At 71.0% G+C, this 112,340-nt stretch carries 104 protein-coding genes, 3 tRNA genes and 11 pseudogenes (2 of these 118 running past the window's edge); 60 read left to right on the forward strand and 58 right to left on the reverse strand.

All coding sequences use genetic code 11. From position 1 onward, the window contains the following. The 6 genes from CCZ36_RS08740 to CCZ36_RS08765 all read left to right on the forward strand — a co-directional run. Positions 1 to 438, forward strand: partial view of an SLC13 family permease gene (locus CCZ36_RS08740; RefSeq protein WP_128817399.1) — the 3' portion only. It extends 1,008 nt beyond the left edge of the window; only the last 438 of its 1,446 coding nucleotides appear in the window; the start codon falls outside the window, past its left edge; the stop codon is at positions 436 to 438. Then, entirely contained in the window at positions 435 to 1,646 is a 1,212-nt protein-coding gene (locus CCZ36_RS08745) for a glycerate kinase family protein (protein WP_128817400.1), read from the forward strand. The genes CCZ36_RS08740 and CCZ36_RS08745 overlap by 4 nt, the downstream gene beginning before the upstream one ends. Before the next feature lie 79 nt (positions 1,647 to 1,725). Continuing rightward, positions 1,726 to 2,538 carry a serine hydrolase domain-containing protein gene (locus CCZ36_RS08750; RefSeq protein ID WP_069738526.1) on the forward strand — a complete coding sequence of 271 codons (813 nt, stop codon included), beginning with the start codon at positions 1,726 to 1,728 and terminating at the stop codon, positions 2,536 to 2,538. 276 nt (positions 2,539 to 2,814) lie between these two features. Beyond that, positions 2,815 to 4,242, forward strand: a complete 1,428-nt coding sequence (locus CCZ36_RS08755; protein ID WP_107474832.1) for an MFS transporter — start codon at positions 2,815 to 2,817, stop codon at positions 4,240 to 4,242. A gap of 31 nt (positions 4,243 to 4,273) precedes the next feature. Then, positions 4,274 to 4,690: a hypothetical protein gene (locus CCZ36_RS08760; RefSeq protein ID WP_069738527.1), complete on the forward strand. Its 417-nt coding sequence runs from the start codon at positions 4,274 to 4,276 to the stop codon at positions 4,688 to 4,690. A gap of 111 nt (positions 4,691 to 4,801) precedes the next feature. Continuing rightward, entirely contained in the window at positions 4,802 to 5,509 is a 708-nt protein-coding gene (locus CCZ36_RS08765) for a DinB family protein (protein ID WP_069738528.1), read from the forward strand. A 9-nt stretch (positions 5,510 to 5,518) separates the two neighbouring features. Here the strand turns inward: CCZ36_RS08765 and CCZ36_RS08770 are convergent, their stop codons facing one another. Continuing rightward, complete coding sequence (locus CCZ36_RS08770) at positions 5,519 to 6,178, reverse strand: pirin family protein (RefSeq protein ID WP_069738540.1); 660 nt, start codon at positions 6,176 to 6,178, stop codon at positions 5,519 to 5,521. 178 nt (positions 6,179 to 6,356) lie between these two features. On the opposite strand from CCZ36_RS08770, the gene CCZ36_RS08775 reads away from it, so the two are divergent. From CCZ36_RS08775 to fabF, 5 genes are all read left to right on the forward strand, one after another. Beyond that, entirely contained in the window at positions 6,357 to 7,556 is a 1,200-nt protein-coding gene (locus CCZ36_RS08775) for a PucR family transcriptional regulator (protein WP_069738529.1), read from the forward strand. Between the two features lie 89 nt (positions 7,557 to 7,645). Beyond that, positions 7,646 to 8,563: an ACP S-malonyltransferase gene (locus tag CCZ36_RS08780; protein WP_069738530.1), complete on the forward strand. Its 918-nt coding sequence runs from the start codon at positions 7,646 to 7,648 to the stop codon at positions 8,561 to 8,563. Positions 8,564 to 8,572: 9 nt separating this feature from the next. Continuing rightward, complete coding sequence (locus CCZ36_RS08785; protein ID WP_065490878.1) at positions 8,573 to 9,604, forward strand: ketoacyl-ACP synthase III; 1,032 nt, start codon at positions 8,573 to 8,575, stop codon at positions 9,602 to 9,604. A gap of 63 nt (positions 9,605 to 9,667) precedes the next feature. Beyond that, on the forward strand, positions 9,668 to 9,916 hold the full coding sequence (locus CCZ36_RS08790; RefSeq protein WP_006124218.1) for an acyl carrier protein: 249 nt from the start codon (positions 9,668 to 9,670) through the stop codon (positions 9,914 to 9,916). Between the two features lie 76 nt (positions 9,917 to 9,992). Next, the gene (gene fabF, locus CCZ36_RS08795; protein ID WP_069738531.1) at positions 9,993 to 11,255 is read left to right on the forward strand and encodes a beta-ketoacyl-ACP synthase II; all 1,263 of its coding nucleotides are present in this window, start codon (positions 9,993 to 9,995) and stop codon (positions 11,253 to 11,255) included. A gap of 108 nt (positions 11,256 to 11,363) precedes the next feature. Here fabF and CCZ36_RS08800 read toward each other — a convergent pair whose 3' ends face one another. Beyond that, positions 11,364 to 11,858, reverse strand: a complete 495-nt coding sequence (locus tag CCZ36_RS08800) for a DUF3145 domain-containing protein (protein WP_032761950.1) — start codon at positions 11,856 to 11,858, stop codon at positions 11,364 to 11,366. Positions 11,859 to 12,258: 400 nt separating this feature from the next. Here CCZ36_RS08800 and CCZ36_RS08805 point away from each other — a divergent pair, with 400 nt between their 5' ends. Both CCZ36_RS08805 and CCZ36_RS08810 read left to right on the forward strand, forming a co-directional pair. Continuing rightward, positions 12,259 to 13,158 (forward strand): SGNH/GDSL hydrolase family protein, encoded by a 900-nt coding sequence (locus tag CCZ36_RS08805; protein WP_176735276.1) that lies wholly within the window; start codon positions 12,259 to 12,261, stop codon positions 13,156 to 13,158. Positions 13,159 to 13,163: 5 nt separating this feature from the next. Next, positions 13,164 to 14,183 (forward strand): aldose epimerase family protein, encoded by a 1,020-nt coding sequence (locus CCZ36_RS08810; protein ID WP_069738533.1) that lies wholly within the window; start codon positions 13,164 to 13,166, stop codon positions 14,181 to 14,183. Positions 14,184 to 14,208: 25 nt separating this feature from the next. Here the strand turns inward: CCZ36_RS08810 and CCZ36_RS08815 are convergent, their stop codons facing one another. The 4 genes from CCZ36_RS08815 to CCZ36_RS08830 form a co-directional block, all read right to left on the reverse strand. After that, entirely contained in the window at positions 14,209 to 14,817 is a 609-nt protein-coding gene (locus tag CCZ36_RS08815) for a LysE family transporter (protein WP_069738541.1), read from the reverse strand. Next, a complete protein-coding gene (locus CCZ36_RS08820; RefSeq protein WP_069738534.1) occupies positions 14,814 to 15,635 on the reverse strand; it encodes an EI24 domain-containing protein in 822 nt (273 codons plus the stop codon). Before CCZ36_RS08820 ends, CCZ36_RS08815 begins: the two co-directional genes overlap by 4 nt. Before the next feature lie 85 nt (positions 15,636 to 15,720). Next, positions 15,721 to 16,149, reverse strand: coding sequence for an organic hydroperoxide resistance protein (locus CCZ36_RS08825; RefSeq protein WP_069738535.1), 429 nt, complete (start codon positions 16,147 to 16,149; stop codon positions 15,721 to 15,723). Between the two features lie 108 nt (positions 16,150 to 16,257). Next, on the reverse strand, positions 16,258 to 17,277 hold the full coding sequence (locus CCZ36_RS08830) for an NADP-dependent oxidoreductase (protein WP_069738536.1): 1,020 nt from the start codon (positions 17,275 to 17,277) through the stop codon (positions 16,258 to 16,260). Between the two features lie 130 nt (positions 17,278 to 17,407). Between CCZ36_RS08830 and CCZ36_RS08835 the strand changes: the two genes are divergently transcribed. Continuing rightward, a complete protein-coding gene (locus CCZ36_RS08835; protein ID WP_069738537.1) occupies positions 17,408 to 17,839 on the forward strand; it encodes a MarR family winged helix-turn-helix transcriptional regulator in 432 nt (143 codons plus the stop codon). A 16-nt stretch (positions 17,840 to 17,855) separates the two neighbouring features. On the opposite strand, the gene CCZ36_RS08840 is transcribed toward CCZ36_RS08835, so the two are convergent. After that, positions 17,856 to 18,800 (reverse strand): SCO2400 family protein, encoded by a 945-nt coding sequence (locus tag CCZ36_RS08840; protein ID WP_128817401.1) that lies wholly within the window; start codon positions 18,798 to 18,800, stop codon positions 17,856 to 17,858. 124 nt (positions 18,801 to 18,924) lie between these two features. Between CCZ36_RS08840 and CCZ36_RS08845 the strand changes: the two genes are divergently transcribed. The 3 genes from CCZ36_RS08845 to CCZ36_RS08855 all read left to right on the forward strand — a co-directional run bounded on the left by CCZ36_RS08845 (position 18,925) and on the right by CCZ36_RS08855 (position 22,209). Then, positions 18,925 to 19,494, forward strand: coding sequence for a hypothetical protein (locus CCZ36_RS08845; protein WP_128817402.1), 570 nt, complete (start codon positions 18,925 to 18,927; stop codon positions 19,492 to 19,494). Positions 19,495 to 19,630: 136 nt separating this feature from the next. Then, positions 19,631 to 20,668 carry a rod shape-determining protein gene (locus CCZ36_RS08850; RefSeq protein ID WP_069742372.1) on the forward strand — a complete coding sequence of 346 codons (1,038 nt, stop codon included), beginning with the start codon at positions 19,631 to 19,633 and terminating at the stop codon, positions 20,666 to 20,668. 149 nt (positions 20,669 to 20,817) lie between these two features. Next, a complete protein-coding gene (locus CCZ36_RS08855; protein WP_206515798.1) occupies positions 20,818 to 22,209 on the forward strand; it encodes a sensor histidine kinase in 1,392 nt (463 codons plus the stop codon). A 91-nt stretch (positions 22,210 to 22,300) separates the two neighbouring features. Here the strand turns inward: CCZ36_RS08855 and CCZ36_RS08860 are convergent, their stop codons facing one another. After that, positions 22,301 to 22,732, reverse strand: coding sequence for an Lrp/AsnC family transcriptional regulator (locus tag CCZ36_RS08860; RefSeq protein ID WP_006124231.1), 432 nt, complete (start codon positions 22,730 to 22,732; stop codon positions 22,301 to 22,303). A 117-nt stretch (positions 22,733 to 22,849) separates the two neighbouring features. Between CCZ36_RS08860 and CCZ36_RS08865 the strand changes: the two genes are divergently transcribed. The 3 genes from CCZ36_RS08865 (at position 22,850) to CCZ36_RS08880 (ending at position 27,435) form a co-directional block, all read left to right on the forward strand. Continuing rightward, positions 22,850 to 24,082 carry a nitrate/nitrite transporter gene (locus CCZ36_RS08865; protein ID WP_128817403.1) on the forward strand — a complete coding sequence of 411 codons (1,233 nt, stop codon included), beginning with the start codon at positions 22,850 to 22,852 and terminating at the stop codon, positions 24,080 to 24,082. Between the two features lie 319 nt (positions 24,083 to 24,401). Beyond that, positions 24,402 to 25,895, forward strand: coding sequence for an acyl-CoA synthetase (locus CCZ36_RS08875; protein WP_069736641.1), 1,494 nt, complete (start codon positions 24,402 to 24,404; stop codon positions 25,893 to 25,895). Next, positions 25,888 to 27,435 (forward strand): carboxyl transferase domain-containing protein, encoded by a 1,548-nt coding sequence (locus CCZ36_RS08880; protein WP_128817404.1) that lies wholly within the window; start codon positions 25,888 to 25,890, stop codon positions 27,433 to 27,435. The genes CCZ36_RS08875 and CCZ36_RS08880 overlap by 8 nt, the downstream gene beginning before the upstream one ends. A gap of 18 nt (positions 27,436 to 27,453) precedes the next feature. Here CCZ36_RS08880 and CCZ36_RS08885 read toward each other — a convergent pair whose 3' ends face one another. Continuing rightward, entirely contained in the window at positions 27,454 to 28,074 is a 621-nt protein-coding gene (locus CCZ36_RS08885; RefSeq protein ID WP_128817405.1) for a TetR/AcrR family transcriptional regulator, read from the reverse strand. A gap of 103 nt (positions 28,075 to 28,177) precedes the next feature. On the opposite strand from CCZ36_RS08885, the gene CCZ36_RS08890 reads away from it, so the two are divergent. Continuing rightward, positions 28,178 to 28,918: an SDR family NAD(P)-dependent oxidoreductase gene (locus CCZ36_RS08890; RefSeq protein ID WP_069736638.1), complete on the forward strand. Its 741-nt coding sequence runs from the start codon at positions 28,178 to 28,180 to the stop codon at positions 28,916 to 28,918. 15 nt (positions 28,919 to 28,933) lie between these two features. Here the strand turns inward: CCZ36_RS08890 and CCZ36_RS08895 are convergent, their stop codons facing one another. From CCZ36_RS08895 to CCZ36_RS08915, 5 genes and pseudogenes are all read right to left on the reverse strand, one after another. Next, entirely contained in the window at positions 28,934 to 30,199 is a 1,266-nt protein-coding gene (locus tag CCZ36_RS08895) for an MFS transporter (RefSeq protein ID WP_128817406.1), read from the reverse strand. A gap of 134 nt (positions 30,200 to 30,333) precedes the next feature. Next, positions 30,334 to 30,564 (reverse strand): annotated as a pseudogene (locus tag CCZ36_RS08900) (VapC toxin family PIN domain ribonuclease); the annotation flags it as partial. Next, a pseudogene (locus tag CCZ36_RS08905) lies at positions 30,515 to 30,973 on the reverse strand (GNAT family N-acetyltransferase); the annotation flags it as partial. The pseudogenes CCZ36_RS08905 and CCZ36_RS08900, both read right to left, overlap by 50 nt. Positions 30,974 to 31,109: 136 nt before the next feature. Beyond that, positions 31,110 to 31,238 (reverse strand): annotated as a pseudogene (locus CCZ36_RS36895) (IS256 family transposase); the annotation flags it as partial. A 161-nt stretch (positions 31,239 to 31,399) separates the two neighbouring features. Further along, positions 31,400 to 31,786 carry a hypothetical protein gene (locus CCZ36_RS08915; RefSeq protein WP_128817408.1) on the reverse strand — a complete coding sequence of 129 codons (387 nt, stop codon included), beginning with the start codon at positions 31,784 to 31,786 and terminating at the stop codon, positions 31,400 to 31,402. A gap of 154 nt (positions 31,787 to 31,940) precedes the next feature. Here CCZ36_RS08915 and CCZ36_RS08920 point away from each other — a divergent pair, with 154 nt between their 5' ends. Then, a complete protein-coding gene (locus tag CCZ36_RS08920) occupies positions 31,941 to 32,648 on the forward strand; it encodes a DedA family protein (RefSeq protein ID WP_069736633.1) in 708 nt (235 codons plus the stop codon). A gap of 161 nt (positions 32,649 to 32,809) precedes the next feature. Here the strand turns inward: CCZ36_RS08920 and CCZ36_RS08925 are convergent, their stop codons facing one another. Next, positions 32,810 to 33,718: an ion transporter gene (locus CCZ36_RS08925; RefSeq protein ID WP_128817409.1), complete on the reverse strand. Its 909-nt coding sequence runs from the start codon at positions 33,716 to 33,718 to the stop codon at positions 32,810 to 32,812. Positions 33,719 to 33,868: 150 nt separating this feature from the next. On the opposite strand from CCZ36_RS08925, the gene CCZ36_RS08930 reads away from it, so the two are divergent. The 4 genes and pseudogenes from CCZ36_RS08930 (at position 33,869) to CCZ36_RS35620 (ending at position 35,876) form a co-directional block, all read left to right on the forward strand. Next, entirely contained in the window at positions 33,869 to 34,090 is a 222-nt protein-coding gene (locus CCZ36_RS08930; protein WP_069736631.1) for a hypothetical protein, read from the forward strand. An 87-nt stretch (positions 34,091 to 34,177) separates the two neighbouring features. After that, positions 34,178 to 35,194 carry a sporulation protein gene (locus tag CCZ36_RS08935; protein WP_128817410.1) on the forward strand — a complete coding sequence of 339 codons (1,017 nt, stop codon included), beginning with the start codon at positions 34,178 to 34,180 and terminating at the stop codon, positions 35,192 to 35,194. 161 nt (positions 35,195 to 35,355) lie between these two features. After that, positions 35,356 to 35,663: pseudogene (locus tag CCZ36_RS35070) on the forward strand (tellurite resistance TerB family protein); the annotation flags it as partial. Next, positions 35,646 to 35,876: a GlsB/YeaQ/YmgE family stress response membrane protein gene (locus tag CCZ36_RS35620; protein ID WP_237302829.1), complete on the forward strand. Its 231-nt coding sequence runs from the start codon at positions 35,646 to 35,648 to the stop codon at positions 35,874 to 35,876. The pseudogene CCZ36_RS35070 and the gene CCZ36_RS35620, both read left to right, overlap by 18 nt. Before the next feature lie 81 nt (positions 35,877 to 35,957). Here the strand turns inward: CCZ36_RS35620 and CCZ36_RS08945 are convergent, their stop codons facing one another. The 3 genes and pseudogenes from CCZ36_RS08945 to CCZ36_RS08955 form a co-directional block, all read right to left on the reverse strand. Beyond that, a complete protein-coding gene (locus tag CCZ36_RS08945) occupies positions 35,958 to 37,367 on the reverse strand; it encodes an LCP family protein (RefSeq protein WP_443069796.1) in 1,410 nt (469 codons plus the stop codon). Positions 37,368 to 37,477: 110 nt separating this feature from the next. Next, a pseudogene (locus CCZ36_RS08950) lies at positions 37,478 to 38,410 on the reverse strand (M56 family metallopeptidase). Between the two features lie 3 nt (positions 38,411 to 38,413). Beyond that, entirely contained in the window at positions 38,414 to 38,815 is a 402-nt protein-coding gene (locus tag CCZ36_RS08955) for a BlaI/MecI/CopY family transcriptional regulator (protein ID WP_128817411.1), read from the reverse strand. A 317-nt stretch (positions 38,816 to 39,132) separates the two neighbouring features. Here CCZ36_RS08955 and CCZ36_RS36900 point away from each other — a divergent pair. The 3 genes and pseudogenes from CCZ36_RS36900 to CCZ36_RS08965 form a co-directional block, all read left to right on the forward strand. Further along, positions 39,133 to 39,255: pseudogene (locus CCZ36_RS36900) on the forward strand (TerD family protein); the annotation flags it as partial. Between the two features lie 49 nt (positions 39,256 to 39,304). Then, positions 39,305 to 39,595, forward strand: a pseudogene (locus tag CCZ36_RS36905) (TerD family protein); the annotation flags it as partial. A gap of 214 nt (positions 39,596 to 39,809) precedes the next feature. Beyond that, a complete protein-coding gene (locus tag CCZ36_RS08965; protein WP_069736655.1) occupies positions 39,810 to 40,841 on the forward strand; it encodes a sodium:calcium antiporter in 1,032 nt (343 codons plus the stop codon). 897 nt (positions 40,842 to 41,738) lie between these two features. Here CCZ36_RS08965 and CCZ36_RS08970 read toward each other — a convergent pair. Continuing rightward, complete coding sequence (locus tag CCZ36_RS08970) at positions 41,739 to 42,740, reverse strand: TauD/TfdA family dioxygenase (protein ID WP_128817412.1); 1,002 nt, start codon at positions 42,738 to 42,740, stop codon at positions 41,739 to 41,741. A 908-nt stretch (positions 42,741 to 43,648) separates the two neighbouring features. Between CCZ36_RS08970 and CCZ36_RS08980 the strand changes: the two genes are divergently transcribed. From CCZ36_RS08980 to CCZ36_RS09015, 8 genes and pseudogenes are all read left to right on the forward strand, one after another. Beyond that, positions 43,649 to 44,026, forward strand: coding sequence for a hypothetical protein (locus CCZ36_RS08980; protein WP_237302611.1), 378 nt, complete (start codon positions 43,649 to 43,651; stop codon positions 44,024 to 44,026). Positions 44,027 to 44,311: 285 nt separating this feature from the next. Next, positions 44,312 to 45,025, forward strand: coding sequence for an urease subunit gamma (locus tag CCZ36_RS08985; RefSeq protein WP_069736627.1), 714 nt, complete (start codon positions 44,312 to 44,314; stop codon positions 45,023 to 45,025). 38 nt (positions 45,026 to 45,063) lie between these two features. Further along, a complete protein-coding gene (locus tag CCZ36_RS08990; protein WP_128819424.1) occupies positions 45,064 to 46,995 on the forward strand; it encodes an urease subunit alpha in 1,932 nt (643 codons plus the stop codon). Between the two features lie 75 nt (positions 46,996 to 47,070). Continuing rightward, complete coding sequence (locus CCZ36_RS08995; RefSeq protein WP_069736626.1) at positions 47,071 to 47,745, forward strand: urease accessory protein UreF; 675 nt, start codon at positions 47,071 to 47,073, stop codon at positions 47,743 to 47,745. Between the two features lie 36 nt (positions 47,746 to 47,781). Then, on the forward strand, positions 47,782 to 48,483 hold the full coding sequence (gene ureG / locus CCZ36_RS09000) for an urease accessory protein UreG (RefSeq protein WP_069736625.1): 702 nt from the start codon (positions 47,782 to 47,784) through the stop codon (positions 48,481 to 48,483). After that, on the forward strand, positions 48,480 to 49,334 hold the full coding sequence (locus CCZ36_RS09005) for an urease accessory protein UreD (RefSeq protein ID WP_128817413.1): 855 nt from the start codon (positions 48,480 to 48,482) through the stop codon (positions 49,332 to 49,334). The genes ureG and CCZ36_RS09005 overlap by 4 nt, the downstream gene beginning before the upstream one ends. 250 nt (positions 49,335 to 49,584) lie before the next feature. Next, positions 49,585 to 49,680: pseudogene (locus CCZ36_RS09010) on the forward strand (IS5/IS1182 family transposase); the annotation flags it as partial. 374 nt (positions 49,681 to 50,054) lie between these two features. Beyond that, complete coding sequence (locus CCZ36_RS09015) at positions 50,055 to 51,500, forward strand: flavin-containing monooxygenase (protein ID WP_237302612.1); 1,446 nt, start codon at positions 50,055 to 50,057, stop codon at positions 51,498 to 51,500. 439 nt (positions 51,501 to 51,939) lie between these two features. Here CCZ36_RS09015 and CCZ36_RS09020 read toward each other — a convergent pair whose 3' ends face one another. The 5 genes from CCZ36_RS09020 to CCZ36_RS09040 form a co-directional block, all read right to left on the reverse strand. Continuing rightward, on the reverse strand, positions 51,940 to 52,386 hold the full coding sequence (locus CCZ36_RS09020) for a hypothetical protein (RefSeq protein WP_128817415.1): 447 nt from the start codon (positions 52,384 to 52,386) through the stop codon (positions 51,940 to 51,942). Beyond that, complete coding sequence (locus CCZ36_RS09025) at positions 52,383 to 52,646, reverse strand: hypothetical protein (RefSeq protein ID WP_033299579.1); 264 nt, start codon at positions 52,644 to 52,646, stop codon at positions 52,383 to 52,385. Before CCZ36_RS09025 ends, CCZ36_RS09020 begins: the two co-directional genes overlap by 4 nt. 289 nt (positions 52,647 to 52,935) lie before the next feature. Then, positions 52,936 to 53,009 (reverse strand) — tRNA-Ile (locus CCZ36_RS09030). A gap of 235 nt (positions 53,010 to 53,244) precedes the next feature. Then, a tRNA-Asn gene (locus CCZ36_RS09035) sits at positions 53,245 to 53,317 on the reverse strand. Positions 53,318 to 53,322: 5 nt separating this feature from the next. Further along, positions 53,323 to 53,395, reverse strand: a tRNA-Asn gene (locus CCZ36_RS09040). A gap of 182 nt (positions 53,396 to 53,577) precedes the next feature. Here CCZ36_RS09040 and CCZ36_RS09045 point away from each other — a divergent pair. The 4 genes from CCZ36_RS09045 to CCZ36_RS09060 all read left to right on the forward strand — a co-directional run bounded on the left by CCZ36_RS09045 (position 53,578) and on the right by CCZ36_RS09060 (position 59,312). Then, positions 53,578 to 53,883 carry a hypothetical protein gene (locus CCZ36_RS09045; RefSeq protein WP_003969335.1) on the forward strand — a complete coding sequence of 102 codons (306 nt, stop codon included), beginning with the start codon at positions 53,578 to 53,580 and terminating at the stop codon, positions 53,881 to 53,883. 59 nt (positions 53,884 to 53,942) lie between these two features. Then, a complete protein-coding gene (locus CCZ36_RS09050) occupies positions 53,943 to 55,394 on the forward strand; it encodes an FGGY family carbohydrate kinase (protein WP_128817416.1) in 1,452 nt (483 codons plus the stop codon). Positions 55,395 to 55,650: 256 nt separating this feature from the next. Continuing rightward, on the forward strand, positions 55,651 to 57,384 hold the full coding sequence (locus CCZ36_RS09055; RefSeq protein ID WP_069736620.1) for an ABC transporter ATP-binding protein: 1,734 nt from the start codon (positions 55,651 to 55,653) through the stop codon (positions 57,382 to 57,384). Further along, positions 57,384 to 59,312, forward strand: coding sequence for an ABC transporter ATP-binding protein (locus CCZ36_RS09060; protein WP_069736619.1), 1,929 nt, complete (start codon positions 57,384 to 57,386; stop codon positions 59,310 to 59,312). The genes CCZ36_RS09055 and CCZ36_RS09060 overlap by 1 nt, the downstream gene beginning before the upstream one ends. 15 nt (positions 59,313 to 59,327) lie before the next feature. On the opposite strand, the gene CCZ36_RS09065 is transcribed toward CCZ36_RS09060, so the two are convergent. The 5 genes from CCZ36_RS09065 to CCZ36_RS09085 form a co-directional block, all read right to left on the reverse strand. Next, entirely contained in the window at positions 59,328 to 60,419 is a 1,092-nt protein-coding gene (locus CCZ36_RS09065; RefSeq protein WP_069736618.1) for an RNA polymerase sigma factor, read from the reverse strand. Positions 60,420 to 60,624: 205 nt separating this feature from the next. Beyond that, complete coding sequence (gene dnaG, locus CCZ36_RS09070; RefSeq protein WP_069736617.1) at positions 60,625 to 62,550, reverse strand: DNA primase; 1,926 nt, start codon at positions 62,548 to 62,550, stop codon at positions 60,625 to 60,627. A 93-nt stretch (positions 62,551 to 62,643) separates the two neighbouring features. Beyond that, positions 62,644 to 63,903 (reverse strand): NAD(P)/FAD-dependent oxidoreductase, encoded by a 1,260-nt coding sequence (locus CCZ36_RS09075; protein ID WP_069736616.1) that lies wholly within the window; start codon positions 63,901 to 63,903, stop codon positions 62,644 to 62,646. A 138-nt stretch (positions 63,904 to 64,041) separates the two neighbouring features. Further along, positions 64,042 to 65,391 (reverse strand): deoxyguanosinetriphosphate triphosphohydrolase, encoded by a 1,350-nt coding sequence (locus CCZ36_RS09080; protein ID WP_069736615.1) that lies wholly within the window; start codon positions 65,389 to 65,391, stop codon positions 64,042 to 64,044. 52 nt (positions 65,392 to 65,443) lie between these two features. Then, positions 65,444 to 66,367, reverse strand: a complete 924-nt coding sequence (locus CCZ36_RS09085) for a sirohydrochlorin chelatase (protein ID WP_069742351.1) — start codon at positions 66,365 to 66,367, stop codon at positions 65,444 to 65,446. Between the two features lie 289 nt (positions 66,368 to 66,656). Between CCZ36_RS09085 and CCZ36_RS09090 the strand changes: the two genes are divergently transcribed. Then, positions 66,657 to 67,442 (forward strand): SanA/YdcF family protein, encoded by a 786-nt coding sequence (locus CCZ36_RS09090; RefSeq protein ID WP_079134097.1) that lies wholly within the window; start codon positions 66,657 to 66,659, stop codon positions 67,440 to 67,442. Between the two features lie 63 nt (positions 67,443 to 67,505). Here CCZ36_RS09090 and CCZ36_RS09095 read toward each other — a convergent pair whose 3' ends face one another. From CCZ36_RS09095 to CCZ36_RS09105, 3 genes and pseudogenes are all read right to left on the reverse strand, one after another. Then, entirely contained in the window at positions 67,506 to 67,991 is a 486-nt protein-coding gene (locus tag CCZ36_RS09095) for a gamma-glutamylcyclotransferase family protein (RefSeq protein WP_128817417.1), read from the reverse strand. Beyond that, positions 67,988 to 68,329: a divalent-cation tolerance protein CutA gene (gene cutA, locus CCZ36_RS09100; RefSeq protein ID WP_069736612.1), complete on the reverse strand. Its 342-nt coding sequence runs from the start codon at positions 68,327 to 68,329 to the stop codon at positions 67,988 to 67,990. The genes CCZ36_RS09095 and cutA overlap by 4 nt, the downstream gene beginning before the upstream one ends. A gap of 85 nt (positions 68,330 to 68,414) precedes the next feature. Continuing rightward, positions 68,415 to 69,040: pseudogene (locus CCZ36_RS09105) on the reverse strand (NADPH-dependent FMN reductase). A gap of 79 nt (positions 69,041 to 69,119) precedes the next feature. Here CCZ36_RS09105 and CCZ36_RS09110 point away from each other — a divergent pair. The 4 genes from CCZ36_RS09110 (at position 69,120) to CCZ36_RS09125 (ending at position 72,147) form a co-directional block, all read left to right on the forward strand. Continuing rightward, on the forward strand, positions 69,120 to 69,923 hold the full coding sequence (locus tag CCZ36_RS09110; protein WP_069736610.1) for an aminotransferase class IV family protein: 804 nt from the start codon (positions 69,120 to 69,122) through the stop codon (positions 69,921 to 69,923). Between the two features lie 68 nt (positions 69,924 to 69,991). Beyond that, positions 69,992 to 70,453, forward strand: a complete 462-nt coding sequence (locus CCZ36_RS09115; RefSeq protein WP_069736609.1) for a DUF5990 family protein — start codon at positions 69,992 to 69,994, stop codon at positions 70,451 to 70,453. Between the two features lie 384 nt (positions 70,454 to 70,837). Next, complete coding sequence (locus CCZ36_RS09120; protein ID WP_069736608.1) at positions 70,838 to 71,383, forward strand: hypothetical protein; 546 nt, start codon at positions 70,838 to 70,840, stop codon at positions 71,381 to 71,383. 131 nt (positions 71,384 to 71,514) lie between these two features. Continuing rightward, a complete protein-coding gene (locus tag CCZ36_RS09125) occupies positions 71,515 to 72,147 on the forward strand; it encodes a class F sortase (RefSeq protein WP_069742346.1) in 633 nt (210 codons plus the stop codon). Positions 72,148 to 72,165: 18 nt separating this feature from the next. On the opposite strand, the gene CCZ36_RS09130 is transcribed toward CCZ36_RS09125, so the two are convergent. Beyond that, positions 72,166 to 72,957: a sulfite exporter TauE/SafE family protein gene (locus tag CCZ36_RS09130; RefSeq protein WP_128817418.1), complete on the reverse strand. Its 792-nt coding sequence runs from the start codon at positions 72,955 to 72,957 to the stop codon at positions 72,166 to 72,168. Positions 72,958 to 73,124: 167 nt separating this feature from the next. On the opposite strand from CCZ36_RS09130, the pseudogene nirB reads away from it, so the two are divergent. The 3 genes and pseudogenes from nirB (at position 73,125) to CCZ36_RS09145 (ending at position 77,428) form a co-directional block, all read left to right on the forward strand. Continuing rightward, positions 73,125 to 75,750, forward strand: a pseudogene (gene nirB / locus CCZ36_RS09135) (nitrite reductase large subunit NirB). Beyond that, a pseudogene (nirD, locus tag CCZ36_RS09140) lies at positions 75,750 to 76,108 on the forward strand (nitrite reductase small subunit NirD). The pseudogenes nirB and nirD overlap by 1 nt, the downstream one beginning before the upstream one ends. Before the next feature lie 153 nt (positions 76,109 to 76,261). Beyond that, positions 76,262 to 77,428, forward strand: a complete 1,167-nt coding sequence (locus CCZ36_RS09145; RefSeq protein ID WP_069736603.1) for an alkaline phosphatase PhoX — start codon at positions 76,262 to 76,264, stop codon at positions 77,426 to 77,428. A 94-nt stretch (positions 77,429 to 77,522) separates the two neighbouring features. On the opposite strand, the gene CCZ36_RS09150 is transcribed toward CCZ36_RS09145, so the two are convergent. The 4 genes from CCZ36_RS09150 to CCZ36_RS09165 form a co-directional block, all read right to left on the reverse strand. Further along, positions 77,523 to 77,933: a VOC family protein gene (locus CCZ36_RS09150; protein ID WP_069742343.1), complete on the reverse strand. Its 411-nt coding sequence runs from the start codon at positions 77,931 to 77,933 to the stop codon at positions 77,523 to 77,525. A 152-nt stretch (positions 77,934 to 78,085) separates the two neighbouring features. Further along, positions 78,086 to 79,123, reverse strand: coding sequence for an ArsR/SmtB family transcription factor (locus tag CCZ36_RS09155; protein ID WP_069736601.1), 1,038 nt, complete (start codon positions 79,121 to 79,123; stop codon positions 78,086 to 78,088). A 505-nt stretch (positions 79,124 to 79,628) separates the two neighbouring features. Further along, entirely contained in the window at positions 79,629 to 80,867 is a 1,239-nt protein-coding gene (locus CCZ36_RS09160) for a tyrosine-type recombinase/integrase (RefSeq protein WP_128817419.1), read from the reverse strand. After that, positions 80,851 to 81,408 carry a helix-turn-helix transcriptional regulator gene (locus tag CCZ36_RS09165; RefSeq protein WP_128817420.1) on the reverse strand — a complete coding sequence of 186 codons (558 nt, stop codon included), beginning with the start codon at positions 81,406 to 81,408 and terminating at the stop codon, positions 80,851 to 80,853. The genes CCZ36_RS09160 and CCZ36_RS09165 overlap by 17 nt, the downstream gene beginning before the upstream one ends. A 121-nt stretch (positions 81,409 to 81,529) precedes the next feature. Here CCZ36_RS09165 and CCZ36_RS09170 point away from each other — a divergent pair, with 121 nt between their 5' ends. The 6 genes from CCZ36_RS09170 to CCZ36_RS35625 all read left to right on the forward strand — a co-directional run bounded on the left by CCZ36_RS09170 (position 81,530) and on the right by CCZ36_RS35625 (position 87,083). Continuing rightward, positions 81,530 to 81,748 carry a DNA-binding protein gene (locus CCZ36_RS09170; RefSeq protein WP_128817421.1) on the forward strand — a complete coding sequence of 73 codons (219 nt, stop codon included), beginning with the start codon at positions 81,530 to 81,532 and terminating at the stop codon, positions 81,746 to 81,748. A gap of 238 nt (positions 81,749 to 81,986) precedes the next feature. Next, positions 81,987 to 82,847: a bifunctional DNA primase/polymerase gene (locus tag CCZ36_RS09175; protein WP_128817422.1), complete on the forward strand. Its 861-nt coding sequence runs from the start codon at positions 81,987 to 81,989 to the stop codon at positions 82,845 to 82,847. Continuing rightward, positions 82,844 to 84,580 (forward strand): DUF927 domain-containing protein, encoded by a 1,737-nt coding sequence (locus CCZ36_RS09180; protein WP_128817423.1) that lies wholly within the window; start codon positions 82,844 to 82,846, stop codon positions 84,578 to 84,580. The genes CCZ36_RS09175 and CCZ36_RS09180 overlap by 4 nt, the downstream gene beginning before the upstream one ends. Positions 84,581 to 84,880: 300 nt before the next feature. Further along, a complete protein-coding gene (locus CCZ36_RS09185) occupies positions 84,881 to 85,552 on the forward strand; it encodes a hypothetical protein (protein WP_128817424.1) in 672 nt (223 codons plus the stop codon). Beyond that, positions 85,552 to 86,385, forward strand: a complete 834-nt coding sequence (locus CCZ36_RS09190) for a hypothetical protein (protein ID WP_128817425.1) — start codon at positions 85,552 to 85,554, stop codon at positions 86,383 to 86,385. Before CCZ36_RS09185 ends, CCZ36_RS09190 begins: the two co-directional genes overlap by 1 nt. 260 nt (positions 86,386 to 86,645) lie before the next feature. Continuing rightward, entirely contained in the window at positions 86,646 to 87,083 is a 438-nt protein-coding gene (locus CCZ36_RS35625) for a hypothetical protein (protein ID WP_237302613.1), read from the forward strand. A 668-nt stretch (positions 87,084 to 87,751) separates the two neighbouring features. Here the strand turns inward: CCZ36_RS35625 and CCZ36_RS09200 are convergent. The 10 genes from CCZ36_RS09200 to CCZ36_RS09245 form a co-directional block, all read right to left on the reverse strand. Then, positions 87,752 to 87,937 carry a DUF397 domain-containing protein gene (locus CCZ36_RS09200; protein WP_128817427.1) on the reverse strand — a complete coding sequence of 62 codons (186 nt, stop codon included), beginning with the start codon at positions 87,935 to 87,937 and terminating at the stop codon, positions 87,752 to 87,754. Further along, the gene (locus CCZ36_RS09205) at positions 87,930 to 88,526 is read right to left on the reverse strand and encodes a DUF5753 domain-containing protein (protein WP_128817428.1); all 597 of its coding nucleotides are present in this window, start codon (positions 88,524 to 88,526) and stop codon (positions 87,930 to 87,932) included. Before CCZ36_RS09205 ends, CCZ36_RS09200 begins: the two co-directional genes overlap by 8 nt. 187 nt (positions 88,527 to 88,713) lie before the next feature. Further along, on the reverse strand, positions 88,714 to 90,855 hold the full coding sequence (locus tag CCZ36_RS09210; protein ID WP_128817429.1) for a cell division protein FtsK: 2,142 nt from the start codon (positions 90,853 to 90,855) through the stop codon (positions 88,714 to 88,716). 86 nt (positions 90,856 to 90,941) lie between these two features. Beyond that, complete coding sequence (locus CCZ36_RS09215; protein WP_128817430.1) at positions 90,942 to 91,265, reverse strand: hypothetical protein; 324 nt, start codon at positions 91,263 to 91,265, stop codon at positions 90,942 to 90,944. 16 nt (positions 91,266 to 91,281) lie between these two features. Beyond that, on the reverse strand, positions 91,282 to 91,488 hold the full coding sequence (locus tag CCZ36_RS09220; protein ID WP_128817431.1) for a hypothetical protein: 207 nt from the start codon (positions 91,486 to 91,488) through the stop codon (positions 91,282 to 91,284). An 80-nt stretch (positions 91,489 to 91,568) separates the two neighbouring features. Beyond that, a complete protein-coding gene (locus tag CCZ36_RS09225) occupies positions 91,569 to 91,874 on the reverse strand; it encodes a hypothetical protein (RefSeq protein WP_128817432.1) in 306 nt (101 codons plus the stop codon). After that, positions 91,871 to 92,926 carry a conjugal transfer protein gene (locus tag CCZ36_RS09230; RefSeq protein ID WP_128817433.1) on the reverse strand — a complete coding sequence of 352 codons (1,056 nt, stop codon included), beginning with the start codon at positions 92,924 to 92,926 and terminating at the stop codon, positions 91,871 to 91,873. The genes CCZ36_RS09225 and CCZ36_RS09230 overlap by 4 nt, the downstream gene beginning before the upstream one ends. Further along, on the reverse strand, positions 92,926 to 93,144 hold the full coding sequence (locus tag CCZ36_RS09235) for a hypothetical protein (protein ID WP_128817434.1): 219 nt from the start codon (positions 93,142 to 93,144) through the stop codon (positions 92,926 to 92,928). Before CCZ36_RS09235 ends, CCZ36_RS09230 begins: the two co-directional genes overlap by 1 nt. Next, positions 93,141 to 93,557 (reverse strand): DUF6907 domain-containing protein, encoded by a 417-nt coding sequence (locus tag CCZ36_RS09240; RefSeq protein WP_128817435.1) that lies wholly within the window; start codon positions 93,555 to 93,557, stop codon positions 93,141 to 93,143. Before CCZ36_RS09240 ends, CCZ36_RS09235 begins: the two co-directional genes overlap by 4 nt. After that, entirely contained in the window at positions 93,554 to 94,351 is a 798-nt protein-coding gene (locus CCZ36_RS09245; RefSeq protein WP_128817436.1) for a DUF6907 domain-containing protein, read from the reverse strand. Before CCZ36_RS09245 ends, CCZ36_RS09240 begins: the two co-directional genes overlap by 4 nt. Positions 94,352 to 94,553: 202 nt before the next feature. On the opposite strand from CCZ36_RS09245, the gene CCZ36_RS09250 reads away from it, so the two are divergent. After that, a complete protein-coding gene (locus tag CCZ36_RS09250) occupies positions 94,554 to 94,796 on the forward strand; it encodes a helix-turn-helix domain-containing protein (protein ID WP_128817437.1) in 243 nt (80 codons plus the stop codon). Positions 94,797 to 95,094: 298 nt separating this feature from the next. Here CCZ36_RS09250 and ppdK read toward each other — a convergent pair whose 3' ends face one another. The 6 genes from ppdK to CCZ36_RS09280 form a co-directional block, all read right to left on the reverse strand. Beyond that, positions 95,095 to 97,806, reverse strand: coding sequence for a pyruvate, phosphate dikinase (gene ppdK, locus CCZ36_RS09255; protein WP_069736600.1), 2,712 nt, complete (start codon positions 97,804 to 97,806; stop codon positions 95,095 to 95,097). A 391-nt stretch (positions 97,807 to 98,197) separates the two neighbouring features. Next, complete coding sequence (locus CCZ36_RS09260) at positions 98,198 to 98,854, reverse strand: HAD family hydrolase (RefSeq protein ID WP_237302614.1); 657 nt, start codon at positions 98,852 to 98,854, stop codon at positions 98,198 to 98,200. Continuing rightward, positions 98,851 to 100,107 (reverse strand): ABC transporter ATP-binding protein, encoded by a 1,257-nt coding sequence (locus tag CCZ36_RS09265; protein ID WP_237302615.1) that lies wholly within the window; start codon positions 100,105 to 100,107, stop codon positions 98,851 to 98,853. The genes CCZ36_RS09260 and CCZ36_RS09265 overlap by 4 nt, the downstream gene beginning before the upstream one ends. A gap of 6 nt (positions 100,108 to 100,113) precedes the next feature. Further along, entirely contained in the window at positions 100,114 to 101,091 is a 978-nt protein-coding gene (locus tag CCZ36_RS09270; protein WP_128817438.1) for an ABC transporter permease, read from the reverse strand. Next, a complete protein-coding gene (locus CCZ36_RS09275; protein WP_128817439.1) occupies positions 101,079 to 101,993 on the reverse strand; it encodes an ABC transporter permease in 915 nt (304 codons plus the stop codon). Before CCZ36_RS09275 ends, CCZ36_RS09270 begins: the two co-directional genes overlap by 13 nt. Next, positions 101,993 to 103,171: an ABC transporter substrate-binding protein gene (locus CCZ36_RS09280; protein ID WP_069736596.1), complete on the reverse strand. Its 1,179-nt coding sequence runs from the start codon at positions 103,169 to 103,171 to the stop codon at positions 101,993 to 101,995. The genes CCZ36_RS09275 and CCZ36_RS09280 overlap by 1 nt, the downstream gene beginning before the upstream one ends. Positions 103,172 to 103,516: 345 nt before the next feature. Between CCZ36_RS09280 and CCZ36_RS09285 the strand changes: the two genes are divergently transcribed. After that, positions 103,517 to 104,272: a GntR family transcriptional regulator gene (locus CCZ36_RS09285; RefSeq protein WP_069736595.1), complete on the forward strand. Its 756-nt coding sequence runs from the start codon at positions 103,517 to 103,519 to the stop codon at positions 104,270 to 104,272. 16 nt (positions 104,273 to 104,288) lie between these two features. Here the strand turns inward: CCZ36_RS09285 and dusB are convergent, their stop codons facing one another. Further along, complete coding sequence (dusB, locus tag CCZ36_RS09290) at positions 104,289 to 105,437, reverse strand: tRNA dihydrouridine synthase DusB (protein WP_069736594.1); 1,149 nt, start codon at positions 105,435 to 105,437, stop codon at positions 104,289 to 104,291. 329 nt (positions 105,438 to 105,766) lie between these two features. On the opposite strand from dusB, the gene CCZ36_RS09295 reads away from it, so the two are divergent. Together CCZ36_RS09295 and CCZ36_RS09300 are read left to right on the forward strand one after the other, a co-directional pair. Beyond that, positions 105,767 to 106,135 (forward strand): hypothetical protein, encoded by a 369-nt coding sequence (locus tag CCZ36_RS09295; RefSeq protein WP_069736593.1) that lies wholly within the window; start codon positions 105,767 to 105,769, stop codon positions 106,133 to 106,135. A gap of 152 nt (positions 106,136 to 106,287) precedes the next feature. Further along, a complete protein-coding gene (locus tag CCZ36_RS09300; RefSeq protein ID WP_069736592.1) occupies positions 106,288 to 107,025 on the forward strand; it encodes a class I SAM-dependent methyltransferase in 738 nt (245 codons plus the stop codon). Positions 107,026 to 107,087: 62 nt separating this feature from the next. On the opposite strand, the gene CCZ36_RS09305 is transcribed toward CCZ36_RS09300, so the two are convergent. Together CCZ36_RS09305 and CCZ36_RS09310 are read right to left on the reverse strand one after the other, a co-directional pair. Further along, positions 107,088 to 108,059 carry a glutaminase gene (locus CCZ36_RS09305; RefSeq protein WP_069736591.1) on the reverse strand — a complete coding sequence of 324 codons (972 nt, stop codon included), beginning with the start codon at positions 108,057 to 108,059 and terminating at the stop codon, positions 107,088 to 107,090. 275 nt (positions 108,060 to 108,334) lie between these two features. Then, positions 108,335 to 108,607, reverse strand: a complete 273-nt coding sequence (locus tag CCZ36_RS09310; protein WP_069736590.1) for a hypothetical protein — start codon at positions 108,605 to 108,607, stop codon at positions 108,335 to 108,337. Positions 108,608 to 108,746: 139 nt separating this feature from the next. Here CCZ36_RS09310 and CCZ36_RS09315 point away from each other — a divergent pair, with 139 nt between their 5' ends. Further along, positions 108,747 to 109,436 (forward strand): nucleotidyltransferase domain-containing protein, encoded by a 690-nt coding sequence (locus tag CCZ36_RS09315; RefSeq protein WP_128817440.1) that lies wholly within the window; start codon positions 108,747 to 108,749, stop codon positions 109,434 to 109,436. Between the two features lie 32 nt (positions 109,437 to 109,468). Here the strand turns inward: CCZ36_RS09315 and rph are convergent, their stop codons facing one another. Together rph and CCZ36_RS09325 are read right to left on the reverse strand one after the other, a co-directional pair. After that, the gene (gene rph, locus CCZ36_RS09320) at positions 109,469 to 112,147 is read right to left on the reverse strand and encodes a rifamycin-inactivating phosphotransferase (protein WP_443069797.1); all 2,679 of its coding nucleotides are present in this window, start codon (positions 112,145 to 112,147) and stop codon (positions 109,469 to 109,471) included. A gap of 155 nt (positions 112,148 to 112,302) precedes the next feature. After that, positions 112,303 to 112,340, reverse strand: the end of a protein-coding gene (locus CCZ36_RS09325) for a dioxygenase family protein (RefSeq protein ID WP_069736587.1). 937 nt of this gene lie beyond the right edge of the window; only the last 38 of its 975 coding nucleotides appear in the window; its start codon lies off the right edge, out of view — the gene reads right to left on this strand; the stop codon is at positions 112,303 to 112,305.

Consider the following 112,340-nt stretch of genomic DNA (forward strand, 5'->3'; position numbering starts at 1 on the left):
GCCGACTCGGGCGCGGCCGCCTGGCTGGTCGGCTGGATACCGCTCGGGGCGTCCACACCCCCGTGGCTCTTCCTGGCCGGCGTGGTCGTCGTCAGCACGGCCGCCCACCTCGCGCTCCAGTCGCGCTCCGCCCGGTCCTCCGTCCTCGTCCCGCTGGTGGTCGCGGCGGCGGTCGGGGCCGGGGTCAACCCGGTCACGGCGGCGCTGGCGTCGACGGCCGCCGCCGGCTTCTGCCACACCCTGCCGTCCTCGGCCAAGCCGGTCGCGCTCTTCGCGGACGTGCCCGGCACACCGACGTACACCCCGCGCGACCTGCTGCGGCTGTCCGCCTTCCTCGCGCCGCTCACGGCGGCCCTCGTCCTCGCCTTCGCCCTCCTCGTCTGGCCGTTGCTCGGCGTACCCGTCCTTCTCGATCCGAACGAAAGGCCCCAGCCATGACCCATCGCATCGCCATCGCCCCCAGCGGTTTCAAGGAGTCCCTGTCCGCCGCCCGGGTCGCGGAGGCCATCGCCGCCGGGGTACGCCGGGTGGCCCCCGACGCCGAACTGGACCTCATCCCCCTCGTGGACGGCGGCGAGGGCACGGCGGAGGCGCTGGCCCTGGCGGGTGGCGGCCGCCTGGTCCCGGTCACCGCGACGGGCCCGGTGGGCGACCCGGTCGCCTCGCACTTCGCCCTGCTGGGCGGGCCCGGCCCGCTGACCGCGGTCGTGGAGATGGCTGCCGTCGCGGGCCTCGCCCTGGTCCCGCCGGACCGCCGCCACCCGGGCGCGACGACGACGTACGGCGTCGGCGAGCTGATCCGGGCCGCCCTGGACGCCGGGGCGCGGCGGATCCTCGTCGGCTGCGGCGACTCCGGTACGTCGGACGGGGGCGCGGGTGCGCTCCAGGCGCTCGGGGCCCGGCTGACCGACCGGCACGGCCGCGAACTCCGCCCGGGCGGCGGGTCGTTGCACGAGCTGGAGCACATCGACGCGTCCGGCCTGGACCCGAGGCTGGCCGACGCCGACCTGCTCGTGGCCTGCAACCCGTACAACGTGCTGTGCGGTAAGCGCGGCGTGGCCCGGGTGTTCGGGCCGCAGAAGGGCGCGACCCCGGCGGAGGTGGAGCTGCTCTCGGCGGGCCTGGAGCGGCTGGCCGCCGTCCTCACCCGGGACCTGGCCCCGGCGCTCGCCCCGCCGTCCGGCGACCCGGTCGACCTGCGGACGGCCCCCGGCACGGGTGCGTCGGGCGGCCTCGGGGCAGGGCTGGCGTCCGTCGGAGCCCGCCTCCTCCCCCGTTACGACGTCCTGCTCGACGGCCTCGACCTGGACGCCCGCCTGGCCCGAGCCGACTTCGTGATCACGGCGGAGGGCGCGCTGGACCACCAGACCGTACGCGGAAAGATCCCGGCGGAGGTGGCGCGCCGGGCCCGGGCCGCGGGGGTCCCTGTCCTGGTGCTGGCCGGGACGATCGGGCCGGGCGCGCAGGACGTACGGGCGGTGGGCGTGGACGCGTTCAGCGCGATCCTGCCCGCGCCGATGACGCTGGGAGAAGCGATCGGCCGGAGCGGCGAATTCCTGGCGGACGCGACGGAGCGGGCGATGCGGATCATGGCACTGGGAACCCGACTGGCTCCGGTGACGCCGGGGGTCCGGGCCGCCGCGTGAGGCCTTCGGGGCGGGCGGCGGGCGCGGCCTTCCCGGGGCCCGGGGCAGGCCGCCGGGCACGGCCGTTAGGCTCGGACGCATGGAGAGCCTGCGCATCATCGACACCTGGCCGGTCACGACCGCGGCAGCCGCCGTCGTACGGGCGGACGGCACGGTCCTCGGCACGCACGGGCCGACCGGCCACCGGTTCCCCCTCGCTTCGGTCACCAAGCCGCTCGCGGCCTACGCGGCGCTGGTGGCGTACGAGGAGGGGGCCGTCGAACTGGACGAGCCGGCCGGGCCCGAGGGCTCCACGGTGCGCCACCTGCTCGCCCACACGAGCGGCCTCGCCTTCGACGAGCACCGGGTGACGGCCCCGCCCGGCAACCGCCGCCTGTACTCCAACGCGGGTTTCGAGGTGCTGGGCGACCACATCGCGAAGGCGTCCGGCATCCCGTTCGCGGAGTACCTGCGCCAGGCGGTCCTGGAACCCCTGTCCATGACGTCCACGACCCTGGACGGCTCCCCGGCCCGCGACGGCGTCTCCACGGTCGACGACCTGATCCGCTTCGCCGCCGAGGTCCAGGCCCCGCGCCTGCTCGACCCGCGTACGGTCCTGGAGGCCCAGAGCGTCGTGCACCCGGGCCTCAAGGGTGTCCTGCCGGGCTACGGCCACCAGAGCCCGAACGACTGGGGCCTCGGCTTCGAGATCCGCGACTCCAAGTCCCCGCACTGGACGGGCAGCTCGTCCTCACCGGCGACCTTCGGGCACTTCGGCCAGTCGGGCACGTTCCTGTGGGTCGACCCGGTCGCGGGCGTCGCCTGCGTCACGCTGACGGACCGCGCTTTCGGCCCGTGGGCGGCGGAGGCGTGGACCCCGTTCACGGACGCGGTTCTGGCCGAGCTGTCCTGAATGGGCTGCCGCCCGGAGCGCTTGGACGCAGCGCTGGGCACGGTGGTGTGTCCGCCGGCGGTGCAGTCGGCGAGGAACTGCGGGCGCCCGCGGTGAGCGGCCCTCCTGGCGTCCGGCTGATCGAGCCCGACGCGTCGAGCCCCGACTCACCGCCCCCCGTGCCGAGTTCGCGCCAATATCCGGTTGCCCGCGCTTCGGCCCTGACATAGCTTCTCGGCTGGCTCCAGGTGGTCCAGACCAAGCCTCGGGGTGTCGAGCCACGTCAACGGGATGTCGATGACTGCGGAACAGACCGTCCACCCCTCGTCGAGCGACATCGAGGAGGCCCCGCCGGGCATCTTCTCCCGGCAGCACGCGGCGGCCACGCTGACCTTCGCCACGGTGATGTTCCTGACCGGGTTCGCCGCCCTGGCCGTGGTGCCCACCCTTCCGACGGCGGCCGAGGATCTCGACGGGGTGGCCCTCTTCCCGCTGGTGGCGGGCTGTTTCGTCGCCGCGAGTCTGCTCGGCGGGGTGCTGGGCGGGCACTGGGCGGACCGCTCCGGGGCCCGTCGCCCGCTGGCCCTCGGCATGATCCTCTCCGTGGTGACGCTGCTGGTGTCGGCGTCCAGCGTGTCCGTCTGGCAGTTGGTGATCGGCCGCTTCGTCGACGGGCTGGCGGCCGGGATGGTCGCGGTGTCCGTGACGACCGCCATCGGGCAGTCGTATCCGGAGTACCTGCGGCCCAGGATGCTCGCGATGATGAGCGCGAGCTGGATCATCCCGTCGCTGATCGGGCCGCCGATCGCCGGGGTGGTCGCCGAGGCGTGGTCCTGGCGGGTGGTCTTCTACGGACTGGCCGCGCTGACGGCGTTGCCCGCGATCGCCCTGGTGGCGGTCCTGCGCCGGGCTCCCGCGAACGGTGCGACGGACGGCGTGGCTCCGCCCGATGACCTGCCGGCCACCGAGGAACGCGCCTCCCGGCCACCGCTGTTGGTCGCCGCGATGCTGAGTCTGGGAGCGGCGCTCGGCCAGTACGGGGTCTCCGGGTGGGACACGCGTCATCTGCTGTTCGTCGTCGCCGGCGTCGCGCTCCTCGTGGTGTTCGCACCCCGGCTGCTGCCCGCCGGCACCTGGCGCAGCGCCCGCGGGCTGCCCACCGCGGTGCTGTTGCGCGGGCTGACCTCGGGTACGTACTTCACGGTCGAGGCGCTGGTTCCCCTGATGCTGATCACCGAGCGGCGGGTGGCCGCGGTGACGGTGGGTGTGGCGTTCACGGCGTCCGCGGTGCTGTGGGCGGGTGCGTCGTGGGTGCAGGGGAAGCTTCTGCAGGACGTCGCCCGGCACCGGCTCGTCACGGCCGGGGCGCTGATCATGGCGGTGTCCGTGGCCTTCGCCGTCGCGGGCAGTCTCTCCGGGGTGTCCCCGCTCCTCGCGATGGCGGCCATGCCGCTGGCGGCGATCGGGATGGGCATGCTCGACCCGTGCGTCACGGTGCTCTCGCTCTCGCACAGTTCACCGGGCCGGCTGGGCCACACCACCAGCGCCATGCAGACCAACATGAACCTCGGGCAGGTCGTGGTCCTCGCGTTCGCCACCGCCGTGCTCAACGCCGGGCTGGCGGCCGGGGCGAGCCGGCTCGGCGGTTACGCGATCGCCTTCTCGCTCCTGCTCGTACCGACTCTGCTGGTCGCCGCCCTGGCTGTCCGAGCCCGGAAGGACTGAGCCACGGCGTGCGCTGCTAGATTCGTCCGCCATGCGATCACGAGACTACGACCTCGAATTCCGGGACCGGGCCGCCCGCATACGTACCTGGGGCGTCGGCCTGTTGGTCGTGGCGGGGCTGCTCTGGAGCTGGTGCGCCGTTCTGCTGATGACCGAGTACGAGGTCGAGACGCGCGCCGGCAGCACGAGGGAGTGCGCGGCACGGCTGTTCACGGACGGCGGCACCGCCAACGACGGTGCGGGGGCCGGGGATTACTGCGCGGCCGAGCGCGACTGGCCCGAGGCGCTGGCCGTCCTCGGGCTCTCGATCCCCGTGGCGCTCGTGGGAACGGCGCTGTTCACGACCGGCAGTGTGAGCCGGCGGATGAGCGCGCACGCCCAGGCGATGCGTGAGCTGGACCGGCTGACGGAGAAGCGTGAGAAGGAGGCCGAGCAGCCCAAGGGGTGACCGGAGGCCCGGCGGACCTTCCGTAAATTCGGTCGCGCCCCACGGGGTGAGCCGTTAGCTTCCCCCCGGACGCCGGGGACTGCCCGACGCTCTACGACGAGGGAGCTCCGGATGAGCGGCCAGGGTCCACGGACCGACCGACTGGGCATTCTGCTCGAACAGTTCGATCAGGCACGGGAGATGGCCGAGGTCCGGCTGCAGGGGCTCGGCGACGAGGAGTACCTCTGGGAGCCGGCTTCCGACTGCTGGTCGATCAGGCGCCGCGAGGAGGCGGCGACGCCCCGGGCGTACGGTCCCGGCGCCTGGGTCATCGACAAGGGGGCGCCGGAGATCCCGGCGAGCGAGTACGCGGAGGTCGCCCGGCAGGCGGCGGGCGGGATGTCCGTCGCGAAGATCGCCGAGGACTGGAGCGTGAGCGTCGAACGGGTCGAGGAGGTCCTCGCGTTCACCGGTGAGCCGGAGCCCGACGTCGTACCGATCACCACCATCGCGTGGCGGCTCGGGCATCTGCACTCCGACTTCGCGGGCCGCTGGGAGTGGACCTTCGGCGAGCGGCGGCAGGACCCGCATCTGCTGGTCGACTTCACCCCGTCCGCATCGCTCGCGCTGGAGCGGTTCTGGGCGGCCCTCGACCGGCACCGCGCGAGCATCGGCGCGCTCACCGAGGAGCAGCTCGACACGGTCGGCCTCTCGCAGTACCCGTACGGCTCCGATCCCGACGACGCGTACATCGGCACGCTGGCCAACGGCAATCTGGAGCTCATCCACCACATGGCCGAGATCGCGCTGCTGCGTGACCTGTGGCGGGCCCGCCGGTAGCGGAAAGCCTCAGCCCGCCAGCTCCCAGAGCAGCAGCTCCGCCGGACCCGTCACCGCGACCGCCGTCAGGCTCCGGGCGTCGGTGATCCGGGCGGCGTCGCCGGGGCCCAGCTCCTCGCCGCCGAGGCCGACGCGTCCCCGCACCACGTGCGCGTACAGGCGCACCGCGTCCGGGACCGCCGTGCGTTCGCCCTCGGTCAGGCGGCGGACGTGGAGCATCGCGCCCGCGCCGGGCAGGGCGTACGGGGTGGAGTCGGCGATGCCGGGCACCACCGTGTACGAGGGTTCGCCACCCGGCTCCAGGGGGGCCAGCCACATCTGGAGGAAGGTCAACGGGTCGGTGCCGTCGTTGCGTTCGACGTGGCGGACCCCGGAGGCGGCGCTCAGGTGGGCCACGTCCCCGGCCCGGACGACGGTGGAGTGCCCGGCCGAATCGCGGTGGGTCAGCTCGCCCTCGACGACCCAGGTGACGATCTCCGTATGGCTGTGCGGGTGCTCCTCGAACCCCGCGCCGGGGAGGAGGCGTTCCTCGTTGCAGGCCAGGATCGGGCCGAAGCGGAGGTTGTCCGGGTCGTAGAAGGGGCCGAAGGAGAGGGCGTGCCGAGTGTCGATCCCGGCGGCCCCGTCGCCGCCCCGGTAGCGGTCCTCGGACCGGTGCACGGATATCACCCGGCCACGGTAGCCCGGGGGACGCCGATCCGGCTCGGCGCGGGCGAAGACGGGACGCCCGCACGGCTCCGCCCGGCGCGAGCGGGAGTCCCGCACCCCGTGGTCCGCTACCCGCCGGTACGGGGCAGCGTCGCCCCGCCCCACCGATCCACCGGCCCGATAAGGCAGTCTTGTCCTCGTGCCCCGACCCGATCCTGAGCAGCCCCCCGCCCACGACGCCCACCTGCATGCCGCGACCCTGAAACGGCTGGAGCAGTCCTCCGGCCGGCTGGCCGCGAACGCGATTGCCCGCATGGACGAATCGCTGCCGTGGTACCGGGCCATGCCGCCGGAGAACCGTTCCTGGATCGGCCTGGTCGCCCAGGCCGGTATCGCCGCGTTCACCGAGTGGTTCCGGCATCCCGAGACCCCGCAGGCGATCTCGACCGATGTGTTCGGCACCGCCCCGCGCGAACTGACCCGGGCGATCACCCTGCGGCAGACCGTGGAGATGGTGCGGACCACGATCGAGGTCATGGAGGCCGCGATCGAGGAGGTGGCCGCCCCCGGCGACGAGTCGCTGCTGCGGGAGGCGCTGCTCGTCTACGCGCGCGAGATCGCCTTCGCCACCGCCCAGGTCTACGCCCAGGCCGCCGAGGCCCGGGGCGCCTGGGACGCCCGGCTGGAGTCACTGGTGGTGAACGCGGTGCTCTCCGGCGAGGCCGACGAGGGTGCCGTCTCCCGGGCCGCCGCACTCGGCTGGAACTCCCCCGAGCACGTCTGCGTCATCCTCGGCACCGCGCCCGACGGCGACAGCGAGCTGACCGTGGAGGCGATCCGGCGCGCCGCCCGGCACGCCAAGCTCCAGGTCCTCACCGGGGTCCTGGGCAACCGGCTCGTCGTCATCGCGGGCGGCAGCGACAATCCGCTCCAGGTCGCGAAGGGCCTGATCGGGCCGTACGCGGCCGGGCCGGTCGTCGCCGGGCCCGTCGTGCCCGACCTGCTGGCCGCGACCCGGTCCGCGCAGGCGGCGGCGGCCGGGCTGAAGGCGTCCTCGGCGTGGCAGGACGCGCCGCGCCCGGTGCTGGCGGACGATCTCCTCCCGGAGCGCGCGATGGCCGGAGACCCGGCCGCGCGGGACCAGTTGGTGGAGGAGATCTACAGACCGCTGGAGGAGGCCGGTTCGGCTCTTCTGGAAACGCTGAGTGTCTATCTGGAGCAGGCGAGCAGTCTGGAAGGCGCCGCCCGGATGCTCTTCGTCCACCCCAACACCGTGCGCTACCGGCTGCGACGTGTGACCGACGTCACCGGATGGTCACCCTCCGATGTGCGCTCCGCGTTCACGCTGCGGATCGCCCTGATCCTGGGGCGCTTGGCCGCAGCGGATCCTCAGTCCTAGACTTTTGTTGGACTTCAACAATTCCCCCGACGGTTCTTCGTCCCTGTCCCCACGGGCGTACGGAGCCGTCCACAAGAGAGAGTGTGAGGGTGCTCGTACTCGTCGCTCCCGGCCAAGGCGCTCAGACGCCCGGCTTCCTGACTCCCTGGCTCGACCTCCCCGGTGCCGCCGACCGCATCGCGGCCTGGTCCGACGCCATCGGGCTCGACCTTGCCCACTTCGGCACGAAGGCCGACGCGGACGAGATCCGCGACACCGCCGTGGCACAGCCGCTCCTGGTGGCCGCCGGGCTGCTGTCGGCGGCCGCCCTGGACGCCGCGTCGCCCGACGTCGTCGCGGGCCACAGCGTCGGTGAGATCACCGCCGCCGCGCTCGCCGGTGTCATCGAGGACGAGGCCGCCCTGCGCTTCGTCCGGACCCGGGGGCTCGGCATGGCCGAGGCCGCCGGGGTCACCGAGACCGGTATGGCGGCCCTCCTCGGCGGCGACCCCGCCGTCACGATTCCGCACCTGGAGAAGCTCGGGCTGACCCCGGCCAACGTCAACGGCGCCGGTCAGATCGTCGCCGCCGGCACGGCCGCCCAGCTCGCCGCCCTGGAGGCCGACAAGCCCGAGGGCGTGCGCCGGGTCGTCGCGCTGAAGGTGGCCGGCGCGTTCCACACGCACCACATGGCCCCGGCCGTGGAGAAGCTGCGCGCGGCGGTCGGCGACCTCACCGTCTCCGACCCGACCGTGCGCTACGTTTCCAACGCCGACGGCCACACCGTGGCCACCGGCACCGAGGTCATCGCCCGGCTGGTCGGACAGGTCGCCAACCCGGTCCGCTGGGACCTGTGCATGGAGACCTTCCAATCCCTGGGCGTCACCGCACTCGTCGAGCTGAGCCCCGGCGGCACGCTGACCGGGATCGCCAAGCGGGCGCTGCCCGGCGTGCGGACGCTCGCGCTCAAGACCCCCGACGACCTCGACGCGGCCCGCGCGCTCATCTCCGAGCACGCAGGCGTCTAAGGAGCGAGCATGTCGAAGATCAAGCCCAGCAAGGGCGCCCCGTACGCACGGATCCTCGGGGTCGGCGGCTACCGCCCGACCCGGGTCGTGCCGAACGAGGTGATCCTCGAGACGATCGACTCGTCCGACGAGTGGATCCGCTCCCGCTCCGGCATCGTCACCCGCCACTGGGCCTCCGAGGAGGAGACCGTGGCCGCGATGTCGATCGAGGCGTCCGGCAAGGCCATCGCCGACGCGGGCATCGATCCCGAGCAGATCGGCGCGGTCGTCGTCTCGACCGTCTCGCACTTCAAGCAGACCCCGGCCGTCGCCACCGAGATCGCGCACAGGATCGGCGCGGGCAAGCCCGCCGCCTTCGACATCTCGGCCGGCTGCGCGGGCTTCGGCTACGGCCTCACCCTCGCCAAGGGCATGGTCGTCGAGGGCTCGGCGGAGTACGTCCTGGTGATCGGCGTGGAGCGGCTCAGCGACCTGACCGACCTGGAGGACCGTGCGACGGCCTTCCTGTTCGGTGACGGCGCGGGCGCGGTCGTCGTGGGCCCCTCCCAGGAGCCGGCCATCGGCCCGACCGTGTGGGGCTCCGAGGGCGACAAGTCCGAGACCATCAAGCAGACGGTCGGCTGGAACGAGTTCCGCCTCGGCGACGTCTCGCAGCTGCCGCTCGACTCGAAGGGCGAGGTCAAGTTCCCCGCCATCACGCAGGAGGGCCAGGCGGTCTTCCGCTGGGCCGTCTTCGAGATGGCGAAGGTCGCCCAGCAGGCGCTGGACGCGGCCGGGATCGCCCCGGAGGACCTGGACGTCTTCATCCCGCACCAGGCCAACATGCGGATCATCGACTCGATGGTGAAGACCCTGAAGCTGCCGGAGCACGTCACGGTCGCCCGTGACATCGAGTCCACCGGCAACACGTCCGCCGCCTCGATCCCGCTCGCCATGGAGCGGCTCCTGGCGACGGGTCAGGCGAAGAGCGGCGACACCGCGCTCGTCATCGGCTTCGGGGCGGGTCTCGTCTACGCCGCGACGGTCGTTACTCTCCCCTAGGCACACCGGACCTTTGGGTCCGTAGCTACGAACACCGAAGAAACCCACCGAAGGAGCGCCAAGATGGCCGCCACGCAGGAAGAGATCGTCAAGGGTCTCGCCGAGATCGTCAACGAGATCGCCGGTATCCCGGAGGAGGACGTCGAGCTGGGCAAGTCCTTCACCGACGACCTGGACGTCGACTCGCTGTCCATGGTCGAGGTCGTCGTCGCCGCCGAGGAGCGCTTCGACGTGAAGATCCCCGACGAGGACGTCAAGAACCTCAAGACGGTCGGCGACGCCGCCGACTACATCCTGAAGCACCAGGGCTGATCCCAGCCCGGCTGTGTCGCCACCCGGCGGTGGCGCCGCTGATTCACGACCCTCTACACGTGGAGAAGATTTTCCAGTGAACTCGACCAATCGCACCGTGGTCGTCACCGGTATCGGCGCAACCACTCCGCTGGGTGGCGACTCCGCATCGACCTGGGAAGGTCTGATGGCCGGCCGGTCCGGCGTCAAGCCTCTCGAAGGCGAGCGCTTCGCCGACCTGCCCGTCCGGATCGCCGCCCTCGCGGCCGTCGACCCGGGCGAGGTCCTTCCCCGCCCGCTGGCCCGCAAGCTGGACCGCTCGGCGCAGTTCGCGCTGATCGCCGCCCGCGAGGCCTGGGCGGACGCGGGCTTCACCGCCAAGGCGGGCGAGGACGAGGCCATCGCCCCCGAGCGCCTCGGTTCGGTCATCGCCTCCGGCATCGGCGGCGTGATCACCCTGCTCGACCAGTACGACGTACTGAAGGAGAAGGGCGTACGCCGCGTCTCCCCGCACACCGTGCCCATGCTCATGCCCAACGGCCCGGCGGCCAACGTCGGCCTGGAGGTCAACGCCCAGGCCGGTGTCCACACCCCCGTCTCCGCCTGCGCGTCCGGCGCGGAGGCCATCGGGTACGCCGTCGAGATGATCCGTACCGGCCGTGCCGACGTGGTCGTCGCCGGTGGCACCGAGGCGGCGATCCACCCGCTGCCGATCGCCGCGTTCGCCAACATGATGGCGATGTCCAAGAACAACGACGAGCCCGAGAAGGCCTCGCGCCCGTACGACACCGGCCGGGACGGGTTCGTCCTCGGCGAGGGTGCGGGCGTCGTCATCCTGGAGTCCGCCGAGCACGCCGCGAAGCGCGGCGCGAAGGTCTACTGCGAGGTGCTGGGCCAGGGTCTGTCGGCCGACGCCCACCACATCGCGCAGCCCGAGCCCACCGGGCGGGGCATCGCCGCCGCGATGCAGAACCTGCTGGACACCAGCGACCTCAAGCCGTCCGAGGTGGTCCACCTCAACGCGCACGCCACGTCGACGCCCCAGGGTGACATCGCGGAGGTCAAGGCGCTGCGGAAGGTGCTGGGCGACGACCTGGACCATGTCGCGATCTCCGCGACGAAGTCGATGACGGGGCACCTGCTGGGTGGCGCGGGCGGTATCGAGACGGTGGCCACCGTCCTCGCGCTGCACCACCGCACGGCCCCGCCGACCATCAACGTCGACGACCTCGACGAGGCGATCGAGGCGGACATCGTGCGCGGTGAGCCCCGGGCCCTGCCCGAGGGGCCGATCGCGGCGATCAACAACTCGTTCGGGTTCGGTGGGCACAACGTGGTGCTGGCGTTCCGGTCCGTGTGACGCCTTACGCAGTGAAGCCCGCTTCCCGGTTCCCGGGAGGCGGGCTTCCGCATGTCCAAGCCCCACCGGCGATCGAGGAGGGGGATTCGGGGCAGCGCCCCGGGAAGGTCACACGACCTGGTGGAGCCAGCGGACCGGCGCGCCCTCGCCCGCGTGGCGGAAGGACTCCAGCTCGTCGTCCCACGGCTTGCCGAGCAGGGACGCGATCTCGGCCTCCAGGTCGCTCTCGCCGCGCACCGAACGCGCCAGGGCGGCCCGCAGCCGGTCCTCGGGGACCAGGATGTCGCCGTGCATGCCGGTGACGGCGTGGAAGATGCCGAGGCCGGGGGTGGAGCTGTAGCGCTCGCCCTCGGCGGTGGGGCACGGCTCGGCGGTCACCTCGAAGCGCAGCAGATCCCAGCCGCGCAGGGCCGAGGCGAGCTGCGAGGCGGTGCCGGCGCGGCCCTTCCAGGAGAACTCGGACCGCCAGGTGCCGGGCGCGGCCGGCTGTCTGATCCAGTCCAGCTGGACCCGCACACCGAGGACGCCCGCCACGGCCCACTCGACATGTGGGCACAGCGCGCGCGGTGCGGAGTGAACGTACAGGACTCCACGTGTCGTCACCGGAACCTCCCGTGTGGGACGAGGTACGCCTTCCCCAGCGGCCTCGCGTCCGTACCGCCTCTTTCCGGCCAGAGCCCGAGGTTGTCATCAGTAAACAGCATCGGGAGTTAATCTCCTGAAAAGGGACAGTATGTGACGTGACGTAATGTACCGGAGCCGTCCGTGTGTGTGCGGGCGGGCGGAACGCCACTGGTTCGACGGGGAAAAGCTACCGTGCGCCGGGGCCGTCCGTGTGACGTACCGTCGGTCTCAGGCCCCTGGTGCGCCGGGTTTCACCCGGCAGGGCGCGCACGGCCCCGACCTGGGGATCATGTGCTTGCCAGGGGCATGTCCAGAGGCATACGCCACAGGTTGACCGGAGGGGATCCGACCGATGCCGGAGCGTGCGACACGCCCACGGATGCGTACCGCTGCCGCCGCGCTGACGGTGCTCTCGTCGCTCGGCGTCGCCGCGCTGGCCGGATGCTCCGGCGGTGGCCCGGAGGGCGGCGTGTCGCAGAACGCGCCCGCCTCGCGCAGCGCGTCGCCGTCCCCCTCCCCCACCCCGGACTGGAACCCCCGGCCCGGGTCGATCGCGGCGGTCGGGGACTCGATCACCCGGGGCTTCGACGCCTGCTCGGTGCTGGCCGACTGCCCGGAGGTGTCGTGGGCGACCGGCACGGACGACACCGTGCGCAGTCTCGCGGTGCGGCTCCTCGGCCCGTCGAGGGCGGTGGACCGCAGCTGGAACCTCGCGGTGTCGGGGTCGCGGATGGTCCAGTTGCCCGAGCAGATGGCGCGGGCGGCGAAGGAGCGGCCGGAGCTGGTGACGGTGATGACGGGCGCGAACGACGCGTGCCGGGACTCGGTGCGGCTGATGACGCCGGTGGCGGACTTCCGGGCGTCGTTCGAGGCGTCGATGCGGCAGCTGCGGGCGGGGGCGCCGAAGGCGCAGGTGTACGTCTCCAGCGTGCCGGACCTGAAGCGGCTCTGGTCGACGGGGCGGGTGAACGAGCTGGGCAAGAAGATCTGGGACCTCGGGATCTGTCAGTCCATGCTCGCCGACGCGGACGACCTCGGACCCGCCGCCGTGGCCCGGCGGGACGCGGTGCAGGACCGGGTGGTGGCGTACAACGACGTGCTGCGGGACGTGTGCGCGAAGGATCGTCACTGCCGGTACGACGGCGGGGCGGTGTTCGACTTCCGGTTCACCGGGACGCAGCTCAGCCCGTGGGACTGGTTCCACCCGAGCCGCGACGGCCAGGCACGGCTGGCGGAGATCGCCTACCGCAACGTCACGGCGGCGGAGCCGCCCGCGTAGGGTCGATGACCATGACCATCGGCACGGGCACGGACACGGCGGTACAGGCTGAGGACTTCGGCGCGCTCGCGGACGGGACGCCCGTCCGCCGGTGGACGCTGGAGCGGGACGGGGTCCGGGTGCGGGTCCTGACGTACGGCGCGATCGTGCAGTCGGTGGAGACGCCGGGCCGGGACGGCTCCCGGGCCCCGGTGGCGCTGGGGCTGCCGGATGTCGCGGGGTACGAGGAGTTCCCGGGCCCCTACTTCGGCGCGGTCGTCGGGCGGTACGCGAACCGGATCGGAGGCGCGTCCTTCGTCCTGGACGGGCGTACGCACCGGCTGACGGCCAACGAGGGCGACACCCATCTGCACGGCGGGGCCAGGGGCTTCGACAAGCGGGTGTGGGACGCGGTGGCGGTGCCGGGCGGGGTGCGGATGTCCCTGGTCTCGGCGGACGGCGACGAGGGGTATCCGGGGCGGCTCGACTTCTCGGTGACGTACACCCTGGGTCCCGGCGGGGAGTTGGTGCTCGACCACCGGGCGGTGACCGACGCGCCGACCGTGCTGAACCCGACCAGCCATCTGTACTGGAACCTGGCGGGCGCGGGCAGCGGAAGCGCGCTGGGGCAGCAACTGCGGATCGCGGCGGGGCACTTCACCCCGGTGGACGGGGCGTCGGTGCCGACCGGTGAGGTGGCGTCGGTGGCCGGGACCCGGTTCGACTTCCGTCGGACGCGGGCGGTGGGCGCGGGGTACGACCAGAACATGGTGCTGGAGGAGGGGGCGCGGGGCGGGGACGCCGTCGCCGCCGAGCTGTACGACGCCTGGTCCGGGCGGGTGCTGACCGTACGGACCACCGAGCCGGGGCTCCAGCTGTACACGGCCGACCACTTCGACGGGCGGCCGTTCGGGCCGTGCGCCGGGATCGCGCTGGAGACCCAGCACTTCCCCGACTCGCCGAACCGGCCGGAGTTCCCGTCGACGGTGCTCCGGCCGGGCGAGGAGTTCGCCTCGCGCACCGTGTACGCGTTCTCGGTGCGCTGAGGACCCGCTCTCTGCCGCGCTCCGTTCAGCGGGCCAGGCCCAGGGTGACGCCGAGGCCGACCAGGACCGAGCCGATCGAGCGGTTCAGCGCCTTCTGCCGGCGCAGCATCGCGCCGCGCAGCCGGGAGTGCGAGAAGAACAGCGCGACCAGGGCGAACCAGCCGAGGTGGGCGGCGGACATGAACAGTCCGTACCCCGCCTGCTGCCACAGCGCGGTGTCGGGGCCGACGACCTGGGTGAAGGTCGCGACGACGAACAGGGTCGTCTTCGGGTTGAGCGCGTTGGTCAGGAAGCCGCTGCGCAGCGCCCCGGACCGGGAGAGCCCGGGCCGGTCCGACAGGTCGACGTCGAGGTCGGCGCGGGCCAGGAAGGTGCGCACCCCGATGTAGATCAGATAGGCGGCTCCGGCCAGCTTGACCGCGGTGAACAGGGCGGTCGAGGAGGCGATGAGCAGCCCGACGCCGAGCATCGTGTACGTGACGTGGACCAGGACACCCCCGGCGACGCCGGCGGCCGCGAGGACGCCGGTGGTGCGCCCGTACAGATAGCTGTTGCGGACGACCATGGCGAAGTCGGCGCCCGGGGAGACGACCGCGAGGACGGTGATGGCGGCGACCGCCAGCAGCTCGGTCACGCGGACCACGCCCGGGGTGCCGGAGCGTCACCGCTGTCGGCGGTGCCGGGACCGGGGTCCGGCTCCGCGTCCGGAGCCGGATCCGGGTCCACCAGGTCGCGGGCGAGCAGGGTGGCCCCGGCGACGGCCCCCGGCATCAGGAACACCGCGACGAACGGGACGAGGAAGGACAGGACCAGCGGGACGCCGAAGCCGAGCGCCAGCATCCGGCGGCCGCGGAGCAGGACGAGGCGGTCCTTGAGGACCATGCCCCGGCGCTGGAGGGCGACGGCGGTCAGCTCCTCGGACAGGAAGTAGCCGGAGACGCAGAAGCCGATCGCGGGGACCACGGTCTGCCCGACGACCGGGATGAAACCGCAGGCGAAGAGGATGATCCCGTACAGGGCGACGCGCAGCAGGATGCGTACGGAGTCGCGGGCGGAGATCCACAGCTCCCGCCAGAGCGGCAGGCCGGACTCGGGGACCTCGCCGCCCTCGCTGCGGTCGACCTCCTCGGAGAGCGATTCGTAGAAGGGCTGGCCGACCAGGAGGGTCACGGCGGTGAAGGTGATGACCGCGAGGAACAGGCCGAGGACGAAGACGAGCGCGGTCAGCCCGGTGCGCAGGAGGCCCTGCCAGGGCGAGGACCAGTCGTCGGCGAACGGGGTCGCCCAGCCGACGAGGTCGTCGGCCCCGTAGCCGAGTCCGACCAGGGCTCCGGCGTAGACGACGAGGGTGACGAGTCCGGGCAGCAGCCCGAAGCCGAACCACCGTCCGTGCTGGGCAACCCAGCGCTGCCCCTTCATCAAGTAGCCGAATCCTGCCCCGAGATCGCTCATGGGCGTCAGCGTACGACGTGCGGAACGGCCGCGAGGACCGTACCCCTGGCAGGAGTGCGGTCCTCGCGTGTGGAGTCCCTGACGGTCAGGCGACCGAGAGCTCGACCTTGATGTTGCCGCGGGTGGCGTTCGAGTACGGGCAGACCTGGTGGGCCTTCTCGATGAGCGCCTGCGCGGTGGCGGCGTCGACGTTCGGGATGGAGGCGCTGATCGCGACCTCCAGGCCGAAGCCGCCGGCCTCGGTCTTGCCGATGGAGACCGAGGCGGTCACGGTCGAGCCGGATATGTCGGCCTTCTCCTGGCGGGCGACGACGCCCAGCGCGCCCTGGAAGCAGGCGCTGTAGCCCGCCGCGAAGAGCTGCTCGGGGTTGGTGCCCGCGCCGCTGCCGCCCAGGGCCTTCGGCGGGTTCACGACGACGTCGAGCTGACCGTCGTCGGAGGAGACCCGGCCGTCGCGGCCGTTCTCGGCGGTGGCCACGGCGGTGTAGGCGACGTCGATCTTCTGGATGGTCATGGTGTGACGATTCCTCCGGTTGGTGCGCCGCGACTCGCGCCCACGATCGCGACGGCCTGCGGACGAGCCTAACGCGCGGTCGATGCCCGGCGAACGGCAGGAGGCGGGTCAGACCAGGGAGACGATCATCTTGCCGGTGTTCTCGCCGCGCAGCAGGCCGACGAAGGCGTCGTACCCCTTCTCGATGCCCTCGACCTTGGTCTCCTGGAACTTCAGCTCGCCCGAGGCCAGCCAGCCGGCGACCTCCTGGACGAACTGCTCCTGGAGATGGGCGTGGTCGCCGACGAGCATGCCCTGGAGGCGCAGCCGCTTGCCGATGATGAGCGCCATGTTGCTCGGACCGGGGGTCGGCTCGGTGGAGTTGTACTGGGCGATCATGCCGCAGATGGTGGCGCGGCCGTGCACGTTGAGCGAGGAGATCGCGGCTTCGAGGTGCTCGCCGCCGACGTTGTCGAAGTAGACGTCGATGCCGTCGGGGGCGGCCTTCTTGAGCTGGTCGCGGACCGGCCCGTTCTTGTAGTTGAACGCGGCGTCGAAGCCGTACTCCTCGACGAGGAGCTTGACCTTCTCGTCGGAGCCCGCGGAGCCGATGACCCGGGAGGCGCCCTTGAGCTTCGCCAGCTGGCCGACCTGACTGCCGACGGCCCCGGCCGCGCCGGAGACGAAGACCGCGTCGCCCTCCTTGAAGGAGGCGACCTCGAACAGGCCCGCGTAGGCGGTGAGTCCGGGCATGCCGAGCACGCCGAGATAGGCGGAGAGCGGGGCGATGTCGGGGTCGACCTTCACCGCGTGCTTGGCGGGCAGGTCGGCGATCTCGCGCCAGCCGAGACCGTGCAGGACGTGGTCGCCGACGGCGAAGCCCTCGGCGTTCGAGGCGATGACCTCGCCGACCGCGCCGCCGTCCATGGGGTGGTCGAGCTTGAAGGGCGGGGTGTAGGACTTCACGTCGTTCATCCGGCCGCGCATGTACGGGTCGACCGAGAAGTACTTGTTCCGGACGAGGATGCGGCCTTCGGCCGGAGCGGCCACCGCGGCCTCACGCAGCGCGAAGTCCTCGGCCTTGGGCCAGCCGTGCGGGCGGGCGACGAGGTGCCATTCGCGGCTGGACGTGGGAAGTGCTGCAGACATGGGCTCGGGTTCTCCTCAATGTCCTACGGGGGTGAGCCTCCGCGCCGCACGGCACGAAAAGCTTCATGACATGAAACAACCATGCTCCTGAATATTTCAGGATGTCAAGTAAATCGGTACGCTGTCGTCCATGGCCACTCGCACAGACCCCCTGACCCTCGAGGTCGTCGAACTCATCGGCGCCGTCGTGGCGCGCTACCACGAGGAGTACGACCGGGCCGCCGCCGAGCACTCCCTCACGGGCGCGCAGGCGCGGGTGCTCGGGGTGCTCTCGCTGGAGCCCCTGCCGATGCGGAAGATCGCCGTCAGGCTGAAGTGCGAGCCCTCGAACGTCACCGGCATCATCGACCGGCTGGAGGCCCGGGGCCTGGTCGAGCGGCGGCCCGATCCGGCCGACCGGCGGGTGAAGCTGGCCGCCGCGACGGAGCAGGGCAGGCGTACGGCCCGTGAGCTGCGGGACGCGCTGGACTTCGCCCGGGAGCCGCTGGCCGGGCTCTCCGACGACGAGCGCACGGTGCTGCGGGATCTGCTGCGTCGGATGCTGGGAGAGGACAGCCCGTAGGCGCCGCGCTCACTGCTTACGCGCACCACCACAGGAAGCGGGTGCAGGTCGGGGACGGGGTCGGGCTGGGCGTCGGCTCCGCCGGGGGCGGCGGGGGTGCGGGCGCGGTCGTCGGCTCCTCCGGGTCGCCCGGGTCGCCCGGGTCGCCCGGGTCCGGCGGGTCGGCGGGCGGGCTGCCCGGGGCCTCGGACGGGTCCGCCTCGTCGGGGTCCCGAGGGGCGGTGGGCTCGTCCGTGGTGGAGGCGTCGGGGCTCGGCGAACCGGACGGGACCGGGCTCTCGCTGCGGGCGTCCGCCGGTTTCTCGTCCGTGCCGGGGCCGGTGGCGTCCCCGGTCCGGGAGCCGGCCGGGCCGGGCTCGCGGGGTGCGTCGGCGGAGGTCTCCGCGGGCGCGGGCTCGTCCGGGTCGGCCGGCGCGTCGCTGACGTAGTCGGCCGCGGTGTCGTCCCGCCCGGGCTCCAGGGCCAGTTCCGCCAGGCTCAGGGCGCCCGCCGCGAGGAGCAGCCCGAGCACCCCGAGCAGCACGGTCCGGCCGCGCCGCCGGTGGCTGCCGCGGGCCCGCCGCCGGGAGCCGGGGCGGGGCTCACGGGCGGCGTCACGGCGGGGCTCCCGGTCGGGACCGCGAGCGGTGCCGCGCCCGGACACCCGGTCGGAACCGCGGGCGGCGGCTTCGCGCCGGGCGCCCCCGCCGGCCTCGCCCGTCCGGGGCGCCCCGCCGGCCTCGTTCCGGGACGTCCGTCCGGGTTTGCGGGCGGCGTCACCCCGGGACCGCCGGGCGTCCCGCCGGGTGCGGCGGGGAGCGTCGTCCCCGTCGACGGGGACGTCCGCGCCGTGCCGCCCGGCCGGGGCGGGACCGGCGGTCCCGGGCATCGCGTAAGGGCCCAGCGCCTCGGCGGGCGTACCGCACCCGGCGCAGGCCAGGGCTCCGTTGAGATGCCGTCGGCACGGGTGGCAGTAATCCATGGCGCCCGCAGGTTAGGCGGGCGCGGAACAACCGGGGAAGCCACCCAGGTGAGGATCGTGTGAGGAAGCCGGGATTCCGGGGACAGCCGGTCCGATACGCCTGACACGCGGGAGGATGGGCGGCATGAGCACTCCCGACCCCTTCGGCCCGCTCCAGTTCCAGCTCGTCCTGCTGCGCCGGATGGCCGACTTCCAGCCCGGCCTGGTCGAGGACGCCCGGCACGAACTGAGCGCCTCCCTCGCCGACCTGCGGGAGGCCAACCGCCGCTGGCAGGCCATGGTGCGGGCGCCCCGGGGGCGGGGAGCGCTGCGGCGCTACCGCTCGGTCCTCGGCGAACCGGAGCTGATCCTGCCGCGCCGCGTCGGGGACCTGGAGTGCGAGGCGCTGCTGTGGCCGGTGCCGCTCTGGCCCGATCTGCGGTTCGAGGTGATGGCCGGACCGGGCGGCGCCGTCTGGAACGAGTGGCTGGTCCGGGCCCCGGGCGCGGCGGGCCCGGGGCTCACCTCCGTAACGGATCTGCTCCCCTGGTCGTGCACCGTGGACGAGGCGGCCCGCGCCTTTCCTCCGGCCCGGCCGATGGAGGGCAGCGCTCCGACCCGGTGGGCGCTGGCCGTCACGGATCCCGAGTCCGGCCGGGAGCGGGTCGCCGAGTTCACCTGGGGCCTGTTCCAGCGGCTGCTGCCGAGCGGGTGAGCTGAAGAGGCGTCAGCTCCTGCTCCCCTTCCGGCGCATCTCAACGCGCGCGACGGCCCGGTCGGCGTCAGAGTTGTCGAGAGAGATACCGGCTGCCGCCGGTGCCCCCTCCATCCGCGCGCTCGGGAGAATCGCCGTGACCGTCAGCCTTGAGCAGTTGCAGCGTTGCCATGTCGCCGTCGACCTCGGGGCCGCGAGGACCCGGGTGTACGTGAAGGGGCTCGGGCTCGTCGTCGACGAACCGAGCGTCGCCGCCGTCAACACCCGTACCGGCTCCCTCATCGCCGTCGGCGCGCTCGCCGAGCAGATGACCGGCCGCACCCCGGAGTACATCCGGGTGGCCCGCCCGGTCTCCGGCGGGACCGTCGTCGACATCGAGATGGCCCAGCGCATGCTGCGTCATCTGCTGGGCGACAAGCTCCGCCGCCAGTTGCGCCGCAAACCCCGGCTGCGTGCCGCCGCCTGCACCCCGCACGAGGCCGATCCGCTGGCCCAGCGGGCGACGGTGGAGACCCTGGTCGGGCTCGGCGCCCGCCGTGTCGAGCTGGTGGACACTCTGATCGCGGCGGCCGTCGGCTGCGGGCTGCCGGTCGAGCAGCCGACCGCCACCATGATCATGGTGTGCGGGGCCGCCACCACCCAGATCGCGGTGCTCTCGCTCGGCTCGATCGTCACCGCCGTGCGGATCCCGGTGGGCGGCAACGCGATCGACGAGGCGATCATCCAGTACCTGCGTCAGCACCACGAGCTGCTGCTGCCGAGCCAGTCCGTGCGCCCGCTCCAGCTGGCGCTGCACGGCAACGGGCTCCAGCTCACCGGTCCCGCCCTCACCGACATCCACGGCCGCGACGTGGCGACCGGCCTGGCCCGCACGGTGCAGGTCGACACCGCCGCCGTACGGCAGGCCATCAACACCCCGCTCACCGCGGTGCTCGACGGCGTGGGCAAGGTCCTCCGCGACTGCCCGCCGGACCTGGTCGCCGACCTCGCGGACCGCGGGATCATGATGGTCGGCGGCAGCGCGCTGCTCCCGGGCCTCGACCAGATGCTGCGGGACGCGACCGGGATGCCGGTGCACATCGCGGAGCGCCCCGACGTCTGTTCGGTGCTCGGCCTGGGCGCGATGCTGGACGGCAAGATCCAGCCGATGGTCCTCAACCCACTGGCGGGGTGAGCGCGTCGGCACGGACGCCCGGGACCGTGGAGCCGGGACCGGCCGACACCGGACCGGCTCGGTCCGGACCGGCTCGGCCTGAACCCTCTCAGCCCGGACCGGCCGAGTCCGGACCGGCCGAGCCCGATGCCGCCGTCGGGCGGCTGCCGATGCTGCTGGAGGCCGTCCTCAGCGTCGGCAGCGATCTCGATCTGGGCTCCACCCTCCAGCAGATCGTGGAGACCGCGACCGCTCTCACCGAAGCCCGGCACGGCGCGCTCGCGGTGCTGGAACCCGACCGGGACCGGATCGACGCGCTGTACACCACCGGAGCGGCGGAGGTGGAGGTGGAGCGGAGCCTTCTTCGGGAACCGATCCTGGTGCACACCGAGGTGTTCGGCCACCTCTGCGTCGGCGGGAAGCGGCCGGGGCCGTTCACCGACACGGATGCGGGCCTGCTGCGGGTCCTGGCCGCCCAGGCGGGCATCGCGATCGGCAACGCCCGGCTGTACGGGACGGCCCGGCAGCGCGAGCGCTGGATCGCGGGCGCGGCGGCCGTCACCACGGCCCTGCTGACCGGGACCGACGCGGCCGACGCACTGATGACGGTGGCCGAGCAGGCCCGGGTGCTGGCGGATGCGTCGGCCGGGGTGATCCTCCAGCCGACGGAGGAGGGCGGGATGGAGATCGTCACCGCCTCGACGCCGGACGATCCGGCGGGCATCGTCGGCACGGTGATCGAGCCCGGTTCACCGGTGCTCGTCCAGTTGCTCGGCGGCGAACCGGTCTTCATCGACGACTCGGCCACCGACCCCCGGATGACCACCGGCGTACGCTCCCGCTTCGGGCCGAGCATGATGCTGCCGTTGCAGAGCGACGGGCGGCTCATCGGCACCCTCGCCCTGCCCCGGCGGCGCGGCGAGCGCCCCTACACGGATCTGGACCGGCTGCTGGCGACCCAGTTCGCCTCGCAGGCGGCGCTCGCCCTGGTGCTGGCGGACGCGCAGGCCGACCGGGAGCAGCTCGCGGTGTACGAGGACCGCGACCGGATCGCCCGTGACCTGCACGATCTGGTGGTCCAGCGGCTCTTCGCCACCGAGATGATGCTGGAGTCGACCCGGCGGCGCGCGGCTTCGGAGGAGGAGAGCGACGTCCTGCTGGGGCGGGCCGTGGACGAGCTGGACTCCACCATCCAGGAGGTTCGCACCGCCATTTTCGCCCTTCAGCAGCCGCCCACCGCCGCCCCGAGCACCTTCCGGGGCCAAGTGCTGCGGGAGACCGGGGGCGCGGCGGCCCTGCTGGGCTTCCCGCCGTCGGTGCAGTTCACCGGGGCCGTGGACGCGCTGGTGGGAGAGGAGACGGGACGGGAGCTGCTGGCGGCACTGCGCGGGGCGCTGGCCGCCGCGCACCGCAGGCCCGGGGTCTCGGCCATCGAGGTGGAGGTGGACGCCCCGGTCCGGCTGCCGGACGGGCGGAGCGGGGTGCGGCTGGTGGTCGCGGACGACGGGCGCGGCGAGGACGACGGCCGGCCGACGACGGTGACCTGGCAGGCCCCGGTCTGATCCCGCGCCCGGCCGGCGGGCCCCGGTGCTCCGGGGCCGGCCGACCGGAGAGGGGCCCCAGTGCTCCGGGGCCGGCCGGCGGACGAGGGCCTCAGTGCTTCGGGGCCGCCCGCAGCGCGACCCGGGTGTTGGAATGGGCGACGCCCGCCTCCCGTTTCAGCCGGCGCAGCAGGCTGTCCAGCGCCCCCGGGTCGGCGGCGGTGGCCCGCAGCAGGTAGTCGTGGCCGCCGGTCACGTGCACCACCTCCGTGATCCCGGGCAGCATCAGCACCGAGCGTTCGAACTCCTCGTTGGTCGTGTCGAGGCGCAGCGTCACATCAATGAAGACGACCAGGCCCGAACGGGTGTCGGCGGCCGGGTCGACGATAACGGTGAAGCCCCGGATGACCCCGTCGCGGCGCATCCGGCGGACCCGGTCACCTGCCGCGTTGGCGCTGAGCCCCACGCGTACGCCCAGATCCCGGTACGAGATCCGGGCGTCTTCCTGGAGAATGCCGAGGATTTCCCTGTCCAGCCGATCCATAGGGCGATTGTCCCAGCTTGCGGCGATATTGGCTGAGGAAGCCCGGGACGGCCCGCTGTCGCCCGGTCGGCGCAGTCCGACGGGCCGTGCGATGTCCCGAGCCCTTGACTTGCTGGTGTGGACACCTCTGTCAAGCAGTCCCCCGAGCCACCCGCCTCCCCCGCCCCGGCGGCAGCGGCGCCGTCCCCGGCCGCGTACCGGAATCTGGTCCTGGCGACGGTCGGCTTCGCGCTGACCTTCTGGGCGTGGAATCTGATCGCGCCGATGTCCGGGGACTACAAGGACCGGCTCGGGCTCAGCTCGTTCCAGCAGTCGTTCCTGGTGGCCGTGCCCGTGCTGGTCGGGTCGCTGGGCCGGATCCCGGTGGGGGCGCTGACGGACAAGTACGGCGCGAAGCTGATGTTCCCGCTGGTCTCCGCGCTGACGATCGTGCCGGTGCTGCTCCTGATCCCGGCGAAGAACTCGTACGGGGCGATGATCGCGGTCGGCTTCCTGCTGGGGCTCGGCGGGACGACGTTCGCGATCGGCGTTCCGCTGGTCAACGCGTGGTTCCCGCCGCACAAACGAGGCTTCGCGCTGGGCGTGTTCGGGATGGGCATGGGCGGGGTGGCGCTGTCGGGCTACTTCACCCCGCGCATCGCGAAGCACGGCGACAATCTGCCCTTCCTGGTGGTGGCGGGGGCGCTGGTGGTGTTCGCGCTGGTGGCCGCCGTGCTGGTGACCGACCACCCCGGCCGGAAGGTTCCCACGGACACGCTGGCGCACCGGCTCGGCGAGGCCGGGAAGCTGCGGGTTACCTGGGAGCTGTCGGCTCTGTACGCGATCGGCTTCGGCGGCATCGTGGCGTTCGGGGTCTATCTGCCGACGTATCTGAAGACCTGGTACGAGATGTCACCGACCGAGGCGGGCACCAAGGCCGCCGGTTTCGCCCTGGTCACGGTGGTCTTCCGGCCGGTCGGCGGCTGGCTCTCGGACCGGATCCACCCGGCGGTGGTGACGTCGGTGGCGCTGCTGCTGGCCGCGCTGATGGCGATCGTGCAGGCCTTCGAGCCGCCGCTGGACCCGGTCGGCACGATCGCGCTGCTGGCCATGGCGGCCGGACTCGGCACCGCGAGCGGCAGTGTGTTCGCCCTGGTCTCGCAGGTGACGCCGCAGCCGAAGGTGGGCAGTGTGACGGGCATCGTCGGGGCGATGGGCGGGCTCGGCGGGTTCGTGCCGCCGCTGGTCATGGGCGCGATCTACAGCGCGAAGGACAGTTACGCGATCGGTTTCATGCTGCTGTCCGATCTGGCGCTGGCGGGGTGTGTGTACGCGTACGGGCGGATGCGGACTGCCCAGCGCGAGGAGTGAGTCCCACCTGCGGGTGAACGGCCGCGTTCCCGCCGGAACGCGGCCGTTCGCCTGCGGGAAGGAGCGGCCCTCCCGCTGCTCGTGGCACCGGGAGATGGGCTGGTCGCCGCCCATCTCGCCGCCGCTGTGGCGGGATTCGTTCAGGGAGGGGAGTACGTGGACGGTGTCCCGGGAGGTGGAGCGGTAGTTGGACCACTCGTCGGTCCGGCTCCACGTGGCGGAAGGGGCGGACCCCCGGAAGTCCGACCTGGGGTGACGCTGCCCTCATCGGCCTCCGGGTCCTCGGCGAGACCGCCCCCGACGCCCTAGGCTTCCCGGCGTGACCCTCCTTCCCGCGCTCCAGTCCCCCGCCGGCCCGGCAGCCTCCCGGGAGGCCGTCCGTTTCGGTGCCCTCTCCCTGACCTACGGCGAGCTGGCCGCCGCCTCCGCCGCGCTCGCCGCCCGGATCGCGGACGCGGGTCGGGTCGCCGTCTGGGCCGCCCCGACGCCGGAGACGGTGATCGCGGTGGTGGCGGCGCTGCGGGCCGGGGTTCCGGCGGTGCCGCTCAACCCCCGTACGGGCGAAGGCGAGTTGGCGCACATCCTGGCCGACAGCGAGCCCACGGCCGTACTGGCGGGCCCGGACGACGAACTGCCCCCGGCGCTGGAAAAGCTGCGGCGGGTGACGGTGGACGCGGGGGCGGGCGAGACCGACGGCGAGGCGAGCGAGGCGCGCCCCGGTGTCCATGGCATCGGCGAGGCCGGCCCCGAGGACCCCGCCCTGATCGTCTACACCTCCGGCACCACCGGCCCGCCCAAGGGCGCCGTCCTGCCCCGCCGGGCCGTCGCCGCGTCCCTCGACGCGCTGGAGGACGCCTGGGGGTGGACCGGCGACGACGTTCTGGTTCACGCGCTGCCGCTGTTCCACGTCCACGGGCTGATCCTGGGCGTCCTCGGCCCGCTGCGGCGTGGCGGCTCCGTGCGCCACCTGGGGAAGTTCTCGCCCGACGGCGTGGCCCGTGAGCTGAGGTCCGGGGGCACGATGCTGTTCGGCGTACCGACGATGTACCACCGGCTGGCCGAGGTGCTGGACGGCCCGGCGTCCGACGCCGAACGGGACTCCCTGACCCGGGCGTTGAGCGGTGCGCGGCTGCTGGTCTCCGGCTCGGCGGCGCTGCCCGTGCACGACCACGAGCGCATCGCGGCGGCGACCGGGCGGCGGGTGATCGAGCGGTACGGCATGACGGAGACCCTGATGAACACGGGGATCCGGGCGGACGGCGCACCGCGCCCGGGCACGGTGGGACCGCCGCTCGCCGGGGTGGAGCTGCGTCTCGCGGAGGACGACGGCACGGTGCTCGACGCGCCCGGGGCGATCGGTGAGATCCAGGTGCGCGGCCCGAATCTGTTCACCGGCTATCTGAACCGGCCCGACGCCACGGCCGCCGCCCACACGGCGGACGGCTGGTTCCGTACGGGAGACGTGGGCACGGTGGACGCGGACGGGTACGTCACCATCGTCGGGCGCAAGGCCACCGACCTGATCAAGAGCGGCGGCTACAAGATCGGCGCGGGCGAGATCGAGAACGTACTCCTCGCCCACCCCGGGGTCCGGGAAGTGGCCGTGACCGGCGAGGAGGACCCGGACCTCGGCGAGCGTGTCGTGGCCTGGGTGGTCGCGACGGACCCCGACTCCCCGCCCTCCGCAGAAGAGTTGGCGGACCGAGTGTCGGCCCAACTGGCCCCGCACAAGCGCCCGCGCACCGTGCGCTACCTGGACGCGCTGCCCCGCAACGACCTGGGCAAGATCATGAAGAGGTCGCTCCGTGGCTGAGGAGAGCCGCGCCCGCGCGACGGCTCGCGAGGCGATCGCCCTGCTCACCGGTGCTGCGGGCTTCACCGAGCACCGCCCGCCGCCGCACCCCCTGCCGCCGGACGGCCCGCTCGGCTGGGCGGGGTACGACGCGGCGCGGGAACGTGCCTCGGCCCGGACCGGCGAAGAAGAGTCCGTGGTGTACGGCACCGGGGTCGTCGGGGACCGCGCGTGTGTGCTGCTCTCCCTCGAATTCGGCTTCCTGGGCGGCTCGTTGGGCCGGCGGACGGGCGACCGGCTGGCGGCCGCGTACGAGCTGGCCCTGACCCGCCGCCTCCCGCTGCTCGCGCTCGTCGCCACGGGCGGCAGCCGGATGCAGGAGGGCATGGTCGCACTCACCCAGCTCCAGCGGGTGGCCGCCGCCTCCACCCGGCTGCGCGCGGCCGGGCTCCCGCAGATCGCGGTGGTCCGCGACCCGACGACCGGCGGTGGCTGGGCCACGGTGGGGGCGGGCGCGGACGTGGTGCTGGCGCTGCCGGGCGCACAGGTGGGCTTCGCCGGTTCCCGGGTCCGTCCGCCGGGTGCCGACCCGTACGCGTACAGCGCCGAGGGCCAGTTCGCGGCGGGCCAGGTGGACGCGGTGGTCCCGGCCGACGAACTGGCCGCCACGGTGACGCACTGGCTGCGCGCGCTGGGGCCGCACGAGGATCTGCCCGCGGCGCCGGTGCCGCGCGCGCTGTCGGCGTCGGAGGCCGGGCCGACGGCTGGTACGGGGACGGGGACGGCGGTCGGCACGGGGACAGGGAAGGGGACGGGAGCCGGTACGGGAACGGTCGCGGGGTCGCCGTCGGCGGCCGGAGCCGGGTCGGCGGCGGATGCCGGTACGGGATCGGAAGCCGGCGCGGGATCGGCGGCCCCGCTTCCCGGGACCGGGCGGGAGGCGGTGGCGCGGGCGCGGGATCCGCGACGGCCGCGCGCGGAGGCGTATCTGGCGGACTACTTCGCCGTACGGCTCCCGCTCCACGGGGACCGCTCCGGCTCCACGGACCCCGGGCTGCTGTGCGGTCTCGGGCTGCGCGCGGACGGGCGGCCCGTGGCGTACGTCGCCCAGTGCGGTACGCCGACCCGCCCGGCCGGTTACCGGACGGCGGCACGGACGATCCGGCTGGCGGACCGGCTCGGCGTCCCCGTCCTGACCCTGGTCGACACCCCGGGCGCGGCCAACGACGCCGAGGCGGAACGGGCGGGCGCGGGCGCGGCCATCGCGGACACCTTCGCGGCGATCGCGGCGGCCCGGGTCTCGGTGACGACGCTGGTGATCGGCGAGGGCGGTTCGGGCGGGGCGCTGGCGCTCGCGGCACCGGACAACACCCATGTGACGGTGGACAGTTACTTCTCCGTCATCGCCCCGGAACTGGCCGCGGCGATCCTCAAGCGACCGCCGTCGGAGACGGGCGCGACGGCCGACCAGCTGCGGTTGCGCCCGCAGGACCTCGTGGACCTGGGCTTCGCCCGCTCGATCGTCGGCTACCGCCGACGAATCTCCGACTCAGGTCACTAGGCGCGACTCCGGCCCCGCTCATGGCCGCGGGGCCGCCTGTCGTACCAGGGTGTCCCAGAGGCCGACGGCCTGGTCCACGGTGGAGCGGAGCCGCTCCACGGGGACGCCGTCGCGCGCCTCGATCGAGAGCCCGTACAGGATGGTCGCGTAGAAGGAAGCGACGGATCGGACATCGGTCTCCGGCGCCAACTCACCGTCAGTGATGGCTTGTTCCAGCCTGTCCTCCAGCTCGGCGACCGTTCCCCGACGGTGGGCCGCCAGATGCTCGGCGACGCTTCTGTTCTGGTGGGCGCAGTTGGCGGCCGCGAGGACGATCATGCAGCCGCTGGGCGTGCCCGTGTCGGCGAACATGTCGATGTTGCCGCGCAGCATGGCTTCGACGGCGCCCCGGGCCGTCGGCTCCTCGCGCAGCGCGCGGGCGGTCGCCGAGCCGGTGGTGCTGCCGTAGAGCTCGACGGCCTCGCGGAACAACTGCTCCTTCGAACCGAAGGTGTTGTACAGGCTGGCGGAGTTGATGTTCATGGCGCCGGTCAGGTCGGTGAGCTTCGTGCCCTCGTACCCGAGCTCCCAGAACACCTCCATCGCGCCCCGCAGCGCCACCGTGCGGTCGAACGCACGCGGTCGTCCTCTTTCGGCCATATCCGCCTCCTCGTACGGGGGTTCGCACCACCCAGCCTGTCACGTGTGTATTTTTGGATCGTCCGACCTAAAAATAGCTCACACCGACGACGTAAGGAACGAGATGTCTCAACTCGCGGGCAGGGTGGCGTTGGTGACCGGAGGAAGCCGCGGCATAGGCGCCGCGACCGCTCTCCGGCTGGCGGAGGGGGGCGCGGACGTGGCGCTGACCTATGTGAGCGCGGCCGACAGGGCGGCGGAGGTCGTGGCGGCGATCGAGGCGCTGGGCCGCAGGGCGGTGGCCGTCCGGGCCGACAGCGCGGACCCGGCGGCCGTCGTGGACTCCGTCGGGAAGGCCGCGGCCACGTTCGGCCGGCTCGACATCCTGGTGAACAACGCCGGCATCTTCCCCTTCGGACCGATCGAGGACGTGACCCTGGCCGAGATCGACCGCACCCTCGCCGTCCATGTGCGGGCCGTCTACCTCGCGACCCAGGCCGCCCTCCCCCACATGGGCCACGGCGGACGGGTCATCAGCATCGGGAGCTGCTGGGCCACCCACGTACCCGTGCCGAACGTGACGTTGTACGCGATGAGCAAGTCGGCGCTGGTCGGTTTCACCAAGGGGCTGGCGCACGATGTGGCGCCCAAGGGGATCACCGCGAACATCGTGGACCCCGGCCCCACGGTGACCGACATGAACCCGGCGGGTACGGACGTGGCCGAGGCGGAGCGCCTGAGGACGGCCGCGAAGGTCATGGGGGCCGACGTGGACATCGCGAACGCGGTGGCCTTCCTGGCGAGCCCGGACGCCCAGTGGATCACCGGCACCACGCTGGCGGTGGACGGCGGTTACACAGCCTGACGGCTCCTTCGTCCGCTACGGCTGCGGGTCACGGGCGTCGTAGCGGGCGAAGGCGCGCCACTTCAGCGCGAGCAGGGTCACCGCGGTCACGCACAGGACGCCGCCGCCGGTGACGGCGACGGCGGGCGAGGCGAGGTCGGCGACCGAACCGGCCAGGAAGTCGCCGAGGCGGGGCCCGCCCGCGACGACGACGATGAAGACGCCCTGGAGCCGGCCGCGCAGCTCGTCGGGAACGGCCGCCTGCAGCATCGTGTTGCGGAAGACCATGGAGACGGTGTCGGCGCAGCCGGCGAGGGCCAGGAACAGCAGTCCGAGCCAGAGGTTGCGGGTGAGTCCGAAGACGGCGATGGCGATGCCCCAGGAGCCCACGGCCAGCAGGATCGCGAGTCCGTGCCGCCGGATCCGGCCGAGCCAGCCGGAGAACACCCCGCCGAGCAGTGCGCCGAGGGCCGGAGCGGCGACGAGCAGCCCGGTGGTCCGCGCGTCGCCCCCGTACCAGAGGACGGCGACGGCCGGGAAGAGGGCGCGGGGGTGGGCGAGGACCATGGCGCACAGGTCGGTGAAGAAGGTCATCCGCAGGTTCGGCCGGGTCCCGAGGAACCGCAGCCCGTCCAGGACGGAGGCCCGCTTGCCCGCGTCGCCGTCCTTGCGGTCGGGCAGCATCGAGGGCATGCGCCACATCGCGTACAGAGAGGCGGTGAAACAGACGGCATCCACGCTGTACGCGGCCCGGTAGCCCCACCAGCCGACGATCAGCCCGCCCAGCATCGGGCCCACGAGCATGCCCGTCGTGCTGGTGATGGTGGTCAACGCGTTGGCGGCGGGCAGCTGTTCGGCCGGAAGCAGCCGGGCGATCATCGAGGAGCGGGCCGGGGCGTTGAGGGCGAAGCAGACGGCCTGGAGGGCGACGATGGCGTACAGCAGCCCGACATGCTCGACGCCGACGACGGTCGCCGCCACCAGGACGAGGGAGAGCCCGAACGACCCGGCGGCGCTGAACAGTCCGAGCTTGCGCCGGTCGACGGTGTCGGCGACGGCCCCGCCGTAGAGCCCGAAGACGACGAGCGGCACGAGCGAGCAGAACCCGATGAGCCCCACGGAGAACGCGGACCCGGTGATGTCGTAGACCTGGAGCGAGACCGCCAGCGCCGTCATGCCCTGCCCGATCCAGGAGACGGTGTTCCCGAACCAGAGCCGCCGGTAGTCGGGCGAGGTCCGCAGGGGCGTGAGGTCGGCGAGTATGTGGGTGCGTGGTGCACGCGGTTCGGCTGATTCGGTCACAGGGGATGGTAGCCGCGCCCCTTACCGGGGGGGCGAAGGGGGCCTGGGGCGGCCCATGCGTACGAGCCGCGATGGACTCGCCCAGCTATGCGGGCGGCCGGAGGCAGCAGCTCCCGTCGGGTTCCGGCGAAAAATCAGACGCGTACGTCTGGCTGCTGCACTTCCTTGAGGACCGCCGCCACAGCGGTGAAGTCCTTGTCCACGTGAAGCACCGTGTGACCATGATGGACGGCCGTCGCGCACACCAGAAGATCGATGGCTCCGGCGGCGCGGGGCTGCGCTCGCTGGGTGAGCTTGCACTGTGCGGTCTCGACCCAGCGCCACGCGCTCTTGGGGACCGGCGAGAGATGGCAGAGAGCATACAGCCGTCCGCGCCGTTCCATGCTGCTTAACGAGCTGGCGGATCCGTTCTTCGGCCCAGCTCAGCATGGCTGAGCCGATGCCCTGGCCGCGATGCCCGGGCAAGAGGTAGCCCCGGTGCAGGTACAGCCACGTATCGTCCCGCTCTTTCCACCACCGGATCGTCGAGTAGCCGACGACGCTCCCGTCGAGCACCACCAGGCTCTGGTTCTTGGACGGCTCCTCCAACTTGGCAGAAGCTTCGGCGATCTCGGCCGCTGTCCGGAGCCCTTCCACTACCGAATGGACATCGACCCGGTCCCGTTCAACACACCCCAGCCGCACCGCGGCCATGGCGCCGTGGTTTTCGTCGCCGCGATACGGTCGGAACCCGAGGCCGACCGGAAGGTCCTGTCCTGCCGTGCCGTCCAACATGACCGGATGTTCTCGAACTTCGAGGCAGGTCCGCCACCCTATTCACGCCGCGGTCGTCTGCGACCGTTCAACGAGCTGGCCGCGTTCAAAGCGGGCCCCAGCGCGGTCGAGGGCAACGAGGTGGGGTGCATTCACGGTCGCGGATATAGGAAATGCCTTCAGCCTCCAGAGCGGCGGCCGGCATCCGCCTCGAGCCCTCGCGGACGATGTGGTCGGTCAGAGAACCGGTCTCGGTCGTTCCATCGGCATCCACTACGCCCAGCACGGGCGTGCCTCCCAAACAACGGTGCAACGTCGGCCTACGCGATGACCAGAAGTCGATCGCTCGGGAAGGTACGCCCTCCGCGTCCAACCCGATTCCGATCCACAGGTCATGATCATTGCTCGGCTACGGCAGTCGGGGTGCGCTTGGCACCAGAAGGCGGGTCAGGGCGCCGCGGCCGTGAGAGGGCCGGTGGCGTCCGAGCCGAGTCGGTCGACGAGGTCACGGGCGTGGACCCGAGTAGCGGCCTCGACCGGCGTGGCGTAGGCGTCAGTGGCGGTGCGGGTGCGCCGCCAACCGGTCAGAGTCAGGGGGCGGTCGCCTTTGCGGCAGGACACCACCAGATGGTGAGGGGCAGATGGAGCAGGGCCCAGGCGGCTGGCCAGGACCGTGGCTCGGGCGAGGGCCTGGCGGCTGGCGAGGATCTCGACGCTGTTCTCCTTGGGCAGGATCAGCCATATGTGTGGGTAGGCTGCGGCGAAGTCGAGGTGGTGGTCGTGATCCATGCGGACAGCCACCGCATGGATGCGGTCCCCGTCCGCAACGCCCATGTCTGTGGCACCTCCAGTGCGCAGCCTCACCCCGCTTCAGAGAATGCGCACCCCCGCCGAACGCCACTGGAACCGATGACGTCCACGGGGCGTTGATAGTTTGGGGCGGCTATGCAGCCACCACCCGTCGCGCACATAACTGGAGCCCGGACCCTTGAATACGCTTGCGCTCGGCCCGAGCTGGCTGGACCCGGACTATCTGCTCAATACATTCGGACTACCAGGCCTTCTCCTCATCGTCTTCGCCGAGTCCGGACTCCTCATCGGCTTCTTCCTGCCTGGTGACTCGCTGCTGTTCACCACAGGACTGCTGGTGACCACGGGGCAGCTGAAGTACCCGCTCTGGCTCGTCTGCACCCTGATCGCCATCGCCGCCATCCTCGGCGACCAGGTGGGCTATCTCTTCGGCCGCAAGGTCGGCCCGGCCCTCTTCAAACGCCCGGACTCGCGTCTCTTCAAGCAGGAGAACGTGGAGAAGGCGCACGAGTTCTTCGAGAAGCACGGGCCGAAATCGCTGGTCCTGGCTCGGTTCGTGCCCATCGTGCGCACATTCACACCCATTATCGCCGGTGTGAGCAGGATGAACTACCGCTTGTTCATCACGTACAACATCGTCGGCGCGCTCCTGTGGGGCGTCGGTGTCACGGTGCTCGGTGCGCTGCTCGGCAAGATCGCATTCGTGCACCAGCACATCGAGAAGATCCTCATCCTGATCGTGCTCCTCTCCGTGCTGCCGATCGCGGTCGAGGTCCTGAGAGCCCGCAGCCAGTCGACGAAGACCGACGCGGAGGCGCGCGGCAACGCCAGCAGCCCTCCGGCGGGCCCCACCTCCGGCCAACGCCGCCGCCACGCCAAGCACTGACCTCTTCCCGTACGCAGAGAGGCGCCTCTCCCCTCAGTCCTGCGGGGAGAGGCGCCTTCCGTCTCGATGTATGCCTCCGAGTCGCGGTCGCTCATGGTAAAGGGACAGTAAAGCCGGTGCCCGGTGGCGCCGAGCTGGAGTACTTTCTCGCCCCCGGAGCTTCACACCCCTGTCCGCGCCGTCTCCCCGTTGCCCTGGCACGTGCAGGACCCCGATGGCGCCGCCAGGCCGGATTCCACGTCGTCCAGGGCCTGGCGTGCTGCGACGAGCTGCGCCCGCAGAGCTTCTGCCGGGTTGTCTGCTCTCCGCCGTCGGCCCGGCACGCCCCTCCCTCGCTCCTCCTCCAGCTCCCGGGCTTCCTCCAGGGAATTGATGACGACGCCGATGAGGAGGTTGACCAGTACGAACGAGCCGAGCAGGACGAACGAGCCGAAGTAGAAGACGGTCCAGCGGGAGATCTCCAGGCCGCCGCGTACGGCGTCGCCGAGGCCGTCGAGGGTGATGAGGAGGAAGAGCGTGAGGGCCGCGCGGCCGAGTGACCCGTAGTGCTCGGGGTCCTCGTCGGCGAAGAACACCCAGCCGACCATGGCGTACACGTACAGCAGGAGCGCCCCGACGAGGGCGAAACTCAGGGTGCCGGGCAGGCTCTTGCCGACGGCGACGATCACGATCCGCAATTGCGGCAGAAATCGCGCCGCACGCAGTACGCGCGCCAGGCGCAGAAGCCGCAGCACGGTGGCGTTCTCACGGGCGAACGGCATGAAGGCCACGGCTACGACGAGCAGGTCGAACACGTTCCACGGGTCTCGGAAGAAGTCACCGGGGCGATCGGCATGGGCGGCTGCCCGCAGAAGTATCTCCGCGGTGAAGGCGGCGAGGAAGAAGTGCTCCGCGGCCTTGAGCACACCGTGCCACTGATGCACGACACCGCTGTACGTCTCCATTCCGAGCACGACGGCGTTTGCCGCGATGAGACAGAACACGGCGCTCGAGAAGGCGCTGGAGTCCGCGATGCGGCGACTGCGGTGGGCGAGACCGTGCCGCAGATGCGCAACCGTCCGTTCGGACATGGTGCTTCGTTTCCTCACAGACCTGTTTCGGACATTTCCCGCGAGCCGCAGCGGTATGCGGCCGGCGGGGGTGACCGCGCCCTATGCTTCTACATGCGTGTAGATATTGCGAGCCGGACTCGCCAATCATCCACTTCCGAGGAGGACTTCATGGCGTCGATCGACCTGGACAAGGTGCTGGACAAGGCATGGGCGGACAAGAGCCTGCCGGAGATACTCGCTGCCCCCGTCGGCGCCCTGAAGGGTGTCTCGGACCGTGACGGCGAGCTGCTGCAGGAGGCGTTCGGCGTCAAGACCGTGGCCGACCTGGCCAAGCTGAAGTACGTCCGCTGGGCGCAGGCCCTGGCGGCACTGGACGCGGCGGCCACGTAGGCACGACCGGTCGGTTGCCGCGCCTCGGGGGTGCGGTAACCCACTCCCCCCGACACTCCACGTACACCTGAAGGAGAGAACGCCACGATGGTGTTCAAAAGGCTGCTTGGGTCGCTCGGCGTAGGCGGCCCCACCGTTGACACGGTCCTTGACGACGGCCCGGTCCAGCCCGGTGGGACGCTGCACGGACAGCTCCATCTCGTCGGCGGGAAAGCCGACTTCGACATCGAGCAGATCACCCTGGAGCTCGTCGCCCGCGTCGAGGTGGAGCACGAGGACGGCGAAGCCGAAGGTACGGTCCCCTTCGAGCGCTTCACTGTCGGAGGCGGCTTCCGCCTCGCCGAGGGCGAGCATCGGACCGTCCCGTTCGCGGTGACGGTGCCGTGGGAGACCCCGGTCACCGAACTTCACGGCCAGCCGCTCGGCGTCGTGCTGGGCCTGCGAACCGAACTGGCGGTGGCGGGCGGCAAGGACAAGGGCGATCTCGACCCGCTGACCGTCCGGCCACTGCCGGCACAGGAGGCTGTCCTGGAGGCGCTCGGGCAGCTCGGCTTCGGGTTCAAGTCGGCAGACCTGGAGTACGGACACATCAGTGGAACCGGCCAGCAACTGCCCTTCTACCAAGAGGTCGAACTCACACCCGCTCCCCAGTACGCGCCTGTCATGCGGGAGATCGAGGTGACCTTCCTGGCCAACCCCGGCGGCATGGAGGTAGTCCTGGAAGCAGACAAGCCCGGCGGCCTCTTCTCCTCTGGCCACGACGCCGTCAACCGCTTCACCGTCAGCCACCAGGGCATCGAGCAGCGCGACTGGAACGCCGAGGTCGACGGCTGGGTACGCCACCTGGCAGCCGGGCATGGCGTTCATGGGACCCACGGGACACACTCCCCTCACGATTACGGCCACGGCCACGGCCACGGCCACGGCCACGGCGAACATCACCACGACGACAGCCACCATCGCTCCGGACCTGGCATGGGTACCGTGGTCGCTGCCGGCGCGGCAGGGCTGGCCGTCGGTGTCGTCGGCGGCATGGTGGCCGCCGAAGTCGTCGACGAGGTGGGCGACTTCTTCGAAGGGGACGAAGAGGGCGAAGAGGGCTGAATCAACGACAAGTCTCGCGATAACCTCTACGCGACTGTAGAAGAATGCGGGTGTCCGGACCGGCCTCCCTTCCGGCCCGGACGCCTCCTGACGCTTATGAAGTTCGTATGGCCCTGTGGGATCGCTTCAAGGAGTCCGCGTCAACGATGTAGACGCAGCTCATGGCGAAAAAGAACGGTCTCAAGAGCGGCTCCTTCCGCGATGCCGGCATGGGGATATGCGCCCTGGTCGCCGCCGCCGACGGCACCATCGACCCCGCCGAACGGCAGCGGGTGGCCCAGCTCATCGCCACCAACGACGTACTGCAGAACTTCGCTGCGGACGACCTCCAGCGCCGCTTCGACGACAACCTGAACAACTGACCGCCGCCTTCGCCCGTGGCAAGGTCAGCGTCCTGCAGGAGATCGCCAAGGCGAAGAAGAAGCCCTCCGAGGCCCGCGCCGCCGTTCGGATCGGCATCGTCATCGGCGCGCTGGGACGCCTCGTACTGCCGGGCCGGCAGCACACCGGCGTTCTGTGGACCGTCCTCGTCGGTATCGCCGCGGCCTTCCTGGGTACCGCCATCGCGGCCGGGCTGGGTGTCGCGGACTCCAAGGGCATCGACTGGATCGAATGGCTGCTCCAGATCGGCCTCACGGTCGTGGGCATCGCCGCACTCACATGTGTCAAGTCCCGGCGCTGACGCTCCGCACAGGGCGTGAAGAAGGAATGACCTGTGACACCCGGCCACAGGCCCTTTCCGCCTCCTGGCCGACAGATCGCGTCACCGAATGCCGGTGAAGTCCGCGCCCACGATGAGAGTGACGGTGCCGGCCAAGGCACCCGCGTCAGGCTTCATCGCGACACCGGGCAGCCGCGAAGCGAGCACCCCGGCCTGTTCTTCGAGGCCCTCCGGGTGGACGACCGCGGTCTTCTCCGCGGAGCCGGGCGCGTTGCCGGTGCCCGTGATGGTGTAGCCCGCCGTCCTCAGCGTTTCGGCGACCTTCGCGGCCCGGCCGGGCACCCCGCTGCCGTTGAGGACCTGCACGCGAACCGTAGCGGCGTAGACCGGGTTCTTGGCGTCTGCGGCCACCTTCTCCTTGTCGACCTCTTGGTCCTTGGCGAGCGAGGCGAAGAGGTCGGCGGCCTGCGGGTACTGCCACACCACGTTGGCCTTGTCCGAGGGCACGTCCGCCACGCGTCCGTAGTGGGGCACGGTCAAGAAGGTCAGCCGGTCGCTCGGGATGCTCCTGATCTCGTTCGCCAGACCCGTCAGCGGCTTGATACCCGCCAGCCTCTCGTCAGTGGTCAGGGACCTGGTCACCGAGTCCAGGAAGTCGTACAGGACGGCCGGGTTGGTGAGCTTCTGCTGCGCTTTGGCGGCGAGGGCCTTCATGAACTCCTGCTGCCGACCGATGCGCCCGAGGTCCGAGCCGTCCCCGACGCTGTAGCGGGCGCGGACATACCCGAGAGCGTCCTCGCCCTTGACAGTCTGACATCCCGCCTCCAGGTCGAGGTGCGCCTTCTCGTCGCGGATCGCCGTCTCGGGGCAGACCTCGATGCCGTCGAGAGCGTTGACCATGCCTTTGAAGCCCTGGAAGTCGACGGACATGAAGTGGTCGATACGCAGGCCGGTGGACTGCTCCACCGTCTTGGTCGTGCAGGCGGCGGCTCCCGAGACATCACCGCTCGCCCCACCGATGGCGAAGGCCGCATTGATCTTGGAATGGCTCGGTGCGGACAGTGCCCCGTCGCCACGCTCGCAGACCGGAAGGCTCACCCAGGAGTCCCTCGGCAAGGAGACCACCGTGGCCCACTTCCGGTCCGCAGACAGATGCATGACCATCAGGGTGTCCGACTGCATGGTGACCAGGCCCTTGCCGTACTTCGCGTTCTTGCCGTCACGCGAGTCGGAGCCCACCATCAGAATGTTCTTCGAGCCCGGACTCAGGTTGACCGGCCTGTCGTCGCCCAGCTTGTTGTCCACGTCCGCGGCATTGATGTTCCCGTCCAGCCCCTGATAGAACCAGGCCCCCGCCCCGGCTGCCACCAGCACGAGGGCAGCCAGCGCACCACCCACCCACCGTGCTATTCGTCCGCGTCGGGTCAGCCGGGCGGGCCCCTCCTCCGCCTTGCGGCTTCGCCGCGTCGACTGCGCCCGGCGACCGTGCCGCCTCCGGTCCTGCGTACTCACCTGGTGTCCTCCGGTCCTTCGCGCTCACTCATCTGCAACCGCGGATCCGCGCGGCGCGTGAACTCTACAGTTGCGTAGAGAAAGCTCATCCGTGGCGGGGCGTCCCCGGGCTACCCGTAGGTGGCGGACTGCGGAACGAAGAACAAGGCGATCACCGCGTCGAGTACGGACAAGGCCGACGCGGCCGCTCCGACTGCGGCGACGATGGCGGCCATACCCTCCGCAGTCAGTGCCGGCGGCCAGCCGGCGGCCGGCGGAACCGGACCCAGCAGGGCGGCCATGCGTCGCGACACCGGTCCGGCCTCGGCGAAGGCGGCCAAGCCGGGTACTGCCGCGGGCTGGGAGATCAGCGCGGCCTTGCCGACGGCGCGTGCCGTTGTCCGGCGGTCCCCGGTGACCCGGGCGGCTTCCTCGTCGGCCCAGCGCTCCGTGCTGTATCCCACCGCCGCACGGAACGGGCGCAGCAGGGGGTTCGCGCAGCCGGCGAGCCGCACCGTGAGCAGCAGGCGGTGGCGCGGTCCGGCAAGGTGGGCGCGCTCATGGGCGGTCAGCGCGTGGCGCTCTGCCTGGTTCAGGCCGGAGAGCATGCCTGTGGAAACCAGGATCCGGCCCGGAGAGCCCGGCAGCGCGTATGCGTACGGCACCTCGTCGGCAAGTACGGCGACCTGCGAAGAGCCCGGATGCGCGGCCTGCGTGCGATGGGCTCGGGCACGGAAGCCTTAGTGCCGTCTCAGCGCCAGCGTGCACGCCGCGACGACGAGGGCAAGGGTGCCGATGAACGCCTTCCCGGCCATTTCGTCGTACGGAACCGCCTAGCGCACCTCTGGATCGGACCAGCTGTCGGGCAGCGGGTTGCCGGGTAACTGCGCCGTGCCGACCACGACCAGGAGCCCGAGGCGCAGCGTGCTGCATGCGGCGAGGATCGTCCCCACCCAGGCCAGCAACAACGCCGCGACGCGCGGATGCAGATGCTGTTCAGCCTGCCACGCGATGGGCAGTGCGGTCAGCGGCTGGATCAGAGGCAGGAAGACGAAGACGCCCATCGGTCAACGCTCCGGATCGTCAGCTTCATTGAGGAGGGAGCGCAGGAGCTGCTCGTCGTGCGAGGACAAGGACGATACGAAACTGGAGAGCACCGCATCGCGGTCCTGCTGATTGTCGAGCAGCTTGCGCATGCGCATGGCCACCAGACCGGCCCCGTCCGCCACCGGCGTCCACTCGAAGGCCCGGCCGGCCCTGGAGCGGGCCACCGCCTTCTTCGCGTACAGCCTGGTCAGGATCGTGACGACCGTGGTGTACGCCAGATCACCGCTGAGCCGTTCCTGCACCCACGCGGCAGCCACCGGGCCCGGTGCCGAGCCCAGCACCGACAGCACCTGCATCTCAAGTTCGCCCTGGCGCCTGCGACCGCGTCCGTCCGGGCTCGCCTTCTCCGTGCCGGCAACCATGGCGCGGCCTCCTTTCCGTTCCGCCGCCCCGAATCGGTACGAGCGCCGAGGGGGCATCGTACTGGCCACTCCGTGCCGGCCTTTTCCGCGATCAGAACGCCCGTGTGGCCGGAAGCTCCCTCCGGCACAACCCAGTTCACCGACGGATCAATTTCTACATTGCTGTAGATTTTCTATGGTGTCATACGAGGGATCGGAGGGTCTTCCCCGTTACCGGGCGCAGGTCTTGAGAAGGGAAGCGACATGGATGTGAGCTCCGCCAGGGGCGGCAATGTCTCGCTGAGCAAGGAGGCGCCGGGGCTGTCCGCCGTGCTGGTGGGCCTGGGTGGGACGTCCACACCACGACCGGTGCCGACTACGACCTCGACGCGAGCGCACTGACGATCGACGAGGCCGGAAAGGTCATGTCCGACCAGTACTCATCTTCTTCAACAACCTGACCCTGACGGCTCGGTCGAGCACACCGGCGACAACCTCACCGGCGAGGGCGAGGGCGAGGGCGAGGGCGACGACAAGGTGATCAAGGTGAACCTGGCCACCGTCCCCGCCGACGTATCGAAGATCGCCCTTCCGGTCTCCATCCATGAGGCCGAAGCGCGCGGCCACAGCTTCGGCCAGCTCCGCAACGCCTTCATCCGCGTGGTCAACCAGGCCGGTGGCGCCGAGTTCGCCCGCTATGGCCTGAGCGAGGACGCCGCCACCGAGACCGCCAGCTCCCCGAGCTGGCCCGCGACGCCGGCAAAGCGGCACGCATCCTCAAGAGCGCGAACAAGGCCATGAAGGCAGAAAGCCCTGCCGAGCAACAACAGGCCCAGCAGCTCAAGTCAACCGATCTGGCGACACAGAAGCACGTGTAGGCCGACGGGCCCGATCGGACGATCACGCTCACCGACCAGGGCACGTTGAGTACGCGCCGTGTGGAGCGGGTGATCCGTGGAACGAGAGAATCGATCCTCCTGCTACCTCACCCCGGCGAAAGGCGATCATGTCCGCATTGTTGACCGACGTGTGGCCCCTGAGCTGGAGCATCGGGATCTTCCTCCTGGCCACGGCCATCACCGTCGTGAGCAGCATCCGGCTCGCCGGGGTGGGTGACACCCTCGCCGATCGCACAGGCTGGGGAGAAGCCCTCTTCGGTGCGGTGCTGTTCGGCCTGGTGACGTCCCTCTCGGGCATCGTGATGACCGCGGTCAGCGCCGCCGCGGACCAGCCCGACCTCGCATACAGCAACGCTGTCGGCGGCATCGCGGCGCAGACCCTCGCACTCGTCGCAGCCGACACCTTCCTGAGGAGAGTCAACCTCGAGCACGCCGCCGCGTCACTGCCCAACATGCTGTTCGGCTGCCTGCTGATCGGTTTGCTGGGCATCGCCCTGATGGCTGCGTTCAGCCCATCAGTCACTGTGCTGGGCCTGCATCCGGCGTCCGTGGTCATGGTGGCCTTCTACGTCGGCGGTCTACAGCTCATCCGCTCCCGTGGCGAACCCATGTGGCGCGCGGTGCCCACGAGGGAAACAGTTCCCGATGTCGCGAGCGAAGACACCGAGGGACTCGACGGTCACAGGACATCACGGCTGTGGACCGAGTTCGCGGCCGTAGCGGGCCTCGTCATGCTCGGAGGCTGGGCGGTGGCCCGCGCCGCGGAGGGCATCGTGGAGCACACCGGCCTGAGCGCAGGTCTCGTCGGCGCTGTGTTCATGGGCCTTGTCAACGCCCTCCCAGAGGCGGTCACCTCCATCGCAGCCGTCCGGCGTGGAGCCGTCACGCTGGCCATCGCCGCCGTCGTCGGCGGAAACTGCCTGGACGCACTCAACCTCGTCGTCGGCGACATCACCTACCGCGGCGGTTCCCTCTTCCACGCAGCAAACCAGGACGAACTGTTCCTCACGAGCAGTGCGCTGGTCATGACGGCGGTCCTGCTCGGCGGCCTCCTCGTCCGCCAGAAGCGCGGCTGGCTCAAAATCGGCTTCGACGGAATCCTGCTCATCACCATTTACGCGGGCACCGTTGCCGTACTTGCCCTCTGAACCCCACCGCACTGGACGCATCGATCAGGAACCTTGACGACGGCAGCTCGCAGCCGCCTCTTCCTCGCTTCCGTGCTCGCTTCCGCTACGGAAGCCCTGCCTCCGTCCGGTGACGCGGGCGTCGGGCTCCAGGGTTCGGGATCGCAGCCGGCTCCAGGCAGGAGGCCGACGGCCGGAGGCCAAGCCAGTTGCGGAAAGGCGTGCACCGACGGGGTGGTGCGGGGCGGAGCGCCCAGCTCGACAGCCGTGGGACCGCTGTTAACCATCCCGCGGCGCCGAGACCGGAAAGGTCCAGGTCACAGCCACGCAGGAAGCACCTTCGACACGTGAAGACCCTCGTCCGCCACACCACCGTGAGGCGAACACCTCACGCGCGATATGACCGTGAAAAACGCGTTTCCCCAGGCCAGAACGATTCTGCCTGGGGACGCTCGGTGGGGCGGGTGGGACTCGAACCCATAGGAGTGACGCCTCTCACCTGCGACGATACCGAAACAACGGACATAGCCACCCGTTTGCATCCGGCTGCGTCCTCCTTGATCCAGCTCGATCGCAAGCCGTGCAGCGTTCGCTGCACGGCCTTCTCTGCGTCCCTCGCTACCACAGGAACCGTCACGCGACGGGAAGATCCCGCTCTCGCCCTTGCTGATGCCGCCTTGCGTAGCGGTCGGCTTCACCGGTCTCGGCCCGTTCCTACCCACCTCCACGCAATCACGTTCCGTAGGCGATGCATGCGCGACCTCCCCGGAGCAGGGCGGGCCCATCATGGTGCACGGGACCTGTTGAAGACGGGGATCGCCGCCATCGACAGTGGCACGCACGACCGTGGGAGCCCCGAGACCCCGGGGAAGACGTTCACCGTGTAGTGCACATCTCCCCAGGAGGCCTGGGCGCAGGTCAGCGGGCGAGTACGTGGCCGTCGTGGGGGCGGTGGTCGCGGGAGCGGCGCAGGTCGGTGGTGACGTAGGTGCGTTGCAGCCAGCGGTCTGCTCCGTCGTAGCGGGGGTGGAAGGCCGTGCGTCCGTGGACGGTGACGCGGTTGTCGATGATGACCAGGTCGCCGGGGGCCAGGCGCAGGGTACGAGCGGTCGCCTCGCAGGCGCGGCCGAATTCGGACAGCGCCTCGGTGGCCCGCGGTGTGAGCGGGGTGGTGACGAGTTGGGCCATCCGTATGTCGGGGTCCTCGACCGCTCCCGACAACACCGGTCGGGGCTCGACTGCGGGCTTGCTCGCGGCAGCGTCCGAGGTGAAGGAAGGTGGTGGTTTGATGATGAACTCCGGTGCGAACAGGGCCTCACGGCCGGCTGAAGTGAGGAGCGGCAGTGCTTGGCGGATACCGGCCACACGCATGCCGGCGATCCGCTCATGGTCGGCTCGCAGGCAGAGGAAGATCACATAGTCGGGTGGGTGGGGGTGGAAGCCGTTCTCGGTATGGAAGGACAACGGCACCGATCCGGCGTTGCCGTGGAAGCTCTCCTGCCCGGGCACAGGCACGACGTCCTGCACAAGGGCACCGGACTTCTCGGCCCGGTAGGCGAGGGGCTCGCCCAGCCCGCAGGCCACCATGGTGAGCGCGGCCGGGACGGTGGCCCGCCGCTGGACCGAGCCGGGAACGGAAGGTGTGGCGAGCAGGTCTGCCCGATCGACGGGAAGGCCGCCGATCACGAGTGTGCCGTGGGGGCCGGAGTGCCTGCGAAACCGGCGTACGCCACGGCGCAGCAGGAGCGGAAGGTCCTCCCAGGCGTCCCGGGCCCGGGCCACCCATTCGAGGCTGTCGATCTGGTCGTGTCCGCCGGCGGACAGGGCGCGTGCCAGTCGCTCGCACGCGTCGGCGTCCGCAGGGGCAATGGCCCAGTCGGCGGCGGAGCTTCGGAGGGTGGCGGGCGTGGTCTCGGGCATCAGGACTCCTGCGGGAGGCGGGCGGCGGACACACGGACTCAGGAGTGGCGCAGGCCGGCCACGGCGTCGGCGATGTAGTGGTCCCGAATCGGATCAGGGGGGCGTACTGGGCTGCGCGGCGGTGGCGCATGTGCCGTAGTTCAGCGACGGCGTTGTCAGGGCCTTGTGGTTTCTGGGCGATGGAACGGTGCAGATGCACCATCGGGTACGCGAGGGTGACGTGCCGTTCCCCGTCCACGATGTCGGCTTCCAGGAGGGCGCCCCGCGCTTCGGCCAGCTCCGGGGCGCGGGCTGCCAACTGCTTGTAGGAGTCGGGCACGATGGGCAGCAGGTCTTTCATCGCTGCCCGGAAGAGCTTGTATCCGCGATGCTGGCGCCCGCTCAGCGGTACGTCCACCGCCGGCGGTGCCATGGTGTGGCGTATCGCCGCCATGTAGTAGTCGGCCGGGACCGTACTGGCGTGGGGCATGGCTGCCGGGAAGCCCCGCACGTACACCGTCGCATCGGCCAGCCGCAGCAGCGCGGCGTCACCGTCGCCGTTGCCCAGATGGCGGCTGGCGTCGGCCACGGCGACCGCGGCGCAGATGTTGAACAGGACATGGACCTGGTGCCCGATCAGCCACCGAGCGCTCCAGACAGTCTCCAACGGCGCTCCCGCACCAGGCTCGATTCGCGACCGTCCGCGCGGCTCTCCGTGTCCTGACCGCGAACTGCGCGACGACCGGCACAAGAAATGATCTTGCAGTTCGGGGTTTCGTGCGAAGTGTTCCTGGCGAAGTACTTCAACCATCGGCTTATCGCCGGTTGTCGGTCATCCTGCTGTCGCTGTCTTCCGTGAGCCCCGAGGCGCTCGGTCCGCTCCGGCGCTGGGCCCGCGCGTCGATGCTGAGGCGAAACACACCGCGCGCGTGCTGGCAGGGGTGCCGACCCATGCCAGACCTGTCGAGCGGACCGTCGCCCTGGGGCAGGCCGCCGCGGCTGCTGGTGAGTTGGTGGCCGCGCTGTCGGCTCTGGCTCCGGCCGTGGCAGGTGAGGAACTGCCGGCGGACTCGATCAGCCAGTCCTTCTTCCGGGTCCGTGAGGCGGAACTCTCGGATCAGCAGGCCGCCCTGCACGGTGTCCTGGTCGTCCACCGCGCTCTGGAAGACCTGTGTGAGGCTCCGCTGTCGGGTGCCGACCTGGTGCTGGAGGCGGCCGGGCTACGGCAGTCGGTGCTCGACCTCACCGGCACAGCGCCGGGAGCCGACCCTGACTCCGCACCGCCGGTGGCCGTCCCGGCATTCTGAACTTGTCTTACGACACCGTGCGGTGAGTTTCCCGGCGCAGAGCGGATGATCACTCGTTCGGGTGTCAGCCGGGTGAGTTGCAGGGTGGCGCCCGCCGACGTGCTCAAGATGGTTCCGCTTCGGGTTGGGGCCGGACCGCCCGGGATGGGCGGTGTGTTTCGCATCGGCGTCGAGGTGGCGTGCCGTTAGGTTTCACGCTGCCTGCCGACGGCGAGCACGGGACAGTCCGAGCACGTGGGGCCCGGGACAGACGTCCTGGGCAAGGGCGAACGCAGGGATGTAGCTGTGCACCTGACTCCGCATGAGCAGGAACGATTGATGTTGCACGTGGCGGCGGATGTCGCCGAGAAGCGCCGCTCCAGGGGGGTGCGGCTCAACTATCCGGAGGCCATGGCCCTGTTGATCGTGCATGTCCTGGAGGGGGCCCGGGACGGCAGGACCGTTGCCGACCTCATGTCTTCCGGGCGCAAGGTGCTGTCGAGGGAGGAGGTGATGGAAGGTGTCCCGGAGATGATCGAGAACGTGCAGGTGGAGGCTACGTTCCCCGACGGTACGAAGCTGGTCACGGTCCACAGCCCCTTCCCGGAAGCCGGTGGGGACGAGGTGCCGGCGGTCTGGCCGGGGAAGGTGGACTTCTCCACGTGCGAGGGCGACGAGGTGGTCGTCTTCAACGAACACAACCGGCAGGAAGGCCAGGTCACGAAGGTGACGGTCGACAACCCGACCGACCGCCCCGTCCAGGTCGGTTCCCACTACCACTTCGCCGAGGTCAACGACGGGCTGGAGTTCCCTCGCATGGAGGCGTGGGGCAGGCGCCTCAACGTCCCCGCCGGCAGCTCGGTGCGTTTCGAGCCCGGTATCACCGAAGAGGTCGAGCTCGTGCCCATCGAGGGCGAGCGCGTGGTCCACGGGCTTCGCGGCAGGATCAAGGGACTGCCCGAGAAGATCGGGGGCTCACTCGACAACACCCGAGGCGCGTCCGGCAAGGAGAAGGTGTGAATTCCAGGACCGAGTGCCCCGACTGCTCCTGCTGCCAGGTGGCACCCTCGCCTCACGCCCCCCTGCCGCGCGCCGACTACGCCGACCGGTTCGGCCCGACGGTCCGCGACCGGATCCGCCTCGCCGACACAGCGCTGCAGATCAAGATCGAGGACGACTGGTCGGGCGGTCCGGGGCGCAGTGGCAACGAGATGGTCTTCGGCGGCGGCAAGGTCATCCGGGAGTCCATGGGACAGTCCGTCGCCCCGCGTGACCCGGGCAGGGGCAAGAGCACCACCGCTGCCGACGGCAGCGTCGTCCTGCCTCCCGACACGGTGATCACGGGTGCCGTCGTGTTGGACCACTGGGGCATCGTGAAGGCTGATGTCGCCATCCGTGACGGGCACATCACCGCCCTCGGCAAGGCGTACAACCCCGAGACCATGGACCCCCTGCACGAGGACGGGGCCAGCCACAACGGCATCGGCCCCAAGCCCACCGACTTCGTCATCGGCCCCGACACCGAGGTCATCGCGGGCAACGGCAGGATCCTCACCGCCGGTGGGATCGACACCCACGTCCACTTCATCTGCCCCGACCAGATCGATGAGGCGCTGGCCTCGGGTGTCACCACCCTCATCGGCGGCGGCACAGGACCTGCGGAGGGCAGTAAGGCCACCACCGTCACGCCCGGGAGCTGGCATCTCGACCGGATGTTCGAGGCGCTGGACGGTTTCCCCGTGAACATCGGGCTGCTCGGCAAGGGCGCCACCATGTCCAAGGAGTCCATGTACGACCAGGTGGACGCCGGCGTCATCGGGCTCAAGGTCCATGAGGACTGGGGCGCCACCCCCGCCGTCATCGACGCGTGCCTGGAGGTCTGCGAGAAGACCGGTGTACAGCTCGCGCTGCACGCCGACTCGCTGAACGAGGCCGGCTTCGTCCAGGACACCATCAAGGCGATCAAGGGACGGCCCCTTCACATCTTCCATGTGGAAGGCGCCGGAGGCGGTCACGCCCCCGACATGATCAAGATGGTGAGCGAGCCGAACGTGCTGCCCGCCTCCACCAACCCCACCCGCCCGCTGACCGTCAACACGGTCAAGGAGCACTTCGACATGGTGATGGTCTGCCATCACCTCAATCCGGCCGTCACCGAAGACCTTGCCTTCGCTGACTCCCGGATCCGGCCCTCCACGATGGCCGCCGAGGACATCCTCCACGACGTCGGCGCCATCTCGATCATGTCCTCGGACGCCCAGGCCATGGGCCGCATCGGCGAAATGATCATGCGCACCTGGCAGACCGCACACGTCATGAAGACACGCCGAGGCTTCCTGGAAGAAGACCAGCCCGCCGGCCGGCCCGAGAACACGCCGCAGGCCAGGAAAGCGGCACCGGTGGACTCGACGCCGGCAGCCGAACCCCCTCTGGCCGACAACCGGCGCGCCCGGCGTTACGTCGCGAAGTACACCATCAACCCTGCCCTCGCCCAGGGCATCGACACCGTCGTCGGGTCGGTGGAGACCGGCAAGCTGGCCGACCTCGTGCTGTGGGAGCCGAAGTTCTTCGGCGTCAAGCCACACCTGGTCATCAAGGGCGGACAGATCGCCTACGCACAGGTCGGTGACGCCAACGCCTCCATCCCCACCCCCCAGCCGGTCCTGCCGCGCCCCATGTGGGGGGCGACCGGCTCAGCCCCCGGCTCCCTCTCCTTCAACTTCGTCACCGAGCGCGCCCTGAAGAAGGGCCTGGCCAAGGGGCGCACGCTGAACAAGCGCTTCAAGGCCATCCAGGACACACGCTCGGTCAAGAAGGCCGACATGAAGGAGAACAACGCGACCCCCGACGTACGAATCGACCCCGACACCTACGAGGTCATCATCGGCGGGGCCAAGGTCACAGACGTGACCACGTTCGTCAACGGCCAGATCGTCGACCGCGCCTTCGTCTCCGAACTGCCCATGGCCCAGAGGTACTTCCTCTTCTGATCCCTCGCCGCAGCACCTCTCGGTGACGCAGAAGGCACGACAGAGGAAGACCCTACGAAAGGTGGCCCGCACCCTATGAACCGTGCCGCGCTGTTCGTCCTGGCCGACGGCAGGTTCCCCGCCGGAGGACACGCACACTCCGGCGGCGCCGAACCCGCCGTCGCAGCGGGCCGCATCAAGGACGCGGCCTCGCTGGAGGAATTCTGCCGGGGACGGCTGCACACCGCGGGCCTGGTCGCTGCAGCCCTGGCCGCCGCGGCTGCGGCCGGCCACGATCCGCTGGCCCTGGACCAGGCAGCCGACGCCCGCACCCCCGTACAGGCCCTGCGTGCCACCGCCCGGAAACTCGGCCGACAGATGATGCGGGCGGCCCGCGCCACCTGGCCCTCGCCCGAGCTGGACGACCTGGCCGCTGCACGGCCACAGGGCGCCCACCAGCCCATCGTCCTGGGCCTGGCCGCCCGGTCGGCTGGTCTGGCGCCGCTGGACGCCGCCAGTGCCGTGGTGTACGAAACCGTCAGCGGACCGGCCACCGCCACGGTCCGGCTGCTGAGCCTCGACCCGTTCGACGCCACCGCCGTCCTGGCCCGCCTGGCCCCACAGCTCGACCAGATCGCCGCAGCAGCCGCAGAAACCGCACGACGCGTCACCGACGAAGGGGTCGGCGCACTGCCCGCCGCATCAGCTCCCCTGCTGGACATCACCGCCCAGCAACACGCCGCCTGGCCGGTCCGCCTCTTCGCCTCCTGACCACCCACCACGTCAAACACCGCACAAGGAATCCGCATGCACCTCGGTCACGAACTCGACGAGAAGTTCCCCCACCGCCACACCTACAGTGCGGCCGCAACAGACCACCCCGACGGCACGAGGCGCGCCCTGCGGATCGGCCTGGGCGGGCCGGTCGGCTCGGGCAAGACCGCGACCGTCGCCGCCCTGTGCCGGGCCCTGCGGACCGAGCTGTCCATCGCTGTGGTCACCAACGACATCTACACCCGTGAGGACGCCGACTTCCTGCTGCGCGAAGCCGTCCTGCCCCCCGAACGCATCCAGGCCGTCGAAACCGGCGCCTGCCCGCACACCGCGATCCGCGACGACATCTCCGCCAACCTCGAAGCCGTCGAGGACCTGGAATCCGCGGTCGGTCCACTCGACCTGATCCTCGTCGAGTCCGGCGGAGACAACCTCACCGCCACCTTCTCCAAAGGGCTCGTCGACGCACAGATCTTCGTCATCGACGTGGCCGGCGGCGACGACATCCCGCGCAAGGGCGGACCCGGCGTCACCACCGCCGACCTCCTCGTCATCAACAAGACCGACCTCGCCCCCTACGTCGGTTCCGACCTCGACGCGATGGCCCGCGACGCCAAAGCACAGCGAGGTGACCTCCCTGTCGCCTTCACCTCCCTCAAGGAGGAAGGCGGGGTCAAACAGGTCGCCGACTGGGTCCGCGAACGCCTCACCCACTGGACCTCAGGCCCCGCATGATCACCACCGCGGAAGAAGCCGCGCCGGCCGCCCGCCATACAGAGGTCCTGGGCGTGCAGGCCACAGCCCGCATCACAGCAGCCGTCCGAGGCGGGAGCACCACCCTGCCCGTCCTCGACGGCGACGGCCCCTTCGAACTCCGACGCCTGCGCCCACGCGGCACAGAAGCCCGCGTATGCGTGGTCGGCGCCATGAGCGCCCCCCTCGGCGGCGACCGGCTGCACATCGAAACCACCGTCCAGCAAGGCGCGGTCCTCCACGTCACCTCGGCCGCCGCCACCCTCGCCCTGCGCGGCCCGACCCAGGAACCCGCCACCTACGCCGTACACCTAACCGTGGAAGAACACGCGGAACTCCACTGGTCGCCCAAGCCGTTGATCTGCGCGGCCGGCTCCCACCTGCGCCAGACGTGGACCATCGACCTCGCTCCCACCGCACTACTCGTCCTGCGCGAGGAACAGGTACTGGGGCGCACCGGAGAACCGCCCGGCCACGTGACCACACGACTCACCGTCCGGCGCGGCGGAGCCGTGCTCCTCGACCAGGAAGCCGCATACGGCCCGGGGGCACCCGCCTGGGACGGCCCCGCAGTCCTCGCCGACCACCGCGCGACCGGGCAGATCCTCATCGTCGACCCCGCCTTCGAGAACACACCCCCCGAGGCCCGGCTCCACGGCGACACCCCACAGACCGGGTACGCCGCGCTGACACCACTCGCCGGACCCGCAGCTCTCATCACCGCCATCGCCCCGCGCGGACTCCAGCTACGCCAACTCCTCGACACCGCACAAACCTCACTTCACAGGCCCGCACAATCAACGACACACCACCGGTTGTCGCCAGCAGTGTGACCTTCCTCGGCGCGATGACATACGCCGGGGGACGGCTCGCCGCTGCCTCGATGTTCTGCGAACCGCACCACGAACGCCTCTGCTACCTCTCCTTCACCCGTACGACGGACGTCATTTCGCTGTGCCGTGGTGTACGACGACGCTCTTGCTCACGCGGCCGACATCCCCGGCCATCGGAAGGCGTCATTGCTCGCACGCATGTAAGAGATGCCTCATGCCTGGCCCAAGCTTCGCGGGACGGTGTATGCACGACTTCGTTCTTCTCGACGGAACTCTCGCCGAGTGCGACCGTGTCGGCGACAGCCGCGCGGACTACTCCGCCAAGCGCCGTCGGCACGGAGTTCAGGGCGTCCCGGTCGGCCGCTTCACGATTGATCAGCACCCTGAGCGGGTTTCGGCAACGGCCGAAGGGAAGGTCCCGTCCGTGATTCGGCTCGCGAACCGGCCTGGTTCGCGTGGGGGCAGAATTCCGCCCCACCGGATGGGTGACACCGCCGCGTCGTGATCGTTGGCGGTACGTGATCACACCACTCAAGAGGGGCCTGGCCCCGGTTGCCCCGCTGCCCCACGCCGCCGAGGCCCTCACGCCTCAGAACCAGTTGTCCGGTTCCTTCTGCCGAATGGCTCCGCGAGAGCTGCGTGCGGGCTGTTGCCTTGACGCCGGCCGCACAACCGGAACGTCGTGTGATCCCGGCCCAGGGGGCACGGACCGTCAGGCACGTGCGAGCCGTCGTCGTCGGAGCGGGATTCTCCGACATCGATGCCGCCGTCCGGCTTCGGGAGGCAGGATTCGACGACGTCCTCGTTCTGGAACAGAACCCGCAACTGGGCGGCACCTGGAGGGAGAACACCTACCCGGGCTGTTCCTGTGACGTGCCCTCGACGCTGTACAGCTACTCCTTCGCCCCGGATGCCACCTGGAGCAGGCTCTTCGCCGGGCAGCTGGAGATCCTCGCCTATCTGCAGGCCACGGCCGAGCGCTACCGGATCGGTGACGTGCTGCGCTGCGGTGTGCAGGTGCTGGAGGCCTCGTGGGACGGGGCAGCCGGCCGCTGGCTGCTGGAGACCAGCGACGGACCCTACAGCGCGGCGGTACTGGTCCTGGCCACCGGCCCGTGGCACGTCCCACGCCGCCTGGACGTGCCCGGCATCGAGGACTTCGACGGCCCCGTCTTCCACAGCGCCCAATGGGACCACAGCGTCGACCTGACCGGCCGGCGGGTGACCGTGGTGGGCACCGGCGCCTCTTCCGTCCAGATCGTCCCGGCCATCGAAGGGCAGGCCGCGAACGTGAACCTCTTCCAACGCACCCCTCAGTGGGTACTGCCCAAACCCGATCTGCCGGTACCCGCCGCATTCAACCAGCTCATGGACTACGTCCCCGGCGCGCGAGGCGCTCTGCGCGTCGGCCAGTACGCCCTGCAGGAGAGCGTCGGCTACACCCTCCGGCACCCGCAGGCCGCCCACCTCCTCGAAGCCGGCGCCCGCGCACACCTGCGCCTCGCCGTCCCCGGCGTGCAGCTGCGTCGGCACCTGACACCGGACTACCGGCTGGGCTGCAAGCGCCTTCTTACGTCAAGCACCTTCTACCGAGCCCTGTCCCAGCCGCACGTGCGTCTCCATCCCACCGCCGTGAGCGCCGTACAGGGCAACGAGGTCGTCGGCGCCGACGGCACCGTCGTCCCCACCGACGTGCTCATCGAAGCCACCGGCTTCCGCGTCGGCGAGCTGCCGCCGGCCAAGTCCCTCCGCGGCACGGACGGCCGGACACTCCACGAAACCTGGGGCGGTGAACCGCAGGCGTACCTGGGCACCACCGTGAGCGGCTTCCCCAACCTCTTCCTGCTGCTCGGACCCAACCTGCTCGGCGACTCCACCTCGGCGATCACCGTCCTGGAAGCGCAACTGACCTACCTCACCGCCGTCCAGAAGGCGCTCGCGACCACCGTCTACAACACGGGCGGCTGCACCAGCTACTGCTTCGCTCCCACCGGGCAGAACACCTTCGCCTGGCCGTGGTCCACCCGACGCCTCAAGCGCCGCCTGCGCCATTTCGACGCCGCCGCCTACACCTCCGACACACTGGCCCGCCCCCTCCCCCTCCCTGCTCAGGCGAGGCCCCGGCCCGGAGACCGTACGGCAACCACGAACGCAGAGCGTCCCTGATGCGGCGCCCGAGGCCGCAGCCCCAGCCGTTAACCGGACATACCCAGCCGTGGGAGCAACCACCGTCCGCACCGCCCACGAAGCCTCTTGCGATGACGCTTCGGCCGCTGACGACTGAGAACGTGCTCGTGCCCGGCCGCGTAGTCGGCACGCTTTACACCATCCCCGCCGAGATGGCCTACGACGTCTCAGCTCGCCGTCCCTCATACCGGGCGCAGAAGACTGACCGGAGGCGATCCGGCGACGCCGGAGCTGCTCCGCCGCGGGGCGACAGGGAGATTGGGGCGAGTACCGCGAGTTCATACGTGGCCAGAGCTCGGCCCGGGCCACAGACGGCCAGGTCAGCACAGGTCCGTACCGAGCCGAGAACCATAAACAACCCGTACGCGCAGTTGGCCAGCCCGCTGCACCCGAGGGCGGAGGGGGCCGACTCCTGCGTTCAGACTCTTTCCACCCGAATGGGATGGTCCGCCAGGAACTTGTCCATGTCGTCGACATCCGAGGTGAAGACAGTGACCTCGAAGCCGCGTTCCGCCGTCTTGACGGCTACGGCAGCCAAGACGGCATCAATGGCGTACTTGTGCCCGTGCAGCCCAGCAGTCTTCATCATGCTGCGGGCCAGGGAGATCACCTTGTCGTCGGTGTGCTCCACATCGATCCGGGACAACGCCCAGTCCCACAGCCCTTGGCGCCCACCCTGTTGAGGGTTCCACGCCTCCAGCGTGGTGAGCGCGCTCGTGACGACAGCGATGTCCAGGCGCGGCGCTGCCTTGATCAAGGCAGCCATCTGACGGTCACCCTGGACCGCCTTGGACAGCGCCTGGGAGTCGAGGACGAAGGCGCGCCGACGTGCTGATGAGCCACCGGCGAGCTTCGAACGGTTCACGCCGCGGCGCCGGGCGAGCGCTTCTCGTCATGCCAGTCATCGATGGCCGCGATGCGCTCCAGCGCTGCCCGCTCCTCCTCGGCCGTGACCGAGCCGTACTCGTCCTCCAGGCGGTCCCCCAGCTCCCGGAGCCGGTCCATCGCGTCCTGATGGGCCGCGGCTGCCGCGATGTAGGCGGACACCCCCCGGGCATCGACCCGCCCCTTGATCGATTCGACCAGCTCATCCGGCACCGTGATCGTGATCTTCCGAGTCGCCATACTCGAAGTATGCCACGAGCCGCACCCGCACGGGCCTGTAACCACCAGTCGCGTGCGCGCACTTCCGCGCCGGCCGGAGCGAAGGGCGCTCCCGCATCTTCATGCATCGACGGCCGTGGGAGCATCCACCACGCGCCCCACGAAGAAATGACCAAAACACCAGGTCACAGCCCTACGAAAGCTCACAGGCAATCAGAACGCTGCACGTTCGCTGCACCGTTGCGGAGCCCGCCGTTCCCCAGAAAACGCGTTTCCCCAGGTCAGAACGATTCTGCCTGGGGAAGCTCGGTGGGGCGGGTGGGACTCGAACCCACGGCCGACGGATTATGAGTCCGCTGCTCTAACCGGCTGAGCTACCGCCCCGTTTCGGCGTGGCGCGTACACGTGTGCGCACCGTCTGCCGCAGCATAGCCGGTCATACGATCTCTCGCTCCGGTTGACCGACTTCACCTGATCTTGAGGACGTCGCTGCGTGCTGCCCGGTTGCGGGGAAGATCGAGGAGACCCGAAAGAGTCACGCCGAGGCCCCGTCCACCGTCCCGGAGGGGGTGGGGGTGCGCACGCGAAAGAGGACCCCGAAGGGTCCTCTCCCGTTCCGCTCCCCCGACTGGACTCGAACCAGTAACCCTCCGGTTAACAGCCGAATGCTCTGCCAATTGAGCTACAGGGGATCGCGCTCCCCCGACTGGACTCGAACCAGTAACCTGCCGGTTAACAGCCGGCTGCTCTGCCAATTGAGCTACAGGGGATTGCTGCGTTGCCTCGAAATCGTACCTGCCTGGCGGCTGCCGGGCGGCGCGCGTTCGCTGCGACACATACATTAGCGCAAGCAGGGGGGTGCTCCGCCAATCGGTATCGCCCGGGGTGATCTCGGGTGCTCGCGGGTAGGCGGGCTGCACACGTCGCACCAAGCGTAGGAAGGGTGGCAGCCATGCGGTACCGGCTCACGTTCATCGCCGGAGTGGCCCTCGGTTACGTGCTCGGCACGCGAGCCGGGCGCGAGCGTTACGAGCAGTTGAAGAAATCGGCCCGGCAGTTCACGGAGAACCCCGCCGTGCGCAACGCCGCCGAGAGTGCCGCCCACAGCGGGCGGGACATCGCGGGCAAGGCGTACCACTCGGTCAGCGACAAGGTCGGGGACAAGGTGCCCGCGTCGGTCGCCGAGCGGGTCCGGTCGCTGCGGGACCGCAGCAGCCAGAACGGGTTCGAGGACGACTGGGGGACGACCAACACCTAGGGGGCCCGTGGGGCGTCGGTGAGTTACGGGAAAGTCCCGTGGTGCGGCAGAATCTCCGTATGGGCATAGTCGCGGGGCTGGACAGTTCTTCCGCCTTCACTCACATCGTCGTCTGCGATACGGACTCGGGCGCCGTGCTCCGGGAGGGGTACGCCGCCCATCCGGTCGAGGCCAAGGCCGCCGAGGTCGATCCGCAGGCCTGGCTGCTCTCGCTCGGCGAGGCAGCCTCCGGTGGGCTGCTCGAAGGTGTGCAGGCCATCGGGGTCTCCGCGCAGCAGCACGGGCTCGTCCCCCTGGACCAGCAGGGCAATCTCGTACGCCCGGCCCTGCTCGGCAACGACCGGCGGGCGCAGGTCGCCGCGGCCGATCTCGTCGACGGGCTGGGCGGGCGGCAGGCCTGGGCCGAAGCCGTCGGGGCCGTGCCGAGCGCCGCGCAGGCGGTGGCGAAGCTGCGCTGGCTGGCGCGGACCGAGCCGGAGAACGCCCAGCGGGTGGCCACCGTGCTCCAGCCGCACGACTGGCTCGTGTGGCAGTTGCTGGGCCGGCCCGCCCGGCGGACCACGGACCGGGGCGCGGCCTCGGGCACCGGGTACTGGTCGGCCGGGTCCGCCTCCTACCGGCCCGATCTGGTCGAGCTGGCCCTCGGGCACTCCGCCGCGCTGCCCGAGGTGCTCGGGCCCGCGGACTCCGCGGGGATGACCCCGGAAGGGCTGCTGATCTCCGCGGGGACGGGCGAGACCATGGCCGCCGCCTTCGGGCTCGGGGTCGCCGTGGGTGACGCGGTGGTGTCGCTGGGGGCCTCCGGGTCCGTCATGGCCGTCCACCACGAGGCGCTCGCCGATTCGAGCGGGGTGATCACCTCGTTCGCCGACGCCACCGGCATGCATCTGCCAGTGGTGCACCTCTCCAATGCCGTGCGGGCGCTGCGCGGGACCGCCGAGATGCTGGGCGTGGACGGGTTGGAGGAGCTGTCCGCGCTCGCCCTGAAGTCGACGCCCGGCGCCTCGGGGCTCGTTCTGCTCCCCTATCTGGAGGGCGAGCGCACTCCTCAGCTTCCCCACACCGCGGGCACCCTCTGCGGGCTGCGGCGTGAGTCGATGAAGCCGGAGCACCTGGCGCGCGCCTCGTTCGAGGGCATGCTGTGCTCGCTCGCCGACGCCCTGGACGTCCTGCGCGGGCGGGGTGTGGAGGTGCGGCGGGTGTTCCTGCTGGGGGCCGCCGCCGAGCTCCCGGCCGTCCAGGCGCTGGCCCCGGCGGTGTTCGGTACCCAGGTCGTGGTGCCGCAGCCCGCCCAGTACGCGGCGATCGGCGCGGCCCGGCAGGCGGCCTGGGCCCTCGGGGTCTCGCAGGGCTCCCTCGACCCGCGTACCCCCCCGCCCTGGCAGGGCGCCGCCGCCCAGGTGCTGGAGCCCGGCGACGAGCTGGCGGTGGGCGGTGCGGTGCGGCAGCAGTACGCGGCGACCCGGGATCAGATCCATCCCGGGGCCTTCGGTGGCCAGCACCCCGTGTAGGGGCCGTTCCTCGCTCGGCGGCGCCGCACCCGCCCGGTTCTTGCCGGGCGGGTACCGCAGCCACCCGGTTCTCGCTCGGCGGCCCGCACCCGGCACAGTCCTGGACACCGGGGTGCGCCCGGCCGTGAGCCCGGGCTCGTGGGCCTCCCTCGCGCTCCAGGTTTGACCCGGGCTTGAGGAAAACGGTTCGCCCGTGACGTACGGCGTACGCGAAACTGGGTCGGCTTCTGCCTGCCGCCGATTCCGAGAGACGCGCGTGCTCATAAAACTCCTGCGGGCCCATCTGGGCCCGTACAAGAAACCCATCGTGCTGCTGGTCCTCCTCCAGCTGCTCCAGACCTGCGCCACCCTGTATCTGCCCAGTCTGAACGCCGACATCATTGACAACGGTGTCGTCACGGGCGACACCGGCTACATCCTGGAGTTCGGCGGTCTCATGATCGCCGTCAGTGTCCTCCAGGTGCTCTGCAATGTGGGGGCCGTCTTCTACGGGGCGCGTACCGCCTCCGCCCTCGGGCGGGATGTGCGGGCCGCCGTCTTCGACCGGGTGCAGTCCTTCTCGGCCCGGGAGCTGGGGCGCTTCGGGGCGCCCTCGCTGATCACCCGGACCACCAACGACGTCCAGCAGGTCCAGATGCTGGTGCTGCTGGCGTTCACACTGATGGTGTCGGCCCCGATCATGTGCGTCGGCGGGATCATCATGGCGCTCGGCCTGGATGTGCCGCTCTCCGCCGTGCTGCTGGCGGTCGTGCCGGTGCTCGGGGTCTCCGTCGGCCTCATCGTGCGGAGGATGGGACCGCTGTTCCGCACCATGCAGGAGCGGCTGGACGGCGTGAACCGGGTGCTGCGCGAGCAGATCACCGGCAACCGGGTGATCCGGGCGTTCGTCCGGGACGGGTACGAGGAGAAGCGCTTCCGGGGCGCGAACACCGAGCTGACCGATGTGTCGGTGGCGACCGGGCGGCTGATGGCGCTGATGTTCCCGACCGTGATGACGGTGGTGAACCTGTCGTCGATCGCGGTGGTGTGGTTCGGCGCGCACCGCATCGACAGCGGCGGGATGCAGATCGGTGCGCTGACCGCGTTCCTCGCCTATCTGATGCAGATCGTGATGGCCGTGATGATGGCCACCTTCATGTTCATGATGGTGCCGCGCGCCGAGGTGTGTGCCGAGCGCATCGAGGAGGTCCTCGGGACCGAATCGAGTGTCGTGCCGCCCGTCGCGCCCGTCACCGAGCTGCGGCGGCACGGGCATCTGGAGGTGCGGGGCGCGGAGTTCCGGTATCCGGGGGCGGAGGAGCCGGTGCTGCGGAACGTCGATCTGGTGGCCCGGCCCGGCGAGACCACCGCGGTCATCGGGTCGACCGGCAGCGGGAAGTCCACGCTGCTCGGGCTCGTACCCCGGCTGTTCGATGTGACGGACGGCGAGGTGCTGGTCGACGGCGAGGACGTACGGACGCTGGATCCGGCGCTGCTGGCGAGAACGGTGTCCCTGGTGCCGCAGAAGCCGTACCTCTTCTCGGGGACGGTGGCGACGAACCTGCGGTACGGGAATCCGGACGCCACCGACGAAGAGCTGTGGCACGCGTTGGAGGTGGCGCAGGCCAAGGAGTTCGTGGCCGCGCTGGAGCACGGGCTCGACGCGCCGATCGCCCAGGGCGGCACCAATGTGTCCGGCGGGCAGCGGCAGCGGCTCGCCATCGCGCGGACGCTGGTGCAGCGCCCGGAGATCTATCTCTTCGACGACTCGTTCTCGGCGCTGGACTACGCGACCGACGCCGCGCTGCGGGCGGCCCTGGGCCGGGAGACGGCCGGGGCGACCGTGGTGATCGTGGCGCAGCGGGTGGCCACCATCCGTGACGCGGACCGGATCCTGGTGCTGGACGAGGGCCGGCTCGTGGGCACCGGAACCCATCACGAGCTGATGGACGGCAATGAAACGTACCGGGAGATCGTGCTCTCCCAGCTGACGGAAGCGGAGGCCGCGTAATGGCCGGTCCGGGTGGACGGATGATGGCCGGGGGCGCGCCCACCGACCGGTCGATGGATTTCAAGGGGTCGAGCAAGCGGCTGCTGAAGCGGTTCGGCCGGGAGAAGGCCTCGCTGTGGCTGATGCTGGGCGCGGTGGCGGTGAGCGTCGCGCTGTCGGTGGCCGGGCCGAAGATCCTGGGGAAGGCGACCGACCTGGTCTTCGCCGGTGTCGTCGGGCGGGAGATGGCCGCGGGCACGACGAAGGCCCAGGCGATCGAGGCGCTGCGGGAGGAGGGCCGGGGGTCGATGGCCGACATGCTGTCGGGCGTGGACTTCACCCCCGGTGAGGGCATCGACTTCGGCGCGGTGGGGAACGTCCTGCTGGTGGCTCTGGTGATCTACGTCGGAGCCGGGCTGCTGATGCTGGTGGCGACGCGGGTGTCGATCCGGATCATCAACCGGATCGTGTTCCAGCTGCGCGAGGACCTCCAGACGAAGCTGGCGCGGCTGCCGCTGTCGTACTTCGACCGGGCCAAGCGCGGTGAGGTGCTGAGCCGGGCGACGAACGACATCGACAACATCTCGCAGACCCTCCAGCAGACGATGGGCCAGCTCATCAACTCGCTGCTGACGATCGTCGGCGTGCTGGTCATGATGTTCTGGATCTCGCCGCTGCTGGCGCTGGTCGCGCTGGTGACGGTCCCGTTGTCGGTGGTCGTGGCGACGCAGGTCGGCAAGCGGTCGCAGCCGCAGTTCGTGCGGCAGTGGCAGGTGACGGGGAGGCTCAACGCCCACATCGAGGAGATGTACACCGGGCACACCCTGGTGAAGGTCTTCGGCCGGCAGGAGGAGTCCGCGCGGGACTTCGCCGAGCAGAACGACGCGCTGTACGAGGCGGGGTTCAAGGCCCAGTTCGCCAGCGGGCTCATGCAGCCGCTGATGTTCTTCATCTCGAACATCAACTATGTGCTGGTCGCGGTGGTCGGCGGGCTCCGGGTCGCCTCGGGCGCGCTGTCGATCGGTGACGTGCAGGCGTTCATCCAGTACTCGCGGCAGTTCTCGATGCCGCTGACGCAGGTCGCCTCGATGGCCAACCTGGTGCAGTCCGGCATCGCTTCGGCGGAGCGGGTCTTCGAGCTGCTGGACGCCGAGGAGCAGGACGCGGATCCGGAGCACGGAGCGCGCCCGGAGCGGTTGGAGGGCCGGGTCTCGCTGGAGAAGGTGGCCTTCCGCTACGAGCCGGAGAAGCCGCTGATCGAGGATCTGTCGCTGAGCGTGGAGCCGGGGCAGACCGTGGCGATCGTCGGTCCGACCGGTGCCGGCAAGACGACGCTGGTCAACCTGCTGATGCGGTTCTACGAGGTGACCGGCGGGCGGATCGCGCTCGACGGGGTCGACGTGGCGGAGATGTCCCGGGACGATCTGCGGTCCTCGATCGGGATGGTGCTTCAGGACACCTGGCTGTTCGGCGGGACGATCGCGGAGAACATCGCGTACGGCGCTTCGCGCGAGGTCGCCCGGGAGGAGATCGAGGAGGCGGCCCGGGCGGCGCACGCGGACCGGTTCATCCGGACGTTGCCCGACGGGTACGACTCGGTGATCGACGACGAGGGGACCGGGGTCAGCGCGGGCGAGAAGCAGCTGATCACCATCGCGCGGGCGTTCCTGTCCGACCCGGTGATCCTGGTCCTCGACGAGGCGACCAGCTCGGTGGACACCCGGACCGAGGTGCTGATCCAGAAGGCGATGGCGCGCCTCGCCCACGGGCGTACGTCGTTCGTGATCGCGCACCGGCTCTCCACGATCCGGGACGCGGACGTGATCCTGGTGATGGAGAACGGGTCGATCGTCGAACAGGGCGCGCACGAGGAGCTGTTGGCGGCCGGTGGGGCCTATGCCCGGCTGTACGCCGCCCAGTTCGCCCAGGCGCTGGCCGAGGTGGACTGATTCCGCTCGCGTGGATCAGTCGAGGTAGCCGCGGAGTTGGTCGGCGAAGGCGTGGTCCCGCAGCCTGCTGAGGGTCTTGGACTCGATCTGGCGGATACGTTCGCGTGTCACGCCGAAGATGCGTCCTATCTCCTCCAGGGTGCGGGGCCGCCCGTCGTCCAGGCCGTAGCGCAGTTGCACGACCTTGCGTTCGCGCTCGCCGAGGGTGGAGAGCACCGCCTCCAGGTGCTGGCGCAGCAGCAGGAAGGCGGCGGACTCGACGGGTGAGGCGGCGTCGCCGTCCTCGATGAGGTCGCCGAAGGAGACGTCGTCCTCCTCGCCGACGGGGGCGTGCAGGGAGACCGGTTCCTGGGCCAGGCGGAGGACCTCGGTGACCCGCTCGGGCGTCAGGTCCAGTTCGACGGCGATGTCCTCGGCGGTCGGCTCGACGCCGCGCTCCTGGAGGAGGCGGCGCTGGACGCGGACCACGCGGTTGATCAGCTCCACGACGTGGACGGGGACGCGGATGGTGCGGGCCTGGTCGGCGAGGGCGCGGGACATGGCCTGGCGGATCCACCAGGTGGCGTACGTGGAGAACTTGTAGCCCCGGGCGTAGTCGAACTTCTCCACGGCCCGGATCAGGCCGAGGTTCCCCTCCTGGACGAGGTCGAGCATGGTCAGCCCGCGGCCCACGTACCGCTTGGCGACGGAGACGACGAGGCGGAGGTTGGCCTCGATGAGGCGGCGTTTGGCGGTGCGGCCCATCACCACCAGCCGGTCCAGGTCCACGGCGAGGCGGGAGTCGAGGTCCGGGGTGCCGGCGAGGCGTTCCTCCGCGAAGAGTCCGGCCTCCACGCGGCGGGCGAGCTCGACCTCCTCGGCGGCGGTGAGCAGCGGGATGCGGCCGATCTCGCGCAGATACTGCCGGAACAGGTCGGAGGTGGGGCCGCCGGAGTCCGCCCGGTTCCTGGGGTCCGGCGGTTCGGGGAGGTGCGTCGCTTCCACCATGACTGCCTCGGGTGCGTGTCCGGGCGGGCCGGCTGCGGTCTCCGGATGGCGCAGGGCCCTGTTCTGCGCGGGGATGGCCGCCATGGGCGCGGTCGTGGTCGTCACGGTCCGGGTCTGCACGGGGGCGACCTCCAGGTGATCGCTGCCGGATGACGGGGCGGAGGCCTGTCCGGGCCCGGGTGTTCCCCTGCGGACCGGCGTGCTCCGATGACTCAGACATTCCCCAGTGTGGGGTACGACATACGGCTGTCACGAGGGGTGTGCGGGGACTTTCTGATTCCGGTCCGTCACCGGGCGGTTACCGGCCCGGCGGGGAGCGGGGGCCTCAGAGCGCGGCGGCGCCGTGGGCGCGGAGAGTCTGGGCGTACTGCTGGAGCACCCAGACCTCGTTCTGCGCGGCGGCCAGGTCCTGGGGGGCGACGTGGTTGCCGAGGCGGGCGAGGCTGCTCTGTACGTCGGCGATGCGGCGGTCGACCGCGCGCAGCCGGACGTGGACGAGGTGCATGCCGGCGTAGGTCTCGTCGATGGTGCGGCCGTGGAAGACCTCGACGGCCAGTTCGGTGACGAGGTTGCGGACGGTGTTGTCGGGGGCGGCGTCCAGGACCGCGCCCAGATATGCCCGGTCGTCGGCGATGCCCTGCTCGGCGCCGCCCGCCTCCTCGATGCAGCGGCGCACGGCGGCGTAGGGCGGGGCGGTGAACTCGTCCACGCCGTACGCGTCGAAGGCCGGGGAGACCAGGGCGGGCTTCTGGAGGGCGAGCTTGAGCAGTTCGCGCTCGGTGCGGTGGGCGGGGCTGCGGAGATTCAGCGCGGGGCCGGAGAAGGCGGGAGCGGGTGCGGTGTGCTGCGGGGCGCCGCCGCGCGGGCCGCGGCCCTGGGGGCCGCCACGGCCGCCGCGGTCGCCCTGGTCGCCGCCCTTGTCGCGGGCCCAGCGGGCGAGCTGGGCGACGCGGTGGACGACGAACTCCTGGTCGAGGATGCCGACGAGACCGGCGAGCTGGACGGCGACCTCCCGCTGCACGCTGCTCGTCTTGATCTTGGCGACGACGGCGGCGGCCTCGTCCAGGGCGGCGGCGCGGCCGGCCGGGGTCTCCAGGTCGTAGCGGCCGACGATCTGGCGCAGGGCGAACTCGAAGAGCGGGGTGCGCGGCTCGACCAGGTCGCGCACGGCGTCATCGCCCTTGACGAGCCGCAGGTCGCAGGGGTCCATGCCGTCCGGGGCGATGGCGATGTAGGTCTCGGCGGCGAACTTCTGGTCGTCCTCGAAGGCGCGCAGGGCGGCCTTCTGGCCTGCCGAGTCGCCGTCGAAGGTGAAGATCACGCGGGCGCTGCCGTTGTCCATGAGGAGGCGGCGCAGGATCTTGATGTGGTCGTTGCCGAAGGCGGTGCCGCAGGTGGCGATGGCGGTGGTGACCCCGGCGAGGTGGCAGGCCATGACGTCGGTGTAGCCCTCGACGACGACGGCGCGGCTGGCCTTGGCGATGTCCTTCTTGGCCAGGTCGATGCCGTACAGCACCTGGGACTTCTTGTAGACCGGGGTCTCGGGGGTGTTCAGGTACTTCGGGCCGTTGTCGTCGTCGCGGAGCTTGCGGGCGCCGAAGCCGACGATGTCGCCCGCGGTGTCGCTGATCGGCCACATGAGCCGGCCGCGGAAGCGGTCGATGGGGCCGCGCCGGCCGTCCTGGGAGAGGCCGGAGGTGATCAGCTCCTTGTCGCTGAAGCCCTTGCCGCGGAGATAGCGGGTGAGGTGGTCCCAGCCTGCCGGGCTGTAGCCGACCCGGAAGTGGGCGGCGGCCTCCTGGTCGAAGCCACGCTCGGCGAGGAACTTCCGGCCGATCTCGGCCTCGGGGCTCTCCAGCGCGCGGACGTAGAACTCGGCGGCGGCCTGGTGGGCCTCGATCAGCCGGATGCGTTCGCCGCGCTGGTGGGAGGGGTTGTAGCCGCCCTCCTCGTACCGCAGGGTGATGCCCGCCTTGGCGGCGAGGCGCTCGACCGTCTCCGAGAAGGAGAGGTGGTCGATCTTCATCACGAAGGCGATCGTGTCGCCGCCCTCCTGGCAGCCGAAGCAGTGGAACAGGCCCTTGGAGGGGCTGACCTGGAAGGAGGGGGACTTCTCGTCGTGGAAAGGACAGAGGCCTTTGAGATTCCCGCCGCCCGCGTTGCGCAGCTGGAGGTACTCGGACACGACGGCGTCGATCGGGACCGCGTCCCGTACCGCCTTCACGTCGTCGTCATTGATCCTGCCTGCCACGCATGAAGTCTACGGGTGGCCTCGGACAGCCGGGGCCCCGGCGGGCGGGCGGCGGGGGCGCGGGCGGTGAGGCCCGCACCCCGGCCGTGCGTCTCAGAGCAGGGAGTCCAGCGGGACCGACGGGTCGGCGAGGGCCTCCGGGTCGTGCTGCTGACGGGCCCGGATGAGCTCCTGGATCGTCTCGGTGACATCCCACACGTTGACGTTCATCCCGGCGAGGACCCGGCGGTCCTTGAGCCAGAACGCGATGAACTCCCGCTTTCCGGCGTCGCCCCGGATGATCACCTCGTCGTAGGAACCGGGCGGGGCCCAGCCGGAGTATTCGAGGCCCAGGTCGTACTGGTCGGAGAAGAAGTACGGGATCCGGTCGTACGTCACGTCCTGGCCGAGCATGGCGCGGGCGGCGGCCGGTCCGCCGTTCAGGGCGTTGGCCCAGTGCTCGACGCGCAGCCGGGTGCCGAGCAGCGGGTGGGCGGCCGCGGCGACGTCCCCGGCGGCGTAGATGTGGGGGTCGGAGGTGCGCAGCGAGGCGTCCACCGCGATGCCGCCGCCGTGGGCGCGCTCGGCCGTCTCCAGGCCCGCGGCCTCGGCGAGGGCGGAGCGCGGGGCGGCGCCGATCGCGGCGAGGACGTCGTGGGCGGGGTGCTCCTCGCCGTCGTCGGTGCGGGCGGTCAGCACCATGCCGTCCTGGCCGGTGATCTCGGTGAGGCGGGCGCCGAAGTGGAAGCGGACGCCGTGCGAGCTGTGCAGTTCGGTGAAGATCTGGCCCAGCTCGGGGCCGATGACCTGGTGCAGCGGGGTGGGCTCGGGCTCGACGACGGTCACCTCGGCGCCGTAGCCGCGGGCGGCGGCGGCGACCTCCAGGCCGATCCAGCCGGCTCCGGCGATGACCAGGTGGCCGTTGTCGCGGCCGAGGGCGGCGAGCACGTTGCGCAGCCGGTCGGCGTGGGCGAGGCGGCGCAGGTGATGGACGCCCGCCAGGTCGGTGCCGGGGATGTCGAGGCGGCGCGGTTCGGAGCCGGTGGCCAGCAGCAGCTTGTCGTAGTGGATGACGGTGTTGTCGCCGAGCTGCACGGTCTTCGCGTACCGGTCGAGCGCGGTGACGGGCTGGCCGAGGTGGAGCTCGATGTCGGCGCCCGCGTACCAGGGGCGTTCATGGGTGAAGACGCTGTCCCGGTCGGCCTTGCCTTCCAGGTATCCCTTGGAGAGCGGCGGGCGTTCGTAGGGGTGGTCGCGCTCGTCGCCGACGAGGATCACCCGGCCGGTGAACCCTTCGGCGCGCAGCGTCTCGGCCGCCTTCGCCCCTGCGAGTCCCGCTCCGACGATGACGAACGTCTGGTGTGCGTCGACCACGTGATGCCTCCTCAGTGCTGTGCTGCGCGGCGCCTCCACAGCTGCGAGCGTCCCGCACGCAGCGTGATGGCGAAAGAGGGTGTGCCCCGGACAGGTCACACCCGGTGGTCAGGTGTCCGGCCCCTCCCAGTCTGCCGGTCAGCCGCGACGGGCGGTGAGTGCGGCGTGCAGGGATCGTGCGGAGGCGTCGGTGAGGGCGGCGATCTGGTCGATCAGGACCCGCTTGCGGGCGTGGTCGTCGGGGGCCTGGTCGAACAGGGCGCGGAAGTGCGGCTCCAGGCCCTCGGGGGCGCGGGCGGTGAGGGCGGCGGCCAGCTCGGCGATGACGATGCGCTGGTCGGCGCGGAGGGTCTCCTGTTCGGCGCGCTGCATTACGTAACGGTCGGCGACCGCCTTGAGGACGGCGCACTCGTTGCGGACGGTGCGCGGGACGACCAGCTCGGCGCCGTACCTGCCGAGGCGGCCGGGGCCGTACACCGCGCGGGTGGCGGTCTCGGCCTCGGTGCAGAAGCGGCCGATGAGCTGGCTGGTGGCGTCCTTCAGGCGGGCCTGGGCCACGGCGGAGCCGTCGTAGCCGTGCGGCCACCAGTCCTGGTCGATCAGCCGGTCCAGGGCTTCGGCCAGCTCCTGCGGATCGGTGTCGGCGGGGACGTAGCGGCCGATGGCGACCGCCCAGATCTCGTCGCGCTCCGGTTCGGCGTAGAGGCAGTTGGGGTCGATGTGCCCGGCGTGCAGCCCGTCCTCGAAGTCGTGCACGCTGTACGCGACGTCGTCGGACCAGTCCATGACCTGGGCCTCGAAGCAGGTGCGGTCCTCGGGGGCGCCCTCGCGGGCCCAGGCGAAGACCGGGAGGTCGTCGGCGTACACCCCGAACTTCGCCGAGTGCGGGTCGGTGGGGTGCGCGCCGCGCGGCCAGGGGTACTTGGTGGCGGCGTCCAGCGCGGCCCGGGTGAGGTTGAGGCCGACGCTGACCAGGTCGCCGGTGCGCGGGTCGCGGACGAAGCGCTTGGGTTCCAGGCGGGTGAGCAGGCGCAGGGACTGGGCGTTGCCCTCGAAGCCGCCGCAGTCGGAGGCGAAGTCGTCGATCGCCTGTTCGCCGTTGTGGCCGAACGGCGGGTGGCCCAGGTCGTGGGCCAGGCACGCCGTCTCGACCAGGTCGGGGTCACAGCCGAGGACGGCCCCCAGCTCGCGGCCGACCTGGGCGCACTCCAGGGAGTGGGTGAGCCGGGTGCGGGGGCTGGCGTCCCACTGGTGGGAGCGGGTGCCGGGGGTGACGACCTGGGTCTTCCCGGCGAGTCGGCGCAGGGCGGCGGAGTGCAGGACCCGGGCGCGGTCGCGCTGGAAGGCGGTGCGGCCGGGCCGCTTGTCCTCCTCGGTGTCGAAGCGCTCGGTGTCGGCGGGCCCGTAGGGGCTGGTCTCCGTCGTCCTCTGTGCGCCCTGTGTGCCGAGTGCCGGTTCTGTCCCGTGTGCGCCCTGTGTGCCGTCCATGGTCCCGACAGTAGCGACCGGGACGGACAACGGGCGTGAGCGGGCGGGGATGTCAGGCGGAAGCGAGCAAGCTCACGACGTCGGCGGGTGCTACGGCTGTCCGTGCCTGGTCGTAGCGGTGCAGGACGAGGCGGGCCATCGCCGGGTGGGCGCCGAGCGGGGCGGCGGCGCGGTGCGGTACGGCGTCGGCGCAGGCGCTCGCGAAGCGGCCGGGGGCGGTGAAGTACGAGGCGACGAAGGCCCGGTGGCGTCCTCGGGCGGCGAGCGCGCGCAGGGCGGCCGGCACGGTGGGCGTGTTGGCGGAGGCGTACGCGGGGACGACGGGCACGCCGAGCCGTTCGGCGAGCAGGCGGGCGGTGCGCCGGGTGTCCTGGGCGGAGTCGGGGTCGCGGGACCCGGCGCCGGCGAGGACGACGGCGGCACGGCGGCCGCCGTGGTCGGCAGCGTCCCAGCCGGCCTCCACGAGCCGCCCGTACAGCGCCTCGACGAGCAGCGGGTGCGGGCCGAGGGGCGCGGCGATCCGGGTCCGTACGCCGGGGGCGGCGGCGGTCGCGGTCGGCAGGTCGTGCTTGACGTGGTGGCCGCGCCCTAGGAGCAGCGGTACGAGGACGGCTTCGGCCCCGCGCAGGCCGTCCAGGGTGTCCGGGAGCAGCGGCGCGTTCAGCTCGATGTGGCCGAGCCGGACGTCGAGGCCGGGGCGCAGGTCGCGGACCCGGTCCAGGAGGGCGAGCACGGTGCGCAGGGCCTGCGGGTCGCGGCTGCCGTGCGCCACGGCGACCAGGGCCGGGGCGGACGCGCCGTTGTCCGCCGCGGGGCGGTCGGGATGTCGGGTGCGGTGCATGGGTCTGCGGGTTCCGTTCCGGGAGACGAGGCTGAGCTGTACGCCGAGGGGGCCGGTGACGCGGGCGGGAAGGTGCGCGGTGTTGTCGGTCGGCGGGGGTGGCTGCTGGGGTTGTTCCGGGGCCGGCTCGGTCATGGACCGATGGTGCCGGGCGGAGGTTGCCGGGCCGTTGCGTGAGGGTCACCGGTGTTTTCCGCCGCCTCACGGTGGGGGCGGGGGCGGTGTGCGGGGCCCGGGGCGGACGGTGCGCGGGCGGGGTCGGGCGCGGGTGTCGGGCGCCACAAGCCGGGCGGCGGGCGAACCTTTGCGGTGTCCCGGTCGTCAGGTGGGGTGGGGGCGCGGTTACGCGTACGGCGCGGCCGACGTTCGGACGACGCGGGGACGAGTGGGGGTTGCGGTGCGTGGGAAGAGCGGGGAAAGAGGAATGCGGCTCGGGGGGCCGAAGGACCCGCGACTGCCGGAGGGGCTCGTTCCGCGGCTCCGGGAGCGGCTTGCCGGGCTGCCGGCGCCGGGACGGCCCCGGTTCCGGAAGCCGGTCGGCCGGCTGCGGCTGGTGCGTACCCGGCGGGGGCAACGGCGGCTGGTGCAGGGGCTGATGATCGCCTGTGTGCTGGCGCTCGTGCCCGCGACCTGGATGCGTCTGGAGGCCGGTGACCGGGTGGGCACGACGGCCGAGGCTCCGGTGCGGGAGGTCGCCGTGGTGTTCGGGGCCGGGCTGTGGAACGGCCGCCCGACCCCGTATCTCGCGCACCGGCTGGACGCGGCGGCCGAGCTGTACCGCACCGGGAAGGTCAAGGTCGTCCTCGTGACCGGGGACAACAGCCGGGTGGAGTACGACGAGCCGGACGCGATGCGCACGTATCTCACCGGGCGCGGGGTGCCCGACGAGCGGATCGTGAGCGACTACGCCGGATTCGACTCCTGGGACTCCTGCGTCCGGGCCAAGAAGATCTTCGGGGTCGACCGGGCGGTGCTGGTGAGCCAGGGCTTCCACATCCACCGGGCGGTCACGCTGTGCCGGTCCGCCGGGATCGACGCGTACGGCGTCGGGGTCGACGAACCACGGGACTCCGTCTGGTACTACGGCGGCGTCCGGGAGCTGGCCGCATCCGGCAAGGCGGCGCTGGATGCCCTGTTCCGGCCCGACCCGCGCTTCCTGGGGCCCGAGGAGCCGGGTGTGGCGGAGGCGCTGACGGCCGGGGCGCGCTGACGGGCCCGCCCGGAACGCGGTGCCGGCCGTGCTCCGGGCGGGTGATCCTGCGGGCCGATACACCTAGGAGCCGCCCGGTGTGCGTCCGGTGATCCACCGCCCCCCGGGGATGAGGACGCCGCCGGTCCGCAGCGAGCGGGTCACGGCGGTGGCGGCGAGGTAGACCCAGGCCCGGACGGGGTTCCCGTCGTCGGGGCCCGTCGGCTCGACCTCGCGGACGACACGTTCGTACAGGTTGCGCGGGTGGCCGGGGCCGAGGAACTCCTCCAGGTGGTCCAGCAGCCCGAGCAGTTCCCCGTACACCCCGGGCGCGGCGAGGAGCAGGGTGCCGTGGACGCGGCCGTGGCCCTCGATGGCGTACGGGTAGCCAGGGCCGTCGTAGAGCAGGGCCCGGGGCAGCACGGCCGGGCGCTCCCCCGTCGTACGGCCCCGGAGGAACAGGTCGTGGTTGGGTTCGCCCGGCAGGAGCGTCCCGTACACGAAGAAGGGCAGTTCGGCGTCGGCGGGGCCGCCGCGCGGGGCGGAAGGGGTCACGACCGCCGCCGTCACAGGGCTGCCGGGGGCGCCGTCTCCGCCGTCACCCAGCCGAGGTAGCGGGCGCTGCCCCGGACCACCGGCAGGGCGATGATCTCCGGCGTGTCGTAGTCGTGCTCCCGCTGGATGTGCTCCTCCAGCTCGTCGTAGCGCTCCGCCGTGGTCTTGAAGAGCACCTGCCACTCCTCTGTCGACTCGATGGCGTTCTGCCACCGGTAGACGGAGGTGACGGGGGCCGAGATCTGCGCGCAGGCCGCCAGCCTGGCCTCCACCGCCGACTGGGCCAGGGCGTGGGCCTTGGCCTCGCTGTCGGTCGTGGTCAGAACGGTCAGCCATGCCGGCGGCGCTGTCATCGTCGTTCTCCTCGGGATGCGGAATGCGGACTGCGGCGGGCGCTCTGCCCGTGGGCCTTCGATGTGATTGTCGGCCCCCCGGGCGTCAGGCGCCGTACGGACGGGCGTTTCTGGCGTCGCGCAGGGCGCTGCCCCACCACACCACCTGGTCCAGCAGGACCTTCGCGGCCGCGTCGGCGGGGCCCGGGTCCCGGTGGCGCCCTTCGTCGTCGAAGAGGGCGCCGGCGTTGTGGAAGGACACGGTGTCGCGGACCGTGACGGTGTGCAGCTCGGCGAAGACCTGCCGGAGCTGTTCGACGGCGCGCAGCCCGCCGGAGATGCCGCCGTACGACACGAAGGCGACGGGCTTGGCCTGCCATTCGGCGCTGTGCCAGTCGATGAGGGTCTTCAGCGGTGCGGGGAACGAGTGGTTGTACTCGGGGTGAGGACGACGAAGGCGTCGGCCGCCGCGAGCCGTTCGGAGACCGCCGCGAGACGCCCCGCCTCCTCCGGTCCGGGGCTGAAGGTGATCCGGGTGGGGAGGTCGGCCTCGGCGACGTCGATCAGGTCGGTCTCGATGCCGGGGTGGGCGGCCGCGCGGGCCAGGAACCAGTCGGCGATGACGGGGCCGAACCGGCCGTCGCGGTTGCTGCCGAGGATGACGGCGACCCTGAGAGGGGCGGTGGGCCGCGTGGATGCGGTGGGCTGCGTGGATGCGGCTGTGGTGTCCATGGGGTCGACCTTTCAGCCTCAACCATGGTTGAGGTCAAGCCCCGCCCGTACGGGCCCGCGCGCCGCATACGGTGGCCGCATGACGACGCAGCCGCCCGCGCCCCACATCGAGTTCGACGGCCGTCCGGCCACCGAGGAGACCCTGCGGATCCCCGCCCTGTACGGCTTCGGCCACTTCACCGCACTCCAGGTGCGGGACGGCCGGACGCGGGGCCTGGGTCTGCACCTCGCGCGGCTGGACGCCGCGAACCGGGAGCTGTTCGGTCTGCCGGTGGACGGCGACCGGGTGCGGGAGCTGATCCGGCACGCCCTGGAAGGGGCGGGGCGGCGGGACGCCTCGGTGCGGGTGAACGCCTATCTGCCGCCCGGGGCGACGTGCACGACGCTGATGGTGACGGTCCGGGAGCCCGCCGTCATGCCGTGCGGGGCACGGAGCCTGATGTCGGTGCCGTACGCGCGCACCGCTCCGCACATCAAGCGGCCCGGTGAGTTCGGGCAGACGTACTACGGGGTGCTGGCGGAGCGGGCGGGGTTCGACGACGCGCTGCTGACCGCGCCGGGCGGCGTGGTGACCGAGGGGGCGGTCACCAACATCGGTTTCCGGGACGGGGCCTCGGTGGTGTGGCCCGACGCCCCGGCGCTGACCGGCGTCACGATGGCGCTGCTGGAACAGGGCCTGGAGCGGGCCGGACGCCCCTCGGACCGCCGTCCGGTGACGCTGGACGGGCCGGGCGGGGTGGGCCGTTTCTCCGCCGCCTTCGTCTGCAACTCGCAGGGCATCGCACCGGTACGGCGGATCGACGACACCGTGTTCGCGGTGGACGAGGAGCTGATGAAGGACCTGGGCGCGGTGTACGACAGCGCTCCGCAGGACACCGTGTGAGGCCCCGTAGGACCCGCCCGGGCGGGGGCCGGGCCGTCGGGCGTCCTGCCGTGCCGGACCATGGGGGCATGCGGATCCATATCGAGGCCTCGCCCCTTCCCGGCCGCGCCTGCGGCCCGGACAGCGACTTTCCCGGCTACGAGAACATCCATGTCGGCGTCCAGCGCAAGGACCGGCCGGGCGAGCTGCTCGGCCTGCACCCCGGGGACGCCCCCTCCGCGTCGTGGACGCTCGACTGCGAGGCGACCGTGACGGAGGACGGGGTCGCGGTGTCGGGACCGTACGTCCAGAACCGGCTGGGCGGGCGGTTCGTCTATCTGTCGTGGGGCACGGTGGACGAGGCCGGGCTCTTCACCATGTTCCGGCGCGCGAAGCTGATGTTCAGCGACATCGATCCGGAGGTGCTCGCCGCCGCCGCCCGCTCCGGACACCTCACGGGGCGGCTCGGGCTCACCGACGCCAAGGGACAGCCGCTGTGCGCCCGGGTGCGTCCGCCGCAGATCGTCTGGAGCGCCACGGGAGGGACGTGACCTGCGGCCGACGGGCGGCCGGAGGCGGATCCGACACCGCCCCCACCGGTCCAGGGGGGAGTGGACCGGTGGGGGCGGATGCCGTGGGGGGCGGGGGTCCGTCCCGTGGGGGGGTGTATTGCGTGTGCCCGGCGGCCGCGCGACCACACGTGTGACCTGCATCACATTTCACAGGGGCGCCTCACCCGATCGGCACCCGGCACGACAGCACGGACCGAACGGCGCAGCCGCACCGCCGCGACCTGCGGTGATCCATTCCGGCAAGGGTGCCGCGCCGGTCCGTACGGGTGAAAGCTGACCCCACGTCAGGAGGCGTGGCGGGCCGCTCCCCCGTTGGCTCGGGGCAGGACACACCCGCTCGCGCCGTCTGCCCGGAGGATCCCCATGCGCAGTCCTGCCCGCCTCGTGACCGGCACCTTCGGTGCCGCGTTCACCGTCATCGCGTTCGGTCTCACCGCCGCCGCTCCGTCCGCGTACGCGGGTGACTTCGGCCGTCTGGAGATCACCCCGGCGACCGCTCCCCCCGGCGCCACCATCACCGTGAACACCACCGCCTGCGGCAAGAAGGGCTCGGGCATCGGCGACGCGAACGAGCTGGACGCCGGGGACTTCGAGATGCGCCCCGGCACCCACAAGGGCCTCCTGGTCGGCCAGTTCACCGTGCCGCACGACACCCGGCCGGGTGTCTACGAGATCGTCGTCTCCTGCGACAACGGCAAGGACGCGGCCGGCGACCTCAAGGTGATCGGCGGCGGCAAGCACGAGAAGCCCATCCACGACCGCCCGTCCGGCCATGTGCGGACCGGGGTCGGCGGCAGCGTCGAGCCGAACTCCACGCAGGTCGCCCTCGGCGTCGGCGTGATCGGCCTGGCCGCCGTCGGCGGCCTGTGGCTGCTGCGCCGCCGCTCCGAGGGCGCCGAAGGAAGCTGATCCGTGGGCGCCGCGGGAATGCCCTTCCGTGGGCGCCATAGGAAGCCGAACCGCCGCTTCCCCTCTGACCGGGCGGGGCGCGTCCCCGAGCGCGTCCCGCCCGCCCCGGACCACCGACCGAGGACGACGCCGTGTCACCGAGCGCGCAGAAGGCCAAGGGCTGGCTGGTGGGAATCGCCGTACTGTGCGGCATCTGGCTCATCCAGAACGGGCCCGGCGGCCAGCTCATCCCGCCGCAGCCCTCCAGCGCCCAGGCCTTCGCCGCCGGGCCCCAGCTCCAGCCCGGCTCCCCGGTCGCCGAGCCGCTGAACCCCTCCGACCCGGTCCGCATCCGCATCCCGGTCATCGAGGTGGACGCGCCGATGACGCCGCTGGGGCTGGCCGCCGACGGCAGCCTCGACGTACCGCCGGACGAGGACCGCAACCTCGCGGGCTGGTACGAGGACGGCGTCCCGCCCGGCGCGAAGGGCACCGCGATCGTCGCGGGGCACGTGGACAACGCCCAGGGCCCGTCCGTCTTCTACGCCCTGGGCGCCCTGACCAAGGGGACCCGGGTCGAGGTGGACCGCAGGGACGGGCGCACGGCCGTGTTCTCGATCGACGCCATCGAGGTCTACGACAACGACGACTTCCCCGACCAGCGCGTCTACGGCGACGCGCCGCACGCCGCGCTCCGGCTGATCACCTGCGGCGGCGGTTTCTCGAAGGAGACCGGCTACCAGGGCAACGTGGTGGCGTACGCGCACCTCACAGACGTGCGCTGACCGGCCGGCCCGACAACGCTAAGCGTTCCACTGGTCGAAGCCGAGCTTGGCGACCAGCGAGAACACCACCGTCAGCAGCACCGCCCGGACGAAGCCGCTCCCCCGGCTCAGCGCCATCCTCGCCCCGATCATCCCGCCCGCCAGGTTGAAGACCGCCATCACGGCGGCGAGCTGCCACAGCACCGTGCCCTGGTACGCGAACATCGCCAGCGCCCCCGCGTTGGTGCACACGTTGACGATCTTCGCGGTGGCCGACGCGGTCACCAGGTCGAGATGGAGCACGGCCGTCAGGCCCAGCACCAGGAAGGTCCCGGTGCCCGGTCCGAACAGGCCGTCGTAGAAGCCGATCCCGCCGCCGACCAGCACGATCGCCATGATGATCCGGGCCCGGGCGACCGGCCGGCCGGTGCCGTCGCCCTCCGCCGCCGAGCCGAAGGACGGGCGCAGCATCACGAAGGCCGCGACCCCCAGCAGCACGACCATGATCACCGGGCGGAGGACCTCGCTGCTGATCCCGGCGGCGAAGAACGCCCCCGTCATCGACCCGGCGAGCGCCATCAGCCCGATCCGCACCGCCAGCCCCACCCGTACCGGGGTTTTGCGCAGGAAGGTCACCGCCGCACCCGAGGTGCCGACGATCGCGACGGCCTTGTTGGTACCGAGGACCTGCGCCGCCGGTACGTGCGGCAGGCCCAGCAGCAGCGCGGGCAGGAGCAGCAGTCCGCCTCCGCCGACCACCGCGTCGATCCAGCCCGCGGCGGCCGCGGCGAGGCAGAGGAGGATCAAGGTCGTCAGGGTTATGTCAGGCACGAGCAGACATTAGACGCCTGTCGCGCCTGCCTCCTCACCCGGTCCCTCACAGGGCCCCTGCCCGGTCGCTGAGCGCAAGGTTCCGCCCGGGAAACAGACGGGATGCGGCCGGGTAACACCTCCCGCCCAGGCTCGGGGCATGAGGACAACCGACGGAGGCCACTGAGATGCCGGAGCCCACCTTCGAGCCGCGCACCACCGCCGCCGCCTCGAACGCCACCCCGAACGACCCGGCGCACCCCGCCGTCCCGACGATCGTGGTCGTCGGCCACGGCATGGTCGGCCAGCGGTTCCTGGAGGCCCTGGCCGAGCGCGGGCTGACCCCGGCGGCCGGCGGCGCCCGGGTCGTCGTGCTCTGCGAGGAGCCCCGGCCCGCCTACGACCGGGTGCGGCTCACCTCGTACTTCGCCGGCCAGAGCCCCGAGGACCTCTCTCTGGTGGAGCCGGACTTCATGGCCCGGCACGGCATCGAGCTGCACGTCGGCGACCCGGCGACGTCCGTGGACCGGGCGGGGCGGACGGTGACCGCGCGGTCCGGGGCGGTGTTCCCGTACGACACGCTGGTGCTGGCAACGGGCTCGTACCCCTTCGTGCCGCCGGTGCCGGGGAAGGACGCCCGGGGCTGCTTCGTCTACCGGACGATCGAGGACCTGCTCGCGATCGAGGAGTACGCGAAGGGCGCGGCGACCGGTGCGGTGGTCGGCGGGGGGCTGCTGGGCCTGGAGGCGGCCGGGGCGCTGAAGGGGCTCGGGCTGGCCACCCATGTCGTGGAGTTCGCGCCCCGGCTGATGCCGGTCCAGGTGGACGAGGGCGGGGCGCGGCCCTGCTGCGGACGATCCAGGACATGGGTCTGACCGTGCACACGGGGGTCGGTACGCAGGAGGTGACCGCGGGCGATGACGGGGCGGTGACCGGGATGGCCCTCTCCGACGGGTCCTCGCTCGCGGTCGATCTGGTGGTCTTCTCGGCGGGCGTACGGCCCCGGGACCAGCTGGCCCGGGAGTGCGGCCTGACGGTCGGGGAGCGTGGCGGGATCGTCGTGGACGAGGAGTGCCGGACGTCGGACCCGGCGGTGTTCGCGATCGGCGAGTGCGCGCTGACCGCCGACGGCCGGGTGTACGGGCTGGTCGCGCCGGGCTACGACATGGCCCGCACGGCGGCCGAGGTGATCGCGGGCGGGCGGTCCGCGTTCACGGGGGCGGATCTGTCGACGAAGCTGAAGCTGCTCGGGGTGGACGTGGCCTCGTTCGGCGACGCGCACGGGGCGGCCGAGGGCTCGCTCGACGTCGTGTACTCCGACGCCCGCGCCGGGGTCTACAAGAAGCTGGTGATGGGCCCGGACGGGACCCTGCTGGGCGGGGTGCTGGTCGGGGACGCCGAGAGTTACGGCACGCTGCGGCCGCTGACGGGCACGGTTCTGCCCGTCGCCCCCGAGCAGTTGGTGCTGCCGGCCGGATCGGGCGGTGGCCCCGTGGCGCTCGGCCCGGGCGCGCTGCCCGACGAGGCGGTGATCTGCTCCTGCCACAACGTGACCAAGGGCGCGATCTGCGAGCACACCACCCTGCCCGAGGTGAAGAAGTGCACCAAGGCCGGCACGGGCTGCGGCAGTTGCCTCAAGGTGATCGGGCAGCTGATGCCGCCGCCGGAGGACTCGGGGCTGTGCGGCTGCTTCCCGTACAGCCGCAGCGAGCTGTACGAGATCGTCCGCACCCTGGAGGTCACCTCGTTCGCCGAACTGCTCGACTCGCACGGCCGGGAGGAGGCGCGGGGCGGCGACGGCTGCGAGGTCTGCAAGCCGACGGTCGGCTCGGTCATCGCCTCGCTGGCGCCCACGGTCGGCGCGAGCGGCTATGTGCTGGACGGCGAGCAGGCGGCGCTCCAGGACACCAACGACCACTTCCTCGCCAACCTCCAGCGCAACGGGTCGTATTCGATCGTGCCGCGCATCCCGGGCGGCGAGATCACCCCGGAGAAGCTCATCGTCATCGGTGAGGTGGCCCGCGACTTCGGCCTCTACACGAAGATCACCGGTGGCCAGCGCATCGACCTCTTCGGCGCCCGGGTCGACCAGCTCCCGCTGATCTGGACCCGCCTGGTGGACGCGGGCTTCGAGTCCGGGCACGCGTACGGGAAGTCGCTGCGGACGGTGAAGTCCTGTGTGGGGCAGACCTGGTGCCGCTACGGCGTGCAGGACTCGGTGAAGATGGCGATCGACCTGGAGCTGCGCTACCGGGGGCTGCGCTCCCCGCACAAGCTGAAGTCGGCGGTCTCCGGCTGCGCCCGCGAGTGCGCGGAGGCCCGGGGCAAGGACTTCGGGATCATCGCCACCGCCCAGGGCTGGAATCTGTACGTCGGAGGCAACGGCGGGGCCACCCCGCGCCACGCGGACCTGCTGGCCCAGGACCTCTCGGACACCGAACTGGTGCGGCTCATCGATCGGTTCCTGATGTTCTACATCCGTACCGCCGACCGTCTTGAGCGCACCTCCGCCTGGCTGGAGCGGATCGACGGCGGCCTGGACCACGTCCGGACGTGGTCGTCCACGATTCGCTGGGGCTCTGCGAGGAGCTGGAGCGGCTGATGGCCGACCATGTCGCGGGCTACCGCGACGAGTGGGCCGAGACCATCAACGACCCGGATCGGCTGCGCCGGTTCGTCACCTTCGTCAACGCCCCCGACGCCCCCGACCCCTCGGTGAGGTTCATTCCGGAGAGGGACCAGATCAAGCCGGATCTGGACCTGCTGGCCGGACCCGTCCTCGCCGTCCGCACCCTCGAAGGGACCGCATCCTGATGGCAACGGCGACGATCACGACAGCGCGGGGCACCGGATCCGTCCGGCTCGCCCACGGCGAGGACTGGCTGACGGTCTGCGAACGGGGGCTGCTGATCCCCGGCCGGGGGTGGCGGTGCTGCTGCCGGACGGGGACCAGGCGGCCGTCTTCATGGACCGGGCGGGCCAGGTGTACGCGATCGGCAACCGGGACCCGTTCACCGGGGCGTACGTTCTCTCGCGCGGGCTGCTCGGCTCGGCGGGCGGGCGGCCGTTCGTGGCCTCGCCGCTGCTGAAGCAGCGCTTCGACCTGGCGACGGGGGCATGCCTGGACGACGACGAGGTGTCGGTGCCGGTGTTCGCCGTACGGGCGGACTGACAGCCGGTCCGCGGGCGGAGCGGGGGCCTGCGCAGTTCCTCCGCCGCCCGTTCACCTTCGCGTGACGCCCCGTCAACTGCCGCCTCCTACAGTCCTGACGCGCGACCCGCCGGCCCGCCCGGGCGGCGGGCCACACTCATGCGTGGAGTGATCGTGGAACGTCGGAACTTCTTGCGCACCGCGGTGATCGGCGGCTCGGCGGCTGCCTTCGGCGGCACCCTGTGGCGGGGCGCCGCCTTCGCCGACCCGGCCCAGCCGGCCCCCGGCCCGTACGGCGCGCTCCAGGCGGCCAACGGGGACGGCATCCAGCTGCCGAGCGGCTTCACCAGCCGTGTGATCGCCCGATCCGGGCAGACCGTGCCCGGCACCTCCTACCGCTGGCACCGCGCGCCCGACGGCGGCGCGACGTACGCCGACGGCTCGGGCTGGATCTATGTCTCCAACGCCGAGGTGTCCCCGAGCAGCGGGGGCGGGGCGAGCGCGGTGCGGTTCAACTCATCGGGGACGGTGACGGCCGCGTACCGCATCCTGGGCAACACGAACAACAACTGCGCGGGCGGCGCCACCCCGTGGAAGACCTGGCTGTCCTGCGAGGAGGTCACCCGGGGGTACGTCTACGAGACCGACCCGTGGGGCGTGAACGCGGCGGTACGGCGTCCGGCGATGGGCCGCTTCAAGCACGAGGCGGCGGCCGCGGACCCGGACCACGGCTACATCTATCTGACCGAGGACGAGAGCGACGGCCGCTTCTACCGCTTCCGGCCCACGACGTGGGGGAATCTGTCGAGCGGCACGTTGCAGGTGCTGGTGGCGGGCACGGGCACCTCCGGCCCGGTGAGCTGGGCGAACGTACCGGACCCGGCCGCCTCCTCCACCCAGACGCGGCACCAGGTGTCCGGGGCGAAGGTGTTCAACGGCGGCGAGGGCTGCTTCTACGCGGCGGGCACCTGCTGGTTCACCACCAAGGGCGACAACCGGGTGTGGGCGTACGACGCGACCACCTCGTCGATCTCGCTCGCCTACGACGACTCCCTGGTGACGGGCGGCTCCGCGCCGCTGACCGGGGTGGACAACGTCACCCGGTCCGGTTCCGGCGACCTCTACATCGCGGAGGACGGCGGAAACATGGAGATCTGCCTGATCACGCCGGACGACACGGTGGCCCCGTTCCTGCGGATCACCGGGCAGTCCGGTTCGGAGATCACCGGCCCCGCGTTCTCGCCGGACGGCAGCCGGCTCTACTTCTCCTCGCAGCGCGGGACGAGCGGCAGCTCCTCCGGCGGCATCACCTACGAGGTCAAGGGGCCGTTCCGCAGCTGACGCGGAAGGGGGCAAGGGCGGGGGCGGACCCGGACGCCCGCGTGCGCCGGGGCTCCCCCGTGCCCCCGGCGCACGCCCTTGCGAGTCAGGCCGCTCAGCCTTCGCCCTGGGCAGCGGCCTCGTCCATCCAGATGACCTCCCAGATGTGGTGGTCGGGGTCCTGGAACGAGCGGCCGTACATGAAGCCCATGTCCTGCGTCTCGCCCGCCGGGGACCCGCCGGAGGCCAGCGCCGCGTCGACGATCTCGTCGACCTTCGCGCGGCTGTCGGCGCTCAGGGCGAGGATGACCTCGGTCGCCGTCGAGGCGTCGACCACGTCCTTCTTGGTGAACTCCTTGAAGCGCTCCTCCGTCATCAGCATCGCGAAGATCGTGTCGCTGATCACCAGGCACGCCGTCTTGTCGTCGGTGAACGCCGGGTTGGTCGTGAAGCCGAGCTTCCCGAAGAAGCCCACCGTCGTCTCCAGGTGCTTCACCGGCAGGTTCACGAAGATCATCTGAGCCATGGTCGTTCCCTCTTCTTCCGTCCCGTGGCGCCCGCGGTGCTCCGTCCGGCGCTTTCGATGGGTAGACGGCGGGGCCGAGCAGAACTCATCGCCGTTCGGCGGACGAATCCTTCCGGGGCGGCGAGGGGGCGGCGAGGGGGCGGCGAGGGTCCCTAGTGGAGGGTCAGCGGGGCGCCTCCGCGCAGCAGGGAGCCGCCGAGCGGGGTCAGCGTGTGGAGGACCGAGCTGCCGTGGCGCAGCGTCAGGACCAGGCCCGCCTCGCGCAGCACGGAGGCGTGCTGGCTCGCGGAGGCCAGCGACACCCCGGCCCTGCGGGCGAGTTCACTGGTGGTGCAGCCCGTCCCTATGGAGGAGAGGACGGCCGAGCGGGTGTGCCCGACGAGCCGGCCGAGCCAGGGCCCCGGCTCGGCGAAGACCGGGGCGCCGGGGTTGGTCACCGGATAGACGAGGACCGGCGGGAGCGACGGGTCCCGGTAGACGACGGGCGTGCCCCGGCAGAAGAAGGACGGCTGGAGCCGCAGTCCGCGCCCGTCCAGATGCAGATCGCGGTCGACCGGGTAGTCCGCCTCCAGTACGGGTGAGCGCCACCGGATCGTCGGCGGCAGGGTGGCCAGCAGCTCGTCCGTGCCCCCGTCCAGCAGGGCCCTGCCGCGCACAGCCCGGTCCGCCTCGACGCTGGCCCTGATGTGCGGCCAGTAGGGCTCGACGGCCGCCTGGTGGTAGCTGCGGAGTGCTCCGATGAGCCGGGTGAGCGGTTCGGCGCGGCCCTCCATGAGCGCGACGGGCAGCGTCGCGCCCGCCTTTCCCGCTCCGCCGGCCCGCTGACCGACCGGCCGGTCTGTCCGCTGCCGCGTCCGGTCGGCGGCCAGCAGCTCCAGTTCCGCGTGGACCCGGTCGGCGGGAGTGTCGCGCAGGGCCTCCATTCCGACGTCGAGCCCGAAGGGTTCGGCGCCTTCCTGAGAGGGCGTCAGAAAATCCGGGAAATACCCGCGGGGCGGAACGACCGCCGCCAGCAGCTGCGCCTCACCATTCAGCCGCGCCCGGGATTCCGTACGCCATTTCCCGAACACCGTCGAGGCGCGCCGGTCCCTGAGCCGGTGGAAACTCAGAATGGTTTCCCACAAAGCATCCGGTCTCGTGGCCATCCGCACCCGCGAAAGGTCGAGCCTGGACATATGGATCCGTAGCACTGCTCCCCCACCTGTTGCATCCGCAATTGCCCCCACCGAAGGGTATGCGGACCGTCACAGGAGGTCACCACGGGGTTTCGGCCAGAAGTGAAAGGTGTCGCCCCGTTCCGCTTCAGCGATAAGGCTGTACGACGTCGGGTACGCATCCGGTGCCCACCGGATGAGCACGTGAAGGCCGTGGGGGGCTTTGTGTGTTCGGCGGCGGTGGGCGACGGTGCGGCTCCGTGCCCGACGGGGGTAAGCCGGGTGCGGTCCATGGGTGGGGATCCATGGACCGCACCCCGGTCCGGCGCCCCCGGCCGTCACCCACATTTCTTTGCGTATTAAACAAAGCAATGTGCTCTGCGCCACATTATGTGCGCTGCATTCGATGCGCGCTCCTGACGGCTTGTCCGCATCGCCGGTCATTTCCGTGCACGCAAGGCGAAGCGGCGGCACCCCCGCACAGGGTGTATGGCCAGCGCCCTGACCTGGGGCGCGGGCCATTTTTCATGACCCGAGGGCACTACGAGGGCACATCTGCGAGAGCGGACTCCATCATGTCGGCCGTCCGGTCCTCCTCCGCCTCCCACAGGTGGGTATAGACGTTCAGCGTGATTGATGGCTTAGCGTGACCGAGCCTCATCTGAACCTGCTTCGGGGTCGCCCCGTTCTTGATGAGCACCGACGCATAGAAGTGCCTCAGGTCGTGCAGAGTCGCATCCTTGGGGACGCGTACCTTACTTCCGGACTTCTCCAAGTAGGCATTCGCACGCTTGACGTTAGTTGCCCAAACTTTGGACCAACTCCCGCGCCGAATAGGGCCGTTGGTCTCGCTGGTGTAGAGCAGCCGGGCATGGCGCCACACAGGCTTCCGGGGGTTCGTCCGGTCCTCGATGTAGACCAGCTGCGGCGGGAACTCCTCACGATGCCGCTTGAGCTCGTCCACGACAGAGGCTCCCTGGGGAACGGTCCGGCAGCTCTGCTTGGTCTTCGCTTCACCGAGGTACGGCACGCCCTTGTCGGGGCCGATCAGCTGTTGCTCGACGGCCACAGTCTCCGCCGGCTCCGAGTCTTCCAGCCCGAACAGCTCCCCTTGCCGGAGCCCTGTCGAAGCGGCCTGCCTCACCAAGGCCCGGTACCGCGGGGACGCCGTGACGATCAGGGCCTTCACTGCATCCGGGTGGAGAGGGTGGATCTCCGGATAGAAGACCTCAGGGGGCTTCAAGCCCTCCCACGGGTACTTCGGGATGATCCCTTCCTGGTGGGCCATCTTCAGGATGCTGGTGCACACGTTCCAGGGTGTGGCGAACGTCGACGGGGCGATGACCGCCGACCGATCCTTGATCCATGCCCGTCCGTCCGCGCGCTGGATACTGCCGATCCGTCGGCTCCCGAAGGTTGGCAGGACGTGCAGCCGGAGGGCCCGTTCGACGTTCGTCTCGGTCCGCTCCCGATGGACGGCCGTTCCCTGCCAGCGCTCGGCAATGGCCTTAAAGGTCTGCTTGCCGAGCTCCCGGTTAACGAACGTGCCGCCGTCGAGCTCGGCCTTGACCTTCGCGGCGCGCGAGTCTGCGGCCGTGCGCTTGTCGAAGTTCTCCTTGCACTGCTTGCCCGATAGGTCTCGGTAGCGGACCTGCCAGCGCTTGCCCTGGCCATGGTCGGCCCCTGGGTATACGTCGGCCGTCTTGGTGCTGTGCTCCTCGCACCGCTCAGCGTCCACCGGCGGACGGGACAGGTGCCAGCGGTCATACACCTTCGCCATTGCTGCCACCCTCCAACGTGTCCGACAGGCGCCAGGCCCGCCGGATCCAGTCGACAACCTGGTCCTCGGACAGTCCGGCATGACGAGCTGCCCCTACGCCCGCCATGAGGTGCCGGGACGCTTCGTTCTCCCCCTGCGCCTGCTCTGGCAGGTCCGGGTCGCTCCATTCAGCCTCTGGCGCCTCACTGCGGAAGATCCGCTGATCAGTCCCCGGGAGAGGCGCTTCACCTCGCACCCATGCCCTGACTCGGCCAGCGGGGTGGGCCTCGCTCGGCGTCACCTGGTAGGGACGGTCGTCGGCAAGGGGAACAAGCAGGTGGATCGGCGCAACATCGAGAACGCGGGCTAGAGCTAGAAGCTCGACCACGGAGACGTTCTGGCGGCGGCCCGTCTCCAATTTGGTCACGGTCTGCCGGTCCCACTCCAAGTCTTGGTCCTTCAGTCCGTCGGCAAGTTGCTGCGCAGTCATGTCCTTTCGTTTGCGCATCTCGCGGACGCGCCTGGCGATGACCGTGACTGGGGCTCGCTCTGAATGATCCATGAAAGAACAATAAGGGTCGCTTGCGTAACACGCCACCGTGCGGCACGATCAGATCCAACAGGTCCTTCATGGATCCTGTTGTTACTTGAGAGAACATTTGAGCGCGCAGGAAGGACCTGAGATGAAGCGGGGATCACTTCCGTCGACACGACGCCCCCTCGCCACCACGCCTGAGCTTGCCGAGCACTACGGGGTTCCGGTGAAGACCGTTCGCTACTGGCATCAGACGCAGACCTGCGTCGGGCCGCTGATGTTCCGCGTGGGCAAGCACCTGCGAGCCCGCTGGGACGACATCGAGGCCTACGACGCCGACCAGGCCGGAGGGCGGAACGCCGCATGACCCAGAACACAGAAAAGCCGCGCTCCCTAGGCGCGGCTTTTCAAGAAGTCCTTGGTGGTGGACCAGCCCCCACTGTACCGCTGGTCGCCCGCCCCGTCATCGTCGCCACCGCAGGGCGAACCGAGTTTGCCGCCCGATGCCCCCAGTGCCACAACTGGCACCGGCACGTATCCCTCGGCGAGAAGGTCGCACCCTGCGGGGCGCACTACCTGCTCGAACCCCGACGAGGGAGGGCCGCATGACTCCCTGGGAGAAGGCGCTCCGCAGCGCCCTGTACGCCATCGAGCAGGGCTACAAGGCGTTCCCCCTGTCCATCTACAAGACCCCTTCCATCAAGTCCCCCCACGACAAGGGGCACAGCTGCAGAGGGCAGTGCGGCAAGCCCGGACACGGCGTCCACGACGCCACCACCGACCCCGCCTATGCCCGTCATCTCTTTGACCTGTCGCCCCGCGCGACCGGATACGGGGTTGCGTGCGGCGGCCGGATGGTCGGCCTCGACCTCGACCGGAAGAACGGCGTCAACGGCGTCGAAACCGTCAACCAACTGGCCGCCAAGCACGGGTTCCACATCCCGCAGACCATGACCGTCTGCACCCCCTCCGGCGGCTTCCATCTGTGGCTGTCGATCCCAGAAGGGGTGACCGTGCCGAACTCGGCCGGTCGACTCGGCCCCGGCATCGACGTGCGGGGAACCGGCGGGTACCTGGTCGGCCCCGGCAGCACCGGAAAGGCCGGCGAATACGCGCTTCACCCCAAGCTCGGTGAAGTCGGGGTCCAGCCGGTACCCGGGCAGCTGCTCACGCTCATGCTGCCCAAGCCGGTCACCCGGAGGATTCCCCGGGCCGACCCGTCGCCCGTCACAGCAAGCCGCGCCCTGGACGGTCTGGTGAAGGTCGTCCTCAACGCACCCCAGGGCACCCGTAACGACCGTCTGTACTGGGCTGCGGCTAAGGCGTGGGCTCACGTTGATGACGGGCATATGGGCGCCACCGAGGTTGAGGCCGCTCTCATCGAGGCGGCTGTCAGGCAGGGACTCACCGCAGGTGAAGCAGCCCGGACCGTGGCTTCCGCCCGGCGATCGGGGGTGACGGCGTGAGCAACGACAACACGACCGACACCGACCGCGCAGACGCGGGCCAGGAGAAGGCCACCGAGGAATGGAGCGATCACCGCCTTGTTCCCGAAGGGGTCCGGATGCCGACCGGCTACACCATCAGCTACGGCGGAGTGTGGGTCGAGAAGCAGATCGCCAAGGACACGTTCGTCGACGTGCGGGTTGCGTGGGCACCGCTGGTCGTCAGCTCGGTGTACGTCGACCCGATCGGGGACCAGGCCGTCGAGTTGGCGTGGGTCGACCGCGGCCGTGTCGTCACCCGCATCGTGCCCCGCAACGTCGTCCGCAGGGGCCGGGTCCTGGTGGCCACCCTGGGCGACGCCGGCCTGCCCGTGATCGAGGGAGACGCACGTCTCGTCGAGCGGTACCTCGCCGCGTTCGAGTCCATCAACCAGGGAAAGATCCCGCGCGTCCACCTGGCCCGCCAACTGGGCTGGCAGGCAGATGGAACGTTCGTCACCGCGCAGGACACCCCGCACAAGGTGGAGGTGAAGTTCGACGAGCAGAAGCCCGCGCTTGCCGCACATCAGCCGGCGGGAACATTCGCAGGTTGGCAGGCCGCCATCAAGCGCATGGAGTCCTACCCGGCCGCGCAGATGGCGCTCTACGCCTGCCTGGCCGCACCGCTGTTGCAGATCGTCGGGGTGAACTCGTTCGCGGTCGACATCTGCGGGCGCTCCACTCGGGGCAAGACGACAGCGGCAGCCGGCGGGATGAGCGCGTGGGCCGACCCGAGCGAGAAGGCGGACGGTCTCTACTCGTGGCGAACCACGATGCTGGCCGCTGAGAAGCGCCTGAACCTCGTCAACGGCCTGCCGGTCGTCTTCGACGAGACCAAACTCGTCCAAAACCCGGAGATGGTCCACGGACTGCTGTACGCCATCCCGAAGAACCACGGGGCGGCCCGCGGTGGCGGGTGGCCGTCCGGGCTCCCCTGGCGGACGGTCGTCGTGTCTACCGGCGAACAGTCGGTGCTCACGTTCACCACCGACCAGGGGGCCGGGGCGCGCGTCCTGAGCGTCAAGGAAGCCCCGTTCGGTACGGACGGACCGGAGTCGGCAGCAGCAGCCATCGAGGTGCGGGACGGGACGGCCGAGAACTTCGGTACCGCCGGACCGCGGTACGTCGAGCAGCTGCTCGACGTCCTGGCCGACGGGGGTAAGCGCGCGATCGTCGACCGCCACAAGGAGTTGACGGCGGACCACCGGTACGAGAGCGACATGTCAGCCCGGCGGGCGCCGTTCGTGGCCTGCCTGGCGCTTGCCGCCGAACTCTCCCACCAGTGGGGCATCGTGCCTTTCCCGGCCCCGGAGATGGCCGTGTGGCGGCGCCTGTTCGCCACCGCCGACCAGACCGACAACCGGGGCGAGATGGCACTCGACATCGTCCGGGAGTACATCGCCTCACACCGCCGGGAGATGTGGAGCCCGTACACGGAGAACGACCCGCCGTTCGGTGGGTGGATCGGCAGGGAGATCACGGTCGACGAACGGTCGACGATGGCTCTCCTTCCGGAGCGGATGAAGGAAGTCCTCAAGAAGGCCGGCTACGAACTGGACTCGGTCATCCCGAGCTGGCGGGAAAGCGGGGCGCTCATCGAGAGCCCTTCCTACCGGCCGCCGTACCTGCTCGGGCGGAAGCTCAACGGCTCCAAGGTCCGCATGTACGTCTTCAACCCGGACGTCTTCGCCACAGACGCTGAAGACGGAGAGTGACATGACGACCCGAGCCGCAGAAGAACACTCCCTCACTTCACCTCAACTGCGTACCCCCACCCCCGGGCGGTATCGGTGCAGGTCAGCGAGTGTGCGGCAGGGGTACGCAGCACTGCGTACCCCCTCGGGTCCACAGCTAGGGGGTACGCAACCCCGCGTACCCCCTAGCGATCTTGCAAATCGGCAGGTCAAGCGCCGTTCCATCCCCTCTCCCGAGGGGGGTACGCACTTGGGCCCAACAGAGGGCCGGAACTTCTCACCCAACCTCGACACGATCACAATCAGTTAAGGAGCCTGACCATGACCAGCCCCGCAGAGTTCCAGCGCCGGTTCCAGCGCACCGACGAACAGAACACCACCGACTTCCAGAAGCAGATGGACGCCCACCGGGCCAAAGCCGAACAGGTCCGGCAGAACGCCCAGCAGCAGATCGACCGCATCGGCCAGCGCCAGGAACTCACCCTGGAAGCGAAGCGGTCCGCCGCGGCCCGCGTCTACAAGCCGGCCCGCGCTACCACACAGCAGCTCCTCGAACAGCACGTCGACATGGTCCGGCAGCACAAGCAGGCCCTGGCCCGGAAGGCGTTCGGCTCCGACAACGCCGCCGACCCCATGACCGCCATGGCCCGGCGCCAGGCCCGGCAGCAGGCCGCAGGCATCCAGGACCACCACGAAGCCACCGAAGCGATCCGCAACGCCCAGTTCGACGGCGACACCCACCTCGCACGGGCCATCGCCGCGAAGGCCTTCGAGAACGGGTGGCACGACGTCGTCGACACCTGGAACGCGGACGGCTCCAACAACGCCTACATGCAGCCGCTCATCGAGCTGATGCAGATGCCCGACACCGACAACCTGCAGTGGCGCATGGAGACCGCCATGCAGTACGCCCCGCCGCTCCCCGGTGTCCTCGAAGGCATGAAGGACCACGAGATCACCCGGGCCGCCGAAGAAGGGCCGGAGGTCGCCTGATGTTCGGAACCGACACCCGTGACGCCGAACTGGCGGTGAAGGCCGCCCGCCGGCGCGGCCTTCCCGTCCCCCCGGAAGTCGACGCCGCAGCCGACATGTACGAGGTCATCGTCAACGCCGGGCACGAACCGGCCCCCGAGCGGCCCACCGTCACCGACATGCCCAGCACGCCGGAGGAACTGCGGCAGCTCATCGAGGACCAGGCCGCAGCCAAGCGGCGGGCCGAGTCCATCCGGGCTGTGGCATCCGACTACCGGCAGCCGCTGACCACCGCCTACAACCAGGCCGTGCGCTCAGTTGTCGACGGGTGGATCGTCAGTCTCCAGCCCGAGTTCAACAACCTGGTGAAGGCGCTCACCCAGCAGGCGAAGAAGCTGCCCCAGGATCTGCGGGTCAGCGCCCTCGACTGGAACGACCCGAAGATCAGCGCAGCATGGGAGAAGGCCGAGTCAGCAGCACACCAACTCGACCAGCTCGTGCGTGACAGGCAGGACATGGCACGGGTCGCCGGCCACGACGGGGGCAAGGACAACCAGCTGTACGCCGTAGCCAAGCTCCCCGAACCCACGCGTGACGCAGTCCTCGACAACCAGCTGCGCGACGGCATCGGCCCAGACCTCCGCATCTGGCGAGACCTCAAGAGCCAGCCAGTCAGCCGATGGCTCCACCTCGCACGCTCCGAGCACGTGACGCTGCTGCTCGCCACACCAGGTGAGGTACAGGACAGGGCAGCAGCCATGCAGCGCTGGTACGACGCGGTAGCAGCCAAGGGTGAAGCGCACACACGCAGAGCAGCAGAGGCAGCGGTCGACCAGGTACTCAGGGCTGCGTGACCCCATGAACGTCGGCGTCAACGGCATCGCAGCAGTAGGACGAATCCTGCTGCGAACCCATGGTGAACGGGTTACCGCCATGACGATCACCAGCGCCGACCCGCGGTCCGGTCTGCTCGCGGCAGACCGGACCGCAACACAAACCAGGACGAACACCCTGGGCTATGACCCCGCCCCCCGGGATCTCTCAGGGATCGGGGCGTATAGCTCTCGCCAACCGATGCGACGCAGGAACGTTGGATTTACCAGGGAGGCAGACCGTGACTGACGACGAGAACACCCCGCAACCGCCCCCTGACGGGCTCGGAGAGCGGGGGCTGAAGCTGTGGCAGGACGTCACTGCTGACCTTGAGCACGACCCTGACGAGCTGCTGTTGCTTGAGGAAGCGTGCTGTCTGGCGGATGAGATCGACACGATGACCGCGGCCCTGAACGCGGGCGAGCTGTTGTCGAAGGGTTCACGCGGGCAGCCGGTCGCGAACCCGCTGATCCGGGAGATCCGGGGGCACCGCTTGGCGCTGTCGCGGATCTTGCGACAGCTGGGGGCGACCAGGCCGGGCGAGGAGAGCGGGGAGCGGTCGACGTCGTCGGAGAGGGGGCGTACCGCTGCGCTGACTCGCTGGCATGGGGGCCGCGCCTACTCGGAGCCGGCGTCGATGCAGGACTACCGGCAGGCCTTCCGGGGTGATGCGTCGTGAGTCGCCGGAGAAGCCGGAGCGAAGCGCAGATGCCTGAGTGCCTGGCCCGGTTTGACTGGCGAGATTGGCGACCGCCGGCCCCGGCCGATCACCCCGATCCGTCCTACGTCGAGTGGTACCTGGCCACCATGGATTGGCAGATTGCTAAGGATGCCTGGCTGTCAGGGCAGCCGGTGCTGTTGCCGCCGGAACGTCCGTTGCCGGATCCGATCCCGTACACGGGGCTGCTTCCGGCGATTGGCGGGGCCCCTAAGCGGCCTCAGTCCGATATCCCGTCGGAGCGTCGGGGGCGGCGAATCAAGACCTACTAGCCAAGATCCAAATTCCCCAGACTCGTAGCCGAACGGAGCCTGTACACGTCTCCGGTCGGGGGACGGTGACCACGGGGATCCTTCCCCTGGTCCGCGTTGTACCTGTTTGACCTTCCTTCAGGGCCCGCGCCGGAGCAGCCGGCGCGGGCCCTTTCGTGGTGACGTTGGACGGGCATAGCGGTGGACGGGGTGCCGGGCCGCGGTGGTCTCCCGCCTCCCGCTATGCCCGTGGTTGTGGCTGTGCCCAGACATACGAAAGCGCCCCTGCCCGGCCGGTGATGGCGGGACAGGGGCGCTGAACTTCGTTGATGTTATACACGAGGTTCTGACCAAGCTGGATGTTATCCAGCTTGCCGGTCACACCTGGTGGCTCTTGGCCCAGTCGACCAGGTCGGCGAACGCGGCCGGCTCCACGCTGATGCGGGGCCCGGTGCGCCGCTTGGAGTCCCGCACCAGGACTTCGCCGGCCGGGCGAGCAACCTCGACGCACGCCGCCGAATCCGTGTAGCTGGACAGCTGCCAGGTCAGTTCGTCGTCACGCATGGGTAAGTCGCCTTCTCGCGGCTTCGATCATCCGAAGCGAGTCCACCGGGCTTGCCGCCCGTTCCCCCACATTGTCGCTGGCGTGGATGAACGACAGGGCGCTTTCCGGGCGGTTGATGACCGTCGTGCCTGCCAGGTTCTCCACGAGGACGCTGCGCCCCGGGCGCGACCGGTAGACGGTGAACGCCCCGGCGAGCCCCGGGTGCCCCTCCCCTCGGGGCAGGACCCGCACTTCGAGGGTGGGGCGCAGGGCGAGGAGCGTCATGAGGTGGTCGAGCTGTGCGGCGAGGGTGGCCGGCCCGCCGACAGGCTGAGTGAGGACGCTCTCCCCGATGACGAATCGGGCTGTGCGGCCCGCTGCGCGCCCCAGGGTGTCGATGCGCACGGTTCGGCCGGTGGCCCGCTTCTCGACGTCGTGAGGGGGCAGGGCGGGCGCTGCGGTGGTGATGGCGGCGCGGGCGTAGTCGGCGGTCTGGAGCATCCCCGGCATGAGGGTGGGGTGCCATCCGTGGATGTGGTCCGCCGACTCTTCGAGGGCGAGCAGCCGGTCAAGGTGCTCGTCCAACGAGGTGGGCTCGGTGGTCTTCAACAGGTCTCCAGGTGGATTGTCCGGGGGTGATCCAACACCCCTCTACCGGCGTTACCTTGCAGGTCACAGCCCTCTACCGCCCCCATGACCCGGGTAAAGGGCCCCCGCTACCTTCCGGCCCCTCACAGAGGCACAGGGAGCGTCGGTTGCGGGGGCCGTTCCGGGGGGCGGGTAGAGGGGTCCCCCTCTACTTCGCGTTGGGGTCGAGGAGGATCTCGGCGGGCACGGCGGCCTCGATGTCGCGCTTCTGGTAACCGGCGAGAGACTTCCCGCCGATCTTGACTTGCTTGCTGATGCGCTTCACTCCGGCCGCTTCGAGCTCGGCGGCCAGGCGCTCCGCGTTGAAGTCGCCGTAGGTGTCCTCGTCGATGTTGACGAGTCCGGCGAGGAGGTCGTCGGTGAACATGCGCGGGGCGTGCCGCATCACCTCCAGGACGTCGGACAGGATCGGGGCGAGCTTGAACCCGGCCGCGTCCGCAGCGGCGGTCACATCGCCGACCGCGTCCCCTGTCAGCTGGCCGGCGGCCTGCCGCAGCGCGCGGCCCGCAGCGCACAGCTTCGCGAACCCGGGGCCGTCGAGGTAGTCGGCCCGCACGGTGACGTAGGACGCGGGCCCCGTGACCAGCACACCCGTACCGACATGGTCCTCGGACAGGACGGAGGCGTCGGCCCCTTGGGCTGCCTTGCCCTTCCCGAGAACCATGTCGCTGCTGGCCTTGTCGACCACCTGTGTCGAGTACCGCAGGGTGATGATCTCCCGCAGCTTCGTCGGGACGGACTCAGCATCCGGGCGCTGGGAAGCGAAGTTGCATACGAATCCGGCGGCCGGGCCGCGGCGGGCGATGCGGCACAGGTCGTTGATGACCTGCTCCCGGTCCTCCTTCTCCATCGCGGTGAAGTATTCCTGTAGCTCGTCGATCGTCACGAAGATGACCGGCATGTTCTTCAGCCGCATCAACTCCGGGGTGAGCTTGCCCTCGGGGCAGATGCTGGTGGGGAGCTCCCGCAGGATCGCGAACCGTCGTTCCATCTCGATGAGGAGCTCGGTCAGCATCGCTTTCAGCGCCTCGATCGCGTCGTCCTCGGCGCCCATGACGAGTCGGTGCGCGACGGCCCGCATCGGCATCCAGTCGGCGCCGCCTTTGCCGTCCGCGATGTAGTGCCGCACGTAGGCGTCGAGCAGCCCGGCCGCGGTCATGAGGCGCTGCGTGAACGTCTTCCCGCGCCGGGGCAGCCCGCCGAAGAACATCGACTGCCACATGACCGGCACTTCGATGCGGTTGCCGCGGGCGTCCTGCCCGAACGGGATCGGGTCCCAGATGGAGAACGTCTCGGCCTTGGCGAGCGGGGAGGGGTTCGGCGCACCGAGGTACGGGTCGTCGTCGGCCACCCACATGGACACTCGGCCGGCGTTGCCGCCCTTGGCCGCGCGGACGCGGGACATGATGACCTGAATCTCATCGACCCCGAGTTCCTGCGCGATGACTTCCCGCTTCGCCAACACGTCGGACGCGGTCTTCCCGCCCCCCCGGGGAAGGTCGAAGATCACCGCCCAGCCACGGCCGTCACGAACCGGGCCCATCGTGCACGTGACCCGCGGCCCGTCCTCGTCGCCCCGGCCGCTTTTCAGGAGGCCGGCGGCACGCAACGCGTCGTTGAGCTGCTGCGCGGACATGTCCACCCGCAGCGGCGGCGCCCCCTGGTCCAGGAGCTGCGTGGTCTTGCCCCGGCCGAGGTAGGCGAGCGGGGTGACCACGGCGGTGGCCATACCGGTCTGCACCAGCGGGTCGGCAAGCATGATGCCGATGGTGGCGGCGGCGACACCGACCGCGGCCGCGCCGAATCGCCAGCGCCTGGTCCGGGTGCGCTCCGCATGGGCCATCTGCAACCGCAGCGCCAGGTCGACATCCTCGGGCTTGGCCTTCACCTGCGCGCGGAGCGCTTTCACGGTGGCGCTGTGGTCCTGCGCGGACAGGGTCGGCCAGAGTCCCACGGTGGCCCGGTAGAAGCCGCGGGCGGCGAGCAGGAGCGTCTTCACGAGGTACTTGGGGGTGCGGATGCCGTGGTACCGGGCCTGCCACCACGACAGCCGGACGAACGCCGTGACGTTCGCCTTGATGGAGGCCGCCGACCGGGCCCACGCCGGGAGGACGGGGGCGTCGGGCACGGTCAGCCAGTCGGCCAACGGGTTGTCCGGGCGGTCAACCGCCTCGACGACGTCCGCCTCTTCGACCAGGGCCGCGGGCTCCGCACCGAGGGTCTCGGGCGGGATGGGGTGCAGCTTGGTGAGGGTGTGCCCGTTGATCGGGCGGGGGATCGTTTCCGACATGATGGGGTCTCCTGCTCTCTGCTGAGTGGCGGGTGGCACGGGGCGGCCGGTTGTCTTGGCGGATTGGCGGCCGCCCCGTGGTGTAGCTAGAAGCGCTCGGCCTTGTTCACGGCCCGCTCGGACCGCTTGAGCTGCTGTTCGGCGTCCCGCAGCGCCTGTCGGGCCGCGGCCTTCTCCTCACGGGACGCGGTGCGCACGGCGGCCTTGGCCTGTGCGACGGCCTGCCGGTCGTTGCCGCGGGTGTCGTACAGGGCGTTGAGCTCCCGCTCGCCGCGCTCGGCGGCGGACTTGTCGATGCGGTCGATGCGCTGCCGCAGCTGCGGGTCGACGTTGTCGGCGAGGGCCTGGCGGAAGCCCTTGCGGAACAGCCGCCCGCGTTCGCGGGACTCGGCTCGGGTGTACGAGTACATGGGGTTTCCTTCCTGGTCAGACGGTGTCGGCGGTGAGGGCGGCGGCGGCCTTGGCGATGTCGGCGTACACGGTGGCGAGTCCGCCGTAGATCGCGATGTGCTCGGAGTTCTGCGAGGCGCTGGTGAAGCTGCTGCTGGCGAGCCGGTCGGCCTTGCCGGCGTACTCGACGGCCTTGGTCAGGGCGTGGGTGCCGATCTCCTGCGGGGTCTTCTGGTCGCTCATGGCGGGTCCTTCCGTGGTGGATGCCGGGCTGTCCGGCTCCCCTCACCGCCCGGTCACACTCCGGGCGGATCGGGCAGCCGTCAGCGGCCCTTGCGGACGTCCTGCCAGATGCTGCGGAGGACGAGGAGGCAGACCGTCAGGGCGGCCGCGCTGATGGCCACGGCGACAGCGGACAGGGCCACGGTGATCAGGAAGATGGATCCGCCTACCCCGATCCCGATCCACTTCGCGGCCCCACCACTGCTCTGGGGTGCGACGGGCGTGGGCGTCGGCGGCTGCTGCGGGACGAGCTGCTGCGCCTGGAGCAGGGCGACAATCTGTGCGAGCTGGTCACTGTTCGCCGCGGCGTCGACCGCATCCTGCTTGGCCTTCTGGAAGTCGCTCATTCCGACACCGCCGGCCGGAGCAACCGCACCGGGGGCTCGGCCTGCTCAGCAGTGCGGGCCTCCTCTTCGAGACGGGCGAACACCTTCTTCACCCATGAGGTGCTGCGGGTGGCCTGGCGGGCCGTCTCGGACACGGAGGTGCCCAGAACGAACCCCGCCCGGATGACATTCGCGGCGGCCTCGGCAGGCAACCTCTCGTCGCTGTCGGCGGTCACCTCGTCGTCCTCTTCGACGTCGGGTGTCTCCAGGTGCCACACCCGGCGGTCACCGCAGATGACCAGCGGCTTCACCGCCGGGGCGGCGGGTGCCGGTTCGAGCTCCGGAGTGGGGGTGCCGGTCACCTCGTCGGGGGTGCTGGTGGGCACCTCGACCCGCTCAACCCGTGTCTCGATGGCAAGCTGCGGGGTGTCCACCGAGAGCATGTCCAGCAGGGCCGCATTAGCCCCATCGGTGAGCCGGTCACGCTGCACCTGCACCAGCTGGCCACCGAGCTCCGTGTCACCGACACCCACCCGCTTCGCCAGGCGCCACGACTTCCGCTCCGAACTCTTACGGGCCCGGTCGCTGGGGTGGTTCGCCGCCCGCGCCCGGTGGTAGGCCAGCTGCTGCACCGTCTCTGCGTTGCGGCGCTGCACCTCCATGTCGACCCCGGTGCGATACACGACGACCCGGCGGGACAGGAACGCCAGACCCTCCGCGCTCGCCGTGATCGCCAGGGGGGTGAGGCTGTAGACGATGGCCTCACCCGTGGTCTTGGCGGCGGTGGCCCCCATGACAGCTGCCGACGCGGGCAGCAGCCACAGAGCGGCCCGGACGATGACGGGTGACGACTGGCCGAGCATCGTCGTCACCAGCAGGACCAGGGCGGCGACGGCGGTTGCGCCCTCACCGGCGGCCAGGGCACCGACCGCGGTCCCGGACCCGTACTTCCCGGAAATGTTGGTGTACGTGCCGACACCGCCGGCGACACCGACCGCGACCATGGGGATGGAGGCCGCAACAAGGATGGCCACCTGCCCCCAGGTCAGCTTGGGCTGCGTGGTGGTGCTCATCACTGCCCCTCTTCCTGATCATCGAATCGGGTGACCTCTCCGCCGACACGGGCGATGAGGTGACCGAGGAGGTTGACGCCCCGCCGGTCCCCCACCGCCGTGGCGGTGAGGAGACCGGCGAACATGGCGGGGAAGGCCGGAAGGTCCAGCGACGCGCGGTCCAGGGACCGCAGGGCCGCGTTCTCCGTCGGCCGGGGAATCGGCCACTTGCTGCTCACTGACCCTCACCGGCCCGGAGGGCGACCAGCTGGTCGGCCATCGCGTCGATGTGGGCGGCCTGTACCCGGAGGGCGGCGGCGATCCGACGTGCACCGGTCGGGCCGACCTCCAGGAAGCCGTCATCCGTCTCGACACCGAGGAACACGGCGTCACGGTCGCTGTACGGCCACTGGACCAGGGACACCTCCACCAGGCTGGTCGGTCCGTGCTCCGGGGTGTCGGCCAGCGCCCAGACGGGTTCGCTGCGGTGGGTGATCTGCACCTTCGCCGGCGGCACGGTGTACCCGTGCTCGACGAAGCACCACGACGGGCAGGCGATCCGGACGTCACCGGCGTCCAGGGTGGTGATGGTGACGGTGCCGTCCGCGTTCCTGCGGGGCTCCGGGGCCACCGTGGGGCGGTCGGCGCTCATCGGCCGGCCGCCTTCGCCGCCATGTTGCGGAGGGCGACAGCGAACTCGGACACCTCGTCCGCGAGCTCCACCGACTGCATCAGCGGCAGGAAGTACAGCGACTGCTCGTCGTCGATGACGATGTGCGGCTCCCGCTGCACCACGTCCACCGCGAACGGGTCGACCGCGATGTGCGCGTACAGCAACGCCATCGGGCCGTTCTCGGTCGGCAGCTCCAGCGTGATGCGGGAGCTCTGGTGAACGATGTTCTCGATGTTGCCGGTGTGCTCGTGGTGCGGCTCGCTGCACCAGTCGTAGCACTCGATGGTGCCGGTGATCTGCTTGGTGACGCGGTACCGGTGCGGCCCCTTGGTGCGGGTCGCGGGGTCGGGGGTGATGGTGTTCAGGAACTCCCGGACGATCGGCTCACGCTCAACCTGCGGCAGCGACCGCGACAGCTTGATGTCGGCGTCCCCGATCTGGCCGTGGAACGTGGCGTAGATCCCGATCGGCAGTTCCTCGGGCTCGACCTCCTCGACGATGACCCCGAGGAGGGTCAGCAGCTTGGGGAGGGGGGTGGCCGCGGTCTCCCCGATCGTCATGCCCTGCCAGAGGGCGTACAGCTCGTCGGGGGTGGAGGTGCAGCCAACGGCGCAGACGAACTTCTGGGCGCCGGACGGGTAGCGGTCGCCGTTGGGCTTGAGGGTTCCCGTGCTGCTGCCGCAGTCGACGCAGGTCGGAAGCTGGGGTTCGGCGGCCGGCGGGGCGACGGGGGCACCGGAGTTCTTGAAGGTGGCAGGTACCGTGGTCTGCATGGTCTTCTCCTCTAGTCAGGAGCGGGACCTAGGCCCTTCTCGGCGCTCGTAACGCCGGGTTGGGCCGTTCCGCGTTCTGCGGAAGGTCGTGGCAACACCGTAGGGAACATCGTGTTCCCTTGTCAACGTCCACTGACCTATGAATCTCTGCGCAGCGCGAGTAACGTCATGTTCCATGAGTGCTAATGGAACACTGAGTGTCATGGACAAGCGATCCCTTGAGCACCTGGCCGGCCGGTTCAGAGAGTCGGAGACCAGGACCGAGATCCTGCGCGTAGAGCTGGCAGCAGCGATCCGGCAGGCTGCAGCCGACGACGTGCCCCAGAAGGACATCTGCGAGGCGACGGGATACACCCGCCAGCAGGTGCGACGGATCGTCAAGGCCGAAGCAGAGCGTGACAGTGCCCCCGTCGCACCGGCAGGGCACAACGAGGGCACAGTATGACCGGGCTTGATCGGTCCCAATCGGGCACGACTAGGGGCATTTACGCAGGTCAGAGCGCTATTTGACACAATCAGGCAGGTCATGCACGAAGCGGCGGCACCCCCGCACAGGGTGCCGCCGCTTCTCGGTGCTCCGGGGCCGCCGCCGGGCCGGTGCGCCCGGTGAGGGCCGGGCTCGGCTTCCGGGGCGGTCCCGGAGGGGCAGGCCGCTCGGCGGCCTTGGTCGGTGGGCAGGGCTGTTCGTGCAGCCCTGCCCCTGAGGTCCGGGGTGTTCGTGCACCTCGGACCGGGAGTCCGGGTCAGCGGCTGTCACTGCCCCGGGACTCGGCTGCGGCCCGGCCGGCCTCGAGACGGGCGACCGGGATGCGGAAGGGCGAGCAGGACACGTAGTCCAGGCCCACCTCGTGGAAGAAGTGCACCGACTCCGGGTCGCCGCCGTGCTCGCCGCAGACGCCGAGCTTGAGGTCCGGGCGGGTGGCCCGGCCGGCCTCGACGGCGCTGCGGACCAGCGAGCCGACGCCGTCCTTGTCGATCGTCTCGAACGGGGAGACCCCGAAGATGCCCTTCTCCAGGTACGCGGTGAAGAACGAGGCCTCCACGTCGTCGCGGGAGAAGCCCCACACCGTCTGGGTCAGGTCGTTCGTGCCGAAGGAGAAGAACTGCGCGGCCTCGGCGATCTGGCCGGCCGTCAGCGCGGCGCGCGGCAGCTCGATCATGGTGCCGATGGTCAGCTTGAGGTCGGTGCCGGTGGCGGCCTGGACCTCCTCGATGACCCGGTCGGCCTCCTCGCGGACGATCTCCAGCTCCTGGACCGTGCCGACGAGCGGGATCATGATCTCGGCGCGCGGGTCGCCCTTGGCGTTCTTGCGGTGGGCGGCGGCTTCGGCGATGGCCCGGACCTGCATGGCGAACAGACCGGGGATGACCAGGCCGAGGCGCACGCCGCGCAGGCCCAGCATCGGGTTCTGCTCGTGCAGCTTGTGCACGGCCTGGAGGAGGCGCAGGTCGTTCTCGTTGGCGTCCTTGCGGGACTCCGCGAGCGCGACGCGCACCGACAGCTCGGTGATGTCGGGCAGGAACTCGTGCAGCGGCGGGTCCAGGAGGCGGACCGTGACGGGCAGTCCGTCCATCGATTCGAACAGCTCGATGAAGTCGGCCTTCTGGAGCGGGAGGAGAGCGGCGAGCGCGGTCTCGCGCTCCTCGTCGGTGTCCGCCAGGATCAGCTTCTCGACCATCTCGCGGCGCTCACCGAGGAACATGTGCTCGGTGCGGCACAGGCCGATGCCCTGGGCGCCGAAGCGGCGGGCCCGCAGGGCGTCCTCGGCGTTGTCGGCGTTGGCCCGTACGCGCAGCCGGCGCACCCGGTCCGCGTACGCCATGATCCGGTGCACGGCGGCGACCAGCTCGTCGGCGTCGTCGGCCCCTGCGTGCATGCGGCCCTCGAAGTACTCGACGACCGGGGACGGTACGACGGGTACCTCGCCCCGGTAGACCTTGCCGGTGGAGCCGTCGATCGAGACGAGGTCGCCCTCCTCGATGACGATGCCGCCGACCGTCATCCGGCGGCGCTTGGTGTCGACCTCCAGGTCCTCGGCGCCGCAGACACAGGTCTTGCCCATGCCGCGCGCCACGACGGCGGCGTGCGAGGTCTTGCCGCCGCGCGAGGTGAGGATGCCCTCGGCCGCGATCATGCCTTCGAGGTCGTCGGGGTTGGTCTCGCGGCGGATCAGGATGACCTTCTCGCCGGAGCGGGACCACTTGATCGCGGTGTACGAGTCGAAGACGGCCTTGCCCACGGCGGCGCCGGGCGAGGCGGCGATGCCCCGGCCGAGCAGCTCGGTCTTCGCCTCGATGTCGAAGCGCGGGAACATCAGCTGGGCGAGCTGGGCGCCGTTGACCCGCTGGAGGGCCTCGGCCTCGTCGATCAGCCCCTGGTCCACGAGCTGGGTGGCGATGCGGAAGGCGGCGCCGGCGGTGCGCTTGCCGACCCGGGTCTGGAGCATCCAGAGCTGGCCGCGCTCGATGGTGAACTCGATGTCGCAGAGATCCTTGTAGTGGTTCTCCAGGGTCTCCATGATCTGCATGAGCTGGTCGTACGACTTCTTGTCGATCGACTCCAGATCGGCGAGCGGCACCGTGTTGCGGATACCGGCGACGACGTCCTCGCCCTGGGCGTTCTGCAGGTAGTCGCCGTAGACGCCCTGGTGGCCGCTGGCCGGGTCGCGGGTGAAGGCGACGCCCGTACCGGAGTCGGGGCCCAGGTTGCCGAAGACCATCGAGCAGACGTTGACGGCCGTGCCGAGGTCGCCGGGGATGCGCTCCTGGCGGCGGTAGAGCTTGGCCCGGTCGGTGTTCCACGAGTCGAAGACCGCGTTTATGGCGAGGTCCATCTGCTCGCGCGCGTCCTGCGGGAACTCGCGTCCGGCCTCGGACTCGACGATCTTCTTGAACTGCTTGACCAGCTTCTTCAGGTCGGCCGCGGCGAGGTCGGTGTCGACCGTGACCTTCTTCGCGTGCTTGGCGGCCTCCAGAGCCTCCTCGAAGAGCTCGCCGTCGACCCCGAGGACGGTCTTGCCGAACATCTGGATGAGGCGGCGGTAGGAGTCCCAGGCGAAGCGCTCGTCGCCGGACTGGGTGGCGAGACCGGCCACCGAGGCGTCGGAGAGACCGATGTTCAGGACCGTGTCCATCATGCCCGGCATGGAGAACTTGGCGCCGGAGCGGACGGAGACCAGCAGCGGGTCGTCGGCCTGGCCGAGCTGCTTGCCCATGCGCTCTTCCAGCGCCTTGAGGTGCGCACTCACCTCGTCGCGCAGCGCGGTCGGCGCGTCACCGCTCTCCAGGTAGACCTTGCACGCCTCGGTGGTGATCGTGAAGCCCGGAGGGACGGGCAACCCGAGGTTGGTCATCTCGGCGAGGTTGGCGCCCTTGCCGCCCAGAAGATCCTTCAGATCCTTGTTGCCCTCGGTGAAGTCGTAGACGAACTTCTGGGGATCTTTGTTTTCCGACACGGGTCTCGACTCCTCGAGGACGCGGTGGCTGCCCTGACGGCGAGGAACATACCCAGATCGAAGGTGTATGGGTACGTCCACTTGGTCGTCATGCGGCCGCAACCACCCGTCCGCCAGCAGATCGAAAGGGTCGCCCGGCCGGAGCGCAGGAATCCTTGCCTTCACCTCCTGAAGGCGACATGGCCGAAACTTGACCGTAGCCGCTCATTTGAGCGAGACGCGGAGCAGGTGAGTCCATTTCTCGAAGGCGCGAGGGTGGCACTGAGTGCCACGTCTTCCAGAAGTGCAGTCATCCATTTTCCGCTCATCTGAGCGCAACCCCGATCAAGGGTGGCGTGAATCACGCTCCGTTCGGACCCCGGATTTCAGGATCCGGACGCCTCGGGACGCCTCAGGCAGTCGCTGAGCACCCCGAGATCCACCTCTTCCAGGCTACGGGCGAAGGTCCTCCCCGCGCGGGATCGACCGGCAGCAGCGAGGGCACCACCAGCACGGCACACCCCGCGGCGTGCGCGGACGCGGTGCCGTCCGGGGAGTCCTCGACGGCGACGCAGGCCGAGGCGGGGACCCCGAACCGGGTCGCCGCCGCCATGTACGGGTCGGGATGCGGCTTGGTCCGTACGGTGTCGTCGGCCGAGAGCGTGAACGCGAAGGGCGCCTTGGCCAGCGCCCCCGTCACCACCGCGTCCACCACGCTCCGGGGGGAGGCGCTGACCAGGGCGAACGGCACCCGGTGCCGCTCCAGCGAGGCCAACAGGGCGGCGGCCCCGGGGCGCAGCGGGGCGCCCGCGTCGACCTTCCGGTGAAAGGAGCCGGTGAGCTCGGCGGCGACGGCCGGCAGCTCGTCCGCCGTCCCGCCCGTCACCGCGATCAGATGAGCGGCGGTGTCCGCGACGGCCCGGCCGACGACTTCGGGGGCGTCCGCGTCGGTGAGCCGGTGGCCGAGTCCGGCGGCGACCTCGTGGGCCGTCTCCCACCAGAGGACCTCGGTGTCGACGAGGGTGCCGTCCATGTCGAACAGCACGGCTGCGGGCGCGGGCGCGCTCATGCCGTCGCCGCCTTCCCGGCCGGCTCGTCCGTCGCACGGACGGCGGCGGGCGCGGCGGGTGCGGCGGAACCCACGGAGGCGGGGGGTCCGGCAGAACCGGCAGGTCCCGCCGGACGGGCCGGCCCCGCCGGGACCACCAGCACCGGGCGCGGTACGGGCGTGACCCGGGCCCGTACGCCGGGCAGCAGGTCGGCGGCGTCCCGGGACGCCAGGTCGGCCTTGACCGCGACGCCGCCCGGGAGGTCGAGCAGGACCCGGGTGACCGAACCGAGGAACGAGGCGGAGACGACGGTGGCCGTGCCCTCGGGATCGGCCTCGACGCGGACGCCCTCGGGCCGGATCAGGACCTCGACGGGCCCGCTGCCGCCCGGGACCTCGCCGTCGGCCGGCAGAACCGGCAGGGTGCGGCCGGCGACCTCGACCGAACCGGTGCCGGTCAGCCGGCCCGGCAGCCGGTTCATGGTGCCGACGAACTCGGCGACGAACGCGGTGGCGGGGCGTTCGTACAGCTCGGCCGGGGGTGCGCACTGCTCCAGGCGGCCCGCGTTGAGGACGGCGACCCGGTCGGCCATGGAGAGCGCCTCCTCCTGGTCGTGGGTGACGAAGATGGTGGTGATCCCGAGCGAGAGCTGAAGGCGGCGGATCTCCTCCCGGAGAGTGAGCCGGACCTTGGCATCGAGTGCCGAGAGCGGCTCGTCCAACAGCAGCACCCGGGGGCGCAGGGCGAGCGCGCGGGCCAGGGCGACGCGCTGCTGCTGGCCGCCGGACATCTGGTGCGGGAAGCGGCCGCCGTGGTCGGGCAGCCCGACCAGGTCGAGGAGTTCGGCGGCGGTGGCGTGCCGCTCGGCGGCGGACACCTTCCGTACGCGCGGCCCGAAGGCCACGTTGTCGCGGGCGTTCAGGTGCGGGAAGAGGCTGTAGGACTGGAAGACCATTCCGGCGTCGCGCCGGTTCGCGGGGACGCGGGTGATGTCCTCGCCGTCGACCAGGACCTCGCCGGAGTCCGGCTGCTCGAACCCGGCGAGCACCCGCAGCGCGGTGGTCTTGCCGCAGCCGGAGGGGCCGAGGAGGGCGAGCAGTTCGCCGGGTTCGACGGTGAGGTCGAGCCCGTCGAGGGCCACGGTCGGGCCGAACGCGCGGCGCAGCGAGCGGAACTCGACCCGGGCTCCGGCGGCGGAGGGCGCTGACCCGGCGGTCCGGGGCGCGTCGGGGCGACGGCCGGCCGCGGTGGGCGGGACGGGCAGGGCTGACATGGGCGGCTACTCCTTGCCGGGTACGGGGGTGGGGGCGGCGGACGCGGTGGTGGCGGGCCGGGAGGCGGCGGTTGCCCCTGGGGCGGCGGCTCCCGAGGCGGAACCGGCGGCCGGGACACCGGCGGACGGGCCGCTTCCGGCGCGGGAGAGGACGAGCAGCAGGGCCCAGGTGATGAGCAGGGAGAGCAGGGACACCGCGACCGACATCCGGGCCTCGGCGCCGGAGACGGAGACGATCCACACCGCGAACGGGCGGAAGCCCAGCAGCGAGGCGACGGTGTACTCGCCGAGCACCAGGGCCAGGGTGAGGAAGGAGGCCCCGGCGAGCGAGGAGCGCAGATTGGGCAGGATGACGCGGAGGATGACGTACAGCCGCCCGGCCCCGCAGTTCCGGGCCGCCTCCACCAGCGTCGGTACGTCGACCGCGCGGAGCCCCGCGTCCAGCGAGCGGTGCACGAACGGCAGCGCCAGCACGGTGTGGGCGAGGACCAGCACCACCGGGAACGACTCGTTCTGCACGGCGAGGAAGGTCTGATAGAGCGGGGTGCGGGAGAAGTGGTCGGGGCCCCAGCGCAGCACGGTGGCGATCCCGGTGACCAGCGCGATCGGCGGCACCACCAGCGGCAGCATGCAGACGATCTCGACGACCGCGCGCAGCCGGGGCGGCCCGAGCCGGACCGCGACCAGGGCGGGCACGACGAGCAGCAGGGCGAGCGCGATGGTGGCGGCGGCGAGGGAGAGCGAGAGGAAGAGGCTCTCGGTGAAGCCGTCGGCCGACAGGATCCCGCTGTACGCGGCGAAGGTGAGGCCCTGCCCCGGCACATGGACGGTGAAGACGAACGAGGAGATCAGCGGGGTGAGGAAGTACAGCCCGGCGACGGCGAGCACGGCGCCGCGCCAGTAGCGGGGCCGGCGCAGACGGGCTGCAACGGGCACGGCTCCCGGGGAGACAGGGGGCGTGGAGACAGGGGTCAGCGCAGCCATCGGGAACTCCGTCGCTGGAGGGGCAGGTAGACGGCCATCACCAGTCCGGCGATCACGATCATGTCGAGGCTCAGCGCCAGGGCCACGTTCTCCTGGCCGACCAGGACGTTGCCCGAGAGGGCGTCGGCGATCTTCAGCGTGACCAGCGGGACGGAGCCGCCGACCAGGGCGGCGGCCGTGGCGTGCGCGGCGAAGGCACTGCCGAAGAGCAGGACGAACCCGCCGAGCAGCGAGGGCGCGAGGACGGGCAGGCCGACGTGGCGCCAGAACTGCCGGGTGGAGGCCCCGGTGCTGAGCGCGGCCTCCCGCCACTGCGGGCGCAGCCCGTCAAGCGCGGGGACGACGACGAGGACCATCAGCGGGACGAGGAAGTAGAGGTAGATGACGGTGAGCCCGGTGAAGGAGTAGAGGTTCCAGCCGAGGGCGTCCAGATGCCCGAGCTCCGTGACGACCCCGGAGATGCCGAGGGTCGCGACGAAGGCGAAGGCGAGCGGGATCCCGCCGAAGTTGGCGAGCACCCCGGAGGCGGTGAGCACCGCGCCGCGCAGGGTGCCGCGCCGGGAGGTGACGACGGCCTGGGCGATGAGCACCCCGAGCACGGTGGCGAGGCCGGCGGTCAGCGCGGAGAGCTGGACGCTGCCGGTGAGCGAGGTGAGGTAGGGCCCCTGGAGCGAGCGCGAGAGGTGCTCGCCGGTGAACTCGGTGGTCCCGGCGACCGGATCGGTGCGGGTGAGCGCGCCGTACAGCAGGGCCCCGGCGGGCAGTCCGAAGCAGAGCCCGGCGAAGACGAACAGCGGGAGCGCGCCGAGCCAGACGCGGGACGGGCGGCGGCGGGCACGGCCGCCGCCCTGCGCGGTGGCCGCCCCGGGACCCGGGGCGGCGGACGGGTGCGGGACGGTCATCAGGAGACGGCCTTGTCCCAGTTCTCGGCGAGGGTGGCGTTGGCCTGGTCCAGCTCCTCGGAGGAGGGGAAGGACGGGGTGCCCTCGACCTTCGGCAGCTTGGCGACGAAGGTCTTGTCGGCGGTGCCTTCCTCGGTCATGGCGGGCAGCAGCACGGGGCGGGCGTACCCCTTGAGCCAGAGGTTCTGACCCTCGGCGCTGTAGAGGTACTCCATCCACAGGCGGGCGGCGGCCGGGTGCGGGGCGTCCTTGTTGATGGCCTGCGAGTAGAACTGGGCGTACACGCCGTCGGCCGGCACGGAGACCTTCCAGTCGACGCCCTTGCCCTTGAACTGGTCGGCGTACCCGGCGTTCAGGTAGTCCCAGTCGATGCTGATGGGCGTCTCGCCCTTCTCGACGGTGGCCGGGGTGGACTCGACGGGGATGAAGTTGCCGCTCTTCTTCAGCTTGCCGAAGAAGTCGATGCCGGGCTGGATGTCGCCGAACGAGCCCTTGTTGGCGAGCGAGGCCGCGTACACGCCGCCGAACGCGGAGCCGGACTTGGTCGGGTTGCCGTTGAGCGCGACCTTCCCCTTGTACTCGGGCTTCAGGAGATCGGCGAAGGTCTCGGGGCAGGTGGTGATGCGGGCGGCGTCGCAGCCGATGGAGACGTAGCCGCCGTAGTCGTTGTACCAGCGGCCGTCGGCGTCCTTCTGGCTGTCGGGGATCTGGCCCCAGGAGGCGACCTTGTACGGGGCGAAGAGGTTCTCGGCGGCGCCGCTGCGGGCGAAGGCGATGCCGAGGTCGAGGACGTCGGGGGCGCGCTTCTGGCCCTTGCGGGACTTGACCGCGGCTATCTCGTCGGAGCTGGAGGCGTCCGGGGTCTCGCTCTTGATCTTGACCTTGTACTTGGCCTGGAAGGCCTTGATGATCTCGCCGTAGTTCGCCCAGTCCGGCGGCAGGGCGATCACGTTCAGCTCGCCCTCCTTCTCGGCGGCGGCGACCAGCTTCTCCATCCCGCCGAAGTCGGCGACCGAGGTCGCCTCGGTCGACTTCACCCCGTTCACCCCGGTGGCGACCTTCTCCTCGGGCGCGGCGCCGCACGCGGTGAGCGCGGTGAGGGCGGCGGTGGAGAGGGCGAGAGCGGCAACGGCACGGCCGTTGGCGCGCGTACGGGGGCGGGGTCGGGCTCTGCGCACGGTGTGTCTCCCGGGAGCGAAGTGAGGGCCACTTGTTCATACAAGCTGGCATCAGTTCGCCCGGCCCAGGTGTCCGAGGAGTTAACGTCCGATGACCGGTGCCGCAAGAGCCGAGGAAGAGGAAAGCCGGTCATATCGGGGTTGTGGTAGATACGGAACCGTGCGCCGTGACGCTCTGAGGGGGCGTTAGAGTGAGTTTCCGGCCCGTGGCGCGAACACCTTGCTGTGCACAGCAAGGATGCACGTCAACGGATCGCACCACCGGATCGCACCACCGGACCACATCACCAGACCACATCAACGGATTCACCTCACGGATCACATCAGTCGACCGACGGGGGGCGCGTGGGCCGTTCACGCTACGAGGAGATCGCCGAGGCGCTGCGACAGGCGATCCGGAGCGGCGTCCACCCGCCGGGCTCCCGGCTGCCGTCCGAGAGCGACCTCGCCGCGCGGTGGGGGGCCTCGCGCGGCACGGTCCGCCAGGCGGTGGCGCTGCTGGCCTCCGAGGGCCTGATCGGCTCCCGGCAAGGGGCGCGGCGGGTGGTCCTGCGCCAGGAGCGCCGGCAGAGCTTCGGGCAGCTCAACAGCTTCGCGCAGTGGGCGCGGGCGATGGGCTGCGACGTCTCCAGCCGCATCCTGACCCGCACCACGCGCCCCGCGACCGACGAGGAGGCGGCCCGCCTGGACGCCGAGCCGGGCAGCGAGGTCCTGTACGTCCTGCGGCTGCGGCACCTGGACGGCGAGCCGGTGATGGTGGAGCGGACGGTCTACGCGGACTGGGTGGCCCCGGTGGTCCGGGCGCTGCCCGAGGACTGCGTCTCGATCATGGACAGCATCGCGGAGCGCGCGGACATCGTGGCGCACTACGGCGAGCACCTGATCGACGCGGTGGCGGCGGGCAGCGAGGACGCCCGGCTGCTGCGGGTGCGCCGGGCCAGCCCGCTGCTGCGCCAGCGCCATCTGACGTACACGGCGGCGGGCCGGGCCATCGAGTGGACGGACGACCGCTACCGGGCGGGCAGCGTCGTCTTCAACGTGATGAACAGCGCGGCGGCGGCGCCGTTGGAGCGGCGGGCGGGGCCGGGCGTAGCGGGGTGAGCCACCCCGTACCGCTTCAGCCGCCGGAGGTGTCCGACTCCGCGTCGGCGCTGACGCCCGAGCAGTCGTACGGGTCCTTGAGCCAGCCGTCCGGCAGGACGACCCGGTTGTTGCCGGAGGTCCGTCCGCGGGGGCCGTCGGCGCCGTCGGGCCAGGGCTGGTCGAGGTCCAGCTCGTGCAGCTGGCCGCCCAGCTCCTCCAGCGAGGAGGTGACGGCGAGCTTCTTGCGCATCTCGGAGCCGACCGCGAAGCCCTTGAGATACCAGGCGACGTGCTTGCGGAAGTCGATGACGCCCCGCGCCTCGTCGCCGATCCACTCCCCCAGCAGCGTCGCATGGCGCACCATGACGTCGGCGACCTCGCGCAGGGTGGGCGCGTGCCGTTCGCCGCGCCCCTCCATGGCACTGACCAGATCGGCGAAGAGCCAGGGCCGCCCGAGGCAGCCGCGCCCGACGACCACCCCGTCGCAGCCGGTCTCGCGCATCATCCGCAGGGCGTCGTCGGCGCACCAGATGTCGCCGTTGCCGAGGACGGGGATCTCCGGGACGTGCTCCTTGAGCCGGGCGATGGCGTCCCAGTCGGCGGTGCCGCCGTAGTGCTGGGCGGTGGTGCGCCCGTGCAGAGCGACGGCGGTCACCCCCTCCTCGACGGCGATGCGCCCGGCGTCGAGGAAGGTGAGGTGGTCGTCGTCGATGCCCTTGCGCATCTTGATCGTGACGGGGAGGTCGCCGGCGCCCGAGACGGCCTCCCGGAGGATGGCCCGCAGCAGGGGCCGCTTGTACGGAAGCGCGGAGCCGCCGCCCTTGCGGGTGACCTTGGGGACCGGGCAGCCGAAGTTCAGGTCGATGTGATCGGCGAGATTCTCGTCCACGATCATGCGGACGGCCTTGCCGACGGTGACCGGGTCCACTCCGTACAGCTGGATCGAGCGCGGGGTCTCGGTCACGTCGAAGTGGATGAGCTGCATGGTCTTCTCGTTGCGCTCGACCAGCGCCCGCGTGGTGATCATCTCGCTGACGAACAGCCCCTTGCCCCCGGAGAACTCCCGGCACAGCGTCCGGAACGGGGCGTTGGTGATGCCGGCCATCGGGGCCAGCACGACCGGCGGCTGCACGGTGTGCGGGCCGATACGGAGCTGCGGGAGGGCGGGGGCGAGCGTGGTCATTGCTCCATTGTCGCGTACGCCGGACGGGTGGCGGGCCGGACCGTGCCGGCGGGGCGGACCCCGGCATTCGACGGAAGGTGAAGCATCCGGGTTGCCTCGTTCCCGGATGACTCTTGTCACTTCCCAGCAGCCTTCTGCGCACCTCCCCCCGTGATGAGAAAGTTTCCGCGTCGCCGCCCTCCTGACCAGAGGCCCGGCGACGGAAAGCGCCCTGTGCGGAGCTACCGGGGCTTTCGGCAACGCCGCGAGGCGCCGTGCCGGGCGTCGCCCGCCCGCGCGGAATCGTTCAGACACCCCCTGGGCAGGGCACGACGGAGCGCGAGGTGCACATGGCCTACCTGTTCCTCTTCGGCTGTTTCCTCCTGCTGGTCGTCGTCAGCTCGCTGGCGGCCCGCTGCGGCTACCGGGGCAAGGTCTGCGACGGCGCCGTCGGGTACGAGGTCCCGGCCGCGGTGAAGGCGGACCCCGCACTGCGGAAGCGGGCGAACGACCTGGTGGCGTTCTGGTGCACCGGGGTCGCCGTCCTCGGGGCCGCGCCCCTGGTGCCCCTGGGCATCGTCATCCTGAGCGGCGGCGGCAGGGCGATCTCCACCTGGGGACTCGTGGCCTTCGCCGGGTACGCCCTGATCATCGGGATCGTCGGCGGCTACCCGTTCGAGAAGATCAAACAGCTGGGGGCCTCCTCCGCCGAGCGTTGAGAGCAGGAGAGGCGCCCCCGTGAGGGTCCGAGACGGCTTCCGCCCCGGACCCTCACGCGTACCCCCGTTCACCGGCCGCCCGATCGTTCACGGCGGTCTCGGAGTTGCGGAAGGGCTGGGCCGGAAGGCGGGCGTTGGGTCAGGATGGGCGCGTGCTCGATTACGACGACGAGGCCCGGCGCTACGACGCGACCCGCGGCGGTGAACCGAGGGCCCGGGCGGCGGCGGAGGCGGTGGAACGGCTTCTGCCTCAGGGGCCTTGTGTGGTCCTGGACATCGCTTGCGGCACGGGCATCGTGACCCGGAGGCTGTCGCGTCCGGAGCGCACGGTCGTGGGCGTCGACCGCTCGCCCGGGATGCTGGGCCTCGCGGCACGACGGCTGCCCGAAGGCGTCGTGCGCGGCGACGCCACCCGCCTGCCCTTCGCGGCGGACGCGGTCGATGCCGTCGTGATCGTCTGGCTGCTGCACCTGCTGGAGGACCCCCTGCCCGTGCTGGCCGAGGCGGCCAGGGTGCTGCGGCCCGGTGGGGTGCTGATCACCACCGTCGACAAGAACGACGCGTACTTCGCGGAGGACGGTGACGTCGCCCGGGCCACGGCGGACCTGCGTCGCCACTACGCACCCCGCGTGCCGGACCGGTCGTCCCTGGTACACCGCTGGGCGTCGGAACGAGGGCTGAGAACGGCGGGCCGCACGGCGTTCCCCGGCACCGGGCAGGGTCGCAGCCCCCGCGAGTGGCGCGAGGTGATCGAGGCAGGACTCATCCCCTGGTGCACGCGCGCGCCCCGGAACGAGGTGGCCGAGGTGTGCCGACGGCTCGCCGCGCTGCCGGAGCAGGACTCGGCCCGCCCGGACCCGCTGTACCGTCTGGTCGCCCTGCGGGCGTGACGGCCCGGCCCGAAGCCCCCCGAGGCGGCGGCTCGCCGGCCCGAGACCCCCGGGGCGGCACCTCAGAAGACGGACAGACCCGTGAGCGTGGTGAAGCGGTCGAGCGCCGCCACGCCCGCCACCGAGTTGCCGCGCCGGTCGAGCCCCGGGCTCCACACGCACAGGGTGCACTCCCCGGGGACGATGGCGATGATCCCGCCGCCGACGCCGCTCTTGCCCGGCAGCCCCACCCGGTAGGCGAACTCCCCGGCCGCGTCGTACGTACCGCAGGTGAGCATGACCGCGTTGACCTGCTTGGCCTGGCTGCGGGTCAGCAGCGCGGACCCGTCGGCCCGGACGCCGTGCCGGGCGAGGAACCCGGCCGAGAGGGCCAGGTCCGCACAGGACGCCTCGATGGAGCACTGCCGGAAGTAGGCGGAGAGCAGTTCGGGCACCGGGAGCGTGATGTTGCCGTAGGAGGCCATGAAGTGGGCCAGCGCGGCATTGCGGTCGCCGTGGGCCGCTTCGGACCCGGCGACCTCCGGTACGAAGTCGATGGCGGGGTTGCCGCTCTCCGTACGCAGCAGCTCCCGCACCTGCCCGGCGGCGTCCCCGGTCAGCGCCTGGAGCCGGTCGGTCACCACCAGGGCGCCCGCGTTGATGAACGGGTTGCGGGGGATCCCGTTCTCGTACTCCAGCTGCACCAGGGAGTTGAAGGGGTTGCCCGACGGCTCGCGGCCCACGCCCCGCCAGATCCGCTCACCGTCCAGGGAGAGCGCCAGGGCCAGGGCGAACACCTTGGAGATGGACTGCGTCGAGAACGGCTGCCGCCAGTCCCCGACCCCGTACACGGTCCCGTCCGGCTCGGCGACGGCCATGCCGAAGCGCCGGGGGTCGACGCCCGCGAGCATCGGAATGTAGTCGGCGGGGGCGCCGTGGTCGTCGCGGGCGGCCATCTCCTCGGCTATGCGGCTGATGACGGCGCTGAAGCGGTGCGCGCCGGTGCGCGGGGCGGCAGCACTGCCCGCCGGGACGGCGGCGGAGGGGTGGGACACGGCGATTCCTGAAGGGGAGCGGAGCGGGGCCCGGCGGCCGGGCGGGGCCGGGGAGAACGCCCACAGTCTGCCCGCCCATCGGAAGCAGCCCAAATGTCCCGTGTGCCTGGCCCCGCGCCCGTGCCCTGGCTCCTGGCCCCGCGGCCCGTACGGCTCGCGCCCCTGAGTTCCACGCCCCGCGAGCCGCACGGCTTACGCGCCGTACGGCTCGCCTTGGAGTTCAGTCCCCGTACAGCCCGCCTCAGGGGCTCGTCCGGAAGGCCCGGGCCCAGGGCTCACATGCTCGCGAAGACCGCACCCAGGACCATGCCGCCGACCAGTCCGACGGCGCTGACCACGATGGCGATCGTGGCGAGGCGCTCGTGCCGGACGGTCTTGGCGATGATGGCCATGATCAGCCCGCCCAGCGCGAAGACGATCGGCAGGAAGATGAACCCGATCACGCCCAGGACGATCGCGATGATGCTGAAGACGTTGCCGGAGGCACCGGCCTCGGGCGCGCCGTGGTGCTGCTGTCCGGTCGGCTGGTTCCCGTACTGCGTAGTCATCTCTCGCTCCTTCGGGTCAGTCGCTCCGAGATCCGGTCGCGAAGTGACCGGCCTGTCGTTCGGGTGCCCGCAAGTCCCTTGTCCACACGCCTGTTTGCCCTCGGGGTCGGTCCGACGCGGGCGCTGATAGCTTTCAGCGATGAGTGAGCGACGACCGCCGGGCGGCGAAGCAGGACGGCCTCCTCGCACCGATGGGCAACTGCCTTACGGCGGTGCGGAATTGTCGCCCCGCGAGATCGAGGCCCTCGACTCCCGGTGGGCGTCCTGCTGGACCCCGGACGAGGTGGCGCGGCGGCTGGCCGGCGTCCGGGCCCCGTGGTACGTGGCCGCGGGCTGGGCGCTGGACCTGTTCCGCGGCGGGCAGACCCGGGCGCACGGGGACATCGAGATCGCGGTCCCGGCCGGGCGGTTCCCCGAGGTGCGCCGCCGCTTCCCCGGGTACGTCTTCGACGCGGCGGGCAGCGGCCGGATCTGGGAGGACGCCGCGCCGGACGTGCTGGCCGCCGTGCATCAGACGTGGCTCCGCGATCCGGCCACTGGCGACTATCTGCTGGACGTGTTCCGCGAGCCGCACGACGGCGATACCTGGATCTGCCGACGCGACGAGAGCATCCGGCTTCCGTACGGCGAAATCGTCCACCACACCCGGGACGGCATTCCGTACCTGGCGCCCGAACTGGTCCTGCTGTTCAAGGCCAAGCACGCCCGCCCGAAGGATCAGGCGGACTTCGACGCAACGGTCCCGCACCTGAGCCCGAAGCAACTCGCTTGCCTGGCTGGGCTGTTGGGCCGCGTCCACCCGGGGCACCCCTGGTCGGCGGGCCTGTAGTCGGCACGCCGGCCAGGGGTGCCCCCTCCGCGTCAGCCCAGGATCTCGACGTACCCGTCCGTTCCGTGCACGCGGATGCGCTGTCCGTCCCGGATCAGCCGGGTGGCCCGGTCCACGCCGACGACGGCGGGCAGTCCGTACTCGCGGGCGATCACCGCACCATGGGTCATCAGGCCGCCCACCTCCGTCACCAGGCCCGCGACACCGACGAACAGCGGGGACCAGCTGGGGTCGGTGAAGCGCGTGACCAGGATGTCGCCCTCCTCCAGCTCGGCGTCGGCCAGGTCGAGAATGACGCGCGCCCGCCCCTCGACGCTCCCGGTGGAAACCGCGAGACCGGCAAGTGCGCCCGCCGGTACGTCGTCACGCCGGTACGAGCCGGTGACGGCATCGCCGTCCGAGGTCAGCACCCGGGGCGGGGTGAGCGTCTCGTACGAGCGGAACTCTTCCCTGCGCCGTGCGATCAGCCGGTCGTCGAGCCGGCGGGAGCGGACGACGTCCTCCAGCTCCTGGAAGGTGAGGCAGTAGACGTCCTCCGGCTCGGCGAGCACACCGTCCCGCACGAGCCGCCCCGCCTCCGCCAACAGGGCCTGCTTGTAGAGGAAATAGCGGCACACGATGCCGTACTTGGGGTACTCCCGGTATCCGGCGAACGCCCGTACCTGGTCGATCATCCGCTTGGTCTCGTCGGCCTTCCGCTCCCCGTCCGGCAGGGCCCGCAGCCGGGACAGCACGTCCCGCTCGGCCTGGAGCGCCTTCTGCCGCCCCTGCTCGAAGCGACGCTCGGCGGCGCCCGGCCCGAAGTTCCGGACGTTGTCGAGGATCGGCGGGACCAGTGTGGCGGGGCGCTCACTCCACCGGGGCCGCGTGATGTCGATCTCGCCGACGCAGCGCATGCCGTAGCGGCCGAGGTACGTCTCGATCGCTTCACGCGCACCGGTGCCGCCGGGCAGTTTCACGAGCTCGTCCAGGAAGTCGTCGTGCTGTACGTCTACGCCGTTCAGGAATGCCACGAGCTCAGGGTGGGGGCGGATCGCGTCGGCCACGTCGAGCAGGTCGAGCCCCATCTCGGACGTGATGTTGCCGGGGGCGGAGAGCGTGAGCGTGTCAGCCGCGTTCTTCTCGCCCAGCCACTCCCCCAGCTTGTCGTTCAGCCACCATGTGGCCTCCATCCCCGCCATGATCGCCTGGATGCTCAACGGGTCGCTGAGCACGCGCTTGTGCTCCTCGAAGGCCTCCGCCAGGAAGTCGAACAGCTCCGGGCCGCTCTTCGTCCGGATGTCGCGTTCGAGGGCGGCGAGGGACGTCTCGCTGCGTTCGACCAGCTCCGCGACGACGGCCGGATCGACCTCGGTCACCGAAGCCTCGGACGGGCTGCCCGCCGGAGGGCCGACGGGGTCCGCGTCCGGAACCGGCGGAGCGAACCCGTCCCGCTCCAGCACCGTTTCCAGAGCGTCCCTGACCAGCGGGTCGCCCTTGCCCAGGATGTCCAGAAGAGCGGCGCGGGACGCGGGCGAGGCGAGCCGCGGGGTGACGTCGACGAACAGCCGCCCGCCGGCCTCGTGCATCGGCACCATGGCGGTGCGCTGCCACATGGACCAGCCCAGCGGTTTCATGGCGTCGGTCATCATCTGCTGGTGGCCGACGGAGACGTAGACGCTCCGGGCCCGGCCGCCCTCCGCAACCTCCGAAACGGGGACGGGGACGGGGACGGGGAACAGCGTCGTGATCGGCCGGCTCTGCACGATCCGGAAACCGTCGTCGGTCAGGCACCACTCGATGTCCTGCGGACACCCGAAGCGGGCCTCGATCCGCCGCCCGAGCCGTACCAGCTCCACCACCTGCGCATCGGTCAGCGCCGGTCGCTCCCGCTGCTGCGGTGCGACCGCCACCTCCCGCGTACCGCCGCCCGGCAGGGCGTGAACGGCACGCTCCTTGACGGCGATCGTCCGGGCGACGACCTCGCCGTCCCGCACGGCGAAGACGTCCGGGTTCACCAGCCCGGAGACCAGCGCCTCACCGAGCCCGAACCCCGCGTCCACGGTGGCGGTCCGGCGGTTGCCCGTGACGGGGTCGGCGGTGAACAGGACCCCGGACGCGTCCGGGAAGACCATGCGCTGGACGACCACGGCCATGTGGACCGTACGGTCGTCGATGCCGTTGCGCCGCCGGTAGGTCACCGCGCGTTCGGTGAACAGCGAGGCCCAGCACCGGCTGACGTGCCGGAGGACCGCCGCCGGCCCCACGACGTTCAGGTACGTGTCCTGCTGCCCGGCGAACGAGGCCGTCGGGAGATCCTCCGCCGTGGCGCTGGACCGTACGGCGTACGCGGCCCCATCACCGGACCGGGCGACCGCCCCGGTGATCCCGTCCGCGAGGTCGTCGGGGATCACCGCCTCTTCGACGGCCCGCCGGACCTCCGCGCTGAGCTCCCGCACCGCCTGCCGGTCGTCCGGGTCGGCGCCCGCCAGCCGGTCGAGCAGCGCGCCGACTTCCGGAGCCCGCGCCCCGACCCGCCGGAAGGCGTCCGTCGTCACGCAGAAACCGTCCGGCACCCGGACTCCGTCGATCCGGGAGAGGGCGCCGAGATGGGCCGCCTTCCCGCCGACGAGCCCGGCCTGATCCTCGTCGACCTCGCCGAGACCGAGCACGTACGGCCCGCTCACGCCGTTGACCTCTTCGTGTCCCTCGTCGAACCTCTTGTCGCGCACGTCGTCATTCCAGGTGTCTTCCGCAGGCTGTGGCATAGGCGGACATTCTGCGCCCGGTCCGGGGCCTTGCGGCAAGACCCCCTGTGCGCTATAAGTTGAGAGTGGCGAGGAGAGGTGTCTCCTCGCCTTTGTGCTGCGTACGGCAGCCCCGGGGTTCAGCGGGGCGCCCCGCTGGGCGGCTGTCCTCCCGGAC

The sequence above is a fragment of the Streptomyces sp. S063 genome (genome assembly GCF_002832675.1).
Classification (GTDB): Bacteria; Actinomycetota; Actinomycetes; order Streptomycetales; family Streptomycetaceae; genus Streptomyces; species Streptomyces sindenensis.

Excerpts from the sequence above, each read along its gene's own strand:
- CCZ36_RS08790 (WP_006124218.1), top strand. The coding sequence starts at position 9,668 with ATGGCCGCCACGCAGGAAGAGATCGTCAAGGGTCTCGCCGAGATCGTC.
- CCZ36_RS09050 (WP_128817416.1), top strand. The coding sequence starts at position 53,943 with ATGGGCATAGTCGCGGGGCTGGACAGTTCTTCCGCCTTCACTCACATC.
- CCZ36_RS08745 (WP_128817400.1), top strand. The coding sequence starts at position 435 with ATGACCCATCGCATCGCCATCGCCCCCAGCGGTTTCAAGGAGTCCCTG.
- CCZ36_RS09225 (WP_128817432.1), bottom strand. The coding sequence starts at position 91,874 with ATGAGCGACTTCCAGAAGGCCAAGCAGGATGCGGTCGACGCCGCGGCG.
- CCZ36_RS09310 (WP_069736590.1), bottom strand. The coding sequence starts at position 108,607 with ATGACTACGCAGTACGGGAACCAGCCGACCGGACAGCAGCACCACGGC.
- CCZ36_RS09230 (WP_128817433.1), bottom strand. The coding sequence starts at position 92,926 with ATGAGCACCACCACGCAGCCCAAGCTGACCTGGGGGCAGGTGGCCATC.
- CCZ36_RS09270 (WP_128817438.1), bottom strand. The coding sequence starts at position 101,091 with ATGGCTGCGCTGACCCCTGTCTCCACGCCCCCTGTCTCCCCGGGAGCC.
- CCZ36_RS09240 (WP_128817435.1), bottom strand. The coding sequence starts at position 93,557 with ATGAGCGCCGACCGCCCCACGGTGGCCCCGGAGCCCCGCAGGAACGCG.
- CCZ36_RS09260 (WP_237302614.1), bottom strand. The coding sequence starts at position 98,854 with ATGAGCGCGCCCGCGCCCGCAGCCGTGCTGTTCGACATGGACGGCACC.
- CCZ36_RS09060 (WP_069736619.1), top strand. The coding sequence starts at position 57,384 with ATGGCCGGTCCGGGTGGACGGATGATGGCCGGGGGCGCGCCCACCGAC.
- CCZ36_RS09160 (WP_128817419.1), bottom strand. The coding sequence starts at position 80,867 with ATGGCGAAGGTGTATGACCGCTGGCACCTGTCCCGTCCGCCGGTGGAC.
- CCZ36_RS09250 (WP_128817437.1), top strand. The coding sequence starts at position 94,554 with ATGGACAAGCGATCCCTTGAGCACCTGGCCGGCCGGTTCAGAGAGTCG.
- CCZ36_RS09200 (WP_128817427.1), bottom strand. The coding sequence starts at position 87,937 with ATGCGTGACGACGAACTGACCTGGCAGCTGTCCAGCTACACGGATTCG.
- CCZ36_RS09295 (WP_069736593.1), top strand. The coding sequence starts at position 105,767 with ATGGCCTACCTGTTCCTCTTCGGCTGTTTCCTCCTGCTGGTCGTCGTC.
- CCZ36_RS08970 (WP_128817412.1), bottom strand. The coding sequence starts at position 42,740 with ATGCCCGAGACCACGCCCGCCACCCTCCGAAGCTCCGCCGCCGACTGG.
- CCZ36_RS08765 (WP_069738528.1), top strand. The coding sequence starts at position 4,802 with ATGAGCGGCCAGGGTCCACGGACCGACCGACTGGGCATTCTGCTCGAA.
- CCZ36_RS09005 (WP_128817413.1), top strand. The coding sequence starts at position 48,480 with ATGATCACCACCGCGGAAGAAGCCGCGCCGGCCGCCCGCCATACAGAG.
- CCZ36_RS09025 (WP_033299579.1), bottom strand. The coding sequence starts at position 52,646 with ATGGCGACTCGGAAGATCACGATCACGGTGCCGGATGAGCTGGTCGAA.
- CCZ36_RS09175 (WP_128817422.1), top strand. The coding sequence starts at position 81,987 with ATGACTCCCTGGGAGAAGGCGCTCCGCAGCGCCCTGTACGCCATCGAG.
- CCZ36_RS08835 (WP_069738537.1), top strand. The coding sequence starts at position 17,408 with ATGGCCACTCGCACAGACCCCCTGACCCTCGAGGTCGTCGAACTCATC.
- CCZ36_RS09110 (WP_069736610.1), top strand. The coding sequence starts at position 69,120 with ATGACGACGCAGCCGCCCGCGCCCCACATCGAGTTCGACGGCCGTCCG.
- CCZ36_RS08825 (WP_069738535.1), bottom strand. The coding sequence starts at position 16,149 with ATGACCATCCAGAAGATCGACGTCGCCTACACCGCCGTGGCCACCGCC.
- CCZ36_RS09165 (WP_128817420.1), bottom strand. The coding sequence starts at position 81,408 with ATGGATCATTCAGAGCGAGCCCCAGTCACGGTCATCGCCAGGCGCGTC.
- dusB (WP_069736594.1), bottom strand. The coding sequence starts at position 105,437 with ATGACCACGCTCGCCCCCGCCCTCCCGCAGCTCCGTATCGGCCCGCAC.
- CCZ36_RS09185 (WP_128817424.1), top strand. The coding sequence starts at position 84,881 with ATGACCAGCCCCGCAGAGTTCCAGCGCCGGTTCCAGCGCACCGACGAA.
- CCZ36_RS09210 (WP_128817429.1), bottom strand. The coding sequence starts at position 90,855 with ATGTCGGAAACGATCCCCCGCCCGATCAACGGGCACACCCTCACCAAG.
- CCZ36_RS08915 (WP_128817408.1), bottom strand. The coding sequence starts at position 31,786 with ATGGGCGTTGCGGACGGGGACCGCATCCATGCGGTGGCTGTCCGCATG.
- CCZ36_RS08890 (WP_069736638.1), top strand. The coding sequence starts at position 28,178 with ATGTCTCAACTCGCGGGCAGGGTGGCGTTGGTGACCGGAGGAAGCCGC.
- CCZ36_RS09245 (WP_128817436.1), bottom strand. The coding sequence starts at position 94,351 with ATGCAGACCACGGTACCTGCCACCTTCAAGAACTCCGGTGCCCCCGTC.
- CCZ36_RS08750 (WP_069738526.1), top strand. The coding sequence starts at position 1,726 with ATGGAGAGCCTGCGCATCATCGACACCTGGCCGGTCACGACCGCGGCA.
- CCZ36_RS09115 (WP_069736609.1), top strand. The coding sequence starts at position 69,992 with ATGCGGATCCATATCGAGGCCTCGCCCCTTCCCGGCCGCGCCTGCGGC.
- CCZ36_RS08855 (WP_206515798.1), top strand. The coding sequence starts at position 20,818 with ATGCTGCTGGAGGCCGTCCTCAGCGTCGGCAGCGATCTCGATCTGGGC.
- CCZ36_RS08925 (WP_128817409.1), bottom strand. The coding sequence starts at position 33,718 with ATGTCCGAACGGACGGTTGCGCATCTGCGGCACGGTCTCGCCCACCGC.
- ureG (WP_069736625.1), top strand. The coding sequence starts at position 47,782 with ATGCACCTCGGTCACGAACTCGACGAGAAGTTCCCCCACCGCCACACC.
- CCZ36_RS09315 (WP_128817440.1), top strand. The coding sequence starts at position 108,747 with ATGAGTGAGCGACGACCGCCGGGCGGCGAAGCAGGACGGCCTCCTCGC.
- CCZ36_RS08930 (WP_069736631.1), top strand. The coding sequence starts at position 33,869 with ATGGCGTCGATCGACCTGGACAAGGTGCTGGACAAGGCATGGGCGGAC.
- CCZ36_RS08805 (WP_176735276.1), top strand. The coding sequence starts at position 12,259 with ATGCGTACCGCTGCCGCCGCGCTGACGGTGCTCTCGTCGCTCGGCGTC.
- CCZ36_RS09080 (WP_069736615.1), bottom strand. The coding sequence starts at position 65,391 with ATGGACGGCACACAGGGCGCACACGGGACAGAACCGGCACTCGGCACA.
- CCZ36_RS08760 (WP_069738527.1), top strand. The coding sequence starts at position 4,274 with ATGCGATCACGAGACTACGACCTCGAATTCCGGGACCGGGCCGCCCGC.
- CCZ36_RS09085 (WP_069742351.1), bottom strand. The coding sequence starts at position 66,367 with ATGACCGAGCCGGCCCCGGAACAACCCCAGCAGCCACCCCCGCCGACC.
- CCZ36_RS08955 (WP_128817411.1), bottom strand. The coding sequence starts at position 38,815 with ATGGTTGCCGGCACGGAGAAGGCGAGCCCGGACGGACGCGGTCGCAGG.
- CCZ36_RS08995 (WP_069736626.1), top strand. The coding sequence starts at position 47,071 with ATGAACCGTGCCGCGCTGTTCGTCCTGGCCGACGGCAGGTTCCCCGCC.
- CCZ36_RS08860 (WP_006124231.1), bottom strand. The coding sequence starts at position 22,732 with ATGGATCGGCTGGACAGGGAAATCCTCGGCATTCTCCAGGAAGACGCC.
- CCZ36_RS09150 (WP_069742343.1), bottom strand. The coding sequence starts at position 77,933 with ATGGCTCAGATGATCTTCGTGAACCTGCCGGTGAAGCACCTGGAGACG.
- CCZ36_RS08885 (WP_128817405.1), bottom strand. The coding sequence starts at position 28,074 with ATGGCCGAAAGAGGACGACCGCGTGCGTTCGACCGCACGGTGGCGCTG.
- CCZ36_RS09045 (WP_003969335.1), top strand. The coding sequence starts at position 53,578 with ATGCGGTACCGGCTCACGTTCATCGCCGGAGTGGCCCTCGGTTACGTG.
- CCZ36_RS09090 (WP_079134097.1), top strand. The coding sequence starts at position 66,657 with ATGCGGCTCGGGGGGCCGAAGGACCCGCGACTGCCGGAGGGGCTCGTT.
- CCZ36_RS09265 (WP_237302615.1), bottom strand. The coding sequence starts at position 100,107 with ATGTCAGCCCTGCCCGTCCCGCCCACCGCGGCCGGCCGTCGCCCCGAC.
- CCZ36_RS08935 (WP_128817410.1), top strand. The coding sequence starts at position 34,178 with ATGGTGTTCAAAAGGCTGCTTGGGTCGCTCGGCGTAGGCGGCCCCACC.
- CCZ36_RS09220 (WP_128817431.1), bottom strand. The coding sequence starts at position 91,488 with ATGAGCGACCAGAAGACCCCGCAGGAGATCGGCACCCACGCCCTGACC.
- CCZ36_RS09120 (WP_069736608.1), top strand. The coding sequence starts at position 70,838 with ATGCGCAGTCCTGCCCGCCTCGTGACCGGCACCTTCGGTGCCGCGTTC.
- CCZ36_RS08810 (WP_069738533.1), top strand. The coding sequence starts at position 13,164 with ATGACCATGACCATCGGCACGGGCACGGACACGGCGGTACAGGCTGAG.
- CCZ36_RS08785 (WP_065490878.1), top strand. The coding sequence starts at position 8,573 with ATGTCGAAGATCAAGCCCAGCAAGGGCGCCCCGTACGCACGGATCCTC.
- CCZ36_RS09215 (WP_128817430.1), bottom strand. The coding sequence starts at position 91,265 with ATGTACTCGTACACCCGAGCCGAGTCCCGCGAACGCGGGCGGCTGTTC.
- CCZ36_RS08755 (WP_107474832.1), top strand. The coding sequence starts at position 2,815 with ATGACTGCGGAACAGACCGTCCACCCCTCGTCGAGCGACATCGAGGAG.
- CCZ36_RS09170 (WP_128817421.1), top strand. The coding sequence starts at position 81,530 with ATGAAGCGGGGATCACTTCCGTCGACACGACGCCCCCTCGCCACCACG.
- cutA (WP_069736612.1), bottom strand. The coding sequence starts at position 68,329 with ATGACAGCGCCGCCGGCATGGCTGACCGTTCTGACCACGACCGACAGC.
- CCZ36_RS08840 (WP_128817401.1), bottom strand. The coding sequence starts at position 18,800 with ATGGATTACTGCCACCCGTGCCGACGGCATCTCAACGGAGCCCTGGCC.
- CCZ36_RS09190 (WP_128817425.1), top strand. The coding sequence starts at position 85,552 with ATGTTCGGAACCGACACCCGTGACGCCGAACTGGCGGTGAAGGCCGCC.
- CCZ36_RS08845 (WP_128817402.1), top strand. The coding sequence starts at position 18,925 with ATGAGCACTCCCGACCCCTTCGGCCCGCTCCAGTTCCAGCTCGTCCTG.
- CCZ36_RS08830 (WP_069738536.1), bottom strand. The coding sequence starts at position 17,277 with ATGTCTGCAGCACTTCCCACGTCCAGCCGCGAATGGCACCTCGTCGCC.
- CCZ36_RS09275 (WP_128817439.1), bottom strand. The coding sequence starts at position 101,993 with ATGACCGTCCCGCACCCGTCCGCCGCCCCGGGTCCCGGGGCGGCCACC.
- CCZ36_RS08820 (WP_069738534.1), bottom strand. The coding sequence starts at position 15,635 with ATGAGCGATCTCGGGGCAGGATTCGGCTACTTGATGAAGGGGCAGCGC.